The organism is Pseudomonas sp. PGPPP1, from assembly GCF_002255865.1.
Taxonomy (GTDB): domain Bacteria; phylum Pseudomonadota; class Gammaproteobacteria; order Pseudomonadales; family Pseudomonadaceae; genus Aquipseudomonas; species Aquipseudomonas cremoris.
Map to the genome: position 1 here is coordinate 57,672 of NZ_NKIG01000016.1, position 103,889 is coordinate 161,560.

At 60.5% G+C, this 103,889-nt stretch carries 96 protein-coding genes, 2 rRNA genes and 1 pseudogene (1 of these 99 only partly in view); 44 read left to right on the plus strand and 55 right to left on the minus strand.

Annotated features, from left to right (window positions below; genetic code table 11):
* On the plus strand, nt 1-246 hold the final stretch of the coding sequence (locus CFE47_RS18165; protein ID WP_185710567.1) for an acetyl-CoA C-acetyltransferase. 936 nt of this gene lie to the left of the window's left edge; only the last 246 of its 1,182 coding nucleotides appear in the window; its start codon lies beyond the left edge, outside the window; the stop codon is at nt 244-246.
* A 181-nt stretch (nt 247-427) separates the two neighbouring features.
* Here CFE47_RS18165 and CFE47_RS18170 read toward each other — a convergent pair whose 3' ends face one another.
* Nucleotides 428-850, minus strand: a complete 423-nt coding sequence (locus tag CFE47_RS18170) for a PaaI family thioesterase (protein WP_185710568.1) — start codon at nt 848-850, stop codon at nt 428-430.
* Nucleotides 851-1,006: 156 nt separating this feature from the next.
* On the opposite strand from CFE47_RS18170, the gene CFE47_RS18175 reads away from it, so the two are divergent.
* Nucleotides 1,007-1,792, plus strand: coding sequence for a DUF4349 domain-containing protein (locus tag CFE47_RS18175; RefSeq protein ID WP_286839089.1), 786 nt, complete (start codon nt 1,007-1,009; stop codon nt 1,790-1,792).
* On the opposite strand, the gene CFE47_RS18180 is transcribed toward CFE47_RS18175, so the two are convergent.
* Nucleotides 1,793-2,878 (minus strand): DUF1615 domain-containing protein, encoded by a 1,086-nt coding sequence (locus tag CFE47_RS18180; protein ID WP_286839091.1) that lies wholly within the window; start codon nt 2,876-2,878, stop codon nt 1,793-1,795.
* A 146-nt stretch (nt 2,879-3,024) separates the two neighbouring features.
* Here CFE47_RS18180 and CFE47_RS18185 point away from each other — a divergent pair, with 146 nt between their 5' ends.
* From CFE47_RS18185 to CFE47_RS18200, 4 genes are all read left to right on the plus strand, one after another.
* Nucleotides 3,025-3,639 carry a LysE family translocator gene (locus CFE47_RS18185; RefSeq protein ID WP_286839093.1) on the plus strand — a complete coding sequence of 205 codons (615 nt, stop codon included), beginning with the start codon at nt 3,025-3,027 and terminating at the stop codon, nt 3,637-3,639.
* A gap of 182 nt (nt 3,640-3,821) precedes the next feature.
* Nucleotides 3,822-3,959 (plus strand): hypothetical protein, encoded by a 138-nt coding sequence (locus tag CFE47_RS18190; protein WP_286839095.1) that lies wholly within the window; start codon nt 3,822-3,824, stop codon nt 3,957-3,959.
* A gap of 123 nt (nt 3,960-4,082) precedes the next feature.
* Nucleotides 4,083-4,733, plus strand: coding sequence for a hypothetical protein (locus tag CFE47_RS18195; protein WP_286839098.1), 651 nt, complete (start codon nt 4,083-4,085; stop codon nt 4,731-4,733).
* A gap of 121 nt (nt 4,734-4,854) precedes the next feature.
* A complete protein-coding gene (locus CFE47_RS18200) occupies nt 4,855-5,238 on the plus strand; it encodes a hypothetical protein (RefSeq protein ID WP_286839101.1) in 384 nt (127 codons plus the stop codon).
* A 191-nt stretch (nt 5,239-5,429) separates the two neighbouring features.
* Here the strand turns inward: CFE47_RS18200 and hemB are convergent, their stop codons facing one another.
* The 3 genes from hemB to CFE47_RS18215 all read right to left on the minus strand — a co-directional run bounded on the left by hemB (nt 5,430) and on the right by CFE47_RS18215 (nt 8,065).
* Complete coding sequence (gene hemB, locus CFE47_RS18205) at nt 5,430-6,404, minus strand: porphobilinogen synthase (protein ID WP_185710923.1); 975 nt, start codon at nt 6,402-6,404, stop codon at nt 5,430-5,432.
* Between the two features lie 116 nt (nt 6,405-6,520).
* Nucleotides 6,521-7,363: a PhzF family phenazine biosynthesis protein gene (locus CFE47_RS18210; RefSeq protein WP_286839104.1), complete on the minus strand. Its 843-nt coding sequence runs from the start codon at nt 7,361-7,363 to the stop codon at nt 6,521-6,523.
* A 3-nt stretch (nt 7,364-7,366) separates the two neighbouring features.
* Entirely contained in the window at nt 7,367-8,065 is a 699-nt protein-coding gene (locus CFE47_RS18215; protein ID WP_185710925.1) for a glutathione S-transferase N-terminal domain-containing protein, read from the minus strand.
* Nucleotides 8,066-8,315: 250 nt separating this feature from the next.
* On the opposite strand from CFE47_RS18215, the gene CFE47_RS18220 reads away from it, so the two are divergent.
* A complete protein-coding gene (locus CFE47_RS18220) occupies nt 8,316-9,017 on the plus strand; it encodes a histidine phosphatase family protein (protein ID WP_286839107.1) in 702 nt (233 codons plus the stop codon).
* Between the two features lie 203 nt (nt 9,018-9,220).
* Here CFE47_RS18220 and CFE47_RS18225 read toward each other — a convergent pair whose 3' ends face one another.
* Both CFE47_RS18225 and CFE47_RS18230 read right to left on the minus strand, forming a co-directional pair.
* Complete coding sequence (locus CFE47_RS18225) at nt 9,221-9,970, minus strand: TerC family protein (protein WP_286839110.1); 750 nt, start codon at nt 9,968-9,970, stop codon at nt 9,221-9,223.
* A gap of 31 nt (nt 9,971-10,001) precedes the next feature.
* Entirely contained in the window at nt 10,002-10,253 is a 252-nt protein-coding gene (locus tag CFE47_RS18230) for a hypothetical protein (protein ID WP_286839112.1), read from the minus strand.
* Between the two features lie 134 nt (nt 10,254-10,387).
* Here CFE47_RS18230 and nhaR point away from each other — a divergent pair, with 134 nt between their 5' ends.
* Nucleotides 10,388-11,290: a transcriptional activator NhaR gene (nhaR, locus tag CFE47_RS18235; protein ID WP_286839114.1), complete on the plus strand. Its 903-nt coding sequence runs from the start codon at nt 10,388-10,390 to the stop codon at nt 11,288-11,290.
* Between the two features lie 4 nt (nt 11,291-11,294).
* Here the strand turns inward: nhaR and CFE47_RS18240 are convergent, their stop codons facing one another.
* Nucleotides 11,295-12,452, minus strand: a complete 1,158-nt coding sequence (locus CFE47_RS18240; protein WP_286839116.1) for an MFS transporter — start codon at nt 12,450-12,452, stop codon at nt 11,295-11,297.
* 160 nt (nt 12,453-12,612) lie between these two features.
* Nucleotides 12,613-13,122 carry a DUF1993 domain-containing protein gene (locus tag CFE47_RS18245; protein WP_286839118.1) on the minus strand — a complete coding sequence of 170 codons (510 nt, stop codon included), beginning with the start codon at nt 13,120-13,122 and terminating at the stop codon, nt 12,613-12,615.
* Nucleotides 13,123-13,238: 116 nt separating this feature from the next.
* Here CFE47_RS18245 and CFE47_RS18250 point away from each other — a divergent pair, with 116 nt between their 5' ends.
* A complete protein-coding gene (locus CFE47_RS18250; protein WP_286839121.1) occupies nt 13,239-13,889 on the plus strand; it encodes a YceH family protein in 651 nt (216 codons plus the stop codon).
* Between the two features lie 119 nt (nt 13,890-14,008).
* On the opposite strand, the gene CFE47_RS18255 is transcribed toward CFE47_RS18250, so the two are convergent.
* Complete coding sequence (locus tag CFE47_RS18255; RefSeq protein WP_286839122.1) at nt 14,009-14,827, minus strand: shikimate 5-dehydrogenase; 819 nt, start codon at nt 14,825-14,827, stop codon at nt 14,009-14,011.
* Nucleotides 14,828-14,983: 156 nt separating this feature from the next.
* Here CFE47_RS18255 and CFE47_RS18260 point away from each other — a divergent pair, with 156 nt between their 5' ends.
* The 3 genes from CFE47_RS18260 to CFE47_RS18270 all read left to right on the plus strand — a co-directional run bounded on the left by CFE47_RS18260 (nt 14,984) and on the right by CFE47_RS18270 (nt 16,040).
* Nucleotides 14,984-15,337 carry a hypothetical protein gene (locus CFE47_RS18260; protein ID WP_012723373.1) on the plus strand — a complete coding sequence of 118 codons (354 nt, stop codon included), beginning with the start codon at nt 14,984-14,986 and terminating at the stop codon, nt 15,335-15,337.
* Nucleotides 15,338-15,571: 234 nt separating this feature from the next.
* Entirely contained in the window at nt 15,572-15,766 is a 195-nt protein-coding gene (locus tag CFE47_RS18265; protein ID WP_105700004.1) for a hypothetical protein, read from the plus strand.
* Between the two features lie 91 nt (nt 15,767-15,857).
* The gene (locus CFE47_RS18270) at nt 15,858-16,040 is read left to right on the plus strand and encodes a hypothetical protein (protein WP_185710934.1); all 183 of its coding nucleotides are present in this window, start codon (nt 15,858-15,860) and stop codon (nt 16,038-16,040) included.
* 3 nt (nt 16,041-16,043) lie between these two features.
* On the opposite strand, the gene CFE47_RS18275 is transcribed toward CFE47_RS18270, so the two are convergent.
* Nucleotides 16,044-17,111, minus strand: a complete 1,068-nt coding sequence (locus tag CFE47_RS18275; protein ID WP_286839128.1) for an AI-2E family transporter — start codon at nt 17,109-17,111, stop codon at nt 16,044-16,046.
* Between the two features lie 103 nt (nt 17,112-17,214).
* A pseudogene (locus CFE47_RS18280) lies at nt 17,215-17,697 on the minus strand (thioredoxin family protein); the annotation flags it as partial.
* A 247-nt stretch (nt 17,698-17,944) separates the two neighbouring features.
* Here CFE47_RS18280 and trhP point away from each other — a divergent pair.
* The gene (gene trhP / locus CFE47_RS18285; protein ID WP_286839130.1) at nt 17,945-19,258 is read left to right on the plus strand and encodes a prephenate-dependent tRNA uridine(34) hydroxylase TrhP; all 1,314 of its coding nucleotides are present in this window, start codon (nt 17,945-17,947) and stop codon (nt 19,256-19,258) included.
* Between the two features lie 37 nt (nt 19,259-19,295).
* On the opposite strand, the gene ctpM is transcribed toward trhP, so the two are convergent.
* Together ctpM and CFE47_RS18295 are read right to left on the minus strand one after the other, a co-directional pair.
* The gene (gene ctpM, locus CFE47_RS18290) at nt 19,296-20,975 is read right to left on the minus strand and encodes a methyl-accepting chemotaxis protein CtpM (RefSeq protein ID WP_286839132.1); all 1,680 of its coding nucleotides are present in this window, start codon (nt 20,973-20,975) and stop codon (nt 19,296-19,298) included.
* 156 nt (nt 20,976-21,131) lie between these two features.
* Nucleotides 21,132-22,451, minus strand: a complete 1,320-nt coding sequence (locus CFE47_RS18295; protein ID WP_185710950.1) for a Na+/H+ antiporter family protein — start codon at nt 22,449-22,451, stop codon at nt 21,132-21,134.
* 243 nt (nt 22,452-22,694) lie between these two features.
* Here CFE47_RS18295 and CFE47_RS18300 point away from each other — a divergent pair, with 243 nt between their 5' ends.
* Nucleotides 22,695-24,842: a methyl-accepting chemotaxis protein gene (locus tag CFE47_RS18300; RefSeq protein WP_286839134.1), complete on the plus strand. Its 2,148-nt coding sequence runs from the start codon at nt 22,695-22,697 to the stop codon at nt 24,840-24,842.
* Between the two features lie 73 nt (nt 24,843-24,915).
* On the opposite strand, the gene CFE47_RS18305 is transcribed toward CFE47_RS18300, so the two are convergent.
* The 4 genes from CFE47_RS18305 to CFE47_RS18320 are packed head-to-tail and all read right to left on the minus strand — an operon-like array spanning nt 24,916 to nt 27,507.
* Nucleotides 24,916-26,229 (minus strand): sensor histidine kinase, encoded by a 1,314-nt coding sequence (locus CFE47_RS18305; RefSeq protein ID WP_286839136.1) that lies wholly within the window; start codon nt 26,227-26,229, stop codon nt 24,916-24,918.
* The gene (locus CFE47_RS18310) at nt 26,226-26,894 is read right to left on the minus strand and encodes a response regulator transcription factor (RefSeq protein ID WP_286839137.1); all 669 of its coding nucleotides are present in this window, start codon (nt 26,892-26,894) and stop codon (nt 26,226-26,228) included. The genes CFE47_RS18305 and CFE47_RS18310 overlap by 4 nt, the downstream gene beginning before the upstream one ends.
* Nucleotides 26,894-27,205, minus strand: a complete 312-nt coding sequence (locus CFE47_RS18315; RefSeq protein WP_286839139.1) for a PepSY domain-containing protein — start codon at nt 27,203-27,205, stop codon at nt 26,894-26,896. Before CFE47_RS18315 ends, CFE47_RS18310 begins: the two co-directional genes overlap by 1 nt.
* Complete coding sequence (locus tag CFE47_RS18320) at nt 27,205-27,507, minus strand: PepSY domain-containing protein (RefSeq protein WP_286839141.1); 303 nt, start codon at nt 27,505-27,507, stop codon at nt 27,205-27,207. Before CFE47_RS18320 ends, CFE47_RS18315 begins: the two co-directional genes overlap by 1 nt.
* A gap of 160 nt (nt 27,508-27,667) precedes the next feature.
* Here CFE47_RS18320 and CFE47_RS18325 point away from each other — a divergent pair, with 160 nt between their 5' ends.
* The 6 genes from CFE47_RS18325 (at nt 27,668) to codA (ending at nt 33,747) form a co-directional block, all read left to right on the plus strand.
* Nucleotides 27,668-28,747, plus strand: a complete 1,080-nt coding sequence (locus tag CFE47_RS18325) for a patatin-like phospholipase domain-containing protein (protein ID WP_286839143.1) — start codon at nt 27,668-27,670, stop codon at nt 28,745-28,747.
* Between the two features lie 76 nt (nt 28,748-28,823).
* Entirely contained in the window at nt 28,824-29,180 is a 357-nt protein-coding gene (gene queD, locus CFE47_RS18330; RefSeq protein WP_003190259.1) for a 6-carboxytetrahydropterin synthase QueD, read from the plus strand.
* Nucleotides 29,181-29,204: 24 nt separating this feature from the next.
* A complete protein-coding gene (locus tag CFE47_RS18335; protein WP_185710946.1) occupies nt 29,205-29,828 on the plus strand; it encodes an NUDIX hydrolase in 624 nt (207 codons plus the stop codon).
* Between the two features lie 191 nt (nt 29,829-30,019).
* On the plus strand, nt 30,020-31,282 hold the full coding sequence (gene codB / locus CFE47_RS18340; protein ID WP_286839152.1) for a cytosine permease: 1,263 nt from the start codon (nt 30,020-30,022) through the stop codon (nt 31,280-31,282).
* On the plus strand, nt 31,279-32,484 hold the full coding sequence (locus CFE47_RS18345) for a PucR family transcriptional regulator (protein WP_286839154.1): 1,206 nt from the start codon (nt 31,279-31,281) through the stop codon (nt 32,482-32,484). The genes codB and CFE47_RS18345 overlap by 4 nt, the downstream gene beginning before the upstream one ends.
* A gap of 27 nt (nt 32,485-32,511) precedes the next feature.
* Entirely contained in the window at nt 32,512-33,747 is a 1,236-nt protein-coding gene (gene codA / locus CFE47_RS18350) for a cytosine deaminase (protein WP_286839158.1), read from the plus strand.
* Here codA and CFE47_RS18355 read toward each other — a convergent pair.
* From CFE47_RS18355 to CFE47_RS18375, 5 genes are all read right to left on the minus strand, one after another.
* Nucleotides 33,744-35,894, minus strand: a complete 2,151-nt coding sequence (locus CFE47_RS18355) for a lipase family protein (RefSeq protein WP_286839160.1) — start codon at nt 35,892-35,894, stop codon at nt 33,744-33,746. The two genes, codA and CFE47_RS18355, sit on opposite strands and share 4 nt — an antisense overlap.
* A gap of 3 nt (nt 35,895-35,897) precedes the next feature.
* A complete protein-coding gene (locus CFE47_RS18360) occupies nt 35,898-36,677 on the minus strand; it encodes a hypothetical protein (protein WP_286839162.1) in 780 nt (259 codons plus the stop codon).
* A complete protein-coding gene (locus CFE47_RS18365) occupies nt 36,670-37,506 on the minus strand; it encodes a DUF4123 domain-containing protein (protein ID WP_286839164.1) in 837 nt (278 codons plus the stop codon). Before CFE47_RS18365 ends, CFE47_RS18360 begins: the two co-directional genes overlap by 8 nt.
* A complete protein-coding gene (tssI, locus tag CFE47_RS18370) occupies nt 37,506-39,509 on the minus strand; it encodes a type VI secretion system tip protein TssI/VgrG (protein WP_286839166.1) in 2,004 nt (667 codons plus the stop codon). The genes CFE47_RS18365 and tssI overlap by 1 nt, the downstream gene beginning before the upstream one ends.
* A gap of 300 nt (nt 39,510-39,809) precedes the next feature.
* Nucleotides 39,810-40,796 (minus strand): diaminopimelate epimerase, encoded by a 987-nt coding sequence (locus tag CFE47_RS18375; protein WP_286839169.1) that lies wholly within the window; start codon nt 40,794-40,796, stop codon nt 39,810-39,812.
* A gap of 215 nt (nt 40,797-41,011) precedes the next feature.
* Between CFE47_RS18375 and CFE47_RS18380 the strand changes: the two genes are divergently transcribed.
* Entirely contained in the window at nt 41,012-42,163 is a 1,152-nt protein-coding gene (locus tag CFE47_RS18380) for an MFS transporter (protein WP_286839171.1), read from the plus strand.
* A 24-nt stretch (nt 42,164-42,187) separates the two neighbouring features.
* Here CFE47_RS18380 and CFE47_RS18385 read toward each other — a convergent pair whose 3' ends face one another.
* The 16 genes from CFE47_RS18385 to CFE47_RS18460 all read right to left on the minus strand — a co-directional run bounded on the left by CFE47_RS18385 (nt 42,188) and on the right by CFE47_RS18460 (nt 57,061).
* Nucleotides 42,188-42,736, minus strand: coding sequence for a type III secretion effector protein (locus CFE47_RS18385; RefSeq protein WP_286839174.1), 549 nt, complete (start codon nt 42,734-42,736; stop codon nt 42,188-42,190).
* Nucleotide 42,737: 1 nt separating this feature from the next.
* Nucleotides 42,738-43,100, minus strand: a complete 363-nt coding sequence (locus CFE47_RS18390) for a hypothetical protein (protein WP_286839176.1) — start codon at nt 43,098-43,100, stop codon at nt 42,738-42,740.
* Between the two features lie 180 nt (nt 43,101-43,280).
* A complete protein-coding gene (locus CFE47_RS18395; protein WP_286839178.1) occupies nt 43,281-43,631 on the minus strand; it encodes a hypothetical protein in 351 nt (116 codons plus the stop codon).
* A gap of 78 nt (nt 43,632-43,709) precedes the next feature.
* Nucleotides 43,710-44,873 (minus strand): hypothetical protein, encoded by a 1,164-nt coding sequence (locus CFE47_RS18400; protein ID WP_286839180.1) that lies wholly within the window; start codon nt 44,871-44,873, stop codon nt 43,710-43,712.
* Between the two features lie 209 nt (nt 44,874-45,082).
* Nucleotides 45,083-47,488 carry a TonB-dependent siderophore receptor gene (locus tag CFE47_RS18405; protein WP_286839182.1) on the minus strand — a complete coding sequence of 802 codons (2,406 nt, stop codon included), beginning with the start codon at nt 47,486-47,488 and terminating at the stop codon, nt 45,083-45,085.
* A 97-nt stretch (nt 47,489-47,585) separates the two neighbouring features.
* Nucleotides 47,586-48,539 (minus strand): FecR family protein, encoded by a 954-nt coding sequence (locus tag CFE47_RS18410; RefSeq protein ID WP_286839184.1) that lies wholly within the window; start codon nt 48,537-48,539, stop codon nt 47,586-47,588.
* 29 nt (nt 48,540-48,568) lie between these two features.
* Nucleotides 48,569-49,066 (minus strand): sigma-70 family RNA polymerase sigma factor, encoded by a 498-nt coding sequence (locus CFE47_RS18415; RefSeq protein ID WP_286839186.1) that lies wholly within the window; start codon nt 49,064-49,066, stop codon nt 48,569-48,571.
* Nucleotides 49,067-49,157: 91 nt separating this feature from the next.
* On the minus strand, nt 49,158-49,802 hold the full coding sequence (locus CFE47_RS18420) for a CGNR zinc finger domain-containing protein (protein ID WP_286839189.1): 645 nt from the start codon (nt 49,800-49,802) through the stop codon (nt 49,158-49,160).
* 94 nt (nt 49,803-49,896) lie between these two features.
* Entirely contained in the window at nt 49,897-50,511 is a 615-nt protein-coding gene (cysC, locus tag CFE47_RS18425; RefSeq protein ID WP_286839191.1) for an adenylyl-sulfate kinase, read from the minus strand.
* On the minus strand, nt 50,508-51,737 hold the full coding sequence (locus CFE47_RS18430) for an MFS transporter (protein WP_286839193.1): 1,230 nt from the start codon (nt 51,735-51,737) through the stop codon (nt 50,508-50,510). The genes cysC and CFE47_RS18430 overlap by 4 nt, the downstream gene beginning before the upstream one ends.
* A 9-nt stretch (nt 51,738-51,746) precedes the next feature.
* On the minus strand, nt 51,747-52,517 hold the full coding sequence (locus CFE47_RS18435) for a class I SAM-dependent methyltransferase (protein ID WP_286839196.1): 771 nt from the start codon (nt 52,515-52,517) through the stop codon (nt 51,747-51,749).
* 7 nt (nt 52,518-52,524) lie between these two features.
* A complete protein-coding gene (locus tag CFE47_RS18440; protein WP_286839198.1) occupies nt 52,525-53,661 on the minus strand; it encodes a Rossmann-fold NAD(P)-binding domain-containing protein in 1,137 nt (378 codons plus the stop codon).
* Nucleotides 53,658-54,383: an SDR family NAD(P)-dependent oxidoreductase gene (locus tag CFE47_RS18445; protein WP_286839200.1), complete on the minus strand. Its 726-nt coding sequence runs from the start codon at nt 54,381-54,383 to the stop codon at nt 53,658-53,660. Before CFE47_RS18445 ends, CFE47_RS18440 begins: the two co-directional genes overlap by 4 nt.
* 10 nt (nt 54,384-54,393) lie before the next feature.
* Nucleotides 54,394-55,122 (minus strand): sulfotransferase-like domain-containing protein, encoded by a 729-nt coding sequence (locus CFE47_RS18450; RefSeq protein ID WP_286839203.1) that lies wholly within the window; start codon nt 55,120-55,122, stop codon nt 54,394-54,396.
* Nucleotides 55,119-56,342: a transaldolase family protein gene (locus CFE47_RS18455; RefSeq protein WP_286839204.1), complete on the minus strand. Its 1,224-nt coding sequence runs from the start codon at nt 56,340-56,342 to the stop codon at nt 55,119-55,121. The genes CFE47_RS18450 and CFE47_RS18455 overlap by 4 nt, the downstream gene beginning before the upstream one ends.
* 26 nt (nt 56,343-56,368) lie before the next feature.
* Nucleotides 56,369-57,061 carry an HAD family hydrolase gene (locus CFE47_RS18460; protein ID WP_286839206.1) on the minus strand — a complete coding sequence of 231 codons (693 nt, stop codon included), beginning with the start codon at nt 57,059-57,061 and terminating at the stop codon, nt 56,369-56,371.
* Nucleotides 57,062-57,315: 254 nt separating this feature from the next.
* Here CFE47_RS18460 and CFE47_RS18465 point away from each other — a divergent pair, with 254 nt between their 5' ends.
* The 4 genes from CFE47_RS18465 to CFE47_RS18480 all read left to right on the plus strand — a co-directional run bounded on the left by CFE47_RS18465 (nt 57,316) and on the right by CFE47_RS18480 (nt 61,447).
* Nucleotides 57,316-58,116 (plus strand): glucose 1-dehydrogenase, encoded by an 801-nt coding sequence (locus CFE47_RS18465; protein ID WP_286839208.1) that lies wholly within the window; start codon nt 57,316-57,318, stop codon nt 58,114-58,116.
* A complete protein-coding gene (locus CFE47_RS18470; protein WP_286839210.1) occupies nt 58,109-59,935 on the plus strand; it encodes a glycoside hydrolase family 15 protein in 1,827 nt (608 codons plus the stop codon). Before CFE47_RS18465 ends, CFE47_RS18470 begins: the two co-directional genes overlap by 8 nt.
* Nucleotides 59,936-59,974: 39 nt before the next feature.
* Nucleotides 59,975-60,448, plus strand: a complete 474-nt coding sequence (locus CFE47_RS18475; RefSeq protein ID WP_286839212.1) for an isochorismatase family protein — start codon at nt 59,975-59,977, stop codon at nt 60,446-60,448.
* Nucleotides 60,449-60,532: 84 nt separating this feature from the next.
* Nucleotides 60,533-61,447 (plus strand): alpha/beta fold hydrolase, encoded by a 915-nt coding sequence (locus CFE47_RS18480; protein WP_286839214.1) that lies wholly within the window; start codon nt 60,533-60,535, stop codon nt 61,445-61,447.
* Here the strand turns inward: CFE47_RS18480 and CFE47_RS18485 are convergent.
* Nucleotides 61,393-62,385 (minus strand): GlxA family transcriptional regulator, encoded by a 993-nt coding sequence (locus CFE47_RS18485; RefSeq protein ID WP_286839215.1) that lies wholly within the window; start codon nt 62,383-62,385, stop codon nt 61,393-61,395. The two genes, CFE47_RS18480 and CFE47_RS18485, sit on opposite strands and share 55 nt — an antisense overlap.
* A gap of 90 nt (nt 62,386-62,475) precedes the next feature.
* Between CFE47_RS18485 and inhA the strand changes: the two genes are divergently transcribed.
* Nucleotides 62,476-63,156 (plus strand): isonitrile hydratase, encoded by a 681-nt coding sequence (gene inhA / locus CFE47_RS18490; protein WP_286839217.1) that lies wholly within the window; start codon nt 62,476-62,478, stop codon nt 63,154-63,156.
* Between the two features lie 165 nt (nt 63,157-63,321).
* Here inhA and CFE47_RS18495 read toward each other — a convergent pair whose 3' ends face one another.
* Nucleotides 63,322-63,951: a LysE family translocator gene (locus tag CFE47_RS18495; protein ID WP_286839273.1), complete on the minus strand. Its 630-nt coding sequence runs from the start codon at nt 63,949-63,951 to the stop codon at nt 63,322-63,324.
* 159 nt (nt 63,952-64,110) lie between these two features.
* Between CFE47_RS18495 and CFE47_RS18500 the strand changes: the two genes are divergently transcribed.
* The 15 genes from CFE47_RS18500 (at nt 64,111) to CFE47_RS18570 (ending at nt 83,933) form a co-directional block, all read left to right on the plus strand.
* Nucleotides 64,111-64,626, plus strand: coding sequence for a sigma-70 family RNA polymerase sigma factor (locus CFE47_RS18500; RefSeq protein WP_185710842.1), 516 nt, complete (start codon nt 64,111-64,113; stop codon nt 64,624-64,626).
* Nucleotides 64,613-65,563, plus strand: coding sequence for a FecR domain-containing protein (locus CFE47_RS18505; RefSeq protein ID WP_286839219.1), 951 nt, complete (start codon nt 64,613-64,615; stop codon nt 65,561-65,563). The genes CFE47_RS18500 and CFE47_RS18505 overlap by 14 nt, the downstream gene beginning before the upstream one ends.
* Before the next feature lie 105 nt (nt 65,564-65,668).
* On the plus strand, nt 65,669-68,155 hold the full coding sequence (locus CFE47_RS18510; RefSeq protein WP_286839221.1) for a TonB-dependent siderophore receptor: 2,487 nt from the start codon (nt 65,669-65,671) through the stop codon (nt 68,153-68,155).
* Nucleotides 68,156-68,575: 420 nt separating this feature from the next.
* The gene (locus CFE47_RS18515; protein WP_286839224.1) at nt 68,576-70,015 is read left to right on the plus strand and encodes an undecaprenyl-phosphate glucose phosphotransferase; all 1,440 of its coding nucleotides are present in this window, start codon (nt 68,576-68,578) and stop codon (nt 70,013-70,015) included.
* Nucleotides 70,015-71,475 (plus strand): mannose-1-phosphate guanylyltransferase/mannose-6-phosphate isomerase, encoded by a 1,461-nt coding sequence (locus tag CFE47_RS18520; RefSeq protein ID WP_286839226.1) that lies wholly within the window; start codon nt 70,015-70,017, stop codon nt 71,473-71,475. Before CFE47_RS18515 ends, CFE47_RS18520 begins: the two co-directional genes overlap by 1 nt.
* A 1-nt stretch (nt 71,476) precedes the next feature.
* Entirely contained in the window at nt 71,477-72,388 is a 912-nt protein-coding gene (locus CFE47_RS18525; protein ID WP_185710837.1) for a glycosyltransferase family 2 protein, read from the plus strand.
* A gap of 29 nt (nt 72,389-72,417) precedes the next feature.
* The gene (locus CFE47_RS18530) at nt 72,418-73,194 is read left to right on the plus strand and encodes a polysaccharide biosynthesis/export family protein (RefSeq protein ID WP_286839229.1); all 777 of its coding nucleotides are present in this window, start codon (nt 72,418-72,420) and stop codon (nt 73,192-73,194) included.
* A 14-nt stretch (nt 73,195-73,208) separates the two neighbouring features.
* Nucleotides 73,209-75,200, plus strand: a complete 1,992-nt coding sequence (locus tag CFE47_RS18535) for a GumC family protein (protein WP_286839232.1) — start codon at nt 73,209-73,211, stop codon at nt 75,198-75,200.
* On the plus strand, nt 75,200-76,390 hold the full coding sequence (locus CFE47_RS18540) for a glycosyltransferase (RefSeq protein WP_286839235.1): 1,191 nt from the start codon (nt 75,200-75,202) through the stop codon (nt 76,388-76,390). The genes CFE47_RS18535 and CFE47_RS18540 overlap by 1 nt, the downstream gene beginning before the upstream one ends.
* Nucleotides 76,380-77,708 (plus strand): cellulase family glycosylhydrolase, encoded by a 1,329-nt coding sequence (locus CFE47_RS18545; protein ID WP_286839237.1) that lies wholly within the window; start codon nt 76,380-76,382, stop codon nt 77,706-77,708. Before CFE47_RS18540 ends, CFE47_RS18545 begins: the two co-directional genes overlap by 11 nt.
* Before the next feature lie 8 nt (nt 77,709-77,716).
* Nucleotides 77,717-78,934, plus strand: a complete 1,218-nt coding sequence (locus CFE47_RS18550) for a glycosyltransferase family 4 protein (RefSeq protein WP_185710832.1) — start codon at nt 77,717-77,719, stop codon at nt 78,932-78,934.
* On the plus strand, nt 78,925-80,028 hold the full coding sequence (locus CFE47_RS18555; protein ID WP_286839240.1) for a glycosyltransferase family 4 protein: 1,104 nt from the start codon (nt 78,925-78,927) through the stop codon (nt 80,026-80,028). The genes CFE47_RS18550 and CFE47_RS18555 overlap by 10 nt, the downstream gene beginning before the upstream one ends.
* A gap of 2 nt (nt 80,029-80,030) precedes the next feature.
* Nucleotides 80,031-81,458 (plus strand): O-antigen ligase family protein, encoded by a 1,428-nt coding sequence (locus CFE47_RS18560; RefSeq protein WP_286839275.1) that lies wholly within the window; start codon nt 80,031-80,033, stop codon nt 81,456-81,458.
* Entirely contained in the window at nt 81,458-82,867 is a 1,410-nt protein-coding gene (gene murJ, locus CFE47_RS18565) for a murein biosynthesis integral membrane protein MurJ (RefSeq protein ID WP_286839242.1), read from the plus strand. Before CFE47_RS18560 ends, murJ begins: the two co-directional genes overlap by 1 nt.
* 43 nt (nt 82,868-82,910) lie before the next feature.
* A complete protein-coding gene (locus tag CFE47_RS18570) occupies nt 82,911-83,933 on the plus strand; it encodes an acyltransferase family protein (protein WP_286839244.1) in 1,023 nt (340 codons plus the stop codon).
* Between the two features lie 71 nt (nt 83,934-84,004).
* Here CFE47_RS18570 and CFE47_RS18575 read toward each other — a convergent pair whose 3' ends face one another.
* The 4 genes from CFE47_RS18575 to CFE47_RS18590 all read right to left on the minus strand — a co-directional run bounded on the left by CFE47_RS18575 (nt 84,005) and on the right by CFE47_RS18590 (nt 88,403).
* Nucleotides 84,005-84,586: a DUF4174 domain-containing protein gene (locus CFE47_RS18575; protein WP_286839246.1), complete on the minus strand. Its 582-nt coding sequence runs from the start codon at nt 84,584-84,586 to the stop codon at nt 84,005-84,007.
* 165 nt (nt 84,587-84,751) lie between these two features.
* Nucleotides 84,752-85,384: a glutathione S-transferase N-terminal domain-containing protein gene (locus CFE47_RS18580; protein ID WP_286839247.1), complete on the minus strand. Its 633-nt coding sequence runs from the start codon at nt 85,382-85,384 to the stop codon at nt 84,752-84,754.
* 12 nt (nt 85,385-85,396) lie between these two features.
* On the minus strand, nt 85,397-85,975 hold the full coding sequence (locus CFE47_RS18585; protein WP_286839249.1) for a GNAT family N-acetyltransferase: 579 nt from the start codon (nt 85,973-85,975) through the stop codon (nt 85,397-85,399).
* Nucleotides 85,976-86,045: 70 nt separating this feature from the next.
* A complete protein-coding gene (locus CFE47_RS18590) occupies nt 86,046-88,403 on the minus strand; it encodes a DNA polymerase II (protein ID WP_286839250.1) in 2,358 nt (785 codons plus the stop codon).
* A 206-nt stretch (nt 88,404-88,609) separates the two neighbouring features.
* Between CFE47_RS18590 and CFE47_RS18595 the strand changes: the two genes are divergently transcribed.
* A complete protein-coding gene (locus CFE47_RS18595; protein WP_286839252.1) occupies nt 88,610-90,844 on the plus strand; it encodes a TonB-dependent receptor in 2,235 nt (744 codons plus the stop codon).
* Nucleotides 90,845-90,884: 40 nt separating this feature from the next.
* On the opposite strand, the gene CFE47_RS18600 is transcribed toward CFE47_RS18595, so the two are convergent.
* The 3 genes from CFE47_RS18600 to CFE47_RS18610 all read right to left on the minus strand — a co-directional run bounded on the left by CFE47_RS18600 (nt 90,885) and on the right by CFE47_RS18610 (nt 94,871).
* Nucleotides 90,885-93,287 carry a TonB-dependent siderophore receptor gene (locus tag CFE47_RS18600; RefSeq protein ID WP_286839254.1) on the minus strand — a complete coding sequence of 801 codons (2,403 nt, stop codon included), beginning with the start codon at nt 93,285-93,287 and terminating at the stop codon, nt 90,885-90,887.
* Between the two features lie 100 nt (nt 93,288-93,387).
* On the minus strand, nt 93,388-94,362 hold the full coding sequence (locus CFE47_RS18605; protein WP_286839255.1) for a FecR family protein: 975 nt from the start codon (nt 94,360-94,362) through the stop codon (nt 93,388-93,390).
* A complete protein-coding gene (locus CFE47_RS18610; protein ID WP_185710822.1) occupies nt 94,359-94,871 on the minus strand; it encodes a sigma-70 family RNA polymerase sigma factor in 513 nt (170 codons plus the stop codon). Before CFE47_RS18610 ends, CFE47_RS18605 begins: the two co-directional genes overlap by 4 nt.
* 149 nt (nt 94,872-95,020) lie before the next feature.
* Here CFE47_RS18610 and CFE47_RS18615 point away from each other — a divergent pair, with 149 nt between their 5' ends.
* Nucleotides 95,021-95,608 (plus strand): hypothetical protein, encoded by a 588-nt coding sequence (locus CFE47_RS18615; RefSeq protein WP_286839258.1) that lies wholly within the window; start codon nt 95,021-95,023, stop codon nt 95,606-95,608.
* Nucleotides 95,609-95,648: 40 nt separating this feature from the next.
* Here the strand turns inward: CFE47_RS18615 and CFE47_RS18620 are convergent, their stop codons facing one another.
* The 4 genes from CFE47_RS18620 to CFE47_RS18635 form a co-directional block, all read right to left on the minus strand.
* Nucleotides 95,649-96,107 carry an SRPBCC family protein gene (locus tag CFE47_RS18620; RefSeq protein WP_286839260.1) on the minus strand — a complete coding sequence of 153 codons (459 nt, stop codon included), beginning with the start codon at nt 96,105-96,107 and terminating at the stop codon, nt 95,649-95,651.
* Between the two features lie 78 nt (nt 96,108-96,185).
* Complete coding sequence (locus CFE47_RS18625) at nt 96,186-98,684, minus strand: TonB-dependent siderophore receptor (RefSeq protein WP_286839262.1); 2,499 nt, start codon at nt 98,682-98,684, stop codon at nt 96,186-96,188.
* 99 nt (nt 98,685-98,783) lie between these two features.
* Nucleotides 98,784-99,734, minus strand: coding sequence for a FecR domain-containing protein (locus tag CFE47_RS18630; protein WP_286839263.1), 951 nt, complete (start codon nt 99,732-99,734; stop codon nt 98,784-98,786).
* A gap of 2 nt (nt 99,735-99,736) precedes the next feature.
* The gene (locus CFE47_RS18635; protein WP_286839266.1) at nt 99,737-100,267 is read right to left on the minus strand and encodes a sigma-70 family RNA polymerase sigma factor; all 531 of its coding nucleotides are present in this window, start codon (nt 100,265-100,267) and stop codon (nt 99,737-99,739) included.
* A gap of 134 nt (nt 100,268-100,401) precedes the next feature.
* Here CFE47_RS18635 and CFE47_RS18640 point away from each other — a divergent pair, with 134 nt between their 5' ends.
* Nucleotides 100,402-100,803: a GFA family protein gene (locus tag CFE47_RS18640; RefSeq protein WP_286839267.1), complete on the plus strand. Its 402-nt coding sequence runs from the start codon at nt 100,402-100,404 to the stop codon at nt 100,801-100,803.
* Between the two features lies 1 nt (nt 100,804).
* On the opposite strand, the gene mrdA is transcribed toward CFE47_RS18640, so the two are convergent.
* From mrdA to CFE47_RS18655, 3 genes are all read right to left on the minus strand, one after another.
* Complete coding sequence (mrdA, locus tag CFE47_RS18645) at nt 100,805-102,697, minus strand: penicillin-binding protein 2 (protein ID WP_286839269.1); 1,893 nt, start codon at nt 102,695-102,697, stop codon at nt 100,805-100,807.
* A gap of 622 nt (nt 102,698-103,319) precedes the next feature.
* A 5S ribosomal RNA gene (gene rrf, locus CFE47_RS18650) occupies nt 103,320-103,435 on the minus strand.
* A 157-nt stretch (nt 103,436-103,592) separates the two neighbouring features.
* Nucleotides 103,593-103,889: ribosomal RNA gene (locus CFE47_RS18655) — 23S ribosomal RNA — on the minus strand; the annotation flags it as partial.

Below are 103,889 nucleotides of genomic sequence, written 5' to 3' on the forward strand. Positions count from 1 at the left end.
CTGATCGAAGCCAACGAAGCCTTCGCCGCACAATCCCTGGCGGTGGGCAAAGAGCTAGAGTGGGATGCGGACAAGGTCAACGTCAACGGCGGCGCTATTGCCATCGGCCACCCTATCGGCGCGTCAGGCTGCCGCGTGCTGGTGACCCTGCTGCACGAAATGATCAAGCGCGACGCCAAGAAAGGCCTCGCCACCCTATGCATCGGCGGCGGTCAAGGCGTGGCCCTCGCCCTCGAACGCAACTGATTAAAAGAGCAACACGGAAAAGGCCCGGTTCCACGAAAACCGGGCTTTTTCTTTATGCGTCCTATCTGAAAAACGCAGTTCGAATGTGGGAGCGGGCTTGCTCGCGAATGCAGTGTGTCAGAAACACATTCAGTGACTGACCCACCGGATTCGCGAGCAAGCCCGCTCCCACATTTGATATTCATTGCCTATCAAATTGCGGCACCGCAAACACCGCATTCGCCCGCGCCACCACCTTCTCCCCCACCTGCAAACTCACCGTGGCAAACGCCATCTGCCGACCGCGCTTGTGATGTTCCAACCGCACCACAATCCACTCCCCCACCTGCACCGCGCCCAGGTAATCCAAGGTCATGCTGGCGGTAATCAATGGCAGCGGCGGCTCGCTGGAGAAGGCCATCGCATAACCCATGCCGATATCCGCCAACGTCGCCAGCACCCCGCCATGCACGGTGCCGCGCCCATTGGCATGACGGTTGTCGGCGCGCAGGCCAATTTCCAGTTGCAAGCCCTCACCCCGGCAATACGCCGGACCTAACAAATCGAGAAGCGGGCTGCTGCGAGGGAGAGAAACAAAACCTTCGGGGACGGCGTGGGTGATCATGGCAAGTTCTTCCTTGGAGTCAGGCTTGAGGTGTACTCCAGCCTCTCTGAACCAGCCATCACCATCATCCGCACAAATCCCCCGCGATGCTTTGCGTTAATCCGCCAGACCCGCTTTAATCGCCGTCAAATTTTCCCGCACCCCCAAGGAACCGCAATGCGCCATCTGGACGGCAAACCGAAATCTTATCTCTTGTGCTTGCTGGTAGCCCTGGCCATTGCAGGGTGCTCGCCCAAGGACCACTCGCGCGCCCGGGTGATCAACGGCGAACAAAGCCGAGCTGGCGCACAACTGGCCTATGAACATGAGCTGACCCTGGCCCTGCCCGGCGCCCTGCTCGCGCCGCGTATGCAGGCTACCCGCGAAGCCTGCGAAACCGCACGCTTTGGCGCCTGCAATATCCTGGGCATTACCGAAGACGGCAACGGTGGTGAGATCATCCTGCGCATCGCGCCAACGGGTGTAGAGCCGATGGTTGCGATGGCCGCCGAAGGTGGAAAGCTTGGCCAACGCATCACCACTGCTGAAGACCTGGCCGATGCCGTCGCCGATGTACGCCGCCGCCAGGAGCGCCTGCAAGCTCAGCAACAACGCCTGGACGAACTGGCCAAACGCAAGGACATCACCGTCAGCGACCTGATCGCCTTGAGCAAGGAACAGGCCGCCATCGAAAACGAGCTACAGGAGCTGGCGCAAATCGCCGCCAACCAACAACGTCGTCTCGACACCAACCGCGTGACCCTGAACTTCCGTTCCTCCGATGGTGCTAACCAGCCGTCGCGGTTCAGCCGTATGTTCAGCAACCTCGGCGACAACCTGGTGAATGGCACTGCAGACGCCCTGGAACGCTCCAGCTATGTACTGCCGTTTGTGATCCTGGCCTTCCCGGTGGTATGGCTGTGGATGTGGCTGTGGCGTCGGTTCATCAAGCGCCGCCCCTGATCAGCGCTTCATACAACGCTGGTAACGCTCATCCACGCGCTTGGCAAACCATGCCGTGGTCAGGTTGCGGGTGATCTTCGGGCTCTTGAGCACGATGCCCGGCAGAATCGCCCGTGGCATCGGCTTACCGGCAGCCTGGTCGGCCATCGCGAATACGCGTTTGTAGAGCGTGGTCTCTTCAAAGTCCAACTGCTCGCCCTGCTCCAGCTGGCTGCGGATGCTCGGGTTGCGCATGCCCAACTTAGGCCCCAGGGAGCGTACCGCCAGCTCGGTGGTGCCAGGCAGCAATGAACCATAGCGAATCAAGTCGCCATCCAGCGCCAATTCGGTGCCCGTGATACGGCTGACCGCTGCCTGGAACGCCGCATTGCGGCTGGCGTACCAACCGGCATTGAAGTCGGCGAAGCGATACAGCGGCTGATCGTAGTTCACCGGGTAACCCAGCAAATGGGCGATACCGAAGTACATACCGCCGCGACGGGTGAAGACTTCACGCCGGATGGTGCCGTCCACCGTGTAGGGATAACCCCGCGCCTGCTTCTGTGCAAAGTCGATGCTGACTTGCATTGGACCGGCGGTGTGCACTGGGTTAAATCCGCCAAACAAGGTATTGCCCAGCGGCACCATGCTGATGAAGTCATCGAAGATGCCGCTTAGATCTTTTTCGGTGCGCGCCGCGTTTAGCCGCTCGGCGTAGGTTTTTCCGGTGGGCGAACGCAATTGCAGGGTGGTACGCACCACCACCGCCGGTACATACACCTTGGCAGCACGGCGCAGCATTTCGTCCTGGGCGATCTTGCCCATGTTCGGCACGGGAGGATCGACCTGATAGGTGGATTCCTGCTCCGTCACCGCCAGCACGGCGCAGATATTTTCGGTACTGGGGTAGATTTTCTGGGTATCGAACGCGGTGTAGATGTCCTGGGCCCAGCCACTTCGGTCGGCCACCGTTGCGGGCAACAGGCGCACGATTTGCGCCTTCACCTCGGTTTCACTGCGTTCCGGCTGTTGCGGGCCACGTGTAGTGGAGCAACCGGCCACTACCAGCAACGGGGCGAGGCACAGTAACAAGCGGCTTAGCGGCATGGGGTTTCCTTGGGTGACGACGGGCCAGGCATTGCAGATATCGACCGGTAAGTCTAACCAGCGTTCGCCGTCCTGCTGGCCTTTCTAGCCGCAACCAAACGTGACAGGATCGACCAACCACCATTCGTACACGGAGTTTGAATGCAATGCTCAGCCTAAACTTCCTTGTTACCTGCCTGATCGTAGTATTGATTCCCGGCACCGGCGTGATCTTTACCGTGTCCACCGGCCTCACCGCGGGCAAACGCGCCAGCGTATTGGCTGCACTGGGCTGCACCGCCGGGATCATCCCGCATTTACTGGCATCGATTCTTGGCCTGTCCGCGCTGCTGCACACCAGTGCCATGGCGTTTGACATGCTCAAGTACGCAGGCGTCGCCTATCTGTTGTACGTGGCCTACGCCACCTGGCAGGATCGTTCGGCGTTTTCCGTCAGCGATACGCCGACAACCACCAGCGCGCGCAGCCTTATGTTGCGTGGCTTTTTAATGAACATCCTTAACCCGAAATTGACCATTTTTTTCCTGGCTTTCCTGCCGCAGTTCGTCACGCCAGGCAGCACCGCACCGACCGTGCAAATGCTGGTGCTCAGTGGCGTGTTCATGGCGATGACGTTTGCGGTGTTCGTGGCATATGGCCTGCTGGCCAATGTGTTTCGTCGCGCGGTGATCGAATCGCCACGGGTCCAGAACTGGCTACGCCGTAGTTTTGCGGCGGCGTTTGCAGGGCTGGGGTTGAACCTGGCGTTCGCCCAGCGCTGAAGGGCGATAGCTGCTGATATTTCCCACATAACCGCCGGATAAGCTCTACTCCCCAGCCCTGACAACCTCTGCAAAGTCCCTCGCCTGAATACACAGTGCGAGGGATTGCAGATGGTTTTTCTTATTAGCGTTTTTGTTGATCGGGTCCTTTCAGACGCCGCTCCTGTAGGGAGCCGTCAAGGATGACTAACGCTTCTCACATTGCCCATATCGAATTTGAACTCGATGGTTTTCATCAGAGCCTGGCGATCTATCGCCAGCAGATGAACGCCTGGTATTCGCGTGCCTTGGATTCGGCATCATTTCACCAAAATCCATGAGCATTCACTAGGTCACACACAGGGTAACCACGGGCCACACTTCAACACTAAAAATACAGAACATGAACTCAAGACACCGTTGAAAATTGGTGACGACTCACACACTTACTTCAAGAGATAAAAATGAACACTGTCTATACGAGTGAAACTGGAGTAAGGCCATGGGAAAGCATATACCCATCCCATGACGCTGGGTTCGTCACTGTCACGTTGATAAACCATGACTTTTTAAGTGTTTGGGAGTCATGGTGCGACCTAATGGAGCCTTTATCAGAAGAATGGCCCATTAAAAGAAAATGGTACTCAGCAATGACTTCAGGCTTTTGTTCAAACGCCCAGGAATATCTATTTAAAAAAAATACAGCGAAAACACTACAGGAGGGAGACATGTGTAAAAAAAATGAGAAAAGCAACATCTACTCCACAATAACGAAACTACCAAAAAGCCCGAGAAAAATAGAAAGCTTTAACTTTGAGGCTTCTCACGACACTATTTTAGTTATGCAAAGAACCGAAACAAAAATAGAGGAGCTTTGGTCTGAGATGACGTCTTTTGAAACACAGATATCACCCGAAAAATTAAGTTCATTTTTGGTACAACAAGGTAATATTTTGCTATGTCGGTTTTACGAGTCAGAAACACACGCTGCGGCTCAGTTTATTTATCAAAACAGGCATGAAAATACAGTCATCTTAGAGAGCGTGAGCAACCTATTTAAAAAGATAAACACCGAAGACGTTCACCACTACATAAACAATACCAACATTTTATAAATTCATTAACAAACCCGGTTTGGAACTGCTTAGGCGCTCGACGCGGGGCAAGTCCGCTCACTACAGTCAGAAGCCAGCAAGGACGATATCGCTATAAAATCTCCATTACTGAGAGAACCAAATGAAGGTCCGAGTTACCGATGTTTTATCTATCGAGGGCAACCTATTCGTGGATTTTCTTTCGCCTGCGGGTAGTGGCAACGCTCTATGGGTCGGCTATCGGCCGACAGTTTGGGAGGAGTTAGACGTGGAATTCGATTTGGATGAAAATTTTTCTTGGGGGAAAAATTTCACGTCTTCATCCCGCACCTCTCCACTCATCAAGGTCATAAATGGCACGACCCATGTAACAGCTGAAATAGCCCAAAATGCCGACGAGGAATGGGTAGTACTCAAACTCGAAGATTCGATGATCCTCATAGAGCTCAAGGAGTTGATCACTCAACAATCAGGATTTGTTGAGGTAAGAACAAACAGCATCCGGTTGTATCCAACAAATATCTGAGTTGTCGGTCGATAACCAACGCCGCGCGAACTGGGATTACTCAGAAATTACCGGGCGCCAGATTGGGGCTGCTTCGCTGCCCAGCGCGGGGCAAGCCCGCTCACTACAGACTAGATCTACGCCTTCGAAAGGTGTGTAAGGATCCATGCCCATCTGGAGCAAGCCCCCCACATTTAGATTTGCGGCAGGTGTCAGATCCCCGCCAACGCCAAATCCATCGCAAAGTACGTAAAGATCAAATCCGCCCCCGCCCGCTTGATCGAACCGAGGGTTTCCCGCACTACGCGATCCTCATCAATCGCCCCAGCCTGAGCCCCGAACTTGATCATCGCGTATTCGCCACTCACCTGATACGCCGCCACCGGCAGGCGCGAGGCTTCGCGGATGTCGCGGATGATGTCGAGGTAGGCGCCGGCGGGCTTGACCATCAGGGCGTCTGCGCCTTCCTGTTCGTCCAGCAGCGATTCGCGCACGGCTTCGCGGCGGTTCATCGGGTTCATCTGGTAGCTTTTGCGGTCGCCCTTGAGGGCGCTGCCGCCGGCTTCGCGGAACGGGCCGTAGAGCGCCGAGGCGAATTTGGTCGAATAGGCCATGATCGGAATGTGGGTGAAGCCGGCATCGTCCAACGCGCGGCGTATGGCTTGGACTTGGCCGTCCATCGCGGCAGAGGGTGCGATCACGTCGGCACCGGCGCGGGCGGCGGCTACGGCTTGTTTGCCGAGGTTGACCAGGGTCGCGTCGTTATCGACATGGGCACCGTGCATTACGCCGCAGTGGCCGTGGTCGGTGTATTCGCAGAAGCAGGTGTCGGACATCACGATCATTTCCGGCACGGCGTCCTTGATGATCGAGGACATGCGCGAGACCAGGCCGCGTTCTTTCCAGGTGTCGCTGCCGCTGGCGTCCAGGTGGTGGGACACGCCAAAGGTCATCACCGACTTGATACCGGCGCGGGCGTAGCGCTCGATCTCGCCGGCCAGTTTTTTCTCAGGAATGCGCAACACACCCGGCATGCTGGTGATCGGTACGAAGTCGTCGATTTCTTCTTCGACGAAGATCGGCAGCACCAGGTCGTTGAGGGTGAACTCGGTTTCCTGGAACAAACCCCGCAGCTCCGGGGAGCGGCGCAGGCGGCGTGGGCGGGCTTGGGGGAACTGGCTGGTCATGGCTGTCCTGAAATGATGACAAAATTCGTTGGGGCGAAAGCTTATGCCCCGAGGCCCCGGCAACACAAACGCCGAGGGCCAATAGTGTATTGCTCAGGTGGTAATAATGTATTGATCTAGAGCTGTAGTTGCCCGTCGATGCACAGCGCGACGGCGCCGCCGACCCAGATTTCATCGCCCTGGCGCTCAACGCGAATTCGCCCCGCACGCCCCAGGGCCGTGCCCTGGCTGACCACGTAGCGCTGCGGCGCGAGGCCTTCCCCGAGCAGCCATTGGGCAACGCCGGCATTCAAGCTGCCGGTGGCCGGGTCCTCTTGCGCACCGTCGCCTGCGACAAAGGCACGCACCTCGAACTGTGCGTCCACATCGTCACGGACGGGATCGCAAGGAGCAATCACGCCGACGGCCAAACCGAGTAATTGCGAATAGTCCGGTTGCAACGCCAGCACCTGCTCGCGATCCTCCAGCATCAGTGCCAACCACCCCGCGCCATTGTCGACCCACTGGCTGCGCACGATGGCTTGTGGGCTCAGGCCCAACGCCAGGCGCACACGTTCCAGCAACGGTGCCTCTACCGGACCGGAGCGCAGCAACGGCGGCGCGATAAAGGCCAGCTCATCACCTTGTCGACGCACTCGAACCAAGCCAATTTCACACTCTTGAATGATCTCCTCGCCCTTCGGCGTACCACCGGCTTGCAGCCACGCGTGGCAACTGCCCAGCGTCGGGTGCCCGGCGAACGGCAGCTCCTTCAAGGTGGTGAAGATGCGTACCCGGTAGTCGGCCCGGGGATCGCGTGGTGTCAGCAAAAACGTGGTTTCGCTGAGGTTGGTCCAGTTGGCGAAATCGGCCATTTGCTGGTCGGTGAGGCTGTCGGCACCTAATACCACGGCCAGCGGGTTGCCCTTGAGCGCGACGCTGCTGAAGACATCCAGTTGTTTGAAAGCGAAAGTCGGCATGGCTCAGCTCGGAATATTCAGGCCGCGGATCACCGCCGGCCGTGCGACAAAACCGTCCAGCGCGCGCAGTACATTGGGGAAGTCTGCAATGCCCACCAGGTCACCCGACTCGTAGAAGCCGATCAGGTTGCGAATCCATGGGAAGGTGGCGATATCGGCGATGCTGTAGTCGTCGCCCATGATCCAGGTACGGCCCAGCAGGCGTTTTTCCAGCACGTCCAGCAGGCGCCGGGACTCGGCGGCATAGCGGTCGCGAGGGCGTTTGTCTTCGTAGGCCTTGCCGGCGAACTTGTTGAAGAAGCCCAGTTGACCAAACATCGGGCCAATCCCGCCCATCTGAAACATCAACCATTGGATGGTTTCGTAGCGGGTGGCGGGGTCTTCGGACAGCAGTTGGCTGGTTTTTTCAGCCAGGTAGATCAGGATCGCGCCGGATTCGAACAGTGCCAACGGCACGCCACCAGGACCGTCGGGATCGATGATCGCGGGGATCTTGTTGTTGGGGTTCAGCGACAGGAATTCCGGGGACAACTGGTCCTGGGTCTCGAAGCTGACCTTATGCGCTTCATAAGGCAGGCCCAGTTCTTCGAGCATGATCGAGACTTTTACCCCGTTGGGCGTTGGCAACGAGTACAGTTGCAGGCGCTCGGGATGCTGGGCGGGCCATTTGCTGTTGATGGGGAACGCGGCGAGTGGGTTCATCGGGAAGTCCCTTTGCAGAAAGTCCCCATCATAGTCATCCCGACGCTGTCCTGCATGGGTCATCAATACGCAATATCCACTGACTAATATCCCGCCAGGGCGAACCAATAGGCCCTTGTGCACTCTTAAGTGCGCTCAATGGTGAATGGAGGCGCCTCGCTATATCGACAGGGAATACCGCAGGATGCCCTTGGCGTCACTGGGGCCGGGCGTGTCCGCCCTCACCCGATGCACCGAAGACTCGACACTAATGACAATCAAGCCTCTGTGCCTTGCGCTGCGCCTGAAACGCTACTCATACATCATGTTGCCGCTGGTGCTGGCCGGCGGCGCCATTGGGCTGACCCTGGAGTCACGCATCAGCAGCGCCGAGCCCGTGGACGGCGTGCAAACCCTGGTGTTCCTGCGCCACGGTGAAAAACCCGCCGGCGGCCTGGGCCAACTCAATTGCCAGGGCCTCAACCGTGCAATGAACCTGGCCACCGTGCTGCCGGAAAAATTCGGCAAGGCCAACTTCGTGTTTGCCGCCAACCCGACGCGCAATGTCGAGGAAGGTGAGTTCGATAACTCCTACAGCTACATTCGCCCACTGATGACCATCAGCCCCAGCGCCATCAAGCTTGGCCTGCCGGTGAACATCAAGTTTTCGGCGAATGACACCAGCGCCCTCGCCGATGAACTGGTGGAGGACAAGTACCACAACTCCATCATCTATACCGCGTGGTCCCACGGGTATCTGCCGGAGTTGATCAACAAGGTGGCCAGTGAAGCTTCCGGTGAGAAGCACACCATCACCGACGACTGGTCCGGCAGCGACTACGACACGCTGTATGTGCTGACGCTGACCTGGCACAACGGCAAGGCCTCATTGTTGAGCCGTAATTACAAGCAAGGCTTGAACAACGGTGAAGAGACTTGTCCGGAGCCGACGCAGGTCAGCGCTGATTCCTGATGATGCAGCGAGCAGGCCCTTTGTGCTGAGTAGGCCTGTTGTGGTGAGCGGGTTTGTCGAATCGTCGCACCGCCCGCGCTGGGTGGCGAAGCCGCCCCAATAAAAAACGCCGCATTCTGTCTGACAGAATGCGGCGTTTGGTTTTAGGGCCGCTGCGCAGCCCAGCGCGGGCGGTGCGACGATTCGACAAGCCCGCTCACTACTTACTGCCGGGCAGCGAGCAAGCGTTTATGGCGGTTGCGTCGTGCGATGTTCAAGCACTCAATCACCGCCGAGAACGCCATGGCCGCGTACACATAGCCTTTAGGCACATGGGCGCCGAAGCCTTCGGCGATCAACGTCATGCCGATCATGATCAGGAAGCCCAGGGCCAGCATCACCACGGTCGGGTTGTCGTTGATAAATTTGGCCAACGGCTCGGCCGCCACCAGCATCACGATCACCGAGGTCACCACGGCAATGATCATGATCGGCAAGTGCTCGGTCATGCCCACAGCGGTAATGATGCTATCGATGGAAAACACCAGGTCGAGCATCAGGATCTGCCCGATGGCCGCCGCAAAACCGATGGTCACGGTGTTGCTGACACTGGCCTTTTCCTCGGGCTCCGGGTCCATGCTGTGATGGATCTCGGTGGTAGCCTTCCACACCAGGAACAGGCCACCCGCAATCAGGATCATGTCCTTCCACGAAAACGCCTGGCCGAACACTTCGAACACCGGCGTCGTCAGTTGCACGATAAACGCGATGGTGCTCAATAGACCCAGGCGCAGCACCAACGCCATGCTGATACCGATACGTCGCGCCTTGGCCCGGTGCTGCTCCGGCAACTTGTTGGTGAGGATCGAGATAAAGATCAGGTTATCGATCCCCAGCACAATTTCCATGACGATCAAGGTCGCCAGTGCGACCCAGGCAGTGGGGCTGGCGGCCAGTTGTAAAAGGTAGTCCATAGGTCAGTCCTGACGTGATAGTGCTGGGATATTAGGTTTCTTTGGTGTCGGATTCAGCAGCGTTTTCGGCTTCTTCTTCCTGCTTCTCAGGCTTGATCAGCCCCTGAGTTGCTTCACTCAATGCCTGTTCGGCGGCTTTGTGGGTGTCATCAATGGCTTGTTTGGCCGATTCAGTCGCTTTGCCAAGCACCTGCTGGGCGCTCTTTTCAACCTGATCGCAACCGCTGATCACTACCAATGAAAGCGCAAGCAACGATGCCGCGCCCAGGGAATTGAGTTTCATGATGTATTCCTCGTTAGAACCATTGGGTCCAAGTAGTGGCCCCGCGATAGCGAGGCATTCTATGCAAGCCAACAGTTCAGGAAAATTCGTATTTTTCTCGCGTATACTTCGATTTTTACGAAGTGACGGCTGCCATGCTCAACTATCGCCAACTGCATTACTTCTGGGTTGTAGCCAAGACCGGCAGCATTGTGCGCGCTTGTGAGCAACTTAATCTCACCCCACAGACCATCAGCGGGCAGATCAGCCTGCTTGAGCAAACCTTTGGTATCGCACTGTTTCAGCGTGTCGGTCGTCAACTTGAGCTGACCGAAGCCGGGCGGCGGGCGCTGCCTTATGCCGAGCAGATGTTCCAGACCGGCAATGAATTGGAGGCGATGCTGCGGGCGCAGCCCAATGAGCAGCAGATCCTGTTCCGCGTTGGGGTGGCGGATGTGGTGCCCAAGTCCATCGTCTACCGCTTGATCGCGCCGACCATGGAGTTGAGCGAGCCGATCCGCATCACCTGCCGTGAAGACAAGCTCGAACGTCTGCTGGCCGACCTGGCCATCCAGCGCCTGGACCTGGTGATTTCCGATAGCCCGATGCCCAGTCATCTGGACATCAAGGGTTACAGCCAAAAGCTTGGGGAATGTGGGATCAGTTTCTTCGCCACCCAGACACTGGCTGACGCATACGGCGGCGATTTCCCACAGTGTTTGCAGGGAGCGCCGCTGTTGATTCCTGGGGCGGAGACGGTAGTGCGCAGCCGTTTGCAGCGCTGGTTCGCCGAGCAGCAGATCCAACCCAAGATTATCGGCGAGTTCGACGACAGCGCCTTGATGCAGGCCTTCGGGCAATCCGGCAGCGGGATTTTCATCGCCCCCAGCGTGATTGCCGACGAGGTGGTGCGCCAGTACGGCGTGGCGCTCATCGGCCAGACCGATGCCGTCACCGAGTCGTTCTACGCAATCTCGGTGGAGCGCAAGGTCAAGCACCCCGGCATCGTGGCGATTACCGAAGGCGCAAGACGCGAGTTGTTTACCGCCCTGCCCTGACGGTTCAGGCCTTGGCTGCGACCGGCTGCTTGGCAGTCATCAACCACAACGCCAGCAGGATCGACACCAAGATAAACCCCGACGCCGCAAAGCCCAGGCTGCCCAAGCCAAGCGTGTCGATCACATGCCCGCCGACCATCGCCCCCAAACCGATCCCCAGGTTGGCCCCGGCGATGTTCAGCGACGCGGCAAACGCCGGCGCATGAGGCGCGGCCTTCATCAAGCGCACATGGCTGACCAGGAACATCGCCGCCTGGGTCACGCCCCACACGGCCATTGCGGCTGCCAGGCCGATGGTGGAGTGAATCGCCGGCACCAATGCCACCATGCCCGCGATCATGAAACCGCAAAACACCATGGACGCAATCAGTGGATGACGGTCCACCGCACGGCCACCCAGGGAGTTGCCGATCAAGCCCACGGCACCAAACCCCATCAGGCACCATCCCACCAGCGTGCCGTCGAAACCGGCCAGGCGCTCGAGGATGTCCGCAAGGTAGGTATAAGCGGTGAACATGCCGCTGAACACCAGGATCGACAGCAGGATATGGCCCTGCATCAGTGGGTTGCGCAGGATCTTGAACTGCGAGCGCAACGTCACTTCATCGTTCTTCGGCTGGGTCACGGGCAAGTAGATAAGCAGCAGCACGGCCTTGGCCAGCGCCACCACGGCGAGGATGGCAAACGCGGTACGCCAGCCGAACATATCGGAAATCAACGTGCCCACCGGAATGCCAAACACCGTGGCGCAGACGATACCGAAGCCGATCTTCTCGATGGCGCGCCCGGCGTATTCAGGCCCCACGATATCCACCGCCGTCTCGCTGGCCAGGGCCCAGAACACCGGAAGCCCCAAGGCCGGAATCAACCGCGCCAGGGCCATCACCCAGATATTCGGCGCCAGCGCGGCGACGGTATTGGCCACGCCGAAGAGAATCAGGATGCTGATAAACAGGCGTTTGCGCGGGAAACGGGCGAAGTATGCCGTCAGAAACGGCCCGAATGCCGCAACGGTAAACGCGAACAAGGTCACCAGCAGCCCGGCCTGGGACACGCTGACATTCAAGTCCCGAGCAATGGACGGCAGCAGGCCAACAATCACGAACTCTGTGGTCAGCACGGTAAAACCAGCGGCCGACAACAGCAGAATGGGGAACAGCATCAAAAACTCCAGAAACGACAACATCAACGACAACCCGAGGGTTCGCTGACAGATAAGGATGAGAAAGGGATGTCGAATCTTAACAGAGTGTTTCAAACGAAGGGCATGAAAAAGCCCGGTGGCGCCTGCTGGCACACACCGGGCTTTGACGTATCAAGGCTTAGAACGCGCCCATGTAGTCGCGCTTGCCCACTTCCACACCGTTATGACGCAACAGCGCGTACGCGGTGGTGACGTGGAAGAAGAACTGCGGCAAGCCGTAGCTCAGCAGGTAGGACTGGCCGCTGAAGCGCTTCTCTTTAGGAGTGCCAGGGCGGGTGATGATCTCGATGCCTTCCTTGCCGTCGACTTGCTCCGGCTTGATGGTGTCGACGAAGGCCAGCACCTTGGCGATCAGGGCTTGCAGGTCGGCGAAGGTGACTTCGCTGTCTTCGTATTTAGGCACTTCGATCTCGGCCAGGCGTGCTGAAACACCCTTGGCGAAGTCGACAGCGATCTGCACCTGGCGCACCAATTGGAACATGTCCGGGAACAGACGTGCTTGCAGCAGCGCGTTGGGCTCGATGTTCTTGGCGGTGGCGTGGGCTTCGGCTTTGTTCAGCACATCGCTCAAGGCGGTGAGCATTTGCTTGAAGACTGGGATGGAAGCGGCGTACAGGGAAATAGTCATGGCAGTCTCATGGGTGATGGCACGGTTTGAACAGGCGACGATTATAGACCTGCCCGTCGCTTGTCTTTTATTTTTTCCGGCTTACGCTAGGCACTTCACTGCATAGGGAAAGCGCGATGACCGCCGAGCACGACACCGACACCCCTGAGCCGCGCCTGAACAGCACGGAAATCCGCATCCTGGGCTGCCTGATCGAAAAACAGGCGACCAACCCGGAAACCTACCCCCTGACCCTCAACGCCTTGGTGCTGGCCTGCAACCAGAAGACCAGCCGCGAGCCGGTGACCAACCTCAGCCAGGGCCAGGTCGGCCAGAGCCTGCGCGTGCTGGAAGGCCAGGGTTTTACCCGCCTGGTGATGGGCAGCCGCGCCGACCGTTGGGAACATCGCGTGGACAAGGCGCTGGAACTGGTGCCGGCCCAGGTGATCCTGATTGGCCTGCTTTTCCTGCGTGGGCCGCAGACGGTCAATGAACTGCTGACCCGCAGCGGGCGCATGCATGATTTTGAAGATGCAGAACAGGTGGTGCACCAGCTTGAACGCCTGATTGCACGTGGTTTGGCGGTGCTGGTACCGCGCCAGGCGGGTCAGCGGGAAGACCGGTATACCCACGCGCTGGGGGATCCAGCGGATATCGAGGCGATTATCGCGGCGCGGGGCAGCCCGGTTGAGCGTGGGACGACGGGTGTTTCTGCCGAGCGCATCGAGGAGTTAGAAGCGCGGATTGCAGCATTGGAAGAGCGCTTGGCCCAGTTGGAACAGGCATAACTCGGTTAAACCTGTGGGAGCTGGCTTGCCTGCGATAGCGGTGTAACAGGTTAAGTATCTGTGACCGAATCACCGCCATCGCGGGCAAGCCCGCTCCCACATTGGTTCTCCAGCGCTCACTAACCCCGGGCGAACGCCACTGCCGCCTGGAACTGTTCATCTGTTGGCCGCACCCCGGTATAAAGCACAAACTGCTCCAGCGCCTGGATCGCAATCACCTCCAGCCCGGTAATCACTCGCTTGCCCTGGGCCCGCCCACGCACGATCAATGGTGTTTCGGCGGGGATCGCCACCACATCGAACACGGTGTCTGCCGCATCCACGGCATCTGCCTCAAACGCCAGCGCATCTGCCTCGGCGCCACCGGTCATGCCGATGGGCGTCACGTTGATGAGCATCTGCGGGCGCAACTCACCCAGTTCTGCATGCCACTCATACCCCAGGTTCTGCGCCAACGCCCGGCCGGCCGCCTCGTTGCGCGCGACGATCACACCCTTGGCATAGCCGCCGTCACGCAAGGCACTGGTCACGGCCTTGGCCATGCCACCGCTGCCGCGCAGGGCGAAGGTGGAGTCCTTGGGCACTGCGTGCTTTTTCAGCAGTTGTTCGATGGCAATGTAGTCAGTGTTGTAGGCCTTCAGATGGCCGTTGGTATTGACGATGGTGTTCAGGGAGTCGATGGCTTGAACTGAATCGTCCAGTTCATCCACCAGGGCAATGGCGGCTTCCTTGAACGGCATGGAAACCCCGCAACCCCGCACGCCCAGTGCGCGGATACCACCTATCGCGCCGGGCAAATCCTGGCTACTGAACGCTTTATAGTAGAAGTTCAGACCCAGCTGTTCGTACAGATGGTTATGAAACCGCAAGCCAAAATTTCCAGGACGCGCCGACAATGACATGCACAGTTGGGTGTCTTTGTTGGGGTGCATCTGCATGGGTAACTCCTTGAAGTAAGCAAATCGGTACAGACCTTACACAACCTTTACCTATCGGCCGTGCTGTTTTTCAGAAATACGTTGTCTTAAAAGTATCCCCGCGACAATCCTTGAGTCTATTGATTGCAGACCACAAGCGCAGGGGCTAACCGAGGAATGACCATGATTCGTACAATCCCCAAGATCGCCTTGCTTGTTGGCGCACTCGCTATGGCAGGCCAAGCCTCCGCCCACGGTGGTGGTTGGGGTGGCCCGGCCGTATTGGGTGCTTTAGTCGGCGCAGCCGTAGTGGGCTCCGTGGTTGCCAGCCAACCCCGTGAGGTCTACGTGCAGCAACCGGTGTATGTCCAGCCGCAGCCGGTCTATGCCGCTCCGCCGCCGGTCTACTACGCACCGCCGCCGCCGGTGTATGTGCAACAACAGGTCTATTACCGTCCGGCGCCGGTGTACTACGGGCCGCCACGTGGCTACTACGGCCCTCCCCACGGCTACTACGGCCGCGGATGGTAAATTTGAATCGACACGTCTGAACCAGGCCTCGCCCATACGCGGGGCCTTTTTTTTGTGTGAAAAGTCCTGATTTATGCTGCCAAGGTCGCTATGAGGACAATGGCCCAAGCGAAATCGCACATCATCAACACCATTGTCTACTTGCTCGATCGGGGCCCGCGCTGTCATGTTTGTGTCACAACACGCTTCCACTATCGATCCTGTCCACCCAATAACAATTAAGGACGACTGACCATGCCCACACAAAACCCGCACCGCACCGCTGGCCTTTGTACGTCCAGCAAGGTCTACAGCGCGCTTACCGAGCTCAAGGCCCTGGAAGGCCATCGCAGTGCCAAGTTCCTCGCGCTGCTGGCGGAAAACCTGGTACGCAAGGGGCTGCTAAGCGAACAAGAAGTGGTGAACATGCTCGACCAAGTCGTGGACTGACGCCTGGCGTCGATGTCGACTATCGAGACAGGTGATTTTTCCTACAGCGCTTCACCCAATAAAGTGACCTCCATAGCGATTGGAGGTACTTATGCCCACTGTTCACATCATGTCCGTCATCGGCAGCGCCGTCCCCGCCCCTCTTCGGGAACTGGGCCTGCTCGCCTGCTGGTACCTGGTACGCGACGGCGAAGCCATCAGCGGCCCACTCACGTCGTTGTCGGCCGCCGAGAAACAGCTGCAACAGGCCGCAAACTTCAAGCTTCACGCCTGAAGCCTAAGGCAACGGCAACTTGACCCGCGGCTTACTTTCGACAAACAGCGCCCAGCTCGACATAAACAACGCCGCCACCAGCGGCCCAATCACAAAGCCGTTCAGGCCGAATACCGACAGGCCGCCCAGGGTCGAGATCAGAATCAGGTAATCCGGCATTTTGGTGTCTTTACCCACCAGGATGGGGCGCAGCACGTTGTCCACCAGGCCAATCACAAACACGCCAAACAATCCCAGCACCACGCCCTGCCAGATCGAGCCGCTCAACAGGAAGTAGACGGCCACCGGCCCCCATACAATCCCGGCACCCACTGCGGGCAGCAATGACAAGAACGCCATCAACACCGCCCAGAGCAACGCGCTGGGAATGTCCAGGAACCAGAAGATCACTCCACCCAGCGCACCTTGCGTCACGGCCACCAGCACGTTGCCCTTGACCGTGGCACGCACCACCCGATTGAACTTGAGTTGCAACCGGCGCTTCTGCGGCTCGGCCAACGGCACCGCCATGCGCACCTTGCGCACCAGCTCCGGGCCGTCGCGCAGCAGGAAAAACAGCAAATACAGCATGATGAAAAAGCTCACCAGGAAATCAAACGTACCCTGGCCAAAGCTGAACGCCTGGGACGCAAAAAACTGGCTGCCCTGCATCGCACTCTTGACGATCTTCTCCCGCAAGCCTTCCAGGTTGCCCATGCCAAAGCGGTCCAGCAGGTGCTGGAAGTACGGCGGCAACACGTTCTTGAACTGCTCGATATACCCCGCCACGTCCAACTTGCCGCTTTCGACGTTCTTGTAGAGCGTTGCCCCCTCCTGCACCAACAGGGCGCTGGTGATGATCACCGGCAAAATCGCTATCACCAGGCAGGCGGCCAAGGTGGTCAGCGACGTGAGGTTGCGGTTCCAGCCCGTCCGCAACTGCAGGCGTCGCTGCATTGGCGCAAAGATGATGCCCAGGATCACCGCCCAGAACACCGCGCCATAGAACGGCAGCAATATCCAGATAAAGGCGATGGTCACCAGCACCAGTAGCAGCAGTAGGGTCTTGAATTGCAGGTTGGTTTGATTCATGTCCGGTCCATGTCAGAAAAGCAGCAGACCAGCGTAGGCCTTGTTGCTTAGTCCGCGCAGAAACCTGGGAGTGCCCTTATTTATCCAACACGTTTGGGCCATATCATTCCTGCGCCTTGGCCTCGCTTAGCAACGCCTGAATCACCCGCTCTTGTTCGTCATAACGGCCTTCGCCAAAGTGCGTGTAACGCACCTGCCCCTTGGCATCGACCAGGTAGTGGGCGGGCCAGTACTGGTTATCGAAGTGACGCCAGATCGCATAGTTGTTGTCGATGGCCACGGGGTAAGTGATCCCCAGCTTGCGCACCTGCTCCCTGACGTTAGCGGTGATGTGCTCGTAGGCGTATTCCGGCGTGTGCACGCCGACTACCACCAGGCCATCCTTTTCGTACTTCTCCGCCCAGGCCTTTACGTACGGCAAGGTGCGCCGGCAGTTGACGCAGTCGTAGGTCCAGAAATCCACCAGTACTACTTTGCCTCTGAGTACCTCGCCGGTCAGTGGCGGAGAGTTGAGCCATTCAACCGCCCCCGCCAACGACGGCATGGGGCCCAGCGTATTGCCGGTTGTGGCATCAGCCTTGGTTTCAGGGCTGACCATCAGGCTGCAGGCCAATGCGACCATCAGCAGCAGGCCGGCGATCAGGAGTGCGATAGGACGCATGGTGTTTACCTTATCGATAGGGAGGCGCTTATTGGAAACACTGGAGGTATCGCACCTATGTCAAAAACCGCCCACCGATACACAGCAATACAAAAAGCCCAAAGAACGATCTGGATCAATAAACCGCCCGCGTGCCTCGTCTACCCTCGCGCCTTTTTTGCGGTCCGTGCCCATGCCTCCCATCCTTGCCCCCGAACTGCTCGCCCCCGCCGGCACCCTGAAAAACATGCGCTACGCCTTTGCCTATGGCGCCGATGCGGTCTACGCCGGCCAACCGCGCTATAGCCTGCGGGTGCGCAACAATGAGTTCGACCACGCCAACCTGGCCCTCGGCATCGACGAAGCCCATGCCCAGGGCAAGCGCTTCTACGTAGTGGTCAACATCGCGCCCCACAACGCCAAGTTGAAGACCTTCCTCAAGGACTTGGCCCCCGTGATCGCCATGGGCCCGGATGCACTGATCATGTCCGACCCTGGGTTGATCATGCTGGTACGCCGACACTTCCCGCAGATGCCGATTCACTTGTCGGTGCAGGCCAACACGGTGAACTGGGCCAGCGTGGAGTTTTGGCAGCAACAAGGCATCTGCCGGGTGATCCTGTCGCGGGAACTGTCGCTGGAAGAGATCGGCGAGATCCGCCAGCAAGTACCGGCCATGGAGCTGGAGGTGTTTGTGCACGGCGCCTTGTGCATGGCCTATTCCGGGCGCTGCCTGCTCTCGGGCTACATGAACAAGCGCGACGCCAACCAAGGCAGCTGCACCAATGCGTGCCGCTGGAAATATCAGGCCACGCCTGCAGTGGAAAACGCCACTGGCGATATCGTCCAGGAATACACGCCAACCCTGGGGATTGGCGCGCCGACCGACCAGGTGTTCCTGCTGCAGGAAGCCAACCGTCCCGATGAGCAAATGCCTGCCTTCGAAGACGAGCACGGCACCTACATCATGAACGCCAAGGACCTGCGCGCGGTGCAGCACGTGGAGCGCCTGAGCCAGATGGGCGTGCATTCGCTGAAGATCGAAGGTCGTACCAAATCCCACTTCTACTGCGCACGCACTACGCAGGTGTATCGCCAGGCGATTGATGATGCGGTGGCCGGTCGCGCGTTTGACCGCAACCTGATGACCCATCTCGAATCCCTGGCGCAACGCGGCTACACCGAAGGTTTCCTGCGCCGCCACGTGCACGACGAATACCAGAACTACCAGAACGGCAGCTCAGTGTCGGAGCGCCAGCAGTTTGTCGGTGAGTTGACCGGCGAGCGTCGCGGTGAACTGGCCGAGGTCAAGGTGAAGAACCGCTTTACGGTGGGCAATCATCTGGAATTGATGACCCCCGCCGGTAATTTCCACTTTGACCTGGCCAGTTTGTACAGCGCCAAGGGCGAAGCCATCGAGGTGGCGCCGGGGGATGGGCACACGGTGTATGTGCCGCTCCCGACCGAGATGGATTTAAACTTCGGTTTGTTGATGCGTGACGTCTGAAGCTGTCGAACCGGAGCAAGCGTCCTCGCCACGCAGGTTAGATCCTGAACTGGCCAACCAACTGCCCCAGCCGCTGGCCCAGCTCCGCCAGGCTGCGTGAGGTCTGGGCGCCCAGTTGGGTTTCGTCGGCCACACTGTCCACCGCCACGGCGATCTGATGCACGCTGCGGTTGATCTCTTCGGCCACGGCGGTCTGCTCTTCGGCAGCGCTGGCGATCTGCGCGTTCATCGAGTTGATGGTGCCGATCAACTGGGCCATGGTGTCCAGCGATGCCCCGGCTTCGTTGGCCTGGGCCGAGGTGCCGTCACCGGCATCGCTGGAGCGGCGCATGGCGTCCACGGCGGCCTCGGTGCCTTTTTGCAGGCGGTCGATCATGCCCTGGATTTCCTGGGTGCTGGTCTGGGTGCGGCTGGCCAGCGCACGGACTTCATCGGCCACCACCGCAAAACCACGCCCAGCCTCCCCTGCCCGCGCGGCCTCGATCGCCGCATTGAGGGCCAGCAAGTTGGTCTGCTCGGCGATGGAGCGGATCACGCCGAGCACGCTGACAATCGAGGACACGTCTTGCTGAAGGCTGTCGAGGGACACGCCGCTGCTGCGGATATCGTTCACCAATGCGTGGATCTGCACGATGCTGCCGTCCACCACGCGCTTGGCGGCCTGGCCTTCGGCGTCGGTCTGTTGCGCCGCGACGGCGGCGCCTTGGGCACTGCGCGCCACTTCGTGGGCGGCGGACGACATCTGGTTGATCGCGGTGGCGACCTGGTCGGTCTCGTGGCGCTGGCGTTCCATGGCCTGCTCGGAGCGCTGGGCCTGCTCCGACACTTGGCTCACCAGGCCGGTGAGTTGCGAGGTCATTTCGGTGATCTGGCGCACCAGGCCGTGAATCTTGTCGACAAAACGGTTGAATGCGCCGGCAAGATCGCCCAGTTCATCCTGGCTGGTGATCGCCAGACGGCGGGTCAGGTCGCCTTCACCGGCGGCGATGTCGTCGAGGTTGGCTTTCATCAGGTTCAGCGGACGCAAGATGGTATTCGCCACCAGCAGGCCCACCGCGGCGATCACCAGCAACACCACCACGGCCACCCCGAGGATGCTCAGCAAGACGCCTTCCATGCGTGTTTTGACTTTGGCTTCAACCACCGCTACCTGGGCTTCGATGCCGTCCAGGTTCACCGACGTACCAATGACCATGTCCCATTTGGGCAGGTATTCGGTGTAGCCGAGCTTGGGCACCAGTTCGGTCTGCCCCGGCTGGGTGGAGCTGTATTGCAGGTAGTGGGTGCCGTCCTTGCCGACCTTGACCAAGTCGCGGTTGACGTACACACCGTTGGGGTCGCGGTTGTCCTTGAAGCTCTTGCCTACGCCGTCTGGGCTGTTGCCCTTGAACAGGCGGATGGTCTCGGAGTCGTAGCCAAAGAAGTAGCCGTCCTTGCCATAGCTGGTGTTGGACAGCAGCTTGACCACCTGGGCCCGCGCGGCGGTATCTCCGGGGGCTGCCGCGTCGTAGAGCGGCTTGATGGTGCTCATGGCCACTTCCACATAACTTTGCAAGGTGGCCTTGGCGTCGTTGAGCAGGCGCTGGCGGGTTTCCTCCACCTCGTTGCGCGCCTGGCCCTGGAGAATCCACACGGTGGTCAGGCTGATCACCACGGCAAACAGCAACACCGGCACAATGGCCAGGGACAGGACTTTGGCCTTCAGGCTCAGACGCATGGCTTTTCTCTCTTATTAGTGGCGACTTAAGAGGTTAACGGCCGCGCAGAGAGTTTCTGTAGTGAGCGGGCTTGCCCCGCGCGGCGATGTACCAGGCGCCCTAAGGTCTCCTGACAAAATGCCGCGCGGGGCAAGCCCGCTCACTACAAACAACGGTCAGAGGGTCATGGCCGCCAGCCAGCCGAAGGCCAGGAGCGGGATGTTGTAGTGCAGGAAGGTCGGCACCACGGTGTCCCAGATATGATGGTGCTGGCCGTCGATGTTCAGGCCGGAGGTGGGGCCAAGGGTGGAGTCCGACGCAGGCGAACCCGCATCACCCAACGCGCCCGCGGTGCCGACGATGCACACAATGGCCACCGGGCTGAACCCAAGCTGCACACACAGCGGCACGAAAATCGCGGCAAGAATTGGCACGGTGGAAAACGACGAACCAATGCCCATGGTCACCAACAAGCCCACCAGCAGCATCAGCAATGCGCCGACGCCGCGGCTATGGCCGATGAATGCCGCCGAGGCTTCCACCAGCGAACGCACGTCGCCGGTGGCCTTGAGCACTTCGGCAAAGCCCGACGAGGCGATCATGATGAAGCCGATCATGGCCATCATCTTCATGCCTTCGGTGAACAGGTCGTCGGTGTCGCTCCAACGCACGATGCCCGACACCGAGAAGATCAGGAACCCGGCCAAGGCACCGATGATCATCGAGTCCAACCACAGCTGGATGATGAACGCCGAGGCAATAGCCAGGCCGGCCACCAGCAGGGTCAGCGGGTTGTACTGCACCGCCACTTGCTCGACCCGCTCGATTTTCTCCAAGTCATACACGCGCTTCTTGCGGTAGCTGACGAACACCGCCACCAGCAGGCCCACGACCATGCCGAGGGCCGGCAAGCTCATGGCGTGAGTGACGTTGACCTGGCTGATATCCACGCCGCTCTTGGCCACGTTGGCCAGCAGGATCTGGTTGAGGAAGATATTGCCGAAGCCCACCGGCAAGAACATATACGGCGTGATCAGGCCAAAAGTCATTACACAGGCGATGAGGCGGCGGTCCAGTTGCAGCTTGGTCAACACGTACAGCAGGGGCGGCACCAGCAGCGGAATAAATGCGATATGAATCGGCAGGATGTTCTGCGAGGCAATCGCCACCACCCACAGCAGGCCGATCAGCAGCCATTTGACGTGGCTGCCACCGGTCGCTTCCTGGCGGTCCACCAGCATCAGCGCTTTGTCGGCCAAGGCATGGGCCAGGCCTGACTTGGCAATTGCCACCGCGAAAGCTCCCAACAAGGCGTAGGACAAGGCCACGGTTGCACCGCCGCCCAACCCGCCATTAAAGGCTTTGAGCGTGGCGTCGATGCCCAGGCCACCGGTGAGGCCACCCACCAGGGCGCCGACAATGATGGCAATGACCACATGCACGCGGGACAAGCTGAGCACCAGCATGGTGCCGACCGCGGCAATGACTGCGTTAATCATGGTTACCTCAAGCAGAAACATAAAAAACAGGCATGCCCGCGCCCAGGCGGCCACAGATGGCTGCCAGCGTGCAGGCTTGAAGGAGGTCTTATTAGAGGGCGCGCACTTTGCAGCAGGCGGGGCCGCATGTCAAAAAACGGCGCCGCTTTTAGCTTTCAATTGAACGTTTAAATAATAAAGATCCAAAAAAATCGGCCGATAACCTGATTCTCTGTGTTTTCAGGTTAAGGATGCTCCTCGATGTCCCTCAGACAGCTGTCCATTCAATGGAAAATCACCCTGCTCGCCGGCCTTTGCCTGCTGGGAATCGTGACCCTGCTGGTGGGTCTGTCGCTCTATCGCATGGAGCAGAGTTCGGAACAGGTCAAGGCGTCCAGCATGCAGATGCTCGACGAAGCCGCCCAATCGCGCATCGAGGCCCAGGGTGAAGTGCAGGCACTGGGCATTCGTCGCCAGTTCATGGACGCCTATCAGTACGGTCACGGTTTTTCCCGGCAAGTGCTGTTTTTGCGCGAGCAGGCCGAAAAACGCTTCCTCGACGCCTTCGACACCCGCGAAGACCTGACCCGTCAGGTCAAGGCTGCGCTGCAGGCCAACCCTGATTTGCTGGGTTTGTCGCTGGTATTCGAAGCGAATGCCCTGGACGGCAAGGATGAACTGTTCGCCAACCAGGCGGAGCTGGGCAGCAACGACAAGGGCCGCTTCGCGCTCTACTGGTCACAGCCGACCCCGGGCAAACTGGAGTCGATGGCACTGCCGGAAAGCGACATGTCCGACACCAGCGTGGGCCCCAGCGGTGAAAAGGCCAATGCCTGGTTCACTTGCCCGCGTACCACCCTCAAGCCGTGTGTGATCGAACCGTACTTCTACGTGATCAACGGGCAAAACGTGCTGATGACCAGCATCGTGTTCCCGCTGACGGTCAAAGGCAAAGTGATTGCCTCGCTGTCCGTGGACATCAACCTCAACAGCCTGCAGGCGGTCAGCCAACAGGCCAGCCACAAGCTGTATGACGGCCAGACCCAGGTCAGCATCCTCAGCCCTACCGGTTTGCTTGCCGGCTACAGCCCGGACGCAAGCAAGCTCAGCCAACGCCTGGACCAGGTCGACAGCGCCAACGGCGCGCAACTGATCAGCGCCCTGGCCAGCAGCACGCAGATCCGCAGCCTGCGCACCGACCATCAACTCAAGGTACTGGCGCCGTTCGCGCCAATCCCGGATGGCAAGCCATGGGGCGTGTTGCTGGATGTACCGGAGAAAGTGCTGGTGGCACCTGCCGAGGCGCTCAAAACCCAACTGGACGCCGACAATGCCAAGGGCACTCTGCTGGAACTGGGCCTGGGTCTGTTCGCGGCCGTGCTCGGCTTGATTCTGGTGTGGTTGATGGCCCGCAGTGTGACCCGGCCGATCCTCGGCGTGGCGCACATGCTGGAAGACATCGCCAGCGGCGAAGGCGACCTGACCCGCCGCCTGGCCTACGACAAAAAAGATGAACTGGGCCAATTGGCCGGCTGGTTCAACCGCTTCCTCGACAAGTTGCAACCGATTATTGCCGAGGTGAAACGTTCGGTGCAGGACGCCCGTGGTACCGCTGACCAATCCGCCGCGATTGCGACCGAAACCAGTGCCGGCATGGAGCAGCAGTACCGCCAGGTCGACCAGGTGGCCACCGCGTCCCACGAAATGAGCGCCACCGCCCAGGACGTTGCACGCAGCGCCGCCCAGGCTGCACAAGCTGCCCGCGATGCCGACCAGGCCACCCGCGACGGGCTGACTGTGATCGACCGTACCACCACCAATATCGGGCACTTGGCAGCCGATATGAGCACCGCCATGACCCAGGTCGAAGGGCTCGCTGCCAACAGCGAGAAGATCGGCTCGGTACTGGAAGTGATTCGCGGCATCGCCGAGCAAACCAACCTGCTGGCGCTGAACGCCGCCATCGAAGCCGCCCGCGCCGGTGAGGCCGGTCGTGGGTTTGCCGTCGTTGCCGACGAAGTTCGCAATCTGGCACGACGCACCCAGGAATCGGTGGAAGAAACCCGCCTGGTGATCGAGCAATTGCAAAGCGGCACCGAAGAAGTGGTGGGCTCCATGGGTAACAGCTATCGCCAGGCCCAAGGCAGCGTCGAGCAGGTCGGCGAGGCGGTGACCGCCCTGCGCCAGATCGGGGATGCGGTCACGGTGATCAGCGACATGAACCTGCAAATCGCCAGCGCCGCCGAAGAGCAAAGCGCAGTGGCCGAGGAGATCAACAACAATGTGGCGACCATTCGTGATGTGACCGAGTCGTTGTCGGAGCAGGCGAATGAATCGGCGCGGGTGAGTCAGGCGTTGAATAGCCTGGCGAATCAGCAGCAGGGGTTGATGGATCAGTTCCGGGTGTGAGTGAGCGGCACTTTTTCTAATAGCTGAGCGCTGCAAAGTGGGAGCAGGCTTGCTCCCACTTTTTTGATCGCGGTCAGCGCTTGGGCAATTCGATCAGCACTTTCAGACCACCTTGCTCACTCTCCTGCAACTGCAGCACCCCGCCCCATACCTCGACGATATCACGCACGATCCCCAGCCCCAGGCCATGGCCATCGATCTGTTCGTCCAGGCGCGCACCACGGCTGAGCACCTGGTCACGCTGGGTGACAGGAATGCCAGGGCCGTCGTCCTCAACGGCCAAGAGGTAATGTTGCGCCGTTTCACTGATGCTCAGGCGCACCTCGGCATCCGCCCATTTACAGGCGTTATCCAGCAGGTTTCCCAACAGCTCCAGCAGGTCCTCACGGTCCCAAGGCAATTGCAGCCCAGGGGACACGTGATAGCTCAGGTCCAGGTGTTCACCGTGGATCATGTTCAGCGTCGCCATCAGCCCGGGCAGTTCTTTTTCACAGTCGAACAACGCGCCCGGCAGGGTTTCGCCAGCCAGCCGCGCGCGGTTGAGTTCACGGTTGAGGCGTTGCTGCACCTGCTCCAACTGGTCACGCAGCAGTTTGCTCAGTTCGGGGTGATCCTTGAGGGCCTCGCTGGAGGCCGCGCTGAGCAGCACGGCCAACGGGGTTTTCAGGGCGTGGCCAAGGTTGCCTAGGGCGTTGCGCGAGCGTTTGAGACTGTCTTCGGTATGCGCCAGCAGGTGGTTGATCTGCGCCACCAGCGGCTCCAGCTCCAGCGGCACCTGGGTGTCGAGTTGGGAACGCTGGCCCTGTTGCAGCTGGGCGATCTGTTCACGCGCGGTTTCCAGCGGGCGCAAGGCGCGACGCACCGTGACCCGTTGCAGGACCAGCACCAAGAGCAGCGCCGCCAGGCCCAGCACCAGGCCGATCTGACGCATCAAACGGAAGCTTTCACGCACCGGCGTGTAGTCCTGGGCCACGCTGATGGAAATAGATTGGCCGAAGCGCTTGTAGTCCTCACGCAGCACCAACAGTTGCTGGCCTTCAGGCCCCAGTTGCAGGTTGCTCTTGAGCCCGGCCTCGGGCAGGTGCGGCAGATCCTGGTCCCACAGCGAGCGGGAGCGCCAGTGGTTATCGGCGAAATCAATGCGGAAATAGTGCCCGGAAAACGGTCGCTGATATGCCGGCGACAACCGCTTCTCATGCAGTTGCAAACCGTCGGGGCCACGTACCAGTGCCACCAGCAGGCTCTCGCTGTCATTGCGCAGTCCTGCCTCCAGGTAGCGTTGCAAACCGGCCTCGAACAACCACAAGCTGGTTTGCGCCAATGCCACGCCGACAATCACCATCACGCTGATCAGGCCCAGGCTCAGGCGCCGTTGAATCGACTTCATGCCGGGTTGACGCCAAACCGGTAACCCTGGCCACGTCGGGTTTCAATCACGCTGCGGCCCAGTTTGCGCCGCAGGTGGTTGACGTGGACTTCCAGCACATTGGAGTCGCGCTCGGTTTCGCCGTCATACAAATGCTCGGCCAAGTGGCTTTTCGACAGGATCTGCTCGGGGTGCAACATGAAGTAGCGCAACAGGCGAAATTCGGCGGCGGTCAGCGAGATCTCCGCGCCATCGCGCAGCACGCACTGACGCCCTTCGTCCAGGTGCAGGCCGGCAGTCTGCAAGGTCGGTTGGTTGGCCCGCCCATGGGAACGGCGCAACAGCGCCTGAATGCGCAAGTACAGCTCTTCGGGGTGAAAGGGTTTGCTCAGGTAATCGTCGGCACCGGCCTTGAGCCCTTCGATGCGCTCGGACCAGGAATCACGAGCGGTAAGGATCAGCACCGGCGTGGCCAGCGCGGCGGCGCGCCACTGGGCCAGCACTTCAAGCCCTGGCAAGCCCGGCAGGCCAAGGTCGAGGATGATCAAGTCATAGGGCTCGCTGCGCCCCTGGTACGCGGCGTCACGTCCGTCGGCCAGCCAGTCCACGGCGTAGCCCTGGCGCTGCAGGCCAGCCAACAGTTCATCGGCCAGCGGTACGTTGTCTTCCACGAGAAGCAGGCGCATCAGTCTTCCTCGTCTTTGATCAGCACACCCGTGGATGCGTCCAACTTGATCTCGCGTACCACGCCCTCGGCAGTGACCAGTTCCACTTCATAAGCGTACTTGCCGTGCTTTTTCTCCAGCTCAGCCTCCAGCAGGCGGGAGCCAGGATGGCGCTCCATGGCTTGTTGCAACAGCGCTTCCAATGGCAGGATCACACCCTGCTGGCGCAGTGCCAAGGCTTCATCCTGATCAAGATCGCGTGCCGCCAGACTTGAGCAAAAAACCAGGAGAACCAGCGCCACTCGACTGCTGGCGGATAAATTTACCTTCATTACGTTTCCTGATGATTCTTGAGAACCTGCCCGGTGAGCGCGTCCAATTCAACGTCCCACTCGATGCCGTTGGCATCCTGCAATTCGACTTGGTAGAGATACTTGCCGTATTCCTCGTCCAGGTCGGTGTCCAGCAAGGTCGAGCCGGGGTGCAGGGCCAAGGCTGTGGATTCCAGCTGATCAAAGGCGACAATTGTAACAGTGCCGGGTAATTTCAGCGGTTTGTCGGGGTCCACTGCGCAGGCATAGGGCGCTGCGGAGGCAATCATACCGGCGGTGACCAGCGCTGTAAGGCGCTTCATGAGGAGTCTCCGTGTCAGGATATTTTTCCTACAGCGGCAACCGTACCTGTCACAACTTAATTGAAACTGAATTGCCACCATGGCAATTACCTACAGCGCGCTTCCCCCCTCAAAGGGCGAGATTTCCTATACTGCCCTGCTCGCTTCAACAGAGACCGGTATGACAGCCATCCACATCAAATTTCCTGCCCTGACCCTCAAGGCCGGCAAACGCGCCTTCACGCGTATTCGTGAACAGGGCCTGCAGCCCGCCGACGTCGGCATTCTCCCTGGTGCGGCGGGTGGCCCCAAGGCATTGGGTATCCAGGGCCTGGACCTGGCGCTGTTCGGCGATTGGCTGCCCCGCGCACCTCGGGAGCGCGCGCTGATCGGCGCCTCCATCGGCTCCTGGCGGTTTGCCAGCGCCTGCCTGCCCGACCCCGTGCAGGGTTTGCTCGATCTCGGCCGCCTGTATAACGAGCAGCGTTTTGCCAAGGGCGTGACCATGGCCGAGGTCAGCCAGAGCTGCCAGCGCATGCTCGACGACCTACTGGCCGGCCGCGATGCGCGGGTGCTGGACAACCCCGACTACCGCCTGAACATCATGGTGGTCAAGAGCCACGGCCTGCTCGCCGATGACCATCGGGGGCGCCTCGGGCTGGGCCTGTCATCGGTGATCGCCGATAACCTGCGCGGCCGTGCGCGGCTGTCGCGGCACTTCGAGCGGCTGATCATCCACGACCCGCGCCAGGCGCCGCCGGTGCATGCGCTGAAGGATTTCCCCTCGCGGTTCCTCGACCTGGACCTGGGCAACCTGCGCCAGGCGCTGTTGGCGTCGGGCTCGATCCCGATGGTGATGCAAGGCGTGCGCGACTTGCCCGGCGCCGGCGCCGGCACCTACCGCGACGGCGGCCTGTTGGATTACCACCTCGACCTGCCCTATCACGGCGACGATATCGTGCTGTACCCGCACTTCACCGACCGGGTCATCCCCGGCTGGTTCGACAAGGGCCTGCCGTGGCGTCGCAGTAACCAGCAAGGCTTGCAGGACGTATTGCTGCTGGCACCGTCCAAGGACTACCTGGCCCGCCTGCCCCACGGCAAACTGCCAGATCGCAGTGACTTCAAGCGCTTCATGGGTGACGACTCCAGCCGCAACAAGTACTGGCAAACCGCGATGAGCGAGAGCCAACGGCTGGGAGACGAGTTTCTGACGCTTGCCGACAAAGGTGGCCTGGGCGAGCGCTTGCAGGCGCTTTGATCCAGCGGTATGCGCGACGGCGGGCCAAGCTGTTAAACTCGCCGCCTGCCAGATACCTGACCGAGCTGAAAATACTGTGGAAATCTTCAAAGAGTTTACCTTCGAGTCTGCCCACCGCCTGCCCCACGTACCGGAAGGCCACAAATGCGGGCGCCTGCATGGGCATTCGTTCAAGGTGGCCATCCACCTGAGCGGCGACCTGGATCCCCATACCGGCTGGATTCGCGACTTCTCGGAGATCAAGGCGATTTTCAAGCCACTCTATGAGCGCCTCGACCACAACTACCTCAACGACATTCCAGGCCTGGAAAACCCGACCAGCGAAGTGCTGGCCAAGTGGATCTGGAATGAGCTGAAACCGTTGTTGCCAGAACTCAGCGCGATTCGCATCCATGAGACCTGCACCAGCGGTTGTATCTATCGCGGTGAGTGACAGTGTGAGAGAGGGCAAGCCCTGATGGAAAACACCTGGCTCGCCCAAGCCAAACGCCTGCAGGCGTTGGCGTCTACGGGGCTGCACTTTTGCACCGATGACTTCGAGCGCGAGCGTCTTGAAGAGATCGCCGAGATCGCCCACAGCATGTTGGCGCAACTGGGCAACGTGCCATTGGAACGCATCACCGGGCTGGTCACAGACTTTGCCCAACGCTACTCGACGCCGATGATCGACGTGCGCGGCGCGGTGATCGACGGTGACCGAATCCTGCTGGTGCGCGAGTTGACCGATGGCTGCTGGGCGTTGCCGGGGGGCTATGCCGATATCGGTTTGTCGGCGGCCGAGAACATCATCAAGGAAATCCACGAGGAAGCCGGGCTCACGGTAACCGCGCGGGCGCTGTACAGCGTGACGCACAAGGCCAAGGGCTTATACCGGCCGGATGTGCGGGACTTCTACAAACTGTACTTCTTGTGTGACCGGGTGGACCAGCTTGCGCCAATGGCTGGGTTCGAAACCACCGACGTCGGCTTTTTCCGCCTGGATGAGCTGCCGCCACTGTCCCGTGGGCGCACCATCGAAAGTGATCTTGAAGCCGCATTCGCGTTCCATCGCGGCGAGACCACGCACACGCTGTTCGACTGATCCAATTTGTATCACCGCTGCACCGCTTTCGTGCCCGATTGGGCACCACGAACACCCCTTCCTGCATTTCTCCCCGGTTTGGCTATAAATACTGTGCACAGTGCACAGCGCCCACCGTGCGCCCGTCACTGCCACCGATTTGGCACGCGCGGTGCAATAGGCCTGCGTCACTCATTCAGGGAGCAAGGCACATGACGCAGCAAGAACCGGGTAATGACTATCCCCTCAGCGAAGTCCCCATGCATGCGCGCAAGGGCCTGGCGTCCACCGCCATGGTGCTGCTGGGCTTCACGTTTTTTACCGCGACCATGTTTGCCGGCGGCAAGCTGGGGGTGGCGTTCAGTTTTACCGACATGCTCGGCGTAGTGGCCTTGGGTAACCTGTTGCTGGGTATTTACGCCGCAGGCCTGGGTTACATCGCCTTCAAAAGCGGCCTGAACTCGGTGCTTATGGGGCGTTTCTGCTTTGGCGAAGTGGGCAGCAAGCTCAGCGACCTGATCCTCGGTTTCACCCAGATCGGCTGGTACGCCTGGGGTACCGCCACTGCTGCGGTGGTGCTCGGCAAATATTTCGAGCTGGGCCAAGGCAGTGTGCTGGCGCTGATGGTGCTGTTCGGCCTGGTGTTTTGCGCGACCGCCTACATCGGCTATCGCGGCTTGGAGATTCTGTCCTACATCGCCGTGCCAGCCATGGGCATCCTGTTGTTTCTGTCGATGTGGGTGGCCACGGTCAAGGTCGGCGGGTTGGAGGGGTTGCTGGCGGTGGTTCCGACCGGCGAGCTGGATTTGTCCACCGCGATTACTTTGGTATTCGGCACCTTCGTCAGCGGCGCAACCCAAGCGACCAACTGGACACGGTTTTCCCGCTCGGCCAAAGTTGCGGTGCTAGCCAGCCTGATCGGATTTTTTGTCGGCAACGGCCTGATGGTGCTGATCGGTGCGTACGGCGCCATCGTCTATCAACAGCCGGATGTGGTGGAAGTGTTGCTGCTGCAAGGCTTCGCCATGGCGGCGATGGCCATGCTGCTGCTGAACATCTGGAGCACCCAGGACAACACCATCTACAACTTCGCCGTGGCTGGCTGCAACTTGCTGCGCACCAAGCGCCGCAAGACCGTGACCCTGGTCGGCGCAGTGATCGGCACCCTGCTGGCGTTGCTCGGCATGTACGACATGCTGGTGCCCTACCTGATTTTGCTGGGCACTGTGATCCCACCGATTGGCGGGGTGATCATGGCGGACTTCTTCTACCGCTATCGCGGCCAATACCCTCGTCTGGCGGACGCGCGCTTGCCGGCGTTCAACTGGCCGGGGCTGGTGGCGTATGCCGTGGGCACTGTGCTGGCGTTCCACTCGCCATGGGTTGCGCCGTTGGTGGGGATTGCTGCTGCATCGCTGACCTACATCGCGCTCACCGCCGTACTGCGCGTGCCTCTGGCTGACGCACGGGCATGAGCCTGACACTCGGCGATGTGCTGGCTCTGCCGGGCCTGGAATCCATGCGCCTGCGCGCCGGTGAAGGCGGTCTGGACAACACCGTGCGCTGGCCATACGTGGCGGAGAACAGCGGGATCGCCGAGTGGGTGTTGGGGGGTGAGCTGGTGTTCGTCACCGGCATCAATCACCCACGGGATGAGGCCAACCTGCTGCAAATGCTGGATGAAGCCTGCCAGCGACACGTGGCCGGGTTGGTTATCCTCACGGGACCTGCGTATATCCAGGCAATCCCCCAGCGCTTGCTCGACGCTGCCGAAGCGGCCGGCATGCCGCTGATCGAACAGCCCTACTCGTTGAAAATGGTGCTGGTGACCCAGGCCATCGGCTCGGCGCTGATCCAGTCCGAGCAGTTGGGGCGCTCGCGGCACGACGTACTGGAACGCTTGCTGACCGGCGACTATCAGTCCCTGGAATTACTGCTGCACCGCGCCGCCCAATTGGGCATGTCGCTGGCGGGGCATTGGCAGGTGGTGCAACTGCAACTGGAAGGCAGTGAATTGCTATTTGCCAAAGGCGATGCTGCCGTGGTGGAGGCACAACTGGCCCGGCAACACGACGGCATCAATCGGCGTTTGCGCCAGCTCTGCGCTGGGCTGCCGGTACTGGGACGGGCCGGACAATGGACGGTGCTGCTGCCTGCCCCGGATGCCGTCGCGGCTTTGAAAAACCGCCAGTTACTCGCCAATTGGCTCAACCCGCTGAACCTGCGCCTGGCGCCCCTCAAGTTGTTTATCGGCCTGAGCGCCGCCGCCCATCCACCCGCACGCCTGGCCCAGGCGCAAGATGAAGCACGCCAGGCGCTGGCCGCCGCGCGACGATTCAGCGAACGCGCCGGACTGTGTGTGTATGACGAACTGGGCGTGCTCAAGTTGCTCAGCGGCGTGCGTGACCGCGCCCTGCTCGACCAATTTCTCAATGAGCGCCTGGGCCCGTTGCTGCGCCACGATTTGCACCATGGCCCAAGCCTGATGCCCACCCTGGAAGCCTGGTTTCACGAGAATGGTAACCTTGTGGCCGCCGCCCAGCGGCTGGCCGTGCACCGTAACACCCTGACGCACCGCGTCCAGCGTATCGAAGCCCTGTGCGGACTGACGTTGGACAATTCTTATGACCGCCTGGACATCGGTATCGCGCTGATGATCTGGCGGCTGTCTGCCTGATTGTTTTTAGCCAAGAGGAACTTGCCCATGCACATCATCAACGCCCGCCTGCGCAACCGTGAAGGCCTGCATGATCTGCACCTGGAACACGGCCGGATTGCCAACATTACGCCACAAACAGCGGCGCCTGTAGCGGGCGCCGGCGACCTGGATGCTGCCGGCAACCTGGTGATCCCGCCCTTCGTCGAGCCCCATATCCACCTCGACGCCACCCTCACTGCCGGCGAGCCGCGCTGGAACATGAGCGGCACCTTGTTCGAAGGCATCGAGTGCTGGGGCGAGCGCAAAGCCACCATCACCCAGGCCGACACCAAGACCCGCGCCAAGAAAACCATCCAGGCCCTCGCCGCCCACGGCATCCAGCATGTGCGCACTCACGTTGACGTCACCGACCCTGACCTCACCGCGCTCAAGGCCATGTTGGAAGTGCGTGAAGAAAGCGCGCACCTGATCGACCTGCAAATCGTCGCCTTCCCTCAGGAAGGCATCGAGTCTTACCGCAATGGCCGCGAACTGATGGAGGAAGCCATCCGCCTCGGTGCCGACGTGATCGGCGGCATCCCCCATTTTGAATACACCCGCGATCAGGGCGTGAGTTCGGTGAAGTTCCTGATGGACCTGGCTGAACGCACCGGTTGCCTGGTGGACGTACACTGCGACGAGACCGACGACCCGCACTCGCGCTTCCTCGAAGTACTCGCCGAAGAAGCGCGCAGCCGCGACATGGGCCCCCGCGTCACGGCCAGCCACACCACCGCCATGGGCTCCTACGACAACGCCTACTGCGCCAAGTTGTTCCGTTTGCTGGGGCACTCCGGCATCAGTTTCGTCTCGTGCCCCACCGAGAGCATTCACCTGCAGGGCCGCTTCGACAGTTTCCCAAAACGCCGCGGTGTCACCCGCGTCAACGAACTGCTGGAGGCCGGCATGAACGTGTGTTTCGGCCAGGACTCCATCGTCGATCCCTGGTACCCCCTGGGCAATGGCAACATCCTGCGAGTGCTGGAAGCCGGCCTGCACATCTGCCACATGCTCGGCTACCGCAACCTGCAAAGCGCGCTCGACCTGGTCACCGACAACAGTGCCAAGGCCATGGCCCTGGGTGATCGCTACGGCCTGGAGCTTGGCCGCCCAGCCAACCTGCTGATCCTCTCGGCAGACAGCGACTACGAGGTCATCCGCAGCCAAGGCCTGCCGCTGTACTCGATCCGCAACGGCAAGGTGCTGATGAAACGCCAGCCGGCGCAGGTAGAGTTTGTCTAGACGATCGAATCGATATCCAACGAGTGCACCCTCCCCCGTTCGCTGTTGGTAGACGGGGGGATGCTGGCGACCTGGGACCGCTCGCGGTTTTCGCGGTGGCTGAACCAACGTTTGAGGCTGGGTTGCAACTGCGCGGAATGGGCGTAACTGCCATACACATCACGAGCTTCAAGGCGCCGCCAGCGCAGGGTTTCGAGACGCTCGCGACTGGTGTGCAAGCGGTCGATTTCGGCGTTCAACGGTTCGTGGTGCTCATAGCCACGCCCATTGCTCGGGGCGCGACGAGCGAGCTCCAGGCGTTTTTCCCGCAATTGCTGGCGCATGCTCGCCAGCGCATGATCAAGCAACTCGAACTCCCTCGGCGTCACCAGCGGGCCGCTGTTGTCCAGGGTTTGCTGCCAACGACGCAGGGTGGCCCAAGCCGCCGGGATGTAGCTCGCGGTCATGAAGTGCTCCTTGTATTCGACCAACTGTTTGATCAGCCCTTCGCGGTCCGGCATGTCGCCATGGAGTTGCAACGCCCGATTGCAGCCTGCTTCTTCGATGGACTCACAGCCCGGCTTCCACAACACCGAAGACTGCGTGCCATCCGCAAGCATGAGCGGCATGAAGTGTTGTTGTTCACCGTGGTGTTCGTAGGGGTTGCCACCCACGCGCACCAGCCCGGCAGCGAACAGCAGGCTGCCTAGCGCAGGCGTGCTGAACAGCGTGACCGCGCCGGGAACCCAGAGCTTGGCGGTGGTGTTCATCCATGGCGCTGGCACGCTGGGGACGGGGTCGTTGTGGTTGACGATACGGTGATGGACGAGGGATGAAGCGCCGGCGGTGAATTCGGAATCGGCGGCGCGAGGAGCGCCGTAGGTGTAGAGGAGGACGTTGTAGGTGCCATTCGACGTTCGCCGCAGGCCTTCGGCAAGCAGCAAAGCGATTGCTCCGCCCAGGCTATGGCCGCAGATAATTATCCGCTGGCCTGCGAAAAACTGGTCGAGGTATTGCTGGACGAAACCTCGCATGGCGCTGAAGGCCTGATAAAAACCTTCATGCGCCTTGCCGATACCTTCGGCGAAAGCCACCTGGTGGGCGTTAGCATCCCGCAACCCATCGGCGGAGCTTGCAGTACCCCGCACAGCGATCAAGATCACCTCATCGTGATGACTGATAAACGCCTGAGTGTCGGTACCAAATTCAACATCGTCGAAAAAGTGCAAACGTGCTGGGTGCTCCTGGTTCTTCTCCAACTCTGGCCTGTTCTGCGAATACAACCCAGGGTCGAAAGGCAGAATTTCGAAACGTCGCGAGTAGGGGACTTCTTCGTAGATAGGATAGAAACGCTGTTGTTGCTCCGCATCAAATCGCCAGGCTTCGTGATACCCCGATAGCTTTTCAGCAAAGAGATGACCCACGCTGGGGTCGAAGGGAAAGTGAACTTTATCTGTGGGTCTTTCAGGTGGCACTTGCCCGAAGTCGCAGTAACTCAAGGTAGCCATCAGTGCCAATTGGTAGAGATTCAACGCACAGAAACTATCGTCGGTGGAAAATATCGGGCGAAAGGCTCGCAACGGCCGAACCTCAAGAACCGTGTGCTGGTTGGGGAACAGCACGACTCCCGACAATGTCCGTTGCGATGGGCTGAATCCTAGTTCGGCCATCATTTTTAGGGCATGTCGTTGGGGACGAGAGCCCGTGGGTTCCACTGGGGGTAAATGAGCGATATGCCGTACAAGATCACTTACTTCAACCTGGTAAAACCTGTCCGCTTTGTTTTTCTTGGGATTACTTTCCGTTCGCTGACCATTTGCATTCAAAAAATGCGTTTTCTCCGCCCGAAATTGAAGCTCGGAAATTGGCAGCTGATACGTCTCACGCCCTCTCAGTTGCCTATATGGCTCCTCTTCCCCGACGTATTGTTCATCCAATGTGAGGACTACAGGGCCGCAGTACAGGTTTTGTAGTTTGGTGCCTCCATCGCCATTTAGCCTACCTTCATACTGAACACCAGCACTGTCATACACCGTAAACGGAAGACCGCCGTAAGGTTTTCCGTCGCCGACTTCATCCACTAGATTGAAGCTCACCCAGGCTCCTCGTAATGAACACGCGGGCTTTTTGTCATCGAAAAAAGGTTGCTTCCATGCTTCCTGATCCATGATTCACTCCTTGTTGCTACATGTTGGATAGACGTCGCATATCCGTCCGTCCGGCATTTTTATGGGTTTGAAGTCCGTCGTATTGCCACCGCAATAACCAAACGTATCTTCAAAACTTTTACCCTTACAACGCTTCCACCCACCCGGCACAGCCACCCAGTTATCCTTGAAATAGGGCTGTTCCTCATCTGTCAGCGCCAGCACCATCCTGAGCTTTTTCCCCGACAACTGGTCTCGCTGCGCCACACCTCCCGCAAGCCTTTGCCGCCCCGTTGCGTCCAAAGAGCGGCACTGCAAAATCTTCCTGATCATGTGGAGCGGGCCGATCGTGCGGAACAACCAATGACACCGTCCAACTAACGTTTGAACACCTGACTCAGGCATACCGGTACCGTGATCCCAACGATCTCGAATACCGATAACTGCACGGTCTCCCCCCATATCCCAGAGGCGCACGCCCCATTTCGCACGGACGTCAAATTCCACACTGGTCAACACCGAAGGGCAGCCTTCAATTACTCGCGACAGCGGCAAGTCAAAGCTCACTCGTTCAGCCTCAGGTTTGTATTGAGTGATTAACACCTTGCGCTCCGGCGTCCTGCCCCGACGTTGAGGTAACGTGCAAATTTCCCCTGCTGCCGGGCTGTACTCGGCGACAGCGACAAAACGAAATTGCGCCGGTAAATCCACCTCCAACGTAAAACTGTCAACCGGCTTGCTCGCACACCCAGCAAGCCCCGCCATTCCCAGTGCAACCAACACATTCAACCTTCGCCTACTCATCCTGTTCCCTCATCAAACGCCACTGTTTCACCACTCGTTCAAAGTGGTCTCCCGATGCCTCTCCTGGCATCGGTTGCCACCGAATGACACTGCTGCGAGTAGCCTCCTCTAACCTTCGCACCACCAAAAACTCCAGTTGCGAAGGCTTCCGCCATTGCCAGGCATGGGCCTGCACCAGCACCTGGGTCAGCCAGACCCTCGGGTCCTGGAATTCCATCAATGCCGCCAGGTCTTCACTGTGCTCGGCCAGCAGGTAGCGCAGGACATTCGCGTGCAGGATGACGCTGGCGTGAGGGTTGGGGATGTTCAGCCAGGGAGCGGAGTCGGGCACTGGATAATCGCCGGGGCTCGGGTTGTCACGGCTGTGCCAACCGCCTTCATGCCAGTAGCACACGCTGATCAATGGCCCGAGGAATGCCGGCCAGTGCTCCGGTGCAAGATGGTTCAATGCGCGCGCCAGCGTGCGATTGTCGTGAAAGCGGTACAACGCCGGATTATCCTGCGTCCCTACCAACAATCGGTCGCGCCAGTGTCGAGTCACGCCCGCCAGGTCCTCGCTGGGCAAACTGCCCAGCCAGCCCCCCTTTGTCTCAGGTCGTTGAAAAAGGTCGAGCAACCCGGGCTCGCTCATTTGTTGCAGCAGCACGATCATCGGGCCCGTCGTCTTCAGTTCCGCCACAACGGTCCCGGCATAGAAGCTGCAATATTGCGATACGGTGCGCACCTCCAGCAGCGACTGGCACACGTCGTTGTCACCCTCAAGAACCAGGCACAACCGGTGTCCAGCCTGTTGCTGCTGAGCCATCCATGGGTAGGGAGGAAGGTTCATCAGGCGACCCTCCCATCACTGTCGCGACAGCCTTCGCATACCGGGCAAAAGTCTGCCCCCAGCAGCCTCGCCAAACCCATGATGGAGCCTTGCGCTGCACAGACGTTCTGCACAGCGGCAACCCGGGGATTCGCGAGCTGGGTAGATGACGGTAAACCGCCCAACGTAATAGGCCGGCTGCTGAAAATACCGCCCGCCTGGATGACCAGATGCTCCCCGCCAGCCATGAGGCTCAGTTGTGCGCCAGCATCGATCACCAAGCTGACACCGGACTTGAGGTGAAGCTGTTGCCCTGCCTCAACCAACATGGTTTGCCCCACGTGCGTGCGGCTATCGCCTTGTACATCCAGATAATCGCTCGCCCTGAGAACGACTTTACGGTCGCCAGCGATATGACGATGCTCCTCGTTCTCCAGGTGAGCCGTGCTCAGGCCCCGGATGACTTCACGTCGCTGCCCCGCTACCTCAAGACGGCTGTCATGACCGACCTGTTGCTCCAGGTCGCGTTGCGCACGCAGGTAGATAAGTTCCTCGCCACGGCGGTCCTCCAGGTGCAGCTCGTTGGCGCCGGCGCCGCCCGGGCTGCTGCGACTTCTCAATACGCTGCGGGTCTTGTATCGGGGTAACGGGTAGGCCGGTTGTTGCGATGCATTCGGCAGGCAACCGTTGATCAGAGGTTGGTCCGGGTCGCCTTCAAGGAAGGTGACCAATACTTCCATACCCACTCGCGGGGTCATCATGGCGCCAAAGCCGTCACCGGCCCAACCGGACGCGACCCGCACCCAGCAGCTGCTCTTGTCATCGTTCTTGTCCAGGCGGTCCCAGTGAAAGCGCACCTTCACTCGTCCGTATTTGTCACAGTGCACCTCCTCGCCGGCCGGCCCGGTGACCGTTGCGGTCTGGCTGCCGTTGATGGTCGGCTTGGGATGTTTAAGGGGCGGTCGATACGTCGCACGCCAGGGTGTGGCGGTAAACCGATTGCGATAGCCCTGGAATGTGTGAGCGTCGGTCGTAGCCTCCTCCAACACCTGTGGTTGATAGCCCTCGTGACGTATCGAGGTGATCAGCCAAAGGTCGTTGCAGGCAGGATCTGAATGGTCGCGCAACTCAAGGAAATGCCCACTGCGCAGGACCGCTAGATCACTCTTGCCCAACGCGCGAAAACGGTCGCTTTGATGGCGTTCCAGGCCCCGACGCGCCAGGCGCTGGCCTCGCGCACGGCCAGTAAAACCTGAGGGGTAGTGATAATCCTCAAGCGGTTCTGTCGACACGGGCCCGGCGCTGTCTTGCAGGCGCAGCGAAGGGTGTTCGAAGTCATGATCCCGGCGCACTGTCTTTTGGCCGCGAGTAGCCAAGCGCACATCAAAACGCTGGATAACCTGCGTCTCGGCTTGCGGCCCACCCGCAGCGCAATAACGCTGCGCGGGCAACCGGCTAAAAACCGTCTGGTCGTCACCAAACACCAGCAGGTGAGCATCCTGGGTATGGCGAAAGTGATAATGAATCCCCTCCTCTTCACACAGCCGCTGGATGAAATGCAGGTCGCTTTCGGCGTACTGCACGCAAAACGTTCGCGGTGGATAGACCACGGGACCCAATTCAAACACGTAGGCGTCAGCCAGGATGCCGTGGTGCTCAAGGACCTGCGCGATGATCTGCGGCACGTTGCGCTGCTGGAAGATCCGATGGTCCCGACGATAGGCGAGGCTGGCGAGCCGCGGCGCCAAGGTCAGGTGATAGCGGGTGAGCCGCCGCCCTGGATCATCCCGGCCAATGGCATGAACCGCGCCATGCAAGCCTTCGTTCACCTCACCGAAATCCAGATAGGCGGGTTGATGAAGCAATGCCTCCAGGTCAAGGGCAGGGTTTTCACTGACCCACTGCACCTGGATGAAATACGGTTGATCGAGGGCCTCACTGCCTTTAAAGGCAAGCACCTGAAAGTCGTTATTTACACCTGGAAGTACCAATTTGAAACGTGACGAAACAAACGCGCTATCCATCCGCTGTTACCCGCCATCCATTTTCCACACTGAAAGACTCTTATCGCTCAACTTGAATAAGTTGCCGAGAAAAAGTCGCCTGAACGCCACGAAGCTTAGCGATTTCAGACAGGAATCGGCCGCCACAAAATAAAAAAGAAGTTTCGTACAAAGAAACTACAAATATCTTTTTACTAAATCAAAGCTCACCGAACACCCACGGCTTAACAATAAGAAAGGCCCTACACCGACTTAGTACTTTAGAAACTTACTAATAGAGAATCAGCTGACACTAAGTTAAGCCGCCAGCCGTTTTAAAGTTCACACTTGCAGACGCGCAGTCCCGAACAGGCTGACGCTCAGCAACGTCTCGCCTTGAGCAAGCAACCTCACCGGCGCAGTGCCGCCTGGCATTGTCACGGCGACTTCGCCGGACTCGACCCAACCCGCGCGCCACGCCGCACAGGCCACCGCACTGGCGCTGGTCCCGGAAGACGCGGTGGGGCCCTCGCCGCGCTCGAACACGCGGGCGATCACACGGTTGCTGGATTGCCGGGCAGCCCATTGCAAATTGACCCCAGCCCTGCAGGGCTGGCCACGGCCCATTGGGGGTGCAAAGGCAAGCGCCTGTAGGGGTTCGAACAGTGGCGGTTGCTGCATTTGTTGATTGTCCGGCAATGCCGACGCTTGCTCGACCAGCGTCACACAATGAGGGTTACCCACCCGCACAAATTGGCTGCTGGCCCATTGCGGGTTGATCGCGGCCAGTTCGGTCACATGACTGAGCTCAACCCCGCCCAGGAGCGTTTGCTCCACGCCCTGTGCGCCCACCGCGCCCGGACCGAACTCGGGTGTGCCCAACGCCAACCAAAACCCCTCGGTGTGCTCGTACACCGCTGGCTCAACCTGGGTGGCCACGGGGGACGGCGCATCCGATTTGTCGTGATGCACCCGCAGCTCACACGCTTCGGTCATCAAGCCTGCGTCACTGAGTGCCTGGGCGAAGATGGTCAACCCGTTACCGCTACGTTCGGCCAGGGAGCCGTCGGTGTTGACGATCAGCAGGTCAAACGGTGGTTCGGCCTGGAATGGGCCGACCAGCAGGCCGTCACAACGGTGAGCCTTGCCATCCACCGGATGCGGACGGGAACCCCAGCCGCATTCGGACGCTACAGCGGACAATGTCCATGCCGCACGATCACGCGCTGCCTGCGTTGCGCTATGAGCAACCGCGATGCCCTGCTGACGCAGGACCTCGGGGCTGACTACCCCGTAAATATTGCCCCGCGCATCGTAGAACATCGTCATGGTGCTGCCTGCCAGAGAGTTTTCATCGGTTAGTCCGTTCGTTCACCTACACACTTGGCTGGCAGCGTATTACAGAACAGGCCGGGTGTGGGCAGCGACCCTGCAAGTCGTTATTCACCGAAAGCAGCCAGGGAACCCGGCTCGCACGGCGCGGCCTGATGTGCAACGATGTCGCGCCGGACATCGTTCTCTGAACGCAAAACCAAGGATTTTTCATGACTGCCATCCCCACCCCAGCGCCCGTGGTTCCCGGGCGGCTGGAACAAATGTCGACGCGTATCGCGTTTTTCATCGCAGGCTTCGGCATTGCCGCCTGGGCACCGTTGGTGCCGTATGCAAAGGCCCGCGCCGAACTCAATGAAGGCACTCTGGGGTTATTGCTCTTGTGCCTGGGGGTTGGCTCGATCATCGCCATGCCTGCGGCCGGTGCGCTGGCATCGCGTTTTGGTTGCCGGCGGGTGCTGAGCGCCGGGACGATCATGATCTGCCTGGCCTTGCCAATGCTGGCCACCGTCAGTTCGATTCCGTTGTTGATGGTCGGGTTATTCCTGTTTGGCGCCGGCCTGGGCACGGTGGATTCCACGGTCAACTTGCAGGCGGTGATTGTCGAGCGGGCCAGTGGCAAAACCATGATGTCGGGCTTTCACGGGCTGTTCAGCCTTGGCGGGATTGTCGGTGCGGCGGGGGTATCGGGGTTGCTGGGGCTGGGGCTGTCACCGCTACAGGCAACACTGGTGGTGATCGTGATCACGCTGGCGGCACTGTTCAAGGCGGCGCCTCACTTGTTGCCTTACGGCAGTGAGAGCTCAGGACCCGCCTTTGCGGTACCCCACGGCGTGGTGCTGTTTATCGGGTGCCTGTGTTTTATCGTGTTCCTGGCCGAAGGTGCCGTACTCGACTGGAGCGCGGTGTTCCTCAGTGCCGAGCGGGGTCTGGATGAGGCGTATGCAGGCCTGGGCTATGCAGCCTTTGCCCTGACGATGACGGCCGGTCGCTTGACCGGTGATGCCATCGTGCGGCGCCTGGGTGCAACCCGGGTGATCGTGATCGGCGGCGCGCTGGCCACCGTGGGGATGCTGCTCACCACCCTGCTGCCAGCCTGGGAAACCGCGTTGCTGGGGTATGCACTGGTGGGCGCGGGCTGCTCGAATATCGTGCCGGTGTTGTATACGGCCGTGGGCAAGCAAAAGGTCATGCCTGAACACATCGCGGTGCCAGCCATCACGACCCTCGGTTACGCCGGCATCCTCGCGGGCCCGGCAATGATCGGCTTTATCGCCCACGGCAGCAGCCTGAATACAGCCTTTGTATTGATCGCTCTGTTGCTGGCAGGCGTGGCCGTCAGCGGCAAGATTCTCAAGGTGTAAAAAACACCGCGCGAAGCCAGGGTGCTACCTGGCTTTGTACATCTCGTATTGTTCCAGCCAGCGCTCCAGGCTTTTATTGCTGAGGCACCCTTCATGCCTGGGTCGACCAAACAGACGGGGGTAATTGGCGCGCTCCAGCGAACGCAACAGTCCCGGCCGTTCAACGATGTTTTTGGCCATGTAGACACAGTGTTCGCTGTACTTTTTACTGGGCAACCCGGTAGCCGGCTCCAATTTCGGCAGCCCCTGGGCATCGGTATCGTCAGGGTCATTCATCACCGCTCTGAGGAGGATGATGTCCACATATTCCAACGCTTCAAAAAAGCCTGCCCGATCCTTGGTCGTGTCCCTCAACTGCTTGAAGTAGCCTTGCAGCGCCTGGACGACCTTGGCGTTGCATTGGCCGTGAAAAGGGTCTTGGCTGTAGGCGCAGGGGGAGCTGTTGCCCCGCAACGCTGCCGCCGCGGCCTTAAGGCTGTCGCGGGTTATGAAGCCCTCGAAATCAATGATTGCGTCGTTCAGCAGCGGGCGTTTGAGAATCTCCCGGACCACCAGGATAATGCGGTCCCGCACCTTAATCTCCAGCCAGCTCTTGCGCCGCGATTCTGCGCAGAGACGCTTGCGTCAAACGCCCCTCCTTGAAAAAAGAATGCAGTTCACCAAAGTTCTTATCCAATTCGCTCGCCAATTGGCTATCCGTCGAATGCCTGCCGGGTGGGACCGTATTCGTGCGGACGACCGGCGCACTCTGTAATGCCTGATAGCGCAGCGACGACAAGGCACTACGACACATTGGCTGCTGGCTCGGCTGCACATCCCACGAAATACGTTGATCATCACAAGGGCCATGGGCGATGGGCATTGCCGCAGTCGAACGCTCATCTACCGCACCTCTAACCTGGGGTATTGCAAGAGGCGTTACACCATTAATTGTCATTCTTCATCTCCAGCCATTTCCGTATACGCGCTTGTCTGGCAGCCACGAAAAGGTAGCCAACGTCATCCAATAGACCCCAGTGAAGCGCGCCATCGATATGTGGTGGGTCGAACGCAATAGTTCCGAATTGAGGGCGCAGAGCAATGACAGCATGTAAACGCTCACACCGCGCGGCCTGAGTCAGTCGAGCTTGAACGCATCAGGCACATGATGGCCTTCGGCCCTTTGCCCAGTACACAGGCTCCTTAACCCATGCATCACCGACGCCAGTGCGCCGCGAACGTGTACCACTGGGTCGGTGTCATCACGCGTGCCATGCCCTGGTGGAAGCATGCCACGGGCAAAATCATCCGCGACCGGGGCTTGGAACCTGTGCCGGCCGGCAAAATCTTTCATCCGCTGGATCTCGCTGGCGTGGCGGATGGGCGCTGTCTCTCTTTCCTGCGTGGGTTCTGGCGTTTCGCCATGGGTTCGAATGCTTACGGGTTGCCAATACTCCATCTGGCGAGTGTTCAGGGAAGACGTCGTCATATGACCCCCAAGGGAAGTCGCCACGGGTGTCTCGTGGCGATCTACCTGTCTAATGAATAACGTTGTGGCTGGGCTGTATCAACGAGCCATTTGGCGCAGCGCATCCTTGTGAATCCAACCGTCCTTGCCCCAATGATCTCCACCGTCCAACAATGCCGCCGTGTCGGAACGCTTGAGGATCTCCTGTGCAATCCAGGCCAGGCGACCATGAACAGGGTCGTCAGTAGGCCACTGGGCAACGCCGCGCAGCTTGTCGATGCTGATGTAGTCCCGGTTATCGGGGTCTCTCAGTGCCTTGAAATGATCGAGCATCTCGCCGGCCAATTGCTTGTCGTCCAGATACTTCATGGGACTCTGACTGCCAATCGTCATTTCGATTTTCTTGCGGTCAATCAAGCCATCCAACGCACCGGTAGAGCTGTGCCGATCGATTGCATTAACCAGTTCGGGGCGCTTCATCAACTCCCTGGCCAAGCGAATGTTCTGGTCCTGGGAGGCATCATCGGTCAACGGTTTATTGGCCATGTCCGAGATAGCTTGGGTGTTGATGAACCAGGGTTGCTTCGGGTCTTTGAAAGCATCGAAGTTGTTCAGCAGCATTTTCGCCAGATCATCGTTGCTCTTGTTCGAGTACCAGGGGTCTGGTTTTCCATGGCACGGATCTGGTTTGCACGGCGTTGGTCGCTCCGGCGGCTTGCCATAGCTGGGATCCGGCTTGCATGGTGTTGGTCGCTCCGGCGGCTTGCCATAGCACGGATCCGGCTTGCACGGTGTTGGTCGCTCTGGCGGCTTGCCATAGCATGGATCCGGCTTGGGCGGCTCAGGCGGGCAAGGCTTCGGGGGCCTTGGGGGCTTCGGCGGCTTGGTGTTGCACGGCGGAGGTGGGCAAGGGTCGGGCTTTGGTGGGCGCTGCCCACCACACCAACTTTTCAGATTCTGCTTGAATTTGTCGAAGAACCCCGGCGACTGGGCATCCGACGCTGCAGACTGGCGGCAGTTGCCCTGTGAAACGTTACCGCCTGCACGCTCCGTCGTGGTCGACACTTGTGCCGCAAACACTTTACCGGGTTTGTTGTCGCCCGAATTGAAACTGACGCGATCAGCCTTTTGCCCATCGGCTAACGAGGGGGAAACATCCTTGCTCTTGAGTTGAGGTTGAGGTTGAGGTTGAGGTTGAGGTTGAGGCGGTGGCGTACGCGGGGGTGGGTTGGAAACAGGTTTATCGAGGGCTGATACCGACATTTGAATCTCCAGTCCGGCTTTATCACAGGGTTCACCTGCCTATCCAACGCCTAAGCGAGCGTATGAATGCAGGCGCTCTCTGTGTGGTGGCCCCGTCCGATTCAGTTCCTGTCACACACGCCAAATAGCCGAGTACCGGTAGGAGGTTGGATCATCACGCAAAAAAAAATCGCAGCATTGCGCTGCGATTTTTCCGTACCCATTGCAGGTCAGAAGCCAACGCTCGCCTGTACGAAGAACGTACGCGGCTCGCCCAGGTACAGGCCGGCATTGTTGTCGCTGGAGCGGGTGTAGTGCTGCTGGTCAAAGACGTTTTTCACACCTACACCCAGTTTTAGGTTGGACAGTTGCGCGCCAAAATCGTAGCCGCTGCGCACATTCACCGAGACATAACCAGGGATGTCGCCATACCGGCCATCCGCTGTGCCCTGGGTGATGTAGGTCGTACCAGTGCCGGGTGCGCGTTGGCCGGACTGGGCGTACACGTCCAGGTTGTGGGTCCAGTGGTTAACGTCGTAGCGCAGGCCCAGGGTCGCTACTTCACGGGAGTACAACGGCAGGTCTCGGTCTTTGAAGGGCACGTCGCCTACCGAGGTGGCCTTGGTGTAGGTAAAGCCCGCGTTGGCGGTCAGGCCGTCAAGGCGCGGGTCCAGGTTCGACAGGTCGTAATGGGCCGACGCTTCGACCCCTTCGTGCTTGGTGGCGCCCAGGTTGGTCCAGCCTACGGCGTTGCTGACGTATTGCAGCTCATCCGAGAAGTCGATGTAGAAGAACGTCAGCTCGCCGCCCCACACATTATCGTTGTAGCGCGTACCCACTTCGTAGGTCTTGGCTTTTTCCGGGTTCAGGCCGTTGGCTGTCTGGTCACCCGAGCCGCCCTGGCCTACCTGAAAGTATTGCAGGCTGCCAAACGAGGTCTCGTAGTTGGCAAACAACTTCCACGCATCGGAGATGTGGTACATCACGCTCAAGGCCGGCAGCGGCTCGTTGCTGTTAACCTCGCGACGCTTTTCGGTGGTGCGGGCGCCGGTCAGGGGAACAACCGGGCGGTCGTGCCATTCGGTGCGGATGTCTTCGAAGCGGATACCCGGGGTGATCGTCCACTTGCCGATATCGATCTTGTTATCGACGTAGAACGCGTTGGCCTCAGTGCCGCCAGTACGGTCCTGATAGACATGGCCATCACTGCGCCCGCCAGGCGTCGGCACATTGTTCGTCAGCAACAGGCTGGTGGCCTGCTCGTGCATGCCCTCCTTGAGATAGCGATAGCCGACGCTGACTTCCTGGGTGCTTGGGCCCACATCAAACACGTGGGACACACGCGGCTCGATGCCAAAGGTGTAATAGGTGCGTGGGTACGAGCCCAGGGTGAGCTGGTCGATGTTGGCGATGTTGCTGCCGCGAAAGCTGTCGGAATAGTAGGTCAGCACTTCGGCCTGGGTACGGTCGTCGATCTGGCGGATGTACTTGAAGGACACGTCCTTGCGCCGGCCGGTGAAATTATCCCAGTCACGCACCGACTGGTACGGGTTGGCATCGAACTGCTTCTGGGTCAGGCCACCGGGCATGTCGGCGCTGGCGTCGTAGTAGTGGAAGTTCAGCGAGAAATCGTCTTGATCGGTCGGCGCCCAGTGGGTCTTCAAGATCACGTCGTCAATGTCGTTGGAGTTGTTGCTGTTGCGGTAGCCGTTGCCCTTGACCCCGGAATACAGCAACGCTACGCCGATGCCGTTGTCGGCGGTGCCGCCGATAAAGGCGTTTTCGATATGCTTCCAACCGCCATGCGCGGAGGTTTCCAGGGTGGTGCCGACTTCGCCGGAGAATTTCTCGGGGATCGCGCGGGTCACGAAGTTGATCACGCCACCCACGTTTTGTGGCCCGTAACGCACAGAGCCGGCGCCACGGACGACGTCGATGCTGTCCAGGTTGCCGGAGGAGATCGGCGCCATCGACAGCTGCGGCTGGCCGTAAGGCGCAAACGCGGCCGGCACGCCGTCAATCAATACGGTAGAACGTGGCGACAGGCGCGATGTGAGGCCGCGTACACCGACGTTGAGGGAAATGTCGCTGCCGCCGGTGCCGTTGGCTTCCTGCACTTGCACACCCGGGATACGCCGCAGCACGTCGCCGACGTTCATCGCGCCCTGCTCTACCATGGCTTCACGGCGTACCACCGTCCGCGCGCCGGGGTGGTTCTGCACCACTTCGGCGTTGGCGTCACCGAGCCAGTCGCCGACCACCTTGATGTCAGTAGCCCCCAGTTCCAACGGCGAGCCAGCGGCACCGGTGCCGCTGCTCAGTGGGCGCAAGGTCACGGAGCCGGCGTCGATCTGATAATCCAGGCCGCTGCCCTGCAGTAATTGGCGCAGGGCTTGTTCGGGTGAAAGATTGCCGTCGACTGCAGGCGCTTGCTTGCCGGCAACCAGGTCGGGGCTGAAAAACACTTGCAAGGAAGTCTGCTGACCCAGTTGGCTCAGCGCCGCCCCCAGGGGCTGGGCCTGGATGTGAATGCCGTCGGCAGCGTAGGCCGCAGGTAGCGCGGCGCTGACGGCGAGTGCCAGGGCCAGTGGCGCCCAGCGGGAGAATTTATTGTTGTGAGCGGCGAGTTTTTTCACGTCGAGCCTTGTCCTGTGATCGCAAGTGTGTGCGGCTGTTAATGCAAACCAGTTGCAGTTGCAGGAGAAGACGAAGAACTCGAAAAAAACCTGAATCTCAGCGCGAAATAATTTCCTGGCTGCCATCCGGCAGGTTGCGCAGGGCCACCGGCAAGATGTGCGGCAAGGCCTTTAGCAAGGCGTCCGTGTCGTTGGCCTTGAACACACTGGTCAGACGCAGGTCTCTGACCGCCGGTGTGCTCACCCGCAACGGATGCTCTCGATAACGCGAGACTTCCCGAGCGACTTCACCCAGCGAGGCGTTGTTGAATACCAGCTTGCCAGTGCGCCAAGCCGTCAATTCTTCGGCATTCACAGCGTAGGACGCCGCCACCTGGCCCTTGCTATCCACATGGGTGCCCAGGCCCGCCGTCAGCGTCACCACCTCGTCCGGCGAGCGGCCTCGCACCTTCACGGTACCGGCCTCGACCACCACACGGGTTTGGTCATCATCACGACGCACATCAAAACGCGTACCGGTGACTGTCACCTGCCCTGCCCCGGCGGCGACCACAAAGGGCCGACTGGTGTCGTGTTCGACACTGAACATGGCTTCGCCCTGCTTGAGCTCCACGCCGCGCCGGCCTTTTTCAAAGTGCACCGCAACCACGCTGCGGCTATTGAGGTCCATCACCGAGCCGTCAGGCAATGCTACTTGACGATGTTCGCCCAGGCGCGTGCTGAATTCAGCGTTGTAGGGTTTGGGATGATCGAGACCGCTGAACAGGCCCAACCCCAATGCGACGGTGACCAGGCTGGCGGCCACCGCATAACGCAACACGGTTCGGCGTTTGGGTCGTTCTACCGGTTCGGCGCACAGTGCCCGCAAGCGAGTCTTGGGCAGCAAGTCCGTGGCGCTCCACACGCCTTGCAGCACATCGAATTCGTATTGATGCTCGGCTTTTTCAACACGCCACGCGTCGAACTGCTCACGCTCGCAGGCGCTCAGCTCAGTGTCTTGCAAGCGTACAAACCATTGCGCGGCTTCGTCGCGAGCACGGCTATCCATCATGGAAGGTCCTGTTTCAAAGCGGGCATGAGTCATGGGGCCATCGCATCCAGGCGGTCGCGCAGATGCCGCAGGGTGCGGATCATATACTTTTCCACCATGTTCTTGGACAGCCCCAGGCGCTCTGCGATTTCCTGCTGGGTCAGGCCCTCGATCTTCTGCCAGATGAAAATCTTGCGGCAGTTGAGCGGCAGTTCCGCCAAGGCCTGTTCGATGGAGTCCGCCAATTGGATCGCGTGCATGAAATGCTCCGGGTCGCCGCTGGGGGGCGTCTGATCGAGGGCTCCCAGCTCCATGGCTTCGCGACGGTCTTCGCGTCGATAGGCGTCCACTGCAATATTGCGCGCGGTCTGGTGCAGATAGGCGCGTGGTTGCTCCACCTGGACCGACTTGGCCTCCAGCACCCGCACAAAGGTGTCATGGGCCAGGTCTTCGGCCTCCTGACGGTTTCTGAGGCGGCGTGTCCAGGTCCGGATCAACTCTTCGTAATGCTCGAAAAAGCCTGTTCTGCGGGGCGGCTGAGGGATCATCGCGAGAGCACTGGAGAGGCGGGGCGTGAATAGTAATGCTTCCTATTAAGTCGAGCAATTGCTACCCGTCGCAGACGGCCAGGCGATAACGCTAAACCGAGCCGGCCGCCTGCTTCAGACGGCTCAATTTCGCGCGGCTGCCGCATACGCTCATTTGGCACCATCGACGCTGCTTGTTCTTGGAGACGTCCAGGAATATCCAATCGCAGTCCGTGGAACTGCAACTCCTTAACGCGTGCAGATCACCAGAAACCAGCAATTGCGTGGCCTCGATGGCCAGGCGCCCCAATAGCATCGCCGTCAGTTCCTGGGCCGTCGCACAGGGTTTCCAGTCCCAGCCCGGCAGCCCGTCGACAGAACGCAGCACTCGCCAAGTCACGCCTTGTTGAAAGGCCAGGTTGATCTGCTGCAAATCCTCATCGGCAGCGGCCTGATGCAACGACAGCGCGTAAAACACGCGGTACAGGCATTCCCTGAACGCAATAATGGCGTCGAGGTTCGGCTGATAGGAAATAGGCGTCTCGAACACCATGGGTTTATAGGTTTCAAACTCCTGGGCAGAGATCACCGATGCATGTACTGCCCATTGAAAGAAGAACTGAAAACTGGTGAGCCGCTCTTCCATCAGGGTAAGTGTGGTGCCAGGACGTCGGCCGTTGTTGGTATTGATAAAGTCCAATGCCCGGGTCCCGCCAATCAAGCGAATCGACTTTGCAGTGCCCGTGAAATGTGTCATGCGTACTCCTGGAAAACGGGGGTTCCTCCGATGGCGCAGAGTACCTTGTTTCCAGGAGTTGCAAATACCGTGATCCCCAAGCAAAGACCAACGGTTAAGTTTGCGTACCGCGCTGCGCGATCCACTCAAGAATAGTCACTACCGACTGTTCAACGGAGAGCGCCTGGGTATTCAAGTGCACTTCGGGAAAGACGGGTACGTCATAGTGAGAGTCGATACCGGTGAAGTGCTTGATCAGCCCCGACCGGGCCTTTTTATATAAGCCTTTGGGATCACGTTGTTCGGCTGTTTCCAAGGGCGCATCAACATGCACTTCGACGAAATGCTCGTTACCGATAATAGAGCGTGCGTAATGCCGGCTCGCCGATGAAGGTGAGATCAGCGCCACGATCACGATCAGCCCGGTATCGAGCATCAAGCGCGCCACCTCCGCGACCCGGCGGATGTTCTCATCGCGGTCACCCTCGGTAAACCCCAGGTCGCGGCACAACCCGCCGCGCACCGAATCACCGTCAAGGATGCAGGTGAACAGGCCTTGTGCATGCAACGCGACCTCCAACGCATCGGCAATCGTCGACTTGCCGGAGGCGGAAATACCGGTCATCCAGATGACGAGAGGCTTCTGCTTCATTCGAGTGTGTTCGGCATGCAGATGGCTGAATGCAAACGCATGCAGGTTTTGGTTTTGACTGTTCGGAAAATAACTCATGGCCGCTCACCCTCCGTTGCTGAAACAGGCTGTTGACCCAACATGAACACCATCACGCATTGCGCAAAGAGCAACAGCGCAACCACCGCATACACCATGGAAAACGAGCCCGTCAGGTCCTTGGAAAACCCACCGAGAAAGTTGCCGCACACCCCACCCAAACCAATCAACACATTGGCAATGCCGAAGGCCTGGGTCAGGCGGCTGACCGGCACGATTTGCCCGATATAGCTGGGGACAAGCCCGAAGATCGGGTAAAACGCCAACGCAAACAGAAACGCCGCCAGGTAGAACAGCGGGATGCTGTTGAAGCTGAACACCAAGGTCGCCGCCAGGCCTGCACTCAGAAAACACATCGCCAATGACGCCCGTACCCCGACCTTGTCGGCAATCCACCCCACCAGGAAACCCGACGCCATGCCCACGGCGCCGATGGTGGTCCAGATAAACCCGGCGTCCTGCACCGACACGCCAAGCTCATCGCGAAGAAACGGTGCCAGATAGGTCTGGAAAGGCAGCAATGCCATGCCATTGAGAAAGGCGATGGCCCAGGTCAGGTACAGCGAACGGCTTAGCCAGGGTGCATGGCTGTCGAGCGCTGCCGAGCGCTGCCTGGAAAACCCGCTGTCCTCGCCCGCCGCCAGGTTGCGCAACAGGAACCAGGCGATGACGCACAGGGCCACCGATATAACACCGGCGGTGAGCCAGATCGAACGCCAGCCGCCGTGCAGCGTCAGGAACGACACCAACAAGCCGTTGATAAACACGCCGTAGCTGGTGCCGCTGGAGATCAGCCCCATGACCCGTGAACGATTGCCGGGGCTGAACCCCTTGGCAACGATCTCCGCCAGCGGGATATACACCGACGCCGAGCAACCGCCGAGCAAGATCAACAACCCTCCGGACAACCAGATGTTGTCACTGACACTCAGCCCCAGCAGCGCCAACGAGGTGATCCCCGTGGACACCAGGCTGATCTTCCAGCCCTCGAAGTAACGGCTGATATAGCTCGTGACCGATGAAAACAGCAGGAAGCCAATCTGCGCACCGCCCGTGATCAGCCCGACGGTGGTGTAGTCGAAGCCGATGTCGCGGCGCATGTCCACCACCAGGTTGGCGAACAGGTACACCCCAAAGCCATAGGTGCTGGCCACAAACCCGGTCAACACCACCGCCAGCACCACGCTGTCCAGGGTGCGCGGGGTGCTCTGTACAAGTGTGCTCATCGTGCTTCCTTACACAGCGCGTGCAGTGTGGATGACAAAGTCGCAATTCATCATGTCGTAGTTACGCTGGAAATCGCCGTAGCTCTCATGCACGGCAAACCCGGACGCAAGCACCTCAGTGGCCAACTCCCCAGGCAACAATGGGTAAACCTTCAGCCGGTACTGCTCAGCGTTATCGAAGGTGTAGATGAACTCACAGAGGTGCTGATCGACCTGACCCAGGCTGACCGACGCGTTCGTGCCGCAGTAATAATAATTACCGCTGGCTTTGAAATTACCCGCGCGAATGGCGAGGAAGTTGCGCTGGTCGACAACCAGCAGACCACCCGGCTTGAGCAAGGCCCGGAACTTCTCCAGCACATTGAGGCGATCATGGGCGGCGAACACGTGGCACAACGAACTGCCCAAGCACACCACCGCGTCGAACTGCCCCAACTCCTGCGGGTCGAGGGACAGCCAGTCACGGTAGTGGGATTGAATCTCCAGGCCATGCTCACGAAAGTTCGCCCGGGCCTTGGTCAGCATGGTGCTGCTGCCGTCGGTGGCCACCACATCAAAACCCGCTTGCTTGAGCTGCACCGCGTGGAAGCCACTGCCCGTCGATACATCGATCACCGACTGCACGCCATGTTCACGCAGCAGCTTTTCAAAGAAACCGCCCTCCCCCGCCTTGCGTTTTTCCCAGTCGATCAACTCATCCCAGCGCTCGACGAAATCCGCCGAATACTGCGCGGAGTAACTGGCCACATCGTTGTGTTTTCGCCCTGATACTTGATTCATCACACACCTACCAAGTTGAATTCTTGAAAGACAGGTACTTGCTCGCCAGCTCGCGGGCATAATCGGCCGACTGCTCGATCGACATGGTTTTCTTGGAGTAGCCCAGCAGCGTTTGCATGATCGCCATGCACTGCGGGTTGAACGTGACGGAGCCGTCGCAATGGATCTCGTCGATGCCGTCCTGGCTCTGGCAGATGGCGTTGATGCGCACGGCCTCGTCCTGCGGGCAGGCGTCGGAAAACTGCACGTCGATCTGCCCATCGTGCAGCCACACCGGATAACCACCCGGAAGCCCCAGCGGGCCCGGCGCATGCACCAGCACCGGCGTGGGCGAAAACAGCCCCTCGATCACCGTGACGGCCGAGCACGCGGTGAGGAACTGCCCATCCACGCCACCCAAGCGCCGGAACTCGGCCTTTACCGTGGAAAACACCGACTCCGCTGGCAGGCGCGTTACCTCTGGCCGGTCGCGCACCTCATACAACAAGCGGTAACTGGCACGCGGCGGCAAACCACCGCGCGGCACGTAGTGGCTGAAGTAATGCTGGGCATACAAGCGCACTTGCACATCAGCGGGTTCGCACTCCAGCAACCGGGCGATGGAAAAACGCACCGCAGGGATCAGGTTGGCCACATTGCCCACGCCGATATCCGGCGCCAGGCCGATCCTGGACAGGATCGGGTTAACCGCATCCGGAAAGGCCGCATTGACCGTCTTGGCCGAAATGCCCGAAGCCTTTACCGCTTGCATCAGGTAATGCATCAATGTCAGGTGCATCGGCAGCCACGGGCCAAACTGGGCCTGGTCGAGCTGTTCGAACGTGAGCTTGGGCAAGCCGGTAATCACCCGCCACGATTGCAACGAAGCGCAGTTCACCAGGATGTCTGGCGCCTCTTCACGCAGCAGTCGGGAAACCTTGTCGATCTCCGCGAGGTCGGCGATAACCGGCTTGATCGAAATGAACTGCCCCAACTGCGCACATGACAGCGCCACCAGGTTGCACAGCCGCAGGGTCGATTCTTCATTGCGGCCCAACACCACAAACTCGAACTGGTTTTTCGGCCCGAGAATTTTCAGGATCTGCAGGCACAAGTTGCCCGCACCGACCAGCAGCAGCTTTTTCTTGCGTATCAACTGGCTCACCGTGGGTAGGCTCCGTTGTCTACCGGAATAACCCTGCCGGTGATGTGGCGCATCGCATCGTTGACCAACAGCAGGATCACATCGGCAACGCCGCTGGGCAGGATGGGGTCCTTGAGGATTTCCTGGCGGGCGTACTCGTCACGCCGGTAAGTGGGGATGGTGTCGTAGATGGCGGTGTCATGAATCAGCGCCGGGGACACTGCGTTCACTCGTACAAAGGGGGCAAAGTTCCAGGCGTTGGCCTTGGTCAGGCCGATGACCGCCGCCTTGGTCGCACCGTAGAGCGCGTCGCAGCTGCCCACCTCACCCGCCACCGAGGCAATGTTGACGATGCTGCGCGGGGCTTCGTGCTTCATTTCCCGTTCGGCAAAGTCCTTTGAGAGATACACCAACGCCTTGAGGTTCACATTGAGGATTTCGTCGACTTCATCATCGGTGTAGGCGTAGACACTTTTGCCGTGATAAAGCCCGGCGTTATTCACCAGCCCATAAATTGTCGAATGGCGTTCATACAAAGCAGGGATAAAGCCCTTGATGACGGCGTTATCCGAGAAGTCGGCAACCTGAGTCTCCAACACATCCGCGCCATATTGATTTTGCAGTACGCGCAACCCTTCGGCATCTTTATCGGCGGCGATAACGAAATACCCTTGTTCAATCGCTTTTATCAACGTGGCCCGCCCAATCCCGTTGGCCGCACCGGTAATAATCAACTTTTTCATACAACCATCCTTATTGGCAAAATTCGTTCATGCGCGCGTAAAACGTCCGATGGTATTCGTACATCGCCCTTAACTTTGGGTATTGATCGAGCGCTTCCGTGTCGGCTGCTTGTTGCTCCGGCAAGACAATACGGTCACTGTTCTCTGCGGCCACATGCCAACTTCGCCAGGTTTTCCACTGGGGCGGGCATTCGCGTTTCCAGGTCATGGCATGAGGCAGAAATTCAATCTGCAAGTAGTCACACAACTTGCGAATGATGCGCTCCGGGTCGGCCGCCAAATCATCCGCGTTAATCACATAAGGCACTTTGCCGGTGAGTTTGGTGACGACACAAAATATCTCGTACAAGGCTTTATGCCCAATCGCGTGCAGCGGCATATCGGGATGCACCCGATGGTGGGAAATAATGCTACTGGCGGGTTCGCGAATAATAAAAATGTTTTCTTGTTGCGCCAAAAAGCCAAGATCAACTTTCAATTCATCCAGGCAGTGGTAGCACATGTCCTTGTGAAACACATGAGCGCGCTCTTTCGCCTGGATAAGTTGATCTTTGATACCGGCATACGTCGTGGGCAAACTGTGGTCCCACTCATCCGAAGGAATCGTCGAGTCTTCGGAAAACGCCATGTGGGCAAATGGTTCGTGAAACACCTCAAAATCGCCGCGCTCGATAAACACGCGCTCCAACACGGTGGAACGCGAACGTGGGTGCGCCCATAAACCGACCATCTTGTTCATGCGAGCACCCCGTATTCGGCGGCCAGGATCGCGTTGAGCGACATTCTGTGCGGCTTCGCCGCCGGACAGAGGCGCACGCAGTAGTCGGCCAGGCGCCGATGAGCGCTGTTGGCTTCGTTGCAAGCGTTGATAAACGCCTCATGATTGCCGAAGTCGTACGCTTCAATACCGTCGACAAAATAGGCTTCGCAGAAGTACGGAATGCGCACCAACTTTGCGAAGGTCGAAAGCGGCGCCTGTAGCGGTTCGCTGGCGGGCAGCACCGGTTTGCCACGGCTCTCGCGTTCGATCAGAAAATCCACCACGTCCGGCGTCAGCGTGTAGCACGTCGCCGTCAGCCCGGTTTTCTCCAGGTGCCAGCAATGTTTGTTGCCGCGCTCGTCCACATCGACCTTGATGCTGGACAGCAGGGTTTTGACCGGCACGTTGGAGGCGGTTACCAAGGCCTGGATCTGCTCGTAGATCAGCAACTCAGCCCACCGCAGCTCTTCGGCATCCAGCGCCAAGCCACGCTCAGCGGCTTGCAAGGCCAGTTCGGGCTGGCAGGAAAAGCGCCCGATCATGAAGGTGATCACGTATTTGCAGTGGCGGGTGTCGACCCCGTTACTGCGCGCCGTCGTCAGGCCACGTTCTATGGCCTGGATACCGGCCTGGAACTGCGAGACGGTAAAGCAGAAGGTGATGTTGACGGAGCCACCCTGGGCCACCAGGCACTCTACGGTTGCCAGCCCTTCCAGGCTGCCCGGCACTTTCACCATCACGTTTGGTGCCAACTGGTGCAGTTCCACCCCACGGGCAGTCATGCGCTCGGTGCAGCGCACATCCACCGGATCGACCTGGGCAGAGATCCAGCCATCCGCCTGGGCCGACTGAACCCACAGCGACTTCAACGCCGCGGCCCCTTCGATGATGACCTCGTCGTAGAGTTTCTTGCGTAACGCCTGGGGCGACAGGCTGGCCAAGTTGAAACGCGACGACCAGTACTCACGCTTGTCGAGAATAACGGCGGTGACCAAGCGAGGGTTGGTGGTCACACTGCTGAAGCCTGCGTGCAGTGCGAACGCATCCGGCATCAAGTGATTAATATGAACGGCCGCCGCAGGGTACTTGTCCAGCAAGTGCTGTTTATAAGGTACGTACACCACGGGCGATGAATCCCACCATACCTCTGAACAGGGGTCATTACTCTTAAGCCGTTCTATGTAACCGAAAGTGTTCACAACGCCTCCTTTCCTGAGTAATGCCATCAATTAATAAGGGTCAGTAATTCACGCATATCGGCAAACGGTACGGCCCCGGCATCGGCCAACTGTCCATGCCGATCGATCGAACCAAAACCCAATACTTTTATATTCGCGGCAACGGCCGCTTGAATACCTGTGACACTGTCTTCAATCACCACGGCATCCGCTACGTCAACGTTGTAGGCCTGGCATGCGGTTAAAAACACCAGGGGGTCAGGTTTCCAACGGCCCAATTCATAACAACTGAATATTCGCCCCTCGAAATAAGAGAACAACCCCGCCACACGCAAACAATGTTCTATCTTGTTGCGCGGTGCACTGGACGCCACGCAATACGCAATGTCCAGATTTTCCAGCACATCGATTATTCCGTTAGTGGCCTTCAAGTGAAGCGTCAAGGCCTCCAACGCTTGCACCCTAAAGTGCGGTTCAAACTGATCATCCAGGCGTATATCCAATACCTGTTCAGCCTCACGCAAACAATCGGCAATCTTTCGCCCACGAAAACGCTCAATATAATACGAACTATCAAGTGCAACAGTGTCCGGCGCATAACCATTCAACAGGGCAATCAATACAGACAGGCTGATTTCTTCGCTTTGAACTAATACACCGTCGCAATCGAAGATTACCAACTTAGGCAATGACACTGCCGCCTGTTCTGGTAGTTCCCCTATAACTGCCGATTCATACATGGGCATCTCTTATAGGTGACTCCGCGATGACTTCCGAACTACCAACGGAGCGGGTTGAGGTGTGCCTATAAGACACGCGACAAAAAACCCTGTCAAACGCTTTTGAGCGGTTTTTTAGTATCTTATGGTTATTTTTTATTCTTCTGTTATTCCATTTTTCACCATGGTTGTAGTCGCTAATTTCACAACGGTGAACTTCCCTTGTCCGGCATCAGTCAGCTGCTTGAACTCACGAATTTAAGGTCGGGTGGGCAATGCGAATTTCGTTGGAACAACAAGTGGCGTTGGTGACGGGTGCCAGCTCCGGAATCGGCGCCGGCGCGGCCAAGGCGCTGGCGCAATCCGGGGCTGCGGTGGTGTTGAATTACAACGCCCAGGCCGCGCCCGCCGAAGCACTCGCGGCGCAGATCAATGCCGACGGCGGCCGTGCCATTGCGATTGGCGCAGATGTCTCTAAAGAAGCCGATGTTGAACGCCTGTTCGCCCAGACCCTCGATGCGTTCGGCCACCTGGACATCCTGGTGGCCAACTCCGGGCTGCAGAAAGACGCCAATCTGGTCGACATGACGCTCGAGGACTGGAACACGGTGATCGGCGTCAACCTCACCGGCCAGTTCCTCTGCGCCCGGGCCGCGGTGCGTATCTTCAATCGCCAGGGCGTGCGGGACGGTGTTTCGCGGGCCGCCGGCAAAATCATCCACATGAGTTCGGTGCACCAACTCATCCCTTGGGCCGGCCACGTGAATTACGCGGCCTCCAAGGGTGGCGTGGAAATGCTGATGCGCACCCTCGCCCAGGAAGTCAGCGAACAACGTATTCGCATCAACGGCATTGCGCCGGGGGCGATCCGAACGGCAATCAACCGCGCAGCCACCGAAGGCGCGGCCGAAAAGGAGCTGTTGAAGCTGATTCCTTATGGTCGAGTGGGTGATGTCGAGGACGTCGCCAACGCCGTGGTATGGCTGGCCAGCGACGCCTCTGACTATGTAGTGGGCAGCACCCTGTTTATTGACGGCGGCATGAGCCTTTATCCGGAGTTCCGTGGCAATGGTTGATTTGACGAACGAACAACAGAGTGCCATTGATGCCCACGGCATCATCGGCGATATGCGCAGTGCGGCATTGGTAAACGATAAAGGCAGCATCGATTTTTTCTGCTGGCCGGAATTCGACAGCCCCTCGATCTTCTGCTCGCTGCTGGACACCCCCGACGCTGGAATTTTCCAACTCACCCCAGACCTGCCCAACGCCCGCCGCGAGCAGATCTACCTGCCCGACACCAACGTGTTGCAGACCCGCTGGCTCAGCGATGAAGCCGTGGTCGAGATCACCGACCTGCTGACCATCAGCGAGGAGATCGATGACCTGCCCCTGTTGATTCGCCGCGTGCGCGTGGTCAGCGGCAAAGCCAATATCCACCTGCGCTGTGCGGTGCGTCATGACTATGCGCGCACGCCAACCCAGGCCGCTCTCGACAACGGCACTGTGTGTTTTACCGCGCAAGGCCAACCCGGCCTGCGCCTGTCCAGCAGCCATCCGCTGCACATCAAGGACGGTGCCGCCGTCGCCAGTTTCGAACTACGCCAGGAAGAAGGCGCCGAGTTCGTCCTCGGTGGCCAGGAAGACGAGCGCGTCGACAGCGGCTGCACCGACTTGGCGCTGGCCCATACGTTGAAGTTCTGGCGCGGCTGGATCGCACAATCGAATTACCGCGGACGCTGGCGTGAAATGGTCAACCGCTCGGCGCTGGCCTTAAAACTTCTGACCTCGCGCAAACACGGCGCAATCATCGCCGCTGCCACCTTCGGCCTGCCCGAGACACCGGGTGGCGAGCGCAACTGGGATTACCGCTACACCTGGATCCGCGATGCCTCCTTTACCGTCTACGCCTTCATGCGCCTGGGCTTTGTAGAAGAAGCCAATAGCTACATGCGCTGGCTCAAGGGCCGGGTCAGCGACTGCTGCGGGCAGCCGACCAAAATCAACATCCTGTATGGCATCGACGGGCGCCAGGAACTGCCGGAAGCCGAGCTTGACCACTTTAGCGGCCACGGCGGTGCCAGGCCGGTGCGCATCGGCAATGAGGCATTCGACCAGATCCAGCTGGATATCTATGGCGAGCTGATGGACGCGGTGTACCTGGTCAACAAGTACGGCGAAGCGATCTCCCACGAGGGCTGGAAACACACGGTGGAGGTGGCCGACCAGGTCTGCGAGATCTGGAACACCAAGGACGTGGGCATCTGGGAGATGCGCGGCGAGCAGCATCACTTCCTGCATTCGCGGCTGATGTGCTGGGTGGCGCTGGACCGTGCGATCCGCCTGGCGTCCAAGCGCTCGCTGCCGGCGCCATTCGCCCGCTGGGACCAGACCCGCCAAGCGATCTACGCCGATATCTGGAGCAACTTCTGGAACGAAGAACGCGGGCACTTTGTGCAGCACACCGGCAGCACTGCCCTTGACGGCTCGATGCTGCTGATGCCGCTGGTGCGTTTTGTCGCCGCCACCGATCCACGCTGGCTGTCCACACTGGAAGCCATCCAGAAGAGCCTGGTGCGCGACGGCATGGTCTATCGCTACCGCAACGACGACAGCCAGATCGATGGTTTGCAAGGCACCGAAGGCGCCTTCGCCGCGTGCTCGTTCTGGTACGTGGAATGCCTGGCCCGCGCCGGCCAAGTGGAAAAGGCCCACCTGGAATTCGAACAACTGCTGCGCTACGCAAACCCCTTGGGGCTGTACGCCGAAGAGTTCGACAGCCAGGCACGCCACTTGGGCAACACGCCACAGGCCCTGAGCCATTTGGCGCTGATCAGCGCTGCAACGTTCCTGGACCGTAAGTTGAGCGGGGAGAAGACGACCTGGCAACCCTAGGGCACAATGGCCTGCCCCTCGACTGCCGACAGGAACCCCATGCGCCAGGTACTGCTGATCATCGATGTGCAACCGTCCTTTAACCCTCCCGAGTGGCTGGTGGAGGGCATCAACGCCCTGCTCGGCCACCTGCCCTCGGTGGCCACTGTGGAGCGCCACGACGAAAGCGTCACCCCGTTCGCCCGCCAACTGGGCTGGCAACCGGCGCCGAACGACCAAAGCCTGATCGCGGCGGATCGCATCTTTATCAAGCATGGGTATGCGCCAACGCCCGAGACCGTCGCCTACCTCAAAAGCCTGGCGCCCGAGCGGGTGTTGGTGTGCGGAATCCAGACCGATACCTGCGTCTTGGCGGCTGGGTTCGCTTTGTTTGATGCGGGTTTGCAGCCGACCTTGATCAGCGATTTGACGGTGGGGTCTTCATTGGATCGATCGGGGCAGTTGGGGGTGGATTTGTGGCGGCATCACTTCAAGCATGTGCTGAGCCGTGCTGACCTTGATCTAGACAAGTAACCCCTGCGCCACACATCGCCCCCCATCCCGTCACGGCAATCGGCTAGAGTTCCAAAACCTCTGGCCAACCGACAAACACTCACCATGACCACGACCGCCCCGCTGCTCTACGTGCGTACCTCCATGCTCGATGTGGCCTATGAAGCCCACGGCCCCACGGATGGCGCACCGGTAATCCTGTTGCATGGTTTCCCCTATGACCCACGCGGCTACGACGCGATTGCGCCGGTGCTGGCCGAACAGGGTTATCGGGTATTGGTGCCGTACCTGCGCGGTTATGGCCCGACGCGTTTTATCAACGAGCACGTGATGCGCTCCGGGCAGCAGGCGGCGTTGGCCAAGGACTTGCTGGACTTTATGGATGCGCTGTCGATTCCCCAGGCCACCCTCGCCGGGTATGACTGGGGCGGACGCGCTGCGTGTATCGTCGCGGCGTTATGGCCAGAGCGGGTGCGTGGTTTGGTGACGGGGGATGGCTACAACATCCAGGACATCGCCAAGTCGCTCAAACCCCGGGCGCCGGTGACTGAGCATCGGTTGTGGTACCAGTTCTACTTTCATACCCAGCGCGGCGTAGACGGTTTGACCGCCAATCGCGGAGAGTTGTGTGAACTGTTGTGGTCGCTGTGGTCACCGTCCTGGGCCGAGGGGCCGGGCCTGTATGGGCAGACCGCGCCGTCGTTCGATAACCCGGATTTTGTCGAGGTGGTGATTCACTCTTATCGCCACCGCTTTATGTACGCGCCGGGCGACCCGGCACTGGAAGCCATCGAGCAGGCACTGGCGTTGCAACCGGCGATTTCGGTACCGAGTATTTCACTGTGCGGCGCCGATGATGGTGTGGGCCCGCCGCCCGAGGAAGATGACGACGTGGAGCACTTCAGCGGCTTCTATCGGCGACGGGTGTTGCCCGGCGTCGGCCACAATATTCCGCAGGAAGCGCCTCAGGCCACGCTGGATGCGCTGCTGGAATTGCTCGGCGAGAAGCGCTCGCGGTAGGCCTGGGGCGTTACCGACAGGGCCCTTAAAAAGCTGCGGCGCAACGTCTCTTCACAACCGAACCCGCATTGCACGGCAATGCGTTTGATCGATGCATTGCTGTCGGCGAGTTGCCGGCGTGCCGTTTCGACGCGGATCAGTTCGACGGCACGCGCCGGGGTCTGGCCGGTTTCGGCGCGGTAGTGGCGCACGAAACTGCGCTCGCTCATGCCGCTCTGGGCGGCCAGGGTTGGGATGTTCAAATCCAACGTCAGGTGCTCGGCGATCCAGGCGTGGAGTTCGGCGAAGCGGCTGTCGCTCTTTTGCAGGGACAGGGTCACGCTGAATTGCGACTGGCCGCCGGGGCGCTTGAGGAACACCACCAAGTGCCGCGCCACTTCCAGGGCCACCGCACTGCCCAGGTCTTCTTCTACCAGGGCCAGGCACAGGTCGATACCGGCGGTGACGCCGGCCGAGGTCCACACACTGCCTTGCTGGATAAAGATCGGGTTGGCCTCCACCGTCAGCGATGGAAATTTGCGCGCCAGTTCCTCGCAGCGCGTCCAGTGGGTGGCCACGCGACGGCCATCGAGCAGGCCGCTGGCGGCGAGCAGGAAGGCGCCGGTGCAGACGGACGTCATGCGCCGGGTGTGCCGGGCTTTCTCACGCACCCAATCCACCAGCGCCGGGTCTTCGGCGGCGCCGTATACACCCCAGCCGCCGGCGATCACCAGGGTGTCGCAAGGCGTGTCGGCGGCGGGCAGCGGCTCGGCCACCAGCGCCAGGCCGGCAGAGGTCATCACCGGTTCGCTTTGCGCGGCGATCACCGAGACGGCATAGGGCAGCGGCTCACCGCGCTGACGGGCCAAGTCATTAGTGGAGGCGAACACTTGCAGCGGCCCGGTCACGTCGAGCACCTGGGCATTGTTGAAAGCGAGTACGTGGATGATTCGCGGCATGATTGGCGTGATCTGTGGGCTCAATGGCGTATTCGCCAAAGCCTAGGCCTCTACAGTGAACCCGTCCACCCCTTTATCGGAGCGCTATCCATGACCTTGCAGATCGGCTTTGTGTTGTTCCCCGGCATCCAGCAACTGGACCTGACCGGCCCCTACGACGTGCTCGGTTCGCTGCCGGACGTGAAGTTGCACCTGGTGTGGAAAGACCTCGCGCCGGTCACCTCAAGCACCGGCCTGGTGTTTACTCCGACCATGACCTACGCCGACTGCCCGTCGCTGGATGTGATCTGCGTGCCCGGCGGTTCCGGCGTTGGCGCATTGATGGAAGACCCACTGACCCTCGACTTCCTCAAGGCCCAGGCGCACACCGCGCGGTACGTGACCTCGGTGTGCACCGGCTCGCTGGTGCTGGGTGCAGCGGGCTTGCTGCGCGGACGCAAAGCCACGACCCACTGGGCGTATCACGACATGCTCGCCCCGCTCGGCGCGATCCCGGTGCAAGAGCGTGTGGTGCGTGACGGCAACCTGTTGACCGGTGGCGGCATCACCGCCGGTATCGACTTTGCCCTGACCCTGGCAGCGGAGTTGTACAGCGAAGCGACGGCGCAACTGGTGCAGTTGCAGATTGAATACGCGCCGGCGCCGCCGTTTGATTCGGGCAGCCCGCAAACCGCGCCGTTGAGTGTGTTGGAGGAGGCTCGCAAGCGTACGGTGGAATCGCGCAAAACCCGCGGCGAAATCGTCGCACGGGCAGCCGCGCGCCTTGGCTGACACCGCAGGCATCCTTTGTGGGAGCGGGCTTGCTCGCGATAGCGGCTTATCAGTCGGCACATGTTCTAGCTGAACCACCGCTATCGCAGGCAAGCCAGCTCCCACACTTTGAGCTGCGTCCGACACGTAATCTCGGTAGGCTCTAAAGCCGCCAGCGCCGGTCATTCAGGTGGGACGTGACATCACCGCCAGCCGTACCGCCAACACCATCAACACCGTCGCCAGCCCCCACTCCTGCAGCCAGGCGCTTTTCGAGCGGCGGGCAAAAAACCGGCTCAACGCACCGCCAAAGCCCCCCAGCACGCCATGAAACACGGTGGCGATCACGGTTAAAACACCGCCGAGTACCATCAACTGCACGGCAATCGACCCCGCCTCCGGCCGCACGAACTGCGGCAAAAACACCACAAAAAACAGCAACGCCTTGGGGTTGAGCAGGCTGTTGAGCATGGCTTGCAGAAACACCCGGCCCAAGGGCACGCGGTTGACGTGGGCAGTGTCCATCCCCGGCTTTTTCTGCAGGGTCTTGAACACCAGCCACAGCAAATAGACCACCCCCGCGTTCCGGATCAGGTCAAAAGATGGCGGCCAGCTGGCGACTAGCGCCGTCACCCCCGTGGCGGTCAATGCCGTCAGCAGCAGGTCGGCCACGCTGATGCCCAAGGCTGAGGCCATGCCACCGCGCCAGCCGTGGGTCACGCCATGGCTGATCACAAAGGCCATGTTTGGCCCCGGCGATAACAGCAACAGTAAAACAGCGCCGGAAAAAACCGCCAGGGTCGCCAGGTCGATCATGCTCAAGCCTTCCATGGTTAAAAACCGCAGATTAAACAGCGCCTGCCTGGGGTACAAAAAATTGTGCTGGATACATTGCTCGACGGTAATTGCTCATTGCCAGGATCAGCGACTAGAATGCGAAACATTATCAATTAAGACTGTTGCGCCAGGATGCCCATGTCGAGCGACCACCCACTGGACCATGCCGCTATCGGCCAGCTTTACCATGCCCACCACTCCTGGCTGCGGGGCTGGTTGAGCCGGCGCACCGGTTGTCGCGAACATGCCGCCGACCTGGCCCAGGAAACCTTTGTGCGCCTGCTCAATGCGCGCAAGCAGCAGGCATTGCTTCAACCCCGCGCCTATCTGAGTAGCATCGCCCGCAGTTTGATGATCGACCAATACCGGCGCCGCGAGCTTGAGCGCGCCTACCTCGAAAGCCTGGCCCACTTCCCACAGGTTGAAGTGCCGTCGGAAGAAACCCGACTGCTGATCCTCGACAGCCTGGAGCGCATCGACCGCTTGCTCGACCAGCTCAAGCCTCGCGTTCGCGAAGCCTTCTTGCTGGCGCAACTGGATGGCCTGACCTGCGCGCAAATCGCCCTGCGCCTGGGTGTGTCCAAGGCCACCGTGGAGCGCGACCTGTCCAAAGCCCTGCACGCCTGCTATCGGTTGCGTTATGCCGAACGTTGACCAGCGCCTGGTGGACCAGGCCATCCAGTGGATGATCAAGCTGCGCTTCAATGTGGCCGACGACGCCAGCACCGCCGCGTTTGAACGCTGGTTGCAGGCCAGCGCCGAACACCAGCAGGTGTGGCAGCGGGTGGCGACGATGAATGACGATTTCAATCACTTGCCGGCGCAGGTCGGGCGCCACACCCTCAACGGCGCGCGGCAACGCATCAGTCGTCGGGAGAGTTTGAAGCTGCTGGGGGTGTTTGCGGGTGCCGCAGGGCTGGCCTGGCTGGGCCGCGACTACACGCCCCTGCCCGCCCTGATGGCCGACTACCGCACCGTTACCGGCGAACGACGCTGGGTGGCATTAAACGACGGCAGCAAGATCCAGCTCAACAGCGCCAGCGCCATCGACACCGCATTCAGCAGCGAGCGGCGCCTGGTGCGCCTGCTTCATGGCGAGATACTGGTAAATACCGGCGCCGACAGCCGTCCCTTCTGGGTGCAAACCCGCGACGGCTACCTGCGCACCCTCGGCACGCGCCTTCTGGTACGCGAAGAAGCCCAAGGCACGCTGCTGGCGGTGCAGCAAGGCACCGCCGCGTTGTTTGCCGACCGTCACGACGCCAATGCCCGCCAAGTGATCAGGCCCGGTGAGTCGGTACTGTTCGAGCGCGGCAGCATTCGCCCGGCCCTCGCCAACGGCCTTGACCCCTGGGCCTGGAGCGACGGCGTGATCAGTGCCCACAACATGCGCCTGGACGATTTCCTGGCCGAACTGGGCCGCTACCGCAACGGCCTGCTGCGCTGTAGCGAAGCGGTGGCCGGCCTGCGAGTCTCAGGCACGTATCAGTTGGACGATACCGACCAGGTCCTTAACCTCGTGGCGCAATCACTCAACGTCGACGTCACTTACCGCAGCCGCTATTGGGTCACCGTCAGCCCGCGCGTTTAATCAATCGAAAATAAATGAGGTGAATTCTCATTGCCGCTCGACCTGTAAGGAAAGGCCGATCAACAGGCCGGTTCTGTTCACTTCCTTCAGGAGCACCCCGCGGTCATGCAAGCGTTTCCCTCCCAACGTTCCCCCCTCAAGCGCGCGGTGCAGGCCGCCCTGCTCGGCGCCTGCCTGAGCGGCGGCGCAGTGCCATTGGCCGTAATGGCCGACACAGCCGCCAGTGACACCCAGGCCCGCAGTTGGACCATCGCACCCGGCTCCTTGGCCAACGCGCTGGACCAGTTCGCCCGCCAGGCCGGCGTCAGCCTGTCGTACGACGCCAACAGCGTGGCCGGCAAAACCAGCCCAGGCCTGAGCGGCAACTTCGACCGCCAGCAGGCCCTCGGCGAGTTGTTGCGCGGCCAGGGCCTGCAAGCCCAGCGCCAGGGCGACAGCACCTGGCTGTTGCTGCCACAAGTAGCCGATACCGGGGCACTGAACCTGGGCGCCACCACGATCACCGGCGACCGCTTGGGGGCCACCACCGAGGGCACCGGGTCCTACACCACCGGCGCGGTAACCATCGGCAAAGGCGAACACAGCCTGCGGGAAACCCCGCAGTCGGTCAGCGTGATGACCCGTCAATTGATGGACGACCAGAACCTCACCACCATCGATGACGTGATGGAACGCACGCCCGGCATCACCAGCTACGAGTCGCCCATGGGCGGCAAGTATTTCTATTCCCGTGGTTTCAAGATGCTCGGGCAGTACCAGTACGACGGCGTACCGCTGGACATGGGCAAGGACTACGCCCAAGCCGACAGTTTCAGCGCCAACATGGCAATTTATGACCGGGTGGAAGTGCTCAAGGGGGCGGCCGGCATGCTCAAGGGCGCCGGCACCGCCAGCGGCGCGGTGAACTTTGTGCGCAAGCGGCCCCAGGCCAAGCCCACCACCAGCCTGTCGTTGTCGGCCGGCACCTGGGACAACTACCGCGCCGACCTCGACACCGGCGGCCCTCTGAACGACAGTGGCACCGTGCGCGGTCGTGCCGCGATCAGCCAGCAGGATCGCGGCTCGTACATGGACATTGCCAAGCGCAAGGACCAGGCGTTCTATGGCGCCCTGGACTTCGACCTGAGCCCGGACACCACCCTGGGCGTTGGCGCCAGCTACGAAGATGTCGACGCCACCCCATGCTGGGGCGGCCTGCCGCGCTACGCCGACGGCAAAAGCGCCCACCTCAGCCGCTCGACGTGCCTGGGCCAGGCGTGGAACGACTGGCAAAGCCGACGCACCACGTTTTTTGTCGACCTCACCCAGCAACTCAACGAGGACTGGAAACTCAAGGTCGCCGCCGTGCACAGCCGCAACCTGCAAGACACCAAGTACGCCGCCAGCGAAGGCACCATCAACTACGGCGACCCGGCGCCAACGGCCCTCTCCTATGCCGCGTTGATGGACTACGACCACCGCGACTATGGCCTCGACGCCTACCTGGACGGCAAGTTCGAAGCCTTCGGCCTGCAGCACGAATTGATCCTCGGCGCCAACGGCAGCCGTGGCACCCAGGACGACGTGTATGCGATCCAGAACCTGCCCACGCGCCAGGGCATCTACACCCCCAACCACCATATGCCGGAGCCGGCCGACAACACCTTCTGGCCGAACATGTACCGCGGCAGCACGATCAAGGAAACCGCCACTCAATACGGCACCTACGCCACGCTGCGCCTGCGCCTGGCCGAACCGCTGATGTTCATTGTGGGCAGCCGCGTGAGCTGGTACGAAAACCGTCGCCAGTCCTACAGCCTGGGCTGGGGCGAATGGTCGTTGCAGGACGCGCGCTCGAAGGAAACCGGTGAACTCACACCGTTCGCCGCACTGATCTACGACCTCAACGAGCACCTGTCGGTGTACGCCAGCTACGCGGATATCTTCCAGCCGCAAAGCGCCTACGCCACCGCCGACGGTGCGCCGCTCAAGCCGAAAGTCGGTGACAACTACGAGTTGGGCATCAAGGGCGATTGGTTCGACGGGCGCCTGAACAGCTCCCTGGCACTGTTCCGCGCCCTCGAGAAAAACGGTGCCGAAACCGACTTCACCCGCCTCTGTTCCACCTCCGCCGATGGCTTTTGCTACACCGACACCGGCAAGGTGCGGGCCCAAGGCGTGGAGGCCGAAGTCAGCGGCGAACTGCTCGAACGCCTGCAGGTGTTCGGCGGCTACACCTATACCCAGACAAAAGCCCTGAAGACCATCGACAGCAAGATCGAAGGCGGCTCCTCCAACACCTACGTGCCTCGGCACATGCTGCGGCTATGGGGTGACTACCAGCTCGACGGCGCCCTGTCGAAATGGAGCGTAGGCACCGGCGTCAATGCTCAAAGCAGTAACTACCGCATGCAGACCATCAAGCTGGAACAGCCCGGCTACGCGGTGTGGAGCGCTCGCCTGGCCTATCGCCTGGATGACACCTGGACCGTAGCGCTCAATGGCAACAATTTGTTCGATAAAAGCTATTACAACACCGTCGGAACAGCATCCTGGGGCAACTTCTACGGTGAGCCGCGCAATTTCACGGTTAGTTTGAAAGGCAACTTCTGATTCTACGAAAGCCCCGGTGGCAGGGCACTAAGTGCGCCTTGCCACCTTCTTGTCGCCCCCCTTTCCTACCTCTTGTGGAAAAAGGTTTTTCCTTTATGCAGGAAAAATCTCACATTTGTTCCTACACTCCAAAACACACCCCGTAACCGAGTGTCCGGACAAGGAATGTCAATAAAATGCCGCAAAAAAGACTGATTAACCTGTCTAGCATGCCACCTCCGCACCATCGTCAATTCGTTGACAAAGCACATTAAGGGGACACTCCTTTATTCACTACCCCCGCAAATTCCCTTGGGTTAGATAGGTAATTGCGTATTACCCAGAGCAGCCGTAGTTCGACTTTCCCCCTTATAAAGCAGCCTACCGCCTTATAGAGGAAACAACCGAGCAGTGAGTCTGGAGTGCAATGAGGGATGTTTTATGCGAGAGAAGTCGTCCGTCGATAGCTTGTTTTTAACGCGTGCCGGTTTTGTTGAGTTTTTTGTTGTCTTCGTCAAATTCATTCATGGCCTGAGTGCCATTCTGCCCCCGTTGGTCCTGGTGTTTTTCATCGACCCGATGGAGCCCGCGCTGCGCCCTCACTTCCTTGGGCTGCTGCTGTTTTTCGCGGTCCTGACCATCATTCTGTTCCAGGCGCTGGGCATTTACTCGGAAGAACTGTTCAGCAATCGCCTGCGCCTGAAAACCAAGGTCAAGGCCTGGTCGGCGGCGTTTTGCATCCTGCTGTTCATGTACCAGATCCTGCAGATGTTCCCCCAACTGACCCCACGTAACCTGGCGGTGTGGTACGTCGTCAGCCTGGCGCTGTTTTGCGTGGAGCGCCTGGTGATGCTGCGCCTCTATCGCAACCTGATGCGCAAGGGCAAATACCTGCAACGCACGGTCATCCTGGGCTTTACCGACACTGCCGTGCATGTTGCCGATCACCTGCAGCGCAACGGTGACATTCGCTCCGGCCTGATCGGTTTTATCGACGACCGCACCGAACGCATCCCCAAGGAGCTGAGCAACCTGCCCTTGCTCGGCAACTCCCGTGACCTGGAAAAACTGATCCGCGCCGAACAGGTCAACCAAGTGATGATCTGCCTGCCCTGGGCCGCCGAGCAGCGTATTCACGGGTTGGTCAATCGTCTGCGGCAGATGTCGGTGAATGTGATGCTGGTGCCCGACATGGCGGCCCTGCGCTACGGCCACAGCAAGATCACCGATGTGGGCGGCATCCTGATGTTCAACACCTCGCAACTGCCACTGCGCGGATGGTCGCCGGTGATCAAGCGCCTGGAGGATTTGTTGCTGGCCAGCCTGGCGTTGGTGGCGTTGTCGCCGGTGATGCTGGCAACGGCCATTGCGATCAAGCTCGACTCCAAGGGCCCGGTGCTGTTTCGCCAGAACCGCTATGGCTACAACGACAACGAAATCCGCGTGTTCAAGTTCCGCTCGATGTTCACCGACCAGAGCGACTTCACCGCCGAACGCCAAACCACTCGCCAAGACCCACGCATCACGCGTGTAGGCCGCATCATCCGCAAGACCAGCATCGACGAACTGCCGCAGCTGTTCAACGTGCTGCTGGGCAATATGTCGATGGTCGGGCCACGTCCCCACGCTACGGCAACCAAGGCCGCAGGCATTCCTTTCGAGGTGGCGGTGAGCGAATACAGCTCGCGGCACCGGGTAAAACCAGGCATCACCGGCTGGGCGCAAATCAACGGGTACCGGGGCGAGACCGACACCCTCTACAAGATCCAGAAACGTGTCGAGTACGACCTGGAGTACATCTCCAAGTGGTCGGTGTGGTTTGACTTGTACATCGTCTTCATGACGGTTCCGGCCGTCCTGTCCACCAAGGAGGTCTATTGATGAATACCCTCAACGGATTGATACCCTGCATCATTTCCGGTGGCTCGGGCACGCGGCTGTGGCCGGTGTCCCGGCAGAATATGCCCAAGCCGTTCATGCGCATGCGTGACGGCCAGAGCCTGCTGCAGAAGACCTTCCAGCGCGCCGCCAAACTGCCCGGCGTGGAAAGCGTGCTCACGGTGACCAACCGCGACCTGTTGTTCCGCACCCTGGATGACTACCGGGGGGTGAACAAGGCCCACCTGCCCCTGGACCTGCTGCTGGAGCCGTTCGGGCGCAACACGGCAGCCGCGATTGCCGTGGCGGCGCTGCATGTGCAGGAGCATTTTGGTGATCAGGCGCAGTTGCTGGTGATGCCGGCCGACCATTTGATCCTTAACGAAGTGGCATTCGCCGAGGCTGTCACCCAGGCCCGCGACCTGGCCGAAGCCGGTTACCTGGTGACGTTTGGCATCCAGCCCGACCACCCGGAAACCGGCTTTGGCTACATCGAACAAGGCGAGGCCCTGGACACCGGTTATCGCGTCAAGCGTTTCGTCGAAAAGCCCGACCTGGCCACCGCCCAGGGCTACCTCGACGGCGGCAAGCACCTGTGGAACGCCGGCATGTTCTGCTTCAAGGCCAGCACCCTGGTGGACGAACTCGCCGCCCACGCGCCGGATGTACTCACCGCAGCCACCGCCGCGCTGCAACACAGCCAAAGCCTGCAAAACAAAACCTCGCGCCAGCGTGAACTGGACGCGGACGCCTTCGGCAGTGCGCCGGATATTTCCATCGACGTGGCACTGATGGAGCAGTCCAAAAAAGTCGCCGTGGTGCCCTGCGACATCGGCTGGAGCGATATCGGTTCATGGGAAGCCCTGCGCCAGCTCACCCCCAGCGACGCCCATGGCAACCAGGTCAACGGCGAAGCGATCTTGCACGACGTGCACAACTGCTACATCGACTCACCCAAGCGCGTCCTCGGCGCCGTCGGCGTGCGTGACCTGATCATTGTCGACACTCCCGATGCGCTGCTGATCGCCGACGCCAACCGCAGCCAGGATGTGCGCTACATCGTTGCCGAGCTCAAGCGCCAGAACCATCCGGCGTACAGCCTGCACCGCACCGTCACCCGGCCGTGGGGCACCTATACGGTGCTGGAGGAAAGCAGCCGCTTCAAGATCAAGCGCATCGTGGTCAAGCCCCAGGCATCGTTGTCGTTGCAGATGCACCACCACCGCAGCGAACACTGGGTGGTGGTCAGCGGTGCGGCGCAGATCACCAATGGCGAGCGCGAATTCCTGATCAACGCCAACGAGTCCACCTACATTCCCGCCGGGCACAAACACCGGCTGACCAACCCCGGCATCATCGACCTGGTGATGATCGAAGTGCAGAGCGGCGAATACTTGGGCGAAGACGACATTGTGCGCTTCGATGACATCTACGGCCGTGCGCCCGCCGACGTGAAAAAATGACATGCGTACCTCACTGATCATCCCGACCCGTAACGCCTCCAGCCACCTGGCCCGCCTGCTGCCGGCGCTGAAAATGCAAACCCTGCAACCTGACGAGATGCTGGTGGTGGACAGCGCCTCCAGCGATGACACCGTGGCGCGCTTTCGCGAGTTTGGGGCACGGGTCGAGGTGATTGATGCGCGTGACTTCAACCACGGTGGCACCCGGCGCTGGGCCAGTGAACAGGTGGGCGGCGATGCGTTGATCGTGATGACCCAGGACGCCATCCCCGCCACTCCCGAAACCTTCGCCAATCTGCTGGATGAACTGCAGCAGGACCCACTCAACGGCGTGGCTTACGGCCGCCAATTGCCCCACCCCGACGCGGGTGTACTGGGCGCGCAGTCACGGCACTTCAACTACCCGGAGCACAGCCGCAGCAAAAGCCTGGCTGACGCGCCGGAATTGGGGATCAAGACCTGTTTCAGCTCGGACTCGTTTTCCGTGTACCGGCGCAGTGCGCTTGAGGCGGTGGGCGGTTTTCCCAAAGACGTGATCGGCAGCGAAGACGCATTCGTGGCCGCACGCATGCTGCTCGAAGGCTACAAGGTGCGCTACGCCGCCACGGCGCTGGTGCACCACTCTCACGATTACAAACTCATGGATGAGTTTCACCGCTACTTCGACATTGGCGTGTTCTACGGTCGCGAACCGTGGATCAAGCAAGCCTTTGGCGACGCAGGCGGCGAAGGCAAGCGCTATGTGCTGGCCGAACTCGCCGCCTTGCGCAAGGCCGGTGCCTTGCACCGCGTCCCCGAGGTACTGGTGCGCAGCGCGTTCAAATTGCTCGGCTACCGGCTGGGCCATCTGGAGCGGCGCCTGCCCCTCGCGATCAAGCGACGCATCAGCATGTTTCCCGGTTATTGGAGGTGAGTCGCATGACCTACAGGAAGTCCCCCTTGATGAAACGAACCGTGCTCGTCCTGGTCATGCTGGCCCTGGCCGCCTGCAATACACCGGCGCGCATCGTGCCGCCGGACAGCCAGACCATCGAAGACGGCAAGCGCGCCCTCGACCAGTTGGCCCAACTGCCGCCGGTGGTGGAGCGCATCCGCATCGGCGACCAGTTGCGTATCGTGCGCGATGCCGGCGAGATGCCGACGCTGTCGGCGTTCAACGTCAGCACCATCTACGAGCTGACGCTGTACACGGTGCAGAACGACGGCAAGATCAACTACCCGTTCCTGGGGCCCATCCAGGTGGCGCGACGCACGCCCGCCGAGGTGGCCGCCGAGCTGACCAAAAGCCTGGCGCCGGTGTACCGCGAACCACGGGTGACAGTGAACATCAACCAGGCGCCGAGCAACTCGGTGATCGTCGGTGGCGCAGTGAACAACCCGACGGCGGTGCAGATCCCTACGGCCAACACGCTGGAGCAGGCGATTGTCGGTGCAGGCGGGGTCAACCCGTCCGGCGACGCCAGCATGGTTGCGCTGTTGCGCGAAGACGCCCAAGGCGCCTACCACGCCTACTTCCTGGATTTCAGCCAGTACCTCAAGACCGGTCCCAACGGGCGCAAACAAGTGCCGCTGCAACGCGGTGACGTGGTGTTCGTGCCCAAGTCCAACGTCGGCGAACGCATCCAGGGCGTGGACACCTACTTGAACCAACTGATCCCGTTCACCAAGTCCATTGGGGTTGGCTACAACTACACCCGAACCAGCGGCGGCAATAACTAAAGGAGCGACATCCCATGATCGAGATCCGTTCTTTTCGTGATCTTCTGCGCTTGTTCTTCATCTTCCGGCGTGAGTTCAAACTGGCGGCGATCGCGGCGCTGGTGATCATTCTGCTGGGGGCTTTTTTGCTGCCGGCCAAGTACGAATCCACTGCGCGCCTGCTGGTGAAGCCGGGCCGTGATTCGACCTTGCCCATCGAGATCAGCAACCGCCAGGCGCTGGTGATGCCCAGCACCCAGCGTGACCCGATTGTCGATGAGGAACGCCTGCTGACCGGGCGCCCGATTGTGCGCACGGTGGCTGAGCACTACCTGGAAGTCATCGAGAATGCGCCACCGCCAGAAGGGTTCTGGAAGCGCACCAAGCACTACGTCAAGGAAGGTATTGGCGCGGTGTTCGGCGGCGTTCGCGTGGTACTTGAATCCATCGGCATCGTGGAAAAAACCACGCCGGTCGAACGCCTGGCCGCCAGCCTGGAGAAGAGCTTTGAAGTGAGCCACGCCGCCGGCTCCACGGTAATGGACATCAGCTTCACCTGGGGCGACCCGGAGATTGCCCAGGCCGTGGTCAAGGATTGGGTCGAAACCTATATCAATGAACGCACCCAGGCCCTGGGGCGCAAGAGCTTGTATGCCTTCTATGAAGGCCAGGTGAGTACCAGCGCCACCGAGATCAAGGGCTACAAGGAACAGATCCTTACGCACCTCAACGAAATCGGCGCGGCGAGCATCACCGACCGCCTGGAAGATTTGTCCGAACGCATCAACGTGCTGCGTGGCGAGACGTTCAACACCACGCGGTTGATCGCCTCTTCCGACAGTGCCATCGCCAGCACCCGCGAGCAGCTCAAGACCCAGCCCAAGGAAGTGACCACGGTGCGCCAGATCGCACTGAACCCGCAGCAACAGGACTTGCGTCGCCTGCTTAACCAGAAGTTTTTGGAAAAGGCCGACATGATGCGCACCTACACGGACAACGCGCCGCCGGTCAAAGCCCTGGATGCGTCGATCCGCGCAATGCAGGCCCAGGTCGCCAGCGAAAGCAACACCGTGCAGGCCTCGGAAAACCGTGCGCCGAACACCCTGGAGATCCACTTGCAGCGAGTGCTGCTGGATGAAACCAGCAACAACCAGGCACTGCGTACCCAGTTGGTACAGCAGCAAAAACAACTGGTGAACCTGGAAACCCAACGCAAGCAAGCCCTCGAGATCGAGCCGGAGTTGACGCGCCTTTCCCGCGAGCTGGGCGCCGCCGAGCGCAACTACGCGCTGTATGTGGACAACCTGGAAAAATCGCGTATCGACCGCGAGCTGGATAACAGCCAGATCAGCAACATCGCGGTGATCGAAGAAGCCACCCTGAACCCAGGCCGCATCTTCCCGAAAACCCTGGTGATGCTGCTGTTGGCGATCCCGTTTGCCATCGTCGTCGGCCTGCTGGTGATCTACCTGTGCTACCTGATGGATCAGCGCATCCACGACGGCGGCCTGGTGGAGCGCAAGTTCGGCCTGCGCTTGTGGACCACCCTGCCGGAGCTGGACACCACCACCGCACAGAGTACCAACGCGTTCAACGCAAGCATTTACCGGCTGTACAGCCTGCTCAAGCCCGACCGCATCGCCGAACAGGGCCTGACCCTCGGGCTGACCTCGGCACGCCACGGCGAAGGCGTGACCTTTGTGGTGGAGCAGTTGCGCCAACTGCTGCTGGAGAACGGCGTGAATGTGCGGGTCGGTGGCCTGGCCCCGGCCGAGCCCGGCGAAGTGGTGCTGCTGGACGCGTCGGCCTTGCTGGCCAACCGTGAGGCATTTGTCACCTTGCGTCGTGCCGACCTGATCGCCCTGGTGGTGGAAGCGCACAAGAGCACCGTGCCGGTGGTGGAACATGCGCTGTCGATCCTCAACACTGCGTTCGGCAAGGTGGACGGCATCATCATCAATCGACGCAAGCTGGAAGTGCCGAGCAAAGTGCTGGAAACCATCAACAAGTACCGGGGAGCGTTCTGATGCGTATCGCCCTGCTCGCCCCGCTGCCACCGGAAAAAAACGGCATCGCCGACTACGCGAACCATTTCCGTGCGGCGCTGGAGCAGCTCGGCGTAACGGTGGTGACACCGTTGGCCGCAGTAGCGGGTAACAGCGAGGCGATCAAGCAGGCGATCGGTGGGTTTGACTGGCACACCGTGGACCTGGTGCATGCCGAACTTGGCGGCGGGCGGCTGGGGGAATTCCTGGCCCTGCGTGAGCTGCGCAAGGCCTACCCGCAGTTGCCGCTGACAGCCACCGTGCATGATCCCGAGCGCATCGTGTGGCGCCGTGAACACCTGCCCTTTCCACTGAACCTGCTGGAGCGTCTGCCCAGCCCGTTGCCGCAGGCAGCGGTCGTGCTGGCCGACCCACTGACCCTTCGCGAAGAACGTTACGTCGCCAAAGGCCTGACCCGCTTGGTCACCCTCACCCGCCTGGGTGCCGATTGCCTGAGCCAACGCATGCAGTTGCCGCCTGGCAAAGTGGCGGTGATCAACCACGCCAACCTGGCGATTGCACCGGCACCGTTGCCGACCCTCGACACCCTGCGCCTGCTGTACTTCGGGTTTATCTACCGAGGCAAAGGCATCGAGGATCTGGTGCAGGCCTTGGCCGATGCATTCGAACAAGCCCCCGAACTGCGCGACCACGTGCGGCTGACCCTGGCCGGCGGTACCGCTGCGGAAATGGCCTTTGGCGCGGGGAGTAACTACCTGGAGCAGCTCAACAGCCAAATCGCCGCACTGGGCCTGACCGATTCCATCGACTGGCGGCTGAACCTGCCGGCGGATGAAATCGCACAAACGATCCAGGCCCACCATGTGATGGTGCTGCCGTACCGCGAATCGAAAAAACTCGGCCTGTTGGGACGCCAGCGCGGCACCAGTGGTGCGCTGTCTTGGGCTGCCGCCTGCGGACGTGGCGCGATCACCTCCGATGCGCGCGCATTTGCCGAAGAAGTCGCCAGCGGCAACGGCGCCATTTACCCCGAAGGTGATGTGGCCGCCTTGAGCGAACAGATTGTGCGCCTGGCGCGCACGCCGCTGCTGGCCCGGGACTGGGCCGAGCGCGCCGGTGAAATCGGCCGCGAACGCCTGTGGCCGTTGACCGCGCTGAAGTTCAAGCAACTCTTCGAACAGGCCATTGCAGGAGCCCCTTATGGCGCGTAAACCCACCTTTCTCGCGACCCTTGCGGTGGTTGCCGTACTGGGCGTTACCGCGTTCCTGTGGGGGCGCCCGGCCGACGCCGAGAACCATGTGCTCAAGGGCAGCAAGGTGGTGGTTTGGAAGGATTTCCTGGGGGTGAACGCGCAGTTCCTGTGGTTCAGCCCCCAGCGTTACCAGATGCAGATCGATCGCCTCAAGGCCCTTGGGCTGGAGTGGGTGCGCCTCGATTTGCACTGGGATCAACTGGAGCCCGTGGAGAACCAGTACCAGGTCGCCACCCTGGACCAACTGGTGGGCAACCTGCAGAGCAACCAGCTCAAGTCGGTGTTTTACCTGGTGGGTTCGGCGCCCTTCGCCACCTCCGCGCCGCCGGGTGCGCCTTATCAGGACCAGTATCCGCCCAAGGACCCGAGCGTATTCGCCACCCGCATGGCGCTGCTGTCCCAGCGCTATCCCAGCGTCGATGCGTGGCAGGTGTGGAACGAGCCAAACCTGCTGGGCTTCTGGCGCCCAGTGGCCGACCCCGCTGGTTTCGCCGCACTGTTGACCGCCACGGCGGGCGCCTTGCGCGGGGTGAATCCCACTAAACCGGTGGTCGCCGCCGGCATGGCGTTCTTCAGCGAAATGCCCAACGGCCAGACCATGTTCGACGCCCTTGGCGCCCTGGGCGTCGCCAGCCTGAACACGGTGATTTCCTACCACCCCTACACCCAACTACCCGAGGGAAATGACCCGGCTAACCTGGACTTTATCGCCAAGACCACCACCCTCAACCAGGCCCTGCGCAACGGCGGCGTGCAAACCTTGTGGAGCACCGAGTGGGGCTGGTCCACTTACCCAGGCCCCAAGGACGCGCAGGACATCATCACCCAACAGGGCCAGGCCGATTACATCGTGCGGCGCCTGGCGCTGATGAGTGCGATGGATTTCGACCGGATCTTCCTGTTCACCCTGAGCGACCTGGACCAGCGCGCCAGCGTGCGCGACCAATTTTATGGCTTGCTCGACATCGACGCCAACCCCAAGCCCGCGTACACCGCGCTGAAAAACTTTCTTGATGTCAGTGGCCCGCAACTCACCCCCGGCGACCCTCCGCAGGCCGACCAATTGCCTGACGGCCTGTTCAGCATCGGCTGGACCCGCGCCGACGGCAAAAAGCTCTGGTTCTTCTGGTCGGCAGAGGGCGGCAACGCGCACTTGCCCGGGCTGGCCAGTGCCACCTTGTACGACCCGTTGCGCAGCACGCAAATCCCTGTCAGTGGCAGCGATGGGCTGACCATCGCGGTAAAACCGAACCTGCAAATTCTGGTATGGGAGTAGAGCCTGCCATGCGCATTTTATGGATCCTGCCCTACTCGCCCTGGCCCGCCACCAGCGGCGGCAAGACGCGCCAGTTCCACCTGCTGCGCAGCCTGGCCGCGCGCGGGCATCGCATCACCTTGCTGCTGCATGACAAACACCCGGTGTCGCCCACCGACCGCCAGGTGCTGGAGGCGTTTCTGGAGCAAGTGATCATCCTGCCGCGTCGCCCTTTGCGCAGCTATAAAACCCTGCTGGCCGGGTTGTTTGCGCCCTACCCATTGCTGGCGAGTGTGAATGGGCTGTCGGGAGCGTTGCAGGACACGTTCAACCAGTTGCTGGACGAGCATTGGGACGTGGTGCAGATCGAGCACAGCTACACCTTCCAACCCTACGAGGACGTGCTGGCGCGCCAATCCCAGCCATTCGTGCTGACCGAACACAACGTCGAATCGGCACTCGGCGCCGCGACCTACGACCGTTTGCCAGGCTGGGCGCTGCCGTTCATTCGCTACGATCAGTGGCGCTACTCGCGCTGGGAACGCCGGGTAATGCGCCAAGCCGCACACGTGGTGGCAGTGACCGACAGCGATGCGCAAGTGCTGGCAACCATTGCCGGCAAACCGGTATCGGTGGTGGTCAATGGCGTGGACTGCGATCACTTCGCTGCGGCCCAGCCCGACCCTTCGACACGCCGTGTGCTGTTCCTCGGCAACTACGAATACGCACCCAATGTGGACGCCATCGAGTGGGCACTGGACGAGATTCTGCCCAAGGTCTGGGCGCGCTGCCCGGACGCGCGCATGAGCGTATGCGGCTTCGGCATGCCGGGCAGTTGGCGTGAGCGCTGGAAAGACCCGCGTATCGAGTGGCAAGGTTTTGTGCCGAACCTGCTAGATCTGCAATCGAGCAGCTCGGTGTTCCTCGCACCGTTGCGCCATGGCGGTGGTTCCAAGTTGAAAGTGCTCGAAGCCCTGGCCGCCGGCCTGCCGCTGGCGAGTACCGAGCAAGGTGTCTCAGGTTTGGATTTGGTGGAAGGCTTGGACTACTTGGGCGGCCAGACTGCCGCCAGCCTGGCGGACTCAGTGGTACGCCTGCTGCAATTTCCCGAGGCTGCCGCGCCGATGGGCGAAGCCGGCCGTGCCTATGTGCGCCGCGCCCATGACTGGAGCGTCGCCGCCAGCCAATTGGAACAGGTGTATGCGACCCTGGCACCGTTGAATCAAAAGGAGCCCGCATGCGTATAGGCCTGGACTACCGCACCGTCGGCACCTCACCGCAATCGGGGATCAGCCGCCAGGTGTACGCGCTGGAAGCGGGCTTGCGGGCCTTACCCAACGTCGAGCTTGAACGCTTCACCGTGGCGCCCCTGGGCGACGAAACCCGCTTTCAGGCCCATTGCCCGGCGTGGGGTTGCGCCAAGACCGCGATGCACCAGCCACACCATCGCCTGCGCTTCGAGGCCGGTTTTTTGCCACGCGCGTTGCGCGAGCAGCACATCGACCTGTACATCAGCACCTTCAATATGGGCCTGCCGCTGGCGCCCAAGCCAAAGGGTTTGCGCACCGTGGTGCTGCTGCATGACCTGTTCCAGATCACCTTGAACAATTACCACGCCAACCGCGTGAAGGCGCTGATCTACAAGACCAGTGATCGCCTGTCGATTGCCTGGGCCGTGCACAGCGCCGACCGCGTATGGACGCCGTCGCAGTACAGCGCCGACGAAACCGCGCGGTTGTTTCCCAAGGCAGCAGGCAAGATTCGTGTGCTGCCCAACCAGGTCGACGGTTTTTTCGAGCGGCCCGCGGATATCAGCGCACGCCAGTTACCTGAGCGTTATTGGTTACTGGTGGGCACCCGCGAGTTGCGCAAGAACGTGCCCTTCCTGGTGGACGCCTGGCAGCAAGCGCGCAGCCAATCCCCCGAAATACCGGAGTTGGTGCTGGTGGGTAGCCTGGAGCATTTGCCCGAAGCCCAGCGCACGTTGCCTGGGATTCGCGCGTTGAGTGGCGTGTCGGATGCCGAACTGCACGCGTTGTATCGCCAGGCGTCGCGCCTGTGGCAACCATCCTATGCCGAAGGTTTTGGCTTGCCGGTGATCGAAGCCCTTAGCGTCGGTACACCGGTGGCGGTGGCCAGCGGTACCTCACTGGACGAAATCACTCCGCCGTCAGCGCCACGCTTCTCGCCCACCGATGGCGCCGCGCTGGTGCAGTTGATGCTCAGCCTGGCCGCACGCCCGGATGCAGAATCACCCGAGCAACACAGGTTGTGGGCAGAGCGCTTCAACCAGCACGCCTACCGCCAACGCCTGGCCGAATTGATTGAGGAGCTGACGTGAGAGTGAACCTGGCAAGCCTCGTCGCGATTCTGTTCGGCCTGCTGTTTGGGGCGCTGGCCCTGTTGCTGTCACCGGCCAAGGCGTTCCTTGCCGTGATCGGCCTGGCAGGGGCGGTGACTATTCTGCGCTTTCCGTTCTGGGGCCTGTTGCTGTTTGCGGTAATGGCGACGTTCATGCCGTACTCAACGGTCAACCTGGGTATTCGTACCACGGTGAGCGAGGCGATCCTGGCCCTGACCTGGGGCGCCGTGGTGTGGCATCGGTTTTTGTCGCGTATGCCCGATGGGACGCCGTTCGCCCGGCGCCCCACCGACCAGATGCTGTTGTGGTTGATGCTGTTCAGCGTGTTCCCCTTCATCGTCGGCCAGGTGATCACACACGCCGACAGCAGCGGCGTGGCCAACTGGCTGCGCTGGTTGCTGAACCTGTCGGGGGTGTTCCTCGCCGCCCAGTTGTTGGTGGACCGCAAGCACCGCGAATCCCTGGTGATTGCCCTGCTGCTCGGCACCCTGGCAATGCTGGTGCTGTCGATTGCAGTGTTTGTGTACACCCGCTCCGGCGCGGGCATCGCGCCGATCCTGGGGTTGTTCAACTACGCCAACTTCGAGACCTTGAAATTCGGCCTGGAGGCGATGTCCCCGCGTATGGGCTCACCCTGGACCCACCCCAATGCCATCGGAGGGATCATGGCGCTGCTGTTGCCCTTGGCGTTCTGCTACGGCATGACCGAACAAGGCTGGAAACGCGCGCTGGGTTTGGGCGTGGCGTGCCTGGGGGCGGCGGCATTGCTGTTGGCCAGTAGCCGTGGCGCCATGGTCAGCCTGGCGTTGGTGTTGTTGTGGATGGCCTCGCGGCGCGTGCCCTACACCGGCCGCCTGCTGATGATCGGCGCGGCGCTGACAGTGGCGCTGGTGATGGCGTACCCACCGTTGCAGGAGCGTCTGGCGACGATTTTCTCGTCGGACAACGCCAGTACCGAGGTGCGCTTCGACGAGTACCGCATGTTCCCCCAAGCGGTGGCGGCGTATCCGCTGGGCATTGGCTTCAAGGTCGACCCACCGGTGCCGGGCACCCATCTGTTGGGGATTTCCAACCTGTGGCTGAACTACATCTACAAGATCGGCATCGTCGGCATGCTGTTCTTCGTCGCGGTGACGGTGCGCTGGTGGCGTGAGGCGCGTCCGGAGAAAGGCCCGATCCGCCTGACCCAGGACAACGCGCTGTGGCTGGGTACCACAGCGGGGATTCTGTCGGCGCTGGTCAGTGGCCTGTTCGACCACTACTTCAGCTTTGCGGTGGTGATGGTGGCGTTGTTCTGGTTGATGGTGGGGATCAATGTGCTGGAGGCGCGGCGCTTGTTCCCGGCGCGGCTGCGCCAGGTCAAGCGCGTGGATGTGGCCGAGCCGCTGCCTGATGGCGTGCGCCACTGATGCTCGGCTCCGCCGTCTGGCTGACCCTGGCGACCCTGCTGGGCCTGTGCCTGGGCTTTGCGCGCGAATGGCTGCTGGTGGCGGCCTGGGGCGCAGGGGAGCGCAGTGATGCGTTCCTGATCGCGCTGTTCTTGCCCGAGGCGCTACGCATGTCTCTCGCTGGCGGCGTGCTGAGCGCTGCCGCATTACCGTTGTACCTGGCGCGCAAGGATGGCGAGCGGTTGGACTGGCTGGCGGTGTTGTTTCCCGCGCTGATGGTGATCGCCTTGGTCACCAGCCTGTTGCTGACGCTATTAGCGCCCTGGCTGGTGCAGTTGCTAGGCCCGGGGTTGGCCGCTTCCGCCACAGCGCTGGCGGCGAGCAACCTGCAGATCGTCGCGTGGTGCGTGCCGGGCTTGATGCTGCATGCGTTGTTCAGCATTCCGTTGCAGGCCAGTGAACGCTTTGTGCTGGCGGGGCTGGGTTCGCTGCTGTTCAACCTGCCGCCGGTGACCTACCTCGCCTTGGCCGGCACTGCGACCCAACCTCACGCGCTGGCCCTGGCCTGTCTGGCCGGCAGCCTGTTGATGCCGCTCGCGATGTTGCCGGCCGTATGGCGCCAGGGCTGGCGGCCGTGGCGTTGGCAGCTTTCATTTGTCCCCTTGCGTGAACTGGGCCAGCGCATCGGCCCGTTGTTGTTGAGCAACGGCGCCAGCCAAGGGTTGGCGTTGATCGAACGGTTGGTGGCGTCGCTGCTGGGCGAAGGCGCGGTGACCTGGGTCAACCTGGCGCGCAAGCTGATGAACCTGCCGCTGATTGCCCTGATGAGCCTCAACCAAGTTCTGCTGGGCATGATGAGCCGCCGACAGGGCGACGAGCGCCTGGCGCTGCTCAAACGTGGTCTGGAAACCGCCAGCGTGCTGACCCTGCCCGCCGGGGTCGGCCTGGTGGCGGCGGCGCCAAGCCTGGTGGCGTTGCTGCTGCCCAAGCAATCGGCGGACTCGCCGCTGCCGCTGCTGCTGGCCTGGTTTGCCGTGCCGCTGGTGTTCGGCGCCTGGAACGCCCTGCTCGCGCGCTATGCCTACGCCGCCGGCGACACGCGCCAGCCGTTGCGCTGCGAACTTTTGGGTAGCCTGGTCAACGTGTTGCTGCTGGGCGCCCTGCCCTTTGTGTTCGGCCTCGCCGGCATCCCCTTGGCCGCGCTGGCCGGGGTGATCTGCACCGCACTGCTGCTGATGCAACGCCAGGCCCTGCTCGACACCCTGCCCTGGGCGCGGCAATGGCTGCTCAGCGCCGTGCTGATGGGCTTGGCGGCAGTGGCGCTGTTTCGCATTGAAGGCGTGTGGCTGCAACTGGGGCTGAGCACCCTGGCCGGCGCCGTGGTGTTGCTGGGGATGGGGCTGTGGCTCAAGCCATGGCGCAAGGCATGAACGTTCGATCGGGAGCACGCAGGTGAAAAATCGCTGGATTCAAATGGACATCGCAAAAGGCATCGGCATCCTGGTGATCGTGTATGCCCACAGCTGGTTCGTGGCCACGTCACGGGAGCTGATGTACCCGATCCTGGCCTCGTTCGTGTTGCCGTTGTTCTTCTTTCTGTCCGGCGTGCTGTTCAAGCCGGAGCAACCCTTCGGCGAGATGGCGATTCGCAAGGCCGACGGCCTGCTCAAGCCATTCTTCTTCACCATGCTGGTCTACGTGATCGTGCGCGACGTGCTGCGCGGCCAACCGCTGCTGCCGGACATCGGCGGCGTGCTGTACGCCTCGGTGGACACCATTCCGTGGCAGGCGCTGTGGTTCCTGCCGCATTTTTGGGTGGTGATCCTGTTCAGTTGGGCGGTACTGCGGCTGATCCAACGCCTGCCGCTGGCGGTAAATTGCGCGCTGATGGCGCTGATGCTGATGATCGGCACCTGGATACTGCCGCTGTTCTGGCAGTTGCCCGTGACCTTCGGCGGGCAGACTTGGGTGCTGCCGGGCCTGCCGTTCAGCATCGATATCACCCTGATCAGCAGCGCCTGTTTCATCATGGGCTACCTGCTGCGGGACTGGTTGCGCCGGCATGAAGGTTCGCTGCTGACCTTGCTGGTTGCAGCGGCGCTGTTTGCAGCCGTGTTCCTCTGGCGAGGCGACACCATGGACCTGGCGCAACGACGCTACGATCACTGGGTGTGGACCAGCCTGCTGGCAGTGATTGGCGTGTACCTGTGCTGGGCGTTGGCACGGGTGGTCATGGTGTCGGGGCTGCTGACGCGAGCAATGACCTACGTGGGCCAGTCCACCTTGATCCTGTTGATCTTCCATGGCGAAATCCAGCACAAGACCTTTGATCTGATGGAGCGCGTGGGGCTGCATCCGTTTGTGGCGGCGTGCGTTGGGCTGGTCGTGGCGGTGGTGGTGCCGTTGTTGATCGGGGAAGTGATCAAGCGGGTGGCGTTCTTGCGGTTTTTCTACTTTCCGTTTCCGGTGCGCAAACAATCTGAAGCACGCCGCTGAACCCAATGTGGGAGCGGGCTCCCACATTTGGATGTGTGCCAGGCTCGCCACAGCAAGCCCGTTTATGTATTTCAGTCGTCGAGTTGCTGCGCAGGCTGCTTACCGGCCTTGACCGGTTTGGCAGGCTTGCCGCCCTTGGCCGGGGCGGCCGCTGCAGGTTCAGGCTCGGCAGGCGCGGCGGTTTCTTTCTCGGCCATTGGCATGGCGTCAATGGCGCTGAAGAACTCCTTCAAGTCGAGGGTATCCGGCGGTACGGTCTTCTCGACTTTCTTCTCGCCATCCTTACCCACCAGGATCACCTTGGTGCCGCTGCCAGCGCCAAGCTTGAGGGCGCGGATCAGTGCGTTGGTTTCTGGCGGGGTGAGCTTCTTGGCGTCTTTGGGGTCCTTGGCGAACTTCTCGCCTTCGGCACCGATGCTGCCGAACGACACGGTATAGAACACCATGTTGCGCTCTTCGAAGGACTGCTTGGTGGCAGGGTCTTCCAGTTGCTTCTTCAGGGTGGCCAACGTGGGGTTGCCGGAGTCGAGTTCCACCACTACCAGCGGACGGGCTTTGCCCAGGTCCTGCTTGAGTGGGTTGATATCATCCGCGGCCAGCAACGGCCCCGTAAAAGCCATCAAGGTTGCCAGGGTCAGCGACCGGATGAGCATGCGCACCTCCTTTGAATTCCATGCAGGGTTCTTGAGTTTCATGTCTGCGACAGTCAAATTCAAGGATGATTCCTACAGCGGTTTAAGAAAGCGTAGGTCAGGACGCCCGCTACGCAAGGGGTTGGTCGGGGTCTGGAGTCATTGTTTCCACTGATTGCAGAAACATCATGAGACCTTCCAGTCCGGCCAATGCCGTGCAAACACGGGGGCTACGACGGGATCGATATCCACCTGCACCAGCGTTTGTGCAAAACCCGGTGCCAGCCCGCTCAACGCCTCGCGCGCCTCATCCCAACGCGACACCGCCGCCGCCATCAGGCCCAGAGCATTCGGCGCGCCATCGGGTGCAAACAGCTGCTCGGCGAACTGGTCGGCAAACACCACCCAGGCCTGGTGCAGATAGCGTCGGGTGCCGGTGACCAATTGCGCCTGCGCCGTCTCATTGACGTTGCCCAGCCAACGTTGCGGGTAGTCGATGATGCCGATGGCCGAGTAGCAATTGGCCGCGATGTACACCATGCCGCGAATGATCTGTGCGCGGTTGCCGGCCAGCAGGTCCGAGGCGGGAAATTCCAGGCCGAGGTGGATGAGGATCGCCGCGCTTTCGGTCAGCACCTGGCCATCGGGGGTCAGCAGGGTGGGCACTTGTTTGAGGGGGTTGATGCGCGCCAATTCATCGCTGCCCTCGCCCTCGGCCCATGAGGCGGCATCTACCCGTCGCCACGGCACCGCGCAACGCTGCAGGGCGATTTCGATCATGCAGGAGCCAGATTCGTCGATGCCGTAGAGCGTGTACATGGGCCCTTCCTCCTAGCGTTGCAGTTTGGCCTGTAGGCCGGCCTTCACCTGCGGCCATTCCGAATCGATGATGCTAAAGCGCACCGAGTTGCGCTTGCGACCGTCGGGCATGATGCGCTCGTGACGCACGATGCCTTCTTGCACGGCGCCGAGACGCAGGATCGCGGCGCGGGATTTTTCATTGAGTTCGTCAGTGGTGAATTGCACGCGCACGCAGTCGAGCACTTCGAAAGCGTAGGTCAGCAACAGCAGCTTGGCTTCGGTGTTTATCGCGCTTTTTTGCGTGGATTGCGCCAGCCAGGTGTGGCCGATCTCCAACTTGCGATTAACCCGGTCGACTTTCCAGAACCGCGTGCTGCCAACCACCTGGCCGGTGTCGCGGCGCACGAGCGTGAACGGGATGACCGTGCCCGCATCCCGCCCGGCCAAGGCGGTGTCGATGTAGCTATCGACAGTATCCGGGCCCGGTACGTTGGTGACCTTGAGGTTCCACAGTTCGCCATCGGCCGCGGCGTCGAGCAAGGCGGCCCTGTGTTCACGTTGCAGGGGTAGCAGTTGAACCGTGGTGCCGGTCAGGGTGATCTCAGTCATGGGGGGCTGCGCCGTGGGGTGGTCGTCAGGCACAGAGAGTGCAGGCTCCTACCCAGACGAATCAAGCGTTTTAAAACAGCCCCATCTGGCCGTCCACCAGGGTGCTGAAATCGTCATCCACGAACGGCAGGATCGCGTCCGCCACCGGTTGCAATTGGCGGGTGACGTAGTGGTCGTAGTCGATGGGTGCTTGGCGCACTTCCAGCGGTTCCGGGCCATTGACGCTGATCACGTAGCTGATCCAGCCACCGCGCTGATACTGGCGCGGGCGGCCCAGGCGGTCGTTGTAGTCGTCGGCCAGGCGTGCGGCGCGCACGTGGGGCGGTACGTTGCGCTCGTAGTCGTCCAAACGGCGGCGCAGGCGCTTGCGGTAGATCAGCAATTCGTCAAACTCGCCACTCACCGTGCGGCGCACGTAGTCGCGGATATAGTCCTGGTGCGGTTGGCGATGGAAGATGCGCTGGTACAGCTCCTGCTGGAATCGGCGGGCCAGGGGCGACCAGTCGCTGCGCACGGTTTCCAGGCCTTTGTAGACCATGTCTTCTGTGCCATCGCTGCGCGTCACCAAGCCGGCGTAGCGTTTTTTGCTGCCCTCCTCTGCGCCGCGAATGGTCGGCATCAGGAAGCGGCTGAAGTGGGTTTCGTATTGCAGTTCCAGCGCACTTTGCAGGCCGAATTCGGAGTGCAGATGCTCGCGCCACCAGTCGTTGACGTGCTGCACCAACGCCTGGCCGATACGGCTGGCGTCCTCTTGCGAATGGGCGCTGCCAAGCCAGACGAAGGTGGAATCGGTGTCGCCGTAGATCACCTCATAGCCCTTGGCCTCAACCAGCGCGCGGGTCTGGCGCATGATCTGGTGGCCACGCATCGTGATCGATGACGCCAGCCGCGTATCGAAGAAGCGGCAACCGCTGGAGCCGAGCACACCGTAGAAGGCGTTCATGATGATTTTAAGGGCTTGGGAGAGCGGCGCGTTGTGCTCGCGCTTGGCCTCTTCGCGGCCTTCGGAAACCCGCGCGACAATCGACGGCAAGCAATGCCGGGTGCGGGAAAAACGCGCGCCACGAAAGCCTTCCACCGACTCGCTGTCATCGGGGTGCTTGAGGCCTTCGATCAGGCCCACCGGGTCGATGAGGAAGCTGCGAATGATCGACGGGTAGAGGCTTTTGTAATCCAGCACCAGCACCGACTCGTAGAGGCCGGGGCGCGAGTCCATGACAAAACCGCCGGGGCTGGCCTGGGGCGGTTTGTCTCCCAGGTTCGGCGCGACGAAGCCCTGGCGGTGCATCAGCGGCATATACAAATGGGTAAATGCCGCAACGGAACCGCCGTTGCGATCCGCCGGCAGCCCGGTGACGCTGGCCCGTTCCAGCAGGAACTTGAGCAGTTCGGTCTTGGCGAAAATTCGCGTGACCAGCTCGCAGTCCTTGAGGTTGTAGCGCGCCAGGGCGGGCTTGTCCTCGGCGAACATGCGGTTGATTTCGTCCATGCGCTGGTACGGTGTGGAGATGTCCTTGCCTTCGCCCAGCAGGGTTTGCGCGACGTTTTCCAGGCTGAAGGATTCGAAGCTCCAGGTGGCCGAACGCAGGGCTTCGATGCCGTCGATGATCAGACGCCCTGCCGCGGCGGCGAAGTAGTGATTACGGCTGCCGTGTTCGCGCCAGGTCATGGCTTCGCCGCCACGACCCAGCATCAGTGGCACGTTGAGGCGCTGGGCATGTTCGTGGAGTACACGCAGGTCAAACTGCACGACGTTCCAGCCGATGATCGCGTCGGGATCAAAGGTGGCAACCCACTGGTTGAGACGTTCGAGCAGTTGGGTGCGGGTGTCGCAGTACTCGAGCTTGAAGTCGACGGCGCAGGTTTTGTTCGGTGGGCCGAGCATGTACACCTGGCGTTCGCCGCAGCCTTCGAGGGCGATGGAATACAGGTCGCCCTGGGCAGTGGTCTCGATGTCGAGGGACATCAGTTTCAGCGGCGGGCGGTATTCGGGCGCGGGTTTCATCTGCGCCTCCACCAGCGTGCCGTCGGCGTCCGGGGTGCCGCCGAACCACACGGGGGCGGTGATAAAGCGCTCCATCATGTAGCGCTCCGGCGGGCGCACATCGCCTTCGTAGACATCCACACCGGCGGCGCGCAGGCGTTTTTCCACGTCCATCAACTGGCGGTGCTGACGGGTATAGAGGCCCAGGACGGGGCGGTGATGAAAATCGCAGAGCTGCAACGGGCGCAGTTCGATATCGCGCTCGCCCTTAAGCAACCAGTCCAATGGCTTGCGGTGGGCCTCGGGAATAAACACCACGGAGGTCTGCATGGGGAGGCGGATAAACCGGGGGCCGTGGTCGGTCGCCAGCCAGAAGCTGACCTCCGTGCCCGACGGGGTGTCGCGCCAATGCCGGGTCAGGACAAAACCCTGCTGTAAATCCACCGTACCGCACCTCAGGAATCGCTTTCAGGGCGTGATTCTACTCGGCATCCGCGCAAAAGCGGCACGCAGACTGCAATCTCATAATTTTGTTGCAAAACATTAATCAGAATCACTATCATTTGCGCCGGAGTCGTATCCGCGCAGCGAGGACGCGCAACGTTTGTTGCCCTATTCCTCACTTTGACGGTTCGCCGTCAGGATCGACCATGCCCACCCGTATTCCATTCGCTGTGCCGTTTCGCCCGACCCTGCTCGCCCTTTGCTGCTCCCTGAGCCTCGCCGCTCAGGCCGCAACCCCAGTCACCCCGCAGGATGCGAACAACAGTCAGGACGGCAATACACTGGAATTGGGTGCCACCAACATCAACGCCGATGCCCCCGCGCCGAGCGCCCTGCCCCCTGCGTATGCCGGCGGCCAGGTGGCACGCGGTGGCCAACTGGGTGTGCTGGGCAACCAGGACATCATGGACGTGCCCTTCAGCATGTCCTCCTACACCGAGAAGTTGATCCGCGATCAACAGGCCGAAACGGTCGGTGATGTGTTGCTCAACGACTCTTCCGTGCGCCAGGCTTCGGGCTATGCCAACCAGTCGCAAGCCTTCGTGATTCGCGGGCTGCCGCTGAATGGCGACGATATTTCGCTGAATGGTTTGTACGGCATCCTGCCGCGCCAACTGATGTCCACCGACGCCCTGGAACGCGTTGAGGTGTTCAAGGGCCCCAACGCCTTTATCAACGGCGTGACCCCAGGCGGTTCAGGCATCGGCGGCGGCGTGAACCTGCAGCCCAAGCGTGCCGATGACGTGCCGCTGCGCCGTTTCAGCACCGATATCAGCAACGATGGCCGGATTGGCGAGCACCTGGATATCGGCCAGCGCTTTGGCGAAGACAACCGCTTTGGCGCGCGGGTGAATATTTCTCAGCGCGAAGGCGACACCGGCGTGGACGACGAGAGCCAGCGCTCCAAGCTGTTTTCGGTGGGCCTGGATTATCGCGGCGATGCGCTGCGGGTGTCGGGTGACTTTGTGTATCAGAAGCAGCAGGTCAACGGTGGGCGTAATTCGGTATTTCTGGGGCCCGGTTTGACCAGCATCCCCAAAGCCCCTTCGGCCGACACCAACTACGCCCCAAAATGGGCCACCACCAGCCTCGAAGACACCTTCGGCATGCTGCGGGGCGAGTACGACCTCAATGACAACTGGACTGCGTATGTTGCAGGCGGCGCCAAGCACACCAACGAGATTGGCCGGTACTCGTCGACCACTGTGAATGACAACGCAGGCAACGCCACCGTGACCGGCTCGCGTATCGCCCACCAGGAAGACAACACCAGCCTGATGGCCGGCCTCAACGGCAAGTTCCAGACCGGCGCGGTCAGCCACAAGCTGAACTTCGGCTTGACCGGCATCTGGACCCAGGCGCGCAACGCCTATGACTTCGACTTCACCGGGCACGCGAGCAACATCTACAATCCGGTGGATGTCGCTGAACCGGTCAAAGGCAGTTCCACCGGCGGCGACATGAATGACCCGGGCATCACCGCCAAGACCTTCGCCCGCAGCGCAGCAGTGTCGGACACCTTCGGCTTCATGGACGACCGCTTGCTGTTCACCGCCGGCCTGCGTCGCCAGGAACTGGTGGTGCAGGGTTACGCCTATGGCACCGGGGAACGTAACGCCAACTACGACAAGTCGATCACCACGCCGGTATACGGCCTGGTGTTCAAGCCGTGGGACCACGTGTCGTTCTACGCCAACCGCATCGAGGGCCTGGCTTCGGGGCCGACGGCGCCAGAGACGGCAGCCAATGGCAGCCAATTGACCAACCACGGCCAGACCTACGCCCCTGCCCGCTCGAAACAGACCGAGGCAGGCATCAAGGTTGATATGGGCAGCTACGGCGCAACGCTTGGGGTGTATCGCATTGAGCAACCGACCCAGGGTTATTCCCAGTTGAATGCGGACAACAGCACGACCTATGTATTCCAGGGTAACCAGGTCAACAAGGGTGTAGAGCTCAACGTCTTCGGTGAACCGTTGCCAGGCCTGCGCCTGCTGGGCGGCGCGACGGTTATTCATACTGAAGTCAGCGGCACCGCCGGCGGCGCCAACGACGGCAACCGCGCCATTGGCGTGCCGACATTCCAGCTTAACGCCGGGGTGGATTGGGATGTGCCAGGCCTGCAAGGCGTCAGCGTCAACGGACGCATGCTGCGCACCGGTGGCCAGTACGCGGACGCGGCCAACAACCTGAGCCTGCCGACCTGGAACCGCTTCGACGTGGGTGCACGCTACACCTTCAAAGTGGAACAACGTGACGTCACCCTGGGCGCTACCGTGGAGAACGTCGCCAACACCAAGTACTGGGAATCGGCACTGGGTGGCTATTTGACCCAGGGCGATCCACGTGTGGCCAAGCTGTCGGCGACGGTGGACTTCTGATCAACGGCGGGTGGCGGCGATGGCTGCCACCCGCTGCGGGTTACCAGTCGTAGGACACTTGCAAGGACGCCGTGCGTTCCTGCCCGTAGTAGCAACCGAAAGCGTAGTTGCACGCCGACACGTACTCGCGATCAAACAGGTTCTGCACGTTCAGGCTGGCTTCGGCGCCCTTGAGCGAGGGGCTGACACGGCCCAGGTCGTAGCTGACCGTGGCGTCATACACCACGAACGATGGCGTCTTGAAGGTGTTGGCCGAGTTGCCGTACTTCTTGCCGGTGTAGCGCGCACCACCGCCAACCGTCAGGCCGGCCAGGGCGTCACTGGCAAAGTGGTAGTCGACCCAGCTGCTTGCGGTCCAGGGAGCCTGTGATTCATTGCGGTTACCCTCATCGCCATAAGTGCTCTTGGTATAGAACGAGTCCATATAGGCCACCGCGCCGATCACCTCGAACTGACCGATCCGCGTCTTGCCCTCGAACTCGACGCCGCGCGAGCGCACCTCGCCTTCCTGCAATTGATATTCCGGGTATTCGATGTCGCCGGTCAGCACGTTCTTTTGCTTGATCTGATACACCGACAAGGTCAGCAACGAACGGTCATTGGGCTGGTATTTCACCCCGGCCTCGTATTGCTCGCCTTCCACCGGTTTGAATGCCGAAGCGCCACGCTGTGGGGCCTGGCTGCCAATGCTCGGGAAGAACGATTCGGCGTAGCTGACGTAGGGGGCCAGGCCAAAATCGGTGAGGTACGTCAGGCCAATGCGCCGGGTGAGCTTCTTGTCTTTCTGGCTGACCGTGCTGTTGGCCAACAGGTCGCGGTTTTCCACTTCGGCCCAGTCTTCACGCAGGCCGACGGTGAGGATGAAGCGGTCCAGCTTGATCTGGTCCTGGGCGTACAAGCCGGTCTGCTTGATGGTGTTGTCCCACTTGGTGGTCAGGGTGGGCTGGCCGAGGGTGTGGTAGTTGGTGGGGTTGTACAGGTCGATTATCTCCGAGCCATACAGGTTGTAGCCCTGGTACTTGCGGGTGAACTGGCGGTAATCGACGCCGGTCAGCAACGTGTGGTCCAGGGCGCCGGTGGCGAACTTGAACTGCAGGTTGTTATCGATGGTGTACGCCGAGTTGTGCTGGTTCCAGTCGAGTTTGGTGCGGGTGGCGCGGGTGTCGTCGGTGCTGCCGTCGGCGCGGGTGACGAAACTGTTCAGGTAGAAGCCTTTGTAGCGATCATTGACGTCGGTGTAGCGCGCGGTCTGGCGGTATTCGAGGTTGTCGTTGAGCGCATGCGAAAAGTCATAGCCCAGCACGTATTGATCACGGATGTAGTTATTCCAGTCCGAGTCGCCGAGGAAGATATCGCGGTCGATGTGCTTGCCCTGAGAGTTGCGGTACAGCGTGCCAATGGCGGGCAGCGCCTGGTAGTCGGCCAGGGACTTGTCGCGTTGCAGTTGGGCGTAGACGGTCAACGCGGTGTCATCATTCGGTGCCCAGGTCAGGCTGGGGGCAAGCAACCTGCGGCTGTCGGTGGCGTGGTCGACCATTTCGTTGCCGTTGCGCGCCAGGGCGATCAGGCGATAGCTGAGGGCTTTGGCCTCATCGATAGGGCCGCTGAAGTCCAGTGCGCCGTTAACCCGGTCATAGCTGCCAATGCCGAATTTGACTTGGTGCCGGGCTTCGGTGGTCGGGCGCTTGGAGACCATATTGATCATGCCGCCCGGCTGGTTTTGCCCATACAGCACAGAGGCCGGGCCTTTGAGCACTTCGATGCGCTCCAGGGTGTAGGGGTCGATCTGCGGCGCGCCGCCGAGGCTGCCGGCGTATGGCAGGTAGGCGCCATCGAGGTACAAGAGGGTTGGGGCAAAACCGCGGCTGGCGACTTCATCAGCGATGGTATTGCGGTCGGTATAGCCGTTGGTGTCGACACCGGGCGTGTAACGCAACGCTTGGGTGAGGTTGCGCGCGCCTTGGACGGCGATCTGGTCGGCAGTGACCACGTTAACCGTCTGCGCAATTTCCAGGATCGGAGTGTCGGTCTTGGTGGCCGTGCCGCTGCGTGTGGCGACATAACCGTCCACCGGGCCCCAGGCGTTTTCGCTGAGTTGCCCGGTGATGTTGGTGGGGCTCAGGTTCAGTGTGCTGCCTTCGGGCAGCGGGTACAGGCTCCAGGTGCCGTTCTCGGTGACGATCAACCCCAACCCACTGCCCACCAGCGCCTGTTGCACGGCCTGCTCGGGTGTCAGTTGGCCGTGTACGGCAGCCGCGCGGCGCCCTTGCAGCAAGGCCGGCGTAACCGACAACGTGCGCCCGCTTTCGCGGGACAGGCGGCTCAAGGTCTCGCCGAGGGAAGCCGCCGGCAGGTCGAAGTATTGGGTGGTGTCCCGGGCCGCTGCGGGTTGGCCGATAACGGCCAAGGTCATGGCCAGCGTCAGCAGGCAAGGACGGATCATCAAGGGTGCCATAAGGGGTGGATACTCGTTGTCAGGTGGGCGTTCTCTAACCCTGACTCGCGAGACGAGCGATCCCCTCACCGTGGTTGAAGATAATTGCCTAGCGCACGTCGATCAGCGTCAACAGAGGCCCGTAGTGCTGAATACGCAGCGGGAATGTTTGTGCCAGCGATTGCAGGGTGCGCTCGGCATCGTCGAGCGGGTACACGCCATAAACGTGCAACGCCGCCGCCTGCGGGCTGACGCGCAGCACACCACGGCGATACGGGCGCAGTGCGTCTATCAGCAGGCCAAGGGGTTCGTCGCGGATGTCGATGCGACCGTCGCGCCAGTCCACCCGTCCGCTCATCGAGAGTGGCACCGGGCGCACCGCGCTTTCGCTGAACCACGCCGCCTGCCCCGCCTCCACACGCCGTTGGCTGCCGCCCAACGTGGTGACTTGCACGCTGTGCAACTGCACCGAAGTGAGGCTGCCGGCCGATTCCTGGCTGACCATAAACTGCGTGCCCAGTGCCTGCACCTCGCCTTGGGCAGTGGAGATCACAAAGGGCCGGCGCGTGTCGGTCGCTACGTCGACAAACACCTGGCCTTCACGCAGGTGCACGACACGGCGTTGGTCGTTGAAGCGGATATCCACCGAGCTACGGGCGTTGAGGCTCACGCGAGTGCCATCGGACAGTTCGAAGGTCTGACGCTCGCCGGTAGCGGTATGCCGGTCGGCCCACACGCCGCCAAGTGGCTGGACGCGGTCAAACACGGCGGCACCGCTGACGCCGAAGAGCATCAAGGCTATTCCACCGCGCAGCACGTTGCGGCGCGATGCAGAATCGGGCGTCATCAACGCGTTGGAGGCTGCGCGCAGCTGGCCAGGGCTATGGGCTTCGACGCGGTGCAGGTCGGCAATCGGTTGTTGCAACAGGCTGCCCACGCGCTGCCAGGCCGCGGCGTGCTGGGGGCTGGCGCGCAACCAGGCATCGAAGGCTTGATGCAGGGTTGAGTCTTCGCCGGCGGCTTCCAGGCGCAGCAGCCAATCGACGGCGTCGCGGGTGGTGGCGTCAACCTTGGGTTGCGTCATGCCAGGTCCGCCGATTCGGCCAGGCAATGCAGGAACGCCCGGCGCAGGTCACGCTCGACGGTGGCGAGGGAGACGTTCAATTGCTGGGCGATCATCGGTTGGGACAGTCCTTCGAGGCGACTGAGAATAAAGATCTGGCGCACACGTGCGGGCAAGCCATCGAGCAGGCGGTCGATGCTTTCCAGGGCTTCGCGGACCAGCGCCAGGTCTTCTTCCGATGGGCTGTAGCGCTCCGGCAGCAACGCCAGGCTGTCGAGATAACGTTGCTCCAGGCGCTTGCGTCGCCAGAAGCTGAACAGCAAGCGCCGCGCCACCGTACTGAGAAACGCCCGGGGCTCTTCAAGCTGGGTGAGCTGGCGCGCATCGAGCACGCGGATGAAGGTGTCCTGGGTCAGGTCTGCCGCATCTTGGGGGCACTTCAACTGACGGTACAGCCACGCTCGCAGCCAGCGATGGTTGTCGTCATAGAGCGCGGCCAGCAAGGCCTTGGGATCAGTAGGTGTGGACACGCAGAGGCCAGACGTTAATGATAATTCATCTCATTATCTACGTGAGCCATGGCGCTTTGCAATCGCTAAAACACCTGCGTCGTTTGTGCAGTTGTGGTTCTGCGACCCTCCACTAGACTCAGGGCTCCTCTTACATAGAAGTCCTTTTAATGAAGCTATCCCGCTCCCTGCGCCAGGCCGTTGCCCTGGCTACCTTGCTGTCTGCCGGCACCCTCGTCGCCCACGCAGCGGATATCCCCTTGTCCAAATCCCTGGAAGCCGATGAAGTCACCACCAAAGTGCTGGCGGTGGATGCGGCTAAGCAACAAGTGGTTCTCGCGGGCGCCGAAGGGCGTGAGGTGCATGTGCAACTCACCGATGCCGCGAAAGACCTGGGCAACCTCAAGGTCGGGGACCAGGTCAAGGTGCTGACCACCCATTCGGTCGCGGCCGTGCTGGACACCGACGTGGACAAGAGCGCCCCGGACGCCAGTGAAAAAACCGGCGTGGTGCGCGCCACTGCCGACAACCCCAACCCCGGCGGCGCGGCTTTCCGCCAGGTTCAGGTGCAGCTGAAGATCACCCATATTGACCTGAAGAAAAACCAGGTCACTCTGGAGAACCCTGCCGGAGCAACAAAAGTGTTGAACGTTGAGAAACCGGAAATTCGTGCCGGCCTCAAAGACCTCAAGGTCGGCCAGAGTGTGCTGGTAACCTTTACCGACACCCTGGAAATCACCACGGCGCATGAAGGCTGAGCACAATGAAGACGGGCATCAGCGATGATGCCCGTATCGGTCAGCCCCTGCTCAGGTAGGTTTCGATGTTGCCCATTTGCTCGTCCCAGCCACGGGAATTCATCTTGAAGGCTTTCTGCCGCCGCGCTTCGGGCACTGCGTCAAAGCCGGACTCGACCACCCGCAGCAGAATGCCGGGGGCACGGTCCTCGATGGTGAACTCGACCAGGGTGGGGGTTTCCTGGTCGTAGTCGACACCCTTCTCCACCGCAAACGGATGCCACCAGAACGAGAACAGTGTTTGCGGCAGGATGCGTTCGATCCTGGCCTTCCAGATCACATGTTCGTAACCCGGATAAGTGATCGGTGCTTCGAGGGTTTCCCCTGCCGTGAAGGTTTTGCCCTGAAGGGCGACGCCGAACCAGTTGCCGAATTGCTCGGCGTCGGTCAGTGCTTCCCAGACTTGTTTACGTGAAGCGTTGAGCAGGACTTTTCGTTCTATGCGATCCAATACGTGCATAAGTCACCTCCTCCATTGACAGTAGGCGACATCGAACAATGCGCAACCTTTGGGTTACGCATTGGCGTTGCTACGGCATCAGAACTTCCACTTGGCATTGACCATCGCGTTGCGTGGCTCGCCGTAGGAGCCCGAGTTGAACGTGCCCATGCCGTCGTAGTATTTCTTGTCGAACAGGTTGTTGACGTTCAGCCCGACGGACAGGTGCTCATCCACCTGGTAGTTGGCCAACAGGCCCACCACCGCGAAGGGATCCTGTACGGCCTTGTAGTACGGCCCGGTGTAGTTGATCTGCGAGGTGGCGTACATCTCGCTTTGCCAGGTGACATTGCCACCCACGGTCAAGCGGTTCAGGGCGCCTGGCAGTCGGTACGTGGTGCCGAGCTTGAACAGGTTGATCGGCTGGTTGACCTGTACGCGCTCACCGTCCTTGGCGTGGGATTCGCGGTAGGTGTAGCCGCCGAACACGTTCCAACCGGCAGCCACCTCACCGGAGATTTCGGTTTCGACACCGCGCGTGGTGGTGCCGGCGATGGCTTTGTACACCGTCTTGCCAGTGGCATCGTTGCCCGAGTCGGCAGCAGTGTTCTTCTGTTCGATGTCAAACAGCGCGATGCTCGCGTTCAGCGCACCGTCGAAGAATTCACCCTTGAGGCCGATCTCGTAGTTATCCCCTTCCAACGGTGCGAGCGAACCACCGCTGGCGGTTTTATAGAACGTCTGCGGCAGGAAGATGTTTGTGTAGCTGGCGTAGACCGAGTAAGTGTCGTTCAGGTCATAGATAATGCCCGCGTAGGGCGTGACCACGCCGCTTTTCTTGGTTTTGTCGGTGGTTTGCGAGTAAGGGGCGTAATCCGTCACCTCATCAAGCTGCTTCCACCAACTGACGCGGGTACCGAGAATCAGCGTCAGCGGGTCCATCGGTTTCAAACGCAGTGCGCCGTACACGCCAGTCTGTTGCAGGGTGGTCACCGCGCCGCCAACCTCATTGTAGGAACGGCGCCCAAATTGCCGGCCATCCCAACTGAAGATGTTGTCCACGTCACCATAATCACCGTCTTGATCGGCAGAGGTGCTGCTGTAGTTTGGAAAGTTCAGGTGGGTATGCGACGTGCTCGCGCCCACCACCAGTTCGTGCTCACGCCCACCCAACTGGAACGGCCCGCTGGCATACACGTCGAGCATGTCCTGGGTCTGGTAGCTGTCTAAACGATAGATGAATGCGCCTGCGCCCTGGCCAGTGATCGGGTCCGGGTAGCCGCCACTGGCGGACGCCCCCTGCCCTTTGCGGTAGGAATACTGATGGCTGTAGGCGGTCTTCAAACTCCAGTCGTTGTCCAGTTTATGGTCCAACATCGTGGTGAAGGTATAGGTGGTGTTGTCCATGTAACTGGAGCGTGTAGCCGGGTTGAATGAGCGGGGGAAATTAGTCTGGCGGCCATTGCTGTAGAACAACGGAATATGCCCGTAGCTGGTGCCATTGGCATCGTTGTTCTGGTAATCCAGGCTGGTGCGCAGGGTGGTGGTGTCATTCAAGTCGATATCGAGCGCGCCGTACATCACGCGTTTTTCTTGCTTGTACCACTCCACGAAGGAGTTCTGCTTCTGATACGCCGCGACGAAGCGTCCGCGCACGTTGCCGGTCTCGGTCAATGGGCCGGACACGTCGACTTCGGAGCGATAGCGGTCCCAGGCGCCGGCCTCTCCCGAAATATGGGCCTGGAAGTCTTTGGTCGGGCGCTTGCGCACCAGGTTGATAACGGCGGACGGCGTGCCTGCACCGCTCATCAAGCCGGTGGCACCCCGCACGACTTCGACACGGTCGTAGATCGCCATGTCGGAAAGCGGCCCGATGTACTGCTGGGATTCGTTGGCGATCTGGGACGGAATGCCGTCGTATTGGAAGTTCTGGATCTCGAAACCACGGGAATAAAAGGAATAACGCTCGCTGTCACGGTGGTTGCTGCTGATGCCTGGGGTGAACGTCAATACCTCACTGAGGGTGGACAGGTGCTGGTCATCCATCAATTGACGGGTGATCACACTCACCGACTGCGGCGTTTCGCGCAGTGACAGCGGCAGTTTGGTCGCAGTACTGGCCGCGCCAGTGGTGTAGGAACCACTGTTTTCGGTGGTCAAACCCAGCCCTTCGGCATTGATGCTGGTAGCCCCAAGGGTTAAGGCACCGCTGCTGGCTTGGAGCCCCAGGCGGTAGCTGCCGTCGCTGTTGGCAGCTACGGCCAAATTGCTGCCGGCCAGCAGCCGGGCAAAACCTTGTTCAACGCTGTAAGTGCCCTGCAGGCCAGCACTTTGCTTGCCGGCAGTCAGGCCGGAATCGAAGGACAACACCACGCCGGCATCGCTGGCAAAGCGACTCAATACCGAACCCAGTGGGCCGGGAGCAATGGCGAACGCCTGTTGCTGGCTGGCTGCCATAGCACTGGAGCCCGTGGCGAACATGGGGGCCAGCAGCCCGGTTTGCAACATCAGCGATACGCCAAACAACGCGACCTGCAAGGGCTTTTTGCGAAACAAGCGAAGTGGTTGATTGGCGACTGAGGTTTGCCCTGCGCGCATGTTGACTCCTGGTGGTTCGAAACGAATGAAGGGGGTTTGCAGGAGGAGTCGAACGAGGTGTAGCAAATCGACAATGGCGGTTGAGAATTATTTTCAGTTTCAGGCGCGAGGACCCAATGTCGTCCAATAGCGGGTGTGGGCAGTGAGACGTATCGGCAGCGCGTGGGTCAGGGCGTTGAGCGTCAGGTCGATATCGTCCAGGGAATAGGCACCCGAAACCGGCAGGTGGCCGATTTCAGTGGCGCACCCCAAGTATCCCGGGCGATAGCGGGCCAATTCCGCCACTAAACGATCCAGTCGCCAATTGTCGACAACCAACCGCCCCTGTGCCCATGCGCCTTCACCGGGTTCGTTAGCCCCAAAGGAGAGCATGCGCTGGGCGTCGAACGTGACCGTCTGCCCGGCAGTCACCACCGTCTCCGCGGGCTCACGGCCCAGGCGCACCGCCACAGCGTGTTGCAGTACGCTCATGGCGGTGAAGTCTTCGAACTGGCGCACGTCAAAACGGGTGCCCAACGCGCGCATTTCCCCATGGGCACTGCGCACCAGAAAGGGCCGAGGGTCGGGGGCGGTGTCCACCAGGATTTCTCCGGCCCGCAAGATCACCAGCCGTTGCTCGGCGTTGTAGCGGATATCCACGGCGCTGGCGGTGTTGAGGGACAGCCGGGTGCCATCGTCCAGCTGCAGGCTGTGACGCTCACCCGTGGTGGTGCGTTGGTCAGCCATCCACTGCGGAGCCTGTCGATATCCAGACCAACCGATGGCACTCACTCCGGCACCGATCACCACGCCCTTGAGCAACGCACGGCGCCCAAACCGGCGGGATTGGTCGGCGGCAGCGTCCATCACATTGACGGTCAATGCACCGGGCAAGCATTGGAGCTGATGCCGAAGGTGTTCCACGCGCTGCCACGCCCACTGGTTCAGCGGGGTTTCATCTCGCCAGACGAGCCAAGCCGCGTGCAGTGCCGGGTCACCGGGCTCGGCGGCCAAACGCGCGACCCAGTGGGCTGCGGCGCTGAGGGCCTGGTGTTGTGAGTCGTGAGCCACCGTCAAAGCTCCAGCGAGAAGATCAGGCAGTGCTCGGTAGCCTTGGCGATATATTTGGTCACCGAACTCACCGATACCTGTAGCTGTTCGGCAATGTCCTTGTAGGGCATACCCTGCAGCTGTGAGAGCAAGAAAGCGCGTTTGGCCTTTTGCCCAAGGCCATCGAGCATCGCGTCGAGACGCTGCAGGGTTTCGATGATCAACAACCGCTCTTCCGGCGAAATGGCATAGGCCTGCGGCTGTTCGGCCAAGGCCTGGAGGTAAGCCTGCTCAAGGGCTTTGCGACGAAAGCTGTCGATCATCACGCGCTTGGCAATCGTCACCAGAAAGTGCCGGGGCTCTTTTAACTCGGCGACCTGAGGCTGAGTGCGCTCAGCCAACAACAAACGGATAAAGGTATCTTGGGCCAAGTCTGCAGCCTGATGGGAGCAACCCAACCGCCCACGCAGCCAGCTGACCAACCAGCGGTGGTGGTCACCGTAGAGTTGGCCAACAGGTTCGTGGGGGGAACGGGGTACACCAGACAGAGGCATAATAATATTGCGCGTGAATGAGAACGCTTCGCAATTTAGAGTAATGCGGGGATAAGGGCAATGATTTGTATCACTCTGATGCACAGCGTGGCGGCGGAAGGTAGATTGTCCCCCTCCCCCCGAGGTGACGCACCATGACTCAACAGCTCCATGGAAGTTGTTTTTGCAAGGCTGTGCGGTACGAGCTGGATAGCCTGGATATGCCCATCAGCCACTGCCATTGCCAAAGCTGCCGCAAGGTTCACGCTGCGGCGTTCGTCTCGACGGCGGGCGTGATGCGTGAGCACTTTCGCTGGACTCAAGGCGAGGCGCTGTTATCGTCGTATGAATCGTCGCCGGGCAAATTCAGGCATTTCTGCTCGCGCTGTGGCTCTCATCTGATGGCCGAACGTGGGCATCAACCTCATGTGATCGTGCGAGTGGCGACGCTGGATGATGATCCAGGCGTCAGACCCACTTCGCACATCTGGACCGCCCACGATGTGCCCTGGCTTGCCTACGCAGACGTAGAGCAATGGGACGAGTGGAAAGTGTGACTTAAACCTTCGGATCCCCGGGTGCTTTGGCTGGCGTCGCATATTGCGGCTTAAGGTGGCCTTCCTGGTCAAGCAACCAGGCGTCCATGATCTGCCGCACCACAGGGCCCGCGACACGGCCACCCGCCTCGCCGTTTTCGATCATCACCGAGATCACGATTTTCGGGTGCTCGGCGGGTGCGAAGCCGACGAACAAAGCGTTGTCGCGATGGCGCTCCAGAGTCTTGTTACGGTCGTAACGCTCGCCCTGCTTGATCGCCACCACCTGCGCGGTACCACTCTTGCCGGCGATGCGGTATTGCGCGCCCTGCGCGGCGGCGCGGGCGATGCCGCGTGGATCGTGCATCACCAGTTGCATGCCATGGTTGACCTGCTCCCAGTCACGCGGGTCTTTGAGGACGACGTTGGGCATCGGGTTTTCGTCCACCGGTGGCACGCCATTGATGGTCTTGGCCAAGTGCGGTCGGTTCCACACGCCTTTGTTGGCGATCAGCGCAGTGGCCTGGGCCAGTTGCAGCGGCGTGACTTGCATGTAGCCCTGGCCGATACCGAGGATCACGGTTTCGCCCGGGAACCAGGGCTGACGGCGGGTAGCGCGCTTCCAAGCCTGGGACGGCATCAAGCCTGCGGACTCTTCGAACATATCCAGCGAGACTTTCTGGCCAAGGCCGAACTCGGCCAGGTAGTCGTGCAGGCGGTCGATGCCCAGCTTGTGGGCCAGGTCATAGAAGTAGGTGTCGTTGGACCGCATGATGGCCGCATCCATGTCTACCCAGCCGTCACCGCTGTGGTTCCAGTTGCGGTACTTGTGGTCAAAGTCGGGCAACTGGTAGTAACCGGGGTCGAACACACGGGTTTGGGCGGTGACGACGCCGCTGTCGAGGCCAGCGATCGCCACTTCCGGCTTGATGGTCGAACCTGGTGCGTAGAGCCCTCGCAGAACACGGTTGAACAGTGGCCGGTCGATAGAATCGTGCAGTGCGGCATATTCCTTGAAGCTGATGCCGGTAACGAACAGGTTCGGGTCGAAGCTCGGCTTACTGACCATGGCCAACACTTCACCGGTCTGCGGATCGAGGGCCACCACCGAGCCACGGCGGTCGCCCAGGGCTTCTTCCGCCGCTTCCTGCAGATGAACGTCGAGGCTGAGCACGATGTTTTTGCCGGGGATCGGGTCGGTGTGCTTAAGCACGCGCAATACACGGCCCTGGGCGTTGGTCTCGACCTCTTCATAGCCGACATGGCCGTGCAACTCGGACTCGTAGAAACGTTCGATACCCGTCTTGCCGATGGACTGCGTGCCACGGTATTCGACCGAGTCGAGAGCCTTGGACTCTTTCTCGTTGATTCGTCCTACGTAGCCGATGGAATGGGCAAAGTGCGCACCTAACGGGTAATGCCGGACGAATTGCGGCTCAACGTCGACGCCAGGCAAGCGGAACTCGTTAACCGCCAGTACCGCGATTTGTTCTTCGGTCAATTCGTAAAACAGTGTCACCGGGACAAAGGGATGACGTGCCTGCTTCAGAGCCTTGTCGAAGACAGCGCGGTCTTCAGCGGGCAAATGCAGCAGATTGACGATGGCGTCCAGTTCGCCCTTGAGATCGGTGGTGCGCTCGCGGGTAATGGTCAAGTTGTAGCTAGGACGGTTGTCAGCCAGCACCACGCCGTTGCGGTCGTAGATCAGGCCACGTGTCGGCGTGATCGGCAGTACGTGGACGCGGTTGTTTTCGGAAATCGTGGAGTGGTAATCAAACTGTACGACTTGCAAGAAGTACATACGCCCTACCAGGGCGCATGTGATGCCAATTACCAACAGGGCGCAGGCGAGCAGGCGCTTGTTGACCAGGCGGTTTTCTTTTTCGTGGTCCTTGATCGGTATCGGTTCTGGCATTTCTACAGCATCTCGTTGAAGAAGGTCGACGCCGCGTCCTGCGGATAAAAGATCATTCCCTGTGAAAATGTGCTGCACCATACCAAAAATGCAGAAACACTTTGCATCGATTTCCCCAACGGCATGCTGTTTGGTCAGGAGAGGACCGGTTTCGGCTCCAGGAAGGCTTCCAGGCCAAAGGTCCCGTGTTCGCGGTCGACGGCTTGCTGATAGGCCCATCTGGCGCAATCTGCTCACGACCATTCATCGCATGTTTACGGGCCTCCAGCACCCGCTGGAGAGCTCCTGAGACTGAAGGCGCGGAGGCGGGCTGCGAGGCGCTATATGCTCTATACGCCAAGCGATAGCGGCTCACTGCGCTAGAAAAGCTCTCCTAACCCTATGTCGGCAGGCCTGGAGCAACAAGACTCCTCCTCTGCGCCTAATAGCCAAACCATTCAGCTCGATCTGACTCGGCGCGTTAGGGATGCCGCGGTGTCGGGTGTTGGCGCGGCTTCGCCACCCAGCGCGGGGCAAGCCCCGCTCACTACATGGAATGAGCTGCGGTGTTGCGGGGTCTGCTTTTCGATCGCCCAAAACAAAACCCCTGATTGCGTTAGCAATCAGGGGTTCTGGAATTTAATCTTGACGATGACCTACTCTCACATGGGGAAACCCCACACTACCATCGGCGATGCATCGTTTCACTGCTGAGTTCGGGATGGGATCAGGTGGTTCCAATGCTCTATGGTCGTCAAGAAATTCGGGTACTGAGTCGTGACCTGTTGGTCTCGCTTCAGCAAATTGGGTATGTGACAGCTTTCGGTGTTTTGTGAACGTCGAACTTTCGGTTCATTTCGTCTTCACACACCGCAATCTGGTGCCTTTTCAGGTCAGCAAATTGCTTGGGTGTTATATGGTCAAGCCTCACGGGCAATTAGTATTGGTTAGCTCAACGCCTCACAGCGCTTACACACCCAACCTATCAACGTCGTAGTCTTCGACGGCCCTTCAGGGAACTCAAGGTTCCAGTGAGATCTCATCTTGAGGCTAGTTTCCCGCTTAGATGCTTTCAGCGGTTATCTATTCCGAACATAGCTACCCGGCAATGCCACTGGCGTGACAACCGGAACACCAGAGGTTCGTCCACTCCGGTCCTCTCGTACTAGGAGCAGCCCCTCTCAAATCTCAAACGTCCACGGCAGATAGGGAC

Excerpts from the sequence above, each read along its gene's own strand:
- CFE47_RS18460 (WP_286839206.1), bottom strand. The coding sequence starts at position 57,061 with ATGTATGAATCGGCAGTTATAGGGGAACTACCAGAACAGGCGGCAGTG.
- CFE47_RS18600 (WP_286839254.1), bottom strand. The coding sequence starts at position 93,287 with ATGATCCGTCCTTGCCTGCTGACGCTGGCCATGACCTTGGCCGTTATC.
- CFE47_RS18380 (WP_286839171.1), top strand. The coding sequence starts at position 41,012 with ATGACTGCCATCCCCACCCCAGCGCCCGTGGTTCCCGGGCGGCTGGAA.
- hemB (WP_185710923.1), bottom strand. The coding sequence starts at position 6,404 with ATGACCAGCCAGTTCCCCCAAGCCCGCCCACGCCGCCTGCGCCGCTCC.
- CFE47_RS18585 (WP_286839249.1), bottom strand. The coding sequence starts at position 85,975 with ATGACTGAGATCACCCTGACCGGCACCACGGTTCAACTGCTACCCCTG.
- CFE47_RS18595 (WP_286839252.1), top strand. The coding sequence starts at position 88,610 with ATGCCCACCCGTATTCCATTCGCTGTGCCGTTTCGCCCGACCCTGCTC.
- CFE47_RS18410 (WP_286839184.1), bottom strand. The coding sequence starts at position 48,539 with ATGATGGATAGCCGTGCTCGCGACGAAGCCGCGCAATGGTTTGTACGC.
- CFE47_RS18485 (WP_286839215.1), bottom strand. The coding sequence starts at position 62,385 with ATGCCGCGAATCATCCACGTACTCGCTTTCAACAATGCCCAGGTGCTC.
- nhaR (WP_286839114.1), top strand. The coding sequence starts at position 10,388 with ATGCTCAACTATCGCCAACTGCATTACTTCTGGGTTGTAGCCAAGACC.
- CFE47_RS18520 (WP_286839226.1), top strand. The coding sequence starts at position 70,015 with ATGAATACCCTCAACGGATTGATACCCTGCATCATTTCCGGTGGCTCG.
- CFE47_RS18190 (WP_286839095.1), top strand. The coding sequence starts at position 3,822 with ATGACTAACGCTTCTCACATTGCCCATATCGAATTTGAACTCGATGGT.
- murJ (WP_286839242.1), top strand. The coding sequence starts at position 81,458 with ATGCTCGGCTCCGCCGTCTGGCTGACCCTGGCGACCCTGCTGGGCCTG.
- CFE47_RS18400 (WP_286839180.1), bottom strand. The coding sequence starts at position 44,873 with ATGTCGGTATCAGCCCTCGATAAACCTGTTTCCAACCCACCCCCGCGT.
- CFE47_RS18605 (WP_286839255.1), bottom strand. The coding sequence starts at position 94,362 with ATGACGCAACCCAAGGTTGACGCCACCACCCGCGACGCCGTCGATTGG.
- cysC (WP_286839191.1), bottom strand. The coding sequence starts at position 50,511 with ATGAGTTATTTTCCGAACAGTCAAAACCAAAACCTGCATGCGTTTGCA.
- CFE47_RS18375 (WP_286839169.1), bottom strand. The coding sequence starts at position 40,796 with ATGACGATGTTCTACGATGCGCGGGGCAATATTTACGGGGTAGTCAGC.
- CFE47_RS18320 (WP_286839141.1), bottom strand. The coding sequence starts at position 27,507 with ATGAAGCGCCTTACAGCGCTGGTCACCGCCGGTATGATTGCCTCCGCA.
- CFE47_RS18500 (WP_185710842.1), top strand. The coding sequence starts at position 64,111 with ATGTCGAGCGACCACCCACTGGACCATGCCGCTATCGGCCAGCTTTAC.
- CFE47_RS18325 (WP_286839143.1), top strand. The coding sequence starts at position 27,668 with ATGACAGCCATCCACATCAAATTTCCTGCCCTGACCCTCAAGGCCGGC.
- CFE47_RS18435 (WP_286839196.1), bottom strand. The coding sequence starts at position 52,517 with ATGAATCAAGTATCAGGGCGAAAACACAACGATGTGGCCAGTTACTCC.
- CFE47_RS18445 (WP_286839200.1), bottom strand. The coding sequence starts at position 54,383 with ATGAAAAAGTTGATTATTACCGGTGCGGCCAACGGGATTGGGCGGGCC.
- CFE47_RS18570 (WP_286839244.1), top strand. The coding sequence starts at position 82,911 with ATGGACATCGCAAAAGGCATCGGCATCCTGGTGATCGTGTATGCCCAC.
- trhP (WP_286839130.1), top strand. The coding sequence starts at position 17,945 with ATGCCTCCCATCCTTGCCCCCGAACTGCTCGCCCCCGCCGGCACCCTG.
- CFE47_RS18310 (WP_286839137.1), bottom strand. The coding sequence starts at position 26,894 with ATGCGCCTGCTTCTCGTGGAAGACAACGTACCGCTGGCCGATGAACTG.
- codA (WP_286839158.1), top strand. The coding sequence starts at position 32,512 with ATGCACATCATCAACGCCCGCCTGCGCAACCGTGAAGGCCTGCATGAT.
- CFE47_RS18540 (WP_286839235.1), top strand. The coding sequence starts at position 75,200 with ATGCGTATCGCCCTGCTCGCCCCGCTGCCACCGGAAAAAAACGGCATC.
- CFE47_RS18505 (WP_286839219.1), top strand. The coding sequence starts at position 64,613 with ATGCCGAACGTTGACCAGCGCCTGGTGGACCAGGCCATCCAGTGGATG.
- CFE47_RS18360 (WP_286839162.1), bottom strand. The coding sequence starts at position 36,677 with ATGAGTAGGCGAAGGTTGAATGTGTTGGTTGCACTGGGAATGGCGGGG.
- CFE47_RS18265 (WP_105700004.1), top strand. The coding sequence starts at position 15,572 with ATGCCCACACAAAACCCGCACCGCACCGCTGGCCTTTGTACGTCCAGC.
- CFE47_RS18480 (WP_286839214.1), top strand. The coding sequence starts at position 60,533 with ATGACCACGACCGCCCCGCTGCTCTACGTGCGTACCTCCATGCTCGAT.
- CFE47_RS18530 (WP_286839229.1), top strand. The coding sequence starts at position 72,418 with ATGAAACGAACCGTGCTCGTCCTGGTCATGCTGGCCCTGGCCGCCTGC.
- mrdA (WP_286839269.1), bottom strand. The coding sequence starts at position 102,697 with ATGCCAGAACCGATACCGATCAAGGACCACGAAAAAGAAAACCGCCTG.
- CFE47_RS18355 (WP_286839160.1), bottom strand. The coding sequence starts at position 35,894 with ATGGATCAGGAAGCATGGAAGCAACCTTTTTTCGATGACAAAAAGCCC.
- CFE47_RS18175 (WP_286839089.1), top strand. The coding sequence starts at position 1,007 with ATGCGCCATCTGGACGGCAAACCGAAATCTTATCTCTTGTGCTTGCTG.
- CFE47_RS18250 (WP_286839121.1), top strand. The coding sequence starts at position 13,239 with ATGACCGCCGAGCACGACACCGACACCCCTGAGCCGCGCCTGAACAGC.
- CFE47_RS18390 (WP_286839176.1), bottom strand. The coding sequence starts at position 43,100 with ATGACAATTAATGGTGTAACGCCTCTTGCAATACCCCAGGTTAGAGGT.
- CFE47_RS18555 (WP_286839240.1), top strand. The coding sequence starts at position 78,925 with ATGCGTATAGGCCTGGACTACCGCACCGTCGGCACCTCACCGCAATCG.
- CFE47_RS18365 (WP_286839164.1), bottom strand. The coding sequence starts at position 37,506 with ATGAACCTTCCTCCCTACCCATGGATGGCTCAGCAGCAACAGGCTGGA.
- CFE47_RS18200 (WP_286839101.1), top strand. The coding sequence starts at position 4,855 with ATGAAGGTCCGAGTTACCGATGTTTTATCTATCGAGGGCAACCTATTC.
- CFE47_RS18450 (WP_286839203.1), bottom strand. The coding sequence starts at position 55,122 with ATGAACAAGATGGTCGGTTTATGGGCGCACCCACGTTCGCGTTCCACC.
- CFE47_RS18515 (WP_286839224.1), top strand. The coding sequence starts at position 68,576 with ATGCGAGAGAAGTCGTCCGTCGATAGCTTGTTTTTAACGCGTGCCGGT.
- CFE47_RS18615 (WP_286839258.1), top strand. The coding sequence starts at position 95,021 with ATGAAGCTATCCCGCTCCCTGCGCCAGGCCGTTGCCCTGGCTACCTTG.
- CFE47_RS18635 (WP_286839266.1), bottom strand. The coding sequence starts at position 100,267 with ATGCCTCTGTCTGGTGTACCCCGTTCCCCCCACGAACCTGTTGGCCAA.
- CFE47_RS18430 (WP_286839193.1), bottom strand. The coding sequence starts at position 51,737 with ATGAGCACACTTGTACAGAGCACCCCGCGCACCCTGGACAGCGTGGTG.
- CFE47_RS18305 (WP_286839136.1), bottom strand. The coding sequence starts at position 26,229 with ATGAAGTCGATTCAACGGCGCCTGAGCCTGGGCCTGATCAGCGTGATG.
- CFE47_RS18315 (WP_286839139.1), bottom strand. The coding sequence starts at position 27,205 with ATGAAGGTAAATTTATCCGCCAGCAGTCGAGTGGCGCTGGTTCTCCTG.
- CFE47_RS18195 (WP_286839098.1), top strand. The coding sequence starts at position 4,083 with ATGAACACTGTCTATACGAGTGAAACTGGAGTAAGGCCATGGGAAAGC.
- CFE47_RS18260 (WP_012723373.1), top strand. The coding sequence starts at position 14,984 with ATGACCATGATTCGTACAATCCCCAAGATCGCCTTGCTTGTTGGCGCA.
- CFE47_RS18420 (WP_286839189.1), bottom strand. The coding sequence starts at position 49,802 with ATGACACATTTCACGGGCACTGCAAAGTCGATTCGCTTGATTGGCGGG.
- CFE47_RS18495 (WP_286839273.1), bottom strand. The coding sequence starts at position 63,951 with ATGATCGACCTGGCGACCCTGGCGGTTTTTTCCGGCGCTGTTTTACTG.
- CFE47_RS18545 (WP_286839237.1), top strand. The coding sequence starts at position 76,380 with ATGGCGCGTAAACCCACCTTTCTCGCGACCCTTGCGGTGGTTGCCGTA.
- CFE47_RS18245 (WP_286839118.1), bottom strand. The coding sequence starts at position 13,122 with ATGACTATTTCCCTGTACGCCGCTTCCATCCCAGTCTTCAAGCAAATG.
- CFE47_RS18510 (WP_286839221.1), top strand. The coding sequence starts at position 65,669 with ATGCAAGCGTTTCCCTCCCAACGTTCCCCCCTCAAGCGCGCGGTGCAG.
- CFE47_RS18215 (WP_185710925.1), bottom strand. The coding sequence starts at position 8,065 with ATGAACCCACTCGCCGCGTTCCCCATCAACAGCAAATGGCCCGCCCAG.
- CFE47_RS18210 (WP_286839104.1), bottom strand. The coding sequence starts at position 7,363 with ATGCCGACTTTCGCTTTCAAACAACTGGATGTCTTCAGCAGCGTCGCG.
- CFE47_RS18300 (WP_286839134.1), top strand. The coding sequence starts at position 22,695 with ATGTCCCTCAGACAGCTGTCCATTCAATGGAAAATCACCCTGCTCGCC.
- inhA (WP_286839217.1), top strand. The coding sequence starts at position 62,476 with ATGACCTTGCAGATCGGCTTTGTGTTGTTCCCCGGCATCCAGCAACTG.
- CFE47_RS18620 (WP_286839260.1), bottom strand. The coding sequence starts at position 96,107 with ATGCACGTATTGGATCGCATAGAACGAAAAGTCCTGCTCAACGCTTCA.
- CFE47_RS18625 (WP_286839262.1), bottom strand. The coding sequence starts at position 98,684 with ATGCGCGCAGGGCAAACCTCAGTCGCCAATCAACCACTTCGCTTGTTT.
- CFE47_RS18535 (WP_286839232.1), top strand. The coding sequence starts at position 73,209 with ATGATCGAGATCCGTTCTTTTCGTGATCTTCTGCGCTTGTTCTTCATC.
- CFE47_RS18335 (WP_185710946.1), top strand. The coding sequence starts at position 29,205 with ATGGAAAACACCTGGCTCGCCCAAGCCAAACGCCTGCAGGCGTTGGCG.
- CFE47_RS18395 (WP_286839178.1), bottom strand. The coding sequence starts at position 43,631 with ATGACGACGTCTTCCCTGAACACTCGCCAGATGGAGTATTGGCAACCC.
- CFE47_RS18575 (WP_286839246.1), bottom strand. The coding sequence starts at position 84,586 with ATGCTCATCCGGTCGCTGACCCTGGCAACCTTGATGGCTTTTACGGGG.
- CFE47_RS18220 (WP_286839107.1), top strand. The coding sequence starts at position 8,316 with ATGACAATCAAGCCTCTGTGCCTTGCGCTGCGCCTGAAACGCTACTCA.
- CFE47_RS18550 (WP_185710832.1), top strand. The coding sequence starts at position 77,717 with ATGCGCATTTTATGGATCCTGCCCTACTCGCCCTGGCCCGCCACCAGC.
- CFE47_RS18170 (WP_185710568.1), bottom strand. The coding sequence starts at position 850 with ATGATCACCCACGCCGTCCCCGAAGGTTTTGTTTCTCTCCCTCGCAGC.
- CFE47_RS18225 (WP_286839110.1), bottom strand. The coding sequence starts at position 9,970 with ATGGACTACCTTTTACAACTGGCCGCCAGCCCCACTGCCTGGGTCGCA.
- CFE47_RS18475 (WP_286839212.1), top strand. The coding sequence starts at position 59,975 with ATGCGCCAGGTACTGCTGATCATCGATGTGCAACCGTCCTTTAACCCT.
- CFE47_RS18470 (WP_286839210.1), top strand. The coding sequence starts at position 58,109 with ATGGTTGATTTGACGAACGAACAACAGAGTGCCATTGATGCCCACGGC.
- CFE47_RS18230 (WP_286839112.1), bottom strand. The coding sequence starts at position 10,253 with ATGAAACTCAATTCCCTGGGCGCGGCATCGTTGCTTGCGCTTTCATTG.
- CFE47_RS18180 (WP_286839091.1), bottom strand. The coding sequence starts at position 2,878 with ATGCCGCTAAGCCGCTTGTTACTGTGCCTCGCCCCGTTGCTGGTAGTG.
- CFE47_RS18465 (WP_286839208.1), top strand. The coding sequence starts at position 57,316 with ATGCGAATTTCGTTGGAACAACAAGTGGCGTTGGTGACGGGTGCCAGC.
- CFE47_RS18185 (WP_286839093.1), top strand. The coding sequence starts at position 3,025 with ATGCTCAGCCTAAACTTCCTTGTTACCTGCCTGATCGTAGTATTGATT.
- CFE47_RS18525 (WP_185710837.1), top strand. The coding sequence starts at position 71,477 with ATGCGTACCTCACTGATCATCCCGACCCGTAACGCCTCCAGCCACCTG.
- CFE47_RS18240 (WP_286839116.1), bottom strand. The coding sequence starts at position 12,452 with ATGCTGTTCCCCATTCTGCTGTTGTCGGCCGCTGGTTTTACCGTGCTG.
- CFE47_RS18275 (WP_286839128.1), bottom strand. The coding sequence starts at position 17,111 with ATGAATCAAACCAACCTGCAATTCAAGACCCTACTGCTGCTACTGGTG.
- codB (WP_286839152.1), top strand. The coding sequence starts at position 30,020 with ATGACGCAGCAAGAACCGGGTAATGACTATCCCCTCAGCGAAGTCCCC.
- CFE47_RS18255 (WP_286839122.1), bottom strand. The coding sequence starts at position 14,827 with ATGCAGATGCACCCCAACAAAGACACCCAACTGTGCATGTCATTGTCG.
- CFE47_RS18580 (WP_286839247.1), bottom strand. The coding sequence starts at position 85,384 with ATGTACACGCTCTACGGCATCGACGAATCTGGCTCCTGCATGATCGAA.
- CFE47_RS18415 (WP_286839186.1), bottom strand. The coding sequence starts at position 49,066 with ATGATCCCTCAGCCGCCCCGCAGAACAGGCTTTTTCGAGCATTACGAA.
- CFE47_RS18270 (WP_185710934.1), top strand. The coding sequence starts at position 15,858 with ATGCCCACTGTTCACATCATGTCCGTCATCGGCAGCGCCGTCCCCGCC.
- CFE47_RS18345 (WP_286839154.1), top strand. The coding sequence starts at position 31,279 with ATGAGCCTGACACTCGGCGATGTGCTGGCTCTGCCGGGCCTGGAATCC.
- CFE47_RS18640 (WP_286839267.1), top strand. The coding sequence starts at position 100,402 with ATGACTCAACAGCTCCATGGAAGTTGTTTTTGCAAGGCTGTGCGGTAC.
- tssI (WP_286839166.1), bottom strand. The coding sequence starts at position 39,509 with ATGGATAGCGCGTTTGTTTCGTCACGTTTCAAATTGGTACTTCCAGGT.
- ctpM (WP_286839132.1), bottom strand. The coding sequence starts at position 20,975 with ATGCGTCTGAGCCTGAAGGCCAAAGTCCTGTCCCTGGCCATTGTGCCG.